We start from the raw sequence: 115,343 nt of genomic DNA on the forward strand, positions 1-115,343 counted from the left end.
TCCACTTCGTCGAAAATCAGGGTCGGGGTGGAGATCTTGCGAGCACTGATCACCACGATGGCGAGGCTGATACGTGACAGTTCACCGCCGGAGGCCACCTTGCCAAGCGGCTGGATCGGTTGGCCCGGGTTGGTGGTGACCATAAACTCCACCCGGTCGATACCCAGCGGAGAGAGGCTGCTCTGGGCGTCGGGGCGCACCTCGATGGCGAAACGGCCATCAGGCATCGCCAGTTCGTGCATGCTGCTGGTCACCTTGGCGCCCAGCTCCTCGGCATAACGCTGACGGCTCTGACTCAGGGCTTCGGCGGCCTGGACAAAAGCCTGACGGGCCTCGGCCAGCTCATCTTCCATCCCCTCTAACCGCTCTTCATCGGAGTTGAGGCGAGCAAGATCAGAGGCCAGCTCCTGATGGTACTGAGCCAGATCTGCCGGTTTGACGTGGTGCTTGCGGGCCAGATTGATTGCTCTGGAGAGGCGGGCCTCCAGCTCGTTAAAACGCTCGGGATCCAGTTCCAGCCGATCGAGGTAGCTGCGAAGTTCGCTGTGGCTCTCCTGCACCCCGATCAGCGCTTCATTCAGCATCTCCAGTACCGGGGTGAGGCGGCTGTCCATGCTGACCAGTCCCTCGGCCCGATCGACGGCCGATTGCAGCAGCCCTGCGATAGTGGTCTCTTCGTTGTCATAGAGCAGGTCCAGGCAAGCCCCACACTCTTGCATCAGTTCTGTGCCGTTGGCGAGACGCTGGTGCTCCTCTTCTATCTCTTCGAACTCCCCTGGTTGCAGGGCAAATTCGTCCAGCTCCTGCACCTGATACTCGATCAGTTGGCGACGGGCCTCCCGCTGCTGCTGCTCGGCCTTGAGCCGGTTGAGCTCGTTTTGCAGTTGGCGCCACTGCTGATAGTGCTGGCGCACCTCGTCGAGCAGCAGATGGTGGCCGGCGTAGCCGTCGAGCAGGGCGAGCTGGTAGTCGGGTTTGAGCAGCATCTGGTGGGCATGCTGACCGTGCACGTTGACCAGCAGCTGACCCAGATTCTTGAGCTGGGTGAGGGGGACGGGCACGCCGTTGATATAGCTGCGCGAGCGGCCCTCGGCGGAGATGACTCGCCGGACGATACACTCACCTTCGTTTTCCAGTTCGTTGGTGGCGAGCCAGGCGCGGGCGGCCGGGTTGTTGTCCAGCAGGAAGCGGGCGCTGACCTCGCTTTTGTCGCTATCGGGTCGCACCATGCTGGCTTCTGCACGCTCTCCGAGGCAGAGACCGAGAGCGTCGATGGCGATGGATTTACCGGCACCGGTCTCACCTGTGATGCAGGTCATCCCCGGTTGCAGATCGAGTTCTAGAAACTTGACGATGGCGAAGTTGTTGACGGTCAGCTGGGTCAGCATGGTCTCATCCTGTATAGGTCAACATTACTGTGTATGCATCCAGTATATACTGGTCTTATATACAGTAAAGAGGGCGCCGCCATTTTTAACACAGGAAGGGGGGAGCCAGTGTGGTATGGCTATGAAAATGCGGTACTGACTATTGGGACGCGGTACGGATATGAGAATGCAGGGGACGTTGCCACGACAAAAAAGAGAAGGGCGCCAATTCAGGCGCCCTTCTCTGGCAATGCCGTTGTCGGTCAAAGCTGATTAGAACAGCTTGCTGCCCCAGCCGAGCTTGTTGCGCAGCACGTGGAAGTAGCTGTAGTCGAGGGGATGCACCAGATGAAGCTGGTGGTGGCTCTTCTTGATGAGGATCTCGTCCCCCGGGTGGACCGCCAGGGTCACCTGGCCATCACAGCTGACCTGCATGGCATCGTCCTGATTGTCCGGTGATACCAGCAGCCGTACTTCGCTGTCGGCATCGAGCACGATGGGGCGACTGCTGAGGGTGTGCGGGAACATGGGCACCAGCGTTATAGCGTTGAGCTTGGGGGTGAGGATGGCGCCACCTGCCGACAGGGAGTAGGCGGTCGAGCCGGTCGGGGTGGCCACTATGATGCCGTCCGAGCGCTGGCTATACATAAAGCTGCCATCGATATAGACCTCGAACTCGATCATGTGGGCGATCTTGCCCGGGTGCAGCACTGCTTCATTCACCGCCAGATTGCTCGACTTGCGCTCGCCGTGGCGATAGACCGAGGCTTCCAGCAGGAAGCGGTGTTCGCTCTTGTAGTGACCGGAGAGCACCTGCTCCAGCGGCAGCAGGTAATCTTGTGGCGAGAGATCGGTCAGAAAGCCGAGGTTGCCCCGGTTGACCCCGATCACTGCTACATCGAAGCGCGACAGCACTCGCGCCGCCCCCAGCATGTTGCCGTCACCGCCGACCACGATGGCGAGATCGGCCTGCTGGCCAAGTTGCACCAGATCCATCACGTTTTCATCGAGGATGCTCAGGGTCTGGGCGACCCGGCTCTCCACCAGAACCCGAAAGCCGCGGGCGGTCAGGTATTGATGCAGGCCGGTCAGCGTCTGGTTGGCCCCCTCATGGTGGGGTTTGCCAATCAGGGCGATGGTTTTGAACGGAGAATCCATAGTCAGTCAGATCTGGGATGGGTATTGCGGGCCAGTATACAGTGCTTTGCTCCGCTTGTGACGCTCTCCCGTGTGACGGGGCTGGCTATCCCCTTGAGGCTAATGGTTAAACGGTGAGCGGTAACCCGGATAAACCGACGGTTGCGGCTATTCAGCAACCCTGATTGCCCTTTACCCCTTGAAAGCCGGGGATGCATCCCCATAATAGCGCCAACATAGTCGGTCTGTTGTCGTCCGGTCGCTCAACCAGACGTCAGGGCCCTCATAAGTAACCCCGGAATTGGAGATGTCATGAACCACGAAGAGCAAAAGGTTGAAGCGATGGAGCAAGTGGAAGCCCAGCCAGTCGAGCCGACCGATGTAGACAGTGAAGTGACAGCCGAGCAGGCCCGTATTGCCGAACTGGAAGCGCAGCTGGAAACCGCCATTCAAAAAGCAGCGGAAGAGCGTGAACGCGCCCTGCGTACCGCCGCCGAGATGGAGAACCTGCGCCGTCGTACCGAGCTGGATGTGGAGAAGGCGCACAAGTTTGCTCTGGAGAAGTTCGCCAACGAACTGCTGCCGGTGCTGGACAACCTTGAGCGAGCCATCGAACTGGCCGACAAGGAGAACGAAGCCCTCAAGCCGATGATCGAAGGTGTCGAGCTGACCCTGAAATCCATGCAGAGCGGCGTGGCCAAGTTTGGTCTGGTGGCGCTCGACCCGATCAACCAGCCGTTTGACCCCAATGCCCATCAGGCGATGAGCATGGTACCGAGTGCCGATGTGGCGCCGAACACCGTGATCGCAGTGATGCAGAAAGGCTATGACCTCAACGGTCGGGTGATCCGTCCGGCCATGGTGATGATCGCCAAAGCGGTCGACTGATTGGCTGTGGGTGCCCGAGCCCGCCCTGTGGCGGGCTTTTTATTTCGCAGTGCAGCACCTGTTCATCTTGCCCGGTTTTACGCCTCAACGTGACCGCGCAACCATGACAAAGGGTGTGGTTTTTTAGGGTTGGGGCTTGAAGCTGCGTCCGGCGACCCCATATAGGTAGCAAGGCCGCGGCGGCACAAAAAATTTGATGCCGGGAGCTTGAAAGCCAGATTGGCAGCCCCCACCTAGCCGTTAACGCATTAAGGCGAGTTCCTCGCCAGTTTATTCAAAGTATTTGGAGATTCGTCAAATGGGTAAAATCATCGGTATTGACCTGGGTACTACCAACTCCTGCGTCGCTATTCTGGATGGCGACACTGCTCGCGTGATCGAGAACGCAGAAGGCGATCGTACTACTCCGTCCATCATTGCCTATGCCGATGATGGCGAGATCCTGGTTGGTCAGCCGGCCAAGCGTCAGGCCATCACCAACCCGAAAAACACCCTGTTCGCCATCAAGCGTCTGATCGGTCGTCGTTTTGAAGATGAAGAAGTGCAGCGTGACCTGAAAATCATGCCGTACGCCATCGCCAAAGCTGACAACGGCGACGCTTGGGTTGAAGTGAAGGGCAAGAAAATGGCACCGCCGCAGATCTCTGCCGAAGTGCTGAAAAAGATGAAAAAGACCGCCGAAGACTATCTGGGTGAGCCGGTAACCGAAGCAGTCATCACTGTTCCGGCCTACTTCAACGACGCCCAGCGTCAGGCTACCAAGGATGCCGGTCGCATCGCCGGTCTGGATGTAAAGCGCATCATCAACGAACCGACTGCTGCTGCATTCGCTTACGGCGTGAACAAGGTCAAGGGCGAGCGCAAGGTTGCCGTATATGATCTGGGTGGCGGTACTTTCGATATCTCCATCATCGAGATCGACGAAGTGGAAGGCGAAACCACCTTCGAAGTACTGGCGACCAACGGTAACACCCACCTGGGTGGTGAAGACTTCGACAACCGCGTCATCAACTATCTGGTAGACGAGTTCAAGCGTGAGCAGGGCATCGACCTGCGCAACGACCAGCTGGCTCTGCAGCGTCTGAAAGATGCCGCGGAGAAGGCCAAGATCGAGCTCTCTTCTGCCCAGCAGACCGACGTCAACCTGCCGTACATCACTGCCGATGCCACCGGTCCGAAGCACATGAACATCAAGGTGACCCGCGCCAAGCTGGAATCCCTGGTGGAAGACATGGTGAAAGACTCTCTGGAGCCTGTTCGTGTCGCCCTGAAAGACTCCGGTCTGGCAGTTGGCGAGATCGACGACGTGATCCTGGTTGGTGGTCAGACCCGTATGCCGCTGGTTCAGAAGATCGTTGCCGAGTTCTTTGGCAAAGAGCCGCGTAAAGACGTCAACCCGGACGAAGCCGTGGCCATGGGTGCTGCCATCCAGGGTGCCGTACTGTCCGGTGACAAGACCGACGTACTGCTGTTGGACGTGACCCCGCTCTCCTTGGGTATCGAAACCATGGGTAGCGTGATGACTGCGCTGATCGAGAAGAACACCACCATCCCGACCAAGAAGTCCCAGGTGTTCTCCACTGCCGAAGACAACCAGTCTGCCGTGACCATTCACGTGCTGCAGGGTGAGCGCAAGCGCGCCAGCGACAACAAGTCTCTGGGCCAGTTCAACCTGGAAGGCATCCGTCCGGCACCGCGCGGTCTGCCGCAGATCGAAGTGACCTTCGATATCGATGCCAACGGTATCCTGCACGTCTCTGCGAAAGACAAAGAGACCAACAAAGAGCAGAAGATCACCATCCAGGCCTCCTCTGGTCTGTCTGATGACGAGATCGAGCGCATGGTACGCGAAGCCGAAGCCAACGCGGCCGAGGACAAGAAGTTTGAAGAGCTGGTACAGGCTCGCAACCAGGCTGATGGTCTGGTCCACTCCGTACGCAAGCAGATCACCGAAGCCGGTGAAGCTCTGCCTGCCGACGACAAGACCAAGATCGAAGCTGCTCTGAGCGAGCTGGAAGCGGCCATCAAGGGTGACGACAAGGCTGCTATCGAAGCCAAACAGCAGGCTCTGCTGGAAGCGTCCCAGAAGCTGATGGAAATTGCCCAGCAGCAGGCTCAGGCCCAGGGTGCAGCCGGTGCTGATGCCGGTCAGTCCTCCTCTTCTGCCAAGGCTGACGACGACGTAGTCGACGCCGAGTTCGAAGAAGTGAAAGACGACAAGAAGTAAGCCCTACCCAGATGGGCGGAGTCCGCTTCGCCCATCGGCTTGGTCAATGAATTCACGGGCGTTGGGTAACCAACGCCCGTCTGCGTAACCACAGGATGAGTATGTCGAAGCGCGATTTCTACGAAGTACTGGGTGTGGCGAAAGATGCCGACGATCGCGAGATCAAGAAGGCGTACAAGCGCCTGGCCATGAAGTATCACCCGGATCGTAATCAGGGTGATGCCGCATCCGAAGAGAAGTTCAAAGAGGTCAAGGAAGCCTACGAGGTCCTGACCGATGCCAACCTGCGTGCCCGTTACGACCAGTATGGCCATGCCGGTGTCGACCCGAGCCAGGGTGGCGGTGGCCACGGTGGCTTTGGCGGCGGTGCCGACTTCGCCGACATGTTTGGTGACGTATTCGGTGACATCTTCGGCGGTGGCCGTGGTGGTGCCCGTCGTGGCCCGGCCCGTGGCTCCGACCTGCGTTACACCATGGAGCTGACGCTGGAAGAGGCGGTACGCGGGGTCTCCAAGGAGATCAAGGTGCCGACTCTGGTTCACTGTGAAGTCTGTAACGGCTCCGGTGCCCACACCGGCAGCAGTGCCCAGACCTGCCCGACCTGCCACGGCTCCGGCCAGGTGCAGATGCGTCAGGGCTTCTTTGCGGTGCAGCAGGCGTGTCCGCACTGTCACGGTCGCGGCAAGATCATCAAGGATCCGTGCCGCAAGTGTCACGGTGAAGGTCGTTACCAGCGCACCAAGACCCTGTCGGTGAAAATTCCGGCGGGCGTTGATACCGGCGACCGCATCCGTCTCTCCGGTGAAGGGGAAGCGGGGGAAGCGGGAGCTCCGGCAGGGGATCTCTACGTACAGGTGCACGTCAAAGAGCACGAGATCTTCGTGCGTGACGGCAACAACCTCTACTGCGAAGTGCCCATCAGCTTCACCGCAGCCGCCCTGGGTGGCGAGATTGAAGTGCCGACCCTGGATGGCCGCGTCAAGCTCAAGGTCACTCCGGAGACCCAGACCGGCAAGATGTTCCGCATGCGTGGCAAGGGCGTGAAGTCAGTACGCTCCGGTCAGGTAGGGGATCTGATGTGCAAGGTGGTGATCGAGACTCCGGTCAACCTCACTGAGCAGCAGAAAGAGCTGCTGCGCCAGCTGGACGAATCCTTCAGCGGTGCCGCTGCCAAGACTCACAAGCCGAAATCGGAAGGCTTCTTCGAAGGGGTGAAACGCTTCTTCGACGATCTGACCAAGTGATGGCATAGACCCGTGTCGATATAAAGAGAGAGGGAGGCGTGATGCCTCCCTCTCTTTTATCTTGAACTATCGGAGATGGCGGTGGTTTGGCTGCCCCCATCTGCTGTGCGCTGTCAGGCAGCAGCCAGTGACCCACCGAGGAAGGCATAGGCGAAACCAAAATAGATCAGCACGCCCAACAGATCCATGATCGAGGTGAGCATGGGGGAGCTGAGGGTTGCCGGATCAGTCCCCATCTTCCGTGCGGCAAACGGCAGGACCAGACCAAGCAGGCTGCCAACCACAGTCACCGTCATGGCAGAGAGGCTGACAATCATGACGATGTCCCAGCCGATGCTCTTGCTCCAGAATGCCATCACCCCTTCCAGCAGGGCGACACCCAGCCCCAGAGCCATTGCGACGGGCAGATCGCGCCGCAGCACGAAAAAGAAGTCACGCATGCTCAGCTTGATCTGACCCATGCCCATTGCCCGGATCACCAAGGTGGCCGACTGGCTGCCCGAGTTGCCCCCCATGTCGATAATAGGGGCAATAAAGGCTGCGAGGATCAGTACTTCGCTGATGAGTTCTTCCTGAGCGGCGACCAGATTGCTGGTCAGTATGCCGAATACGGTCAAGACCGCCAGCCAGAAGAATCGGGCGCTGAACATGTTAAAGGTGCTGGATGCGCGAAGATCAAGTTCGGGACCTCCCAGCGCAGCCGTACCACCGAAGCGGGCAATCCGGTTGGCATCTTCCTCTTCGGCAACATCCATTGCATCATCCACGGTCACCATGCCGAGCAACTGCTGATCCTGATTCAATACGGGGAGGGCCAGCAGGTTGTAACGGGCGATCATCTCCGCGGCTTCGCCTTTGGGGGCATCGGCCTGAATACTCACCAGCTCGCGCTGCATAATGGCCGAGATGGGGGTTTTGCTGTCGGCGAGAAACAGTTCGCGCAGGGAGACAACCCCGATGAGGCGGCGCATTTCATCCACGACATACAGGGTATAGATGCTCTCCCTGTCGGCAGCAGTGCTGCGCAGCCGTTGCAGCCCCTCTCCCACAGTGATGTCAGCCGTCAGGCTGGCACAATCCGAGCTCATGATGGAGCCGACGAGGTTTTCCGGGTAAGAGGCCAACCGTTGCGTATCCTCACGTTCTTCATCTGTCATCGCATCGAGCAGGGTCTGGCGCAAGGCTGCGGGCAGACGATTGTAGAGATCGGCTCTGTCATCGGGGGATAGGCGGGTACACAACTCTTCCAATTGGGGCTTGGCCATGGAACGTACCAGGCTGGCCTGAATATCGCTGGGCAGATGGCGGAAGATGCGTGCGGCACGCAATGCAGGAACCAGATTGAGAAAGGTATGAATATGTTTATCTGTCAGGCGGTTTATCGCTTGTGCCAGATCGACCTCATGAATATTCAGGCTGAGGCTCTGGATCCCCATACGATCCTTGTTTTGCAGCAGTACATACAGTTGTTGGTGAATATCTTGGTATTGCATTTATATATCCTTTAATACATCAGCCTGGAAAATAGAAAATAGAATTCCGACTGACATCACATCAGCAAAAATAGATAAGGAAATAACGCCCGAAAATTAATCCGGACTAGTCGCCGATACCGGCTCCAGGGTCAGGGTCCATGACACACCTCCTGATTGATGTAAAGAATCGTCATATGCTTACCCGTCAATAGCCACGCATGGGGAATGAACAGGTGTTGCACTCGGCACAAGTAAATGAAGGTGGAGCGGATCGCGGGACGGTCGTCGCCCGGCTAGCGGCTGTTGCCATCTCCCATGCCACCTTGTCAAAAGCCTTGTGGCTACTGACCTGCAGCGATAGAGGTTCGCCATCATTGACGCACGCCAGAGGCGGAAAAACATGGCGTGATGAGGTAACAGTGGTAATGACATGGTGACCCTGATATCAGGAGAAGACCCATGCAGGCATTATTTACGCATCCAGTCTGTAGCATTGGATGGCGTCAGTAACAGACATCGAGTGAATACAGGGAAGGAATTGCACTCAGGTGCAAATAAACCGCTCTCCGCATAGTGCGAGATAGCGGCAGAACAATCTGCGGGGATCTCGCGACTCAGGTATTGGCTGACGAGCTCAACAACCTACTGTCATCTGATGAATTGCCCACTGATGGTCTCCGTTATTAATCAATGCTGCGATGCTACTGGAATGGTTCTTATTGGTAAATAATTAATCCACCGCCAGAAACATTTAGAAACATCTTTATTGATATTTTGGTAATTGAACGACAGGAATGTCGCGTATTCAGCCATATCGCATGCGTGATCGGTATTATTTACGCTGCTTTGTAGCCGAACCTGATGGTGTAATGCGTGTAACAATCTCCACCAACAGAATGACGCATAGGGTATGCCGATACCTGGCAGACCCATCGCCAGCACCCTGATCCGGTTGGTGGTGAGGTGCCCCCCTTCCTATTCACATTGTCAGGGTCGCTGCTCGCAGAATCGGGATCCGCCTTATTGAGTGGATCCTGATGAGGGATCCTCCTCACAACTCCCGCCAATTCCTGCTGTACAAATGTTATCCCGCTCACACTGTTGCTGAAACGGTTTAGTTGTCATATTGAGTTGGCTAAAGCGGTTTAGCTATGCTCTGGCTGTCGATAACAACAGCGCCCGTCCGGGCCACAGATGACAGGTGAGGAAGATGATGATGTTCAAGAGCAAGTTGGCGCTGGCGGTAGCGCTGGGATTGGGGATGAGCAGCCCGCTGTGGGCGGCGCAGGCGAGTGTTGCAGGTGAGAGTGTCGAGGCCAGACTGGCGGCGCTGGAGGCGCGGGTACAGGCGGCTGAAGCGAGAGCAGAGGCAGCAGAGAGCCGTGCCAGCCAGGCGGAAGTGAAGGCGAGCGCGGCGAGTGAGCAGGCGCAGGTGGCCAACAACCGCAGCCAGAAGGTGGATGAGAAGACCGCTGGTGCCCAGGGCTTCGAGTTTCACGGTTATGCCCGCTCGGGCCTGTTGGTAAACAGCAATGGCAACGGCGGGCGCGGCGGCCCCTACATCACCCCGGCAGGATCCGTGGGTGGAGCTGTCGGTCGCCTTGGCAACGAGGATGACACCTACATGGAGGCCAACCTGCTGAAAACCCAGACCTTCGAGGATGGCAGCTGGGCCCGCTACAAGCTGATGCTGGCAGACGGGGTGGAGACCAGCAACGACTGGACTGCCAGCGATTCGAGCCTCAATACTCGTCAGGTGTTTGCCGAGATCGGCAATCTGGCGAGCTTCGACGGCCCCTTCAAGAATGCGGTGATGTGGGCGGGCAAGCGCTTTGATCGGGACAACTTTGACATCCACTGGCTCGATTCCGACGTGGTGTTCCTGGCCGGTACCGGCGGCGGCGTCTACGACGTGCAGCTGGCCGATAGCTGGAAGGCCAACTTCTCTCTCTATGGCCGGGATTACGGCGACATCAGCGCCAGCGGTCTCTCCGATATCGAGAGCTACATCCTCACCATGAACAACCGCGTCGGTAACTGGCAGTGGATGGTGAACGGTCTCTCGGCCAAGGACAATGACGCCCGCATCAATGACAAGGGGGCGGGCAGCGAGGCGGCGGACAAGGGGGCGCACACCCTGCTGGCCTACCATGGCGAGAGCTTCTTTGGCATCAACCCCGGTTTTGCCAAGGCGGCGGTGTTGTATGGTCATGGGCTGGGGGCCGAGGTCAAGGGGCTGGGCTCTGACAGCGAGCTGTTGCCGGACGCCGATGCGGTGCGGGTCGCCGTGTTTGGCGCCACCGATCTCACCTCGCGCTGGCGTTTTGCCCCGGCCCTGCTGGCCGAGCAGAGTCAGGATCGCTACGTGAAAGGGGACGAGTACCGCTGGCTTACCTTCAATACCCGGGTGGCGCAGGTGCTGAGCCAGAACGTCGAGCTGGTCTACGAGGCGGCCTGGCAGTACATGGATCTCGATCCCAAGGGTTACAAGGGACGCCAGGCGGTGAACGGCAACTTCACCAAGCTCACCTTCGCCCCCACCTTCAAGGCGCAGACCGCCGGTTTCTTCGAGCGGCCCGAACTGCGGGTGTTCGCCAGCTGGATGGACTGGTCCTCCGAGCTCGACAACTACGCCAGCGACGATGCCATGGGCCAGAGCAACTTCACCGCCGGTGGCGAGTGGAACTTTGGCGTACAGATGGAAACCTGGTTCTAGTTCGTTATCCCGATCACAAAAATGGCAGCCGGTGCCGAGATCTGTTGGTTGGCTAAAACGGTTTAGCTGATAATGCCAGCCAACAGAACAGAGTTCGGGTTTGACCGTGGATCCGATGCAGCAGTGGAGTAGCAAGGTGACGAATCGTGTGTGGGTAATGGGGGATGCGGTGGTGGACTTGATCCCGGAAGGGGCATTGCACTACCTCAAGTGTTCGGGTGGTGCGCCCGCCAATGTGGCGGTTGGTGTGGCACGGCTGGGTGGCGATGCGGCCTTTATCGGCCGGGTTGGTGCTGACCCGTTCGGCCGCTTTATGGCCGACACCCTGAGCGGGGAGGGGGTGGATATCGGTGCGCTGCGGCTCGATCCAGACTATCGCACCTCTACCGTGCTGGTAGAACTGGATGACGAGGGGGAGCGCAGCTTCACCTTTATGGTGCGCCCCAGTGCCGACCAGTTCCTCACCCCGGATGAGTTGCCCCGATTCGATGCCGGTCAGTGGTTGCTGACCTGCTCCATCGCGCTCGCCAACGAGCCGGTACGCACCAGCTGCCTGCAGGCCATGGCGGACATCAAGGCGGCAGGCGGGCGGGTCTGCTTCGACCCCAACCTGCGCCCCGAGGTGTGGGGCAACCCCGCCGAGATGCTGCCGTTGGTGCGTCAGGCAATTGCACAGGCGGATGTGGTCAAGCTCTCCATCGAGGAGCTGCAACTGCTGAGCGGTGAGGATGATCTGGCTGCCGGGCTTGCGACTCTCTCTGGCCCGGCGCTGGTGCTGGTGACCAGAGGGGCGGCCGGTGTGGTGGCCCGTCTGGGTGGCGAGCTGCTGGAGTGGGTGGGGCAGAAGGTGACCCCGCTCGACACCACGGGGGCGGGGGATGCCTTCGTCGCCGGGCTGCTGGCGGCGCTGGCAGGGCGTTCGTCGCTGCCGACGCTGGCCGAGTTGCCCGCCATTCTGGCTCAGGCTCACGGCTGCGGGGCGCTCGCCACCACCGCCAAGGGGGCCATGACGGCGCTGCCGACCCGCTCCGAACTGGATGCCTTTTTGCGATCAGACACAAGCGGCTGTTGATCTGCGGCTAGAAGCCCGGCTCGACAGCCCCTACTCTCATGTGACAAGGGCCCGCCAGCGTGGCGGGTCATAAGAGGAAGAATATGAATATCAGTGCGATAGCCAAGGATCTGGTGCCCCTGCTCGGGGGCAAGGAGAACATCGTCAGCGCTGCCCACTGCGCCACCCGGCTGCGGCTGGTGCTGGCCGATGACAGCAAGGTAAACAAGGCCGCCATCGACAAGCTGGAGGGGGTCAAGGGGTGCTTTAGCAACGCGGGCCAAATTCAGGTGATCTTTGGCACCGGTCTGGTCAACAAGGTCTATGCGGAGTTTGTGACGCTGACCGGTACCGGCACCGCCAGCAAGGCGGAGCTGACCGACATGGCGGCGGCCAAGCTCAACGTGGCCCAGCGGTTGGCGCGAACCCTCTCCAACATCTTCGTGCCGATCATTCCGGCCATCGTCGCCTCGGGCCTGCTGATGGGGCTGCTCGGCATGGTGCGCACCTACGGCTGGGCCAATGCCGACAGCGCCCTGTTTGTGATGCTCGACATGTTCAGCTCGGCGGCCTTTATCATATTGCCGATCCTCATCGGTTTTACGGCAGCGCGTGAGTTTGGCGGCAATCCGTACCTCGGGGCGACCCTTGGCGGCATTCTCACCCACCCAGCGCTAACCAACGCCTGGGGCGTGGCCGGTGGCTTCAAGACCATGGATTTCTTCGGGCTCGATGTCGCCATGATCGGCTATCAGGGCACCGTCTTCCCGGTGCTCTTGGCGGTCTGGTTTATGTCCCATCTGGAGAAACAGCTGCGCAAGCGCATCCCGGATGCACTGGATCTGATCCTCACGCCGTTCCTCACCGTCATCATCACCGGTTTCGTGGCGCTGCTCTTTATCGGCCCGGCGGGTCGGGTATTGGGGGATGGCATCTCGTTTGGTCTGAGCGCCCTCTATGAGCAGGCGGGCTGGCTGGCGGGGCTGGTGTTTGGCGGCACTTACTCGCTTATCGTCATCACCGGCATCCACCACAGCTTCCACGCCATCGAGGCGGGATTGCTGGCCAATCCGCAAATTGGCGTCAACTTCCTGCTGCCCATCTGGGCCATGGCCAACGTGGCGCAGGGCGGGGCTTGCCTCGCGGTCTACTTCAAGACTCGCGACGTGAAGATCAAGGCCATTACCGTGCCGGCTGCCATGTCCTGCCTGCTGGGTATCACGGAAGCGGCGATCTTCGGGGTGAACCTGCGCTACATCAAACCCTTCCTCGCCGGTCTGTTTGGCGGGGCCTGCGGCGGCGCCTACGTGGTGGCGGCCAAGGTGGGGATGACGGCGGTGGGGCTGACCGGTATTCCCGGCATGGCCATCGTCCAGCCCATGAGCCTGATTCATTACATCATCGGGCTGGTGATCGCCTTTGGCGCCGCCTTCGCCGCTTCCTACCTGCTCAAATACAAGGTGGAGTGATGAAGGAAAGCGATCTTCTCAACCAGATTGTCCGGTCGCTGCTGGCCGGACAGCTCAAGGCGGCGGCCGATCCCCATCGGCCCCGCTGGCATCTGGCAGCCCCGGTGGGGCTGCTCAACGATCCCAACGGCTTTATCGAGCACGACGGGCGCTACCACCTCTTCTACCAGTGGAATCCGCTGGGCTGCGAGCACCGCAACAAGGGCTGGGGCCATGTCACCTCCACCGATCTGCTGCATTGGCAGCACGAGCCGGTGGCGCTGTTGCCCACCGAAGCCTATGAGAGCCACGGCTGCTATTCGGGCTCTGCGGTGAGCGACGAGCAGGGGCGTCTGACCCTTATCTACACCGGCAATGTCAAATACCCAGATGGCAGCCGCACCGCCTATCAGTGTCTGGCCCGCGCCGACGGTGAGGGTAGTTTTGCCAAGCTGGGGCCGGTGCTGGATCTACCCGCAGGCTACAGCGGCCATGTACGCGATCCCAAGGTGTGGCACGACGGCAAACAGTGGCTGATGGTGCTGGGGGCCCGAACCCTGGATGACAAGGGGGAAGTGCTGCTCTATCGTGGCGACACCCTGCAAAGCTGGCAGCGGGTGGGGCCCATCGCCGGCAGCGGGCGAGGGGGGCTGGGTGAGTTTGGCTATATGTGGGAGTGCCCGGATCTCTTCCCGCTGGAGGAGCGCCATGTGCTGATCAGCTGCCCGCAGGGGATTGCCCCGGCAGGCGAGGATTATCGCAACCTCTACCAGTGCGGTTGGCTGGTGGGCAACTTCGACGGCGAGCGCTTCGGGCACGGGGCTTTTCACGAGCTGGACCGGGGCTTCGAGTTCTATGCGCCGCAAACCACTCTGGATAGCCAGGGTCGGCGCTTGCTGTTTGGCTGGCTGGGTCTGCCGGAGGAGAACGAGATGAGCCAGCCTACGGTCGCTCACGGCTGGATCCACCAGATGAGCTGCCCGCGGGAGCTGTTCTGGCAGGATGAGTGGCTTTGCCAGCGGCCGGTGGCGGAGCTTGCGGCGCTCAAGGGAGAACTGACCCGCTTCGAGGGGACGCTTGGCGAATTTCCGGGGCTGGCCATCGACTCGGCCTGGCTCGATCTGGATCTCTGCGGTGAGGGGAGCCTCTGTTTCGGCGCCGTGGCCGAGCTGGTGTGGCAGCCGGACCGCATCACCTTGCGGCGCCAGAACTGGCAGAGCGGAGCGTGGGAGACTCGCAGCAGCCCATGGGCTGGCGGGCGGATCACCGTGCTGTGCGATCGCTCCAGTCTGGAGTGTTTCATTGATGAGGGTCGCCACAGCCTGTCGGCGCGCTACTTCCCCGGGGAGAAGCCGCAACTATCATCAGGTAGCGGCGATGATGGCTGCAAAATTTGCCTCAATCACTGGCCGCTGTCGGCATGCCTAGTACAATAGCCCGGTTCTAGTCAGCCGGGAGGCCAGGTGGAGAAGAAGAAACGGATCACGATTGCCCAGATCGCCGAACTGGCGGGGGTGTCCAAGGCGACCGCCAGTCTGGTGCTCAACGGGAAGAGTGCGGAGTACCGCATTGCCGATGATACCCGCAAGCGCATTCAGGCGGTGGCGGAGGAGTGTCACTACCTGCCGAGCTTTCATGCCCGCTCCCTGCGCGAGACCCGCAGCTACACCTGGGGGTTGGTGATCCCCGATCTCACCAACTTCGGTTTTGCCCGCATCGCCCGCGCCCTCGAGGCGCACTGCCGGGAGGCGGGTATCCAGCTGCTGATCGCCTGCTCCGAGGATGATCCCGCCCTCGAGCAGCGGGTGGTGGACAACCTCATCAGCCGCCAGGTGGATGGGCTGATTGTCGCCTCCAGCGGCCACAGCGATGACATCTATGCCCGCATCCACGACCGCCTGCCGGTGGTGCAGCTCGACCGCCATATTGGCGAGTCGCGCCTGCCCATGGTGATCTCCGATGCCTGCAAGGCCACCGCCGAGCTGGTGCGGGATATGGCCAGCGAGTGCGGCGAGCAGATCTACTACTTCGGCGGTTTGCTGGATCTCTCCCCCAGCCGTCACCGGCTGGCGGGCTATGAGCTGGGGCTCCATCGCGCCGGTTTTGAAGCCGATGCAGCAAGGGTGCGTCATCGCGACTACCAGCCGAGCTCCGGTTATCAGCTGATGGCCGAGCTGGTGGCCGAGCTGGGAGCCCCCCCCAGGGGGCTCTTTACCGCCTCCTTTACCCTGCTGGAAGGGGTACTGCGCTACCTCAACGAGGCGGGGTTGATGGAGACAGGGATGCGGCTGTGTACCTTCGATGATCACGACTTGCTCGACTGCATTCCCATGCGCATCGACTCGGTGGCGCAGGATTGTCCGGCGCTGGCCCTCGCCGCTTTCGAGCTGATGCAGCAACTGATAGCGGGCAGTCCTCCCGCACAGACCGCCCAGGTGATCACCCCCAGGGTGCGCTGGCGCAGCCGCCGCTAGCCACTCTTCGCTCATCCATATGAAAAAGCCCCGCCATTGCTGGCGGGGCTTTTTGCTGTGGGCGGGTGGCTCGTTCCTCTGACCGGCAGCTCAGTCTGTGGTACTGGCGCGCCAGAATATCTGCTTGATATGGGGATGAATGCCGAGTTTCACCATCAGGGCATCCAGTTCGTCGCCATCAATGGAGGTGGCCAGCAGCACCGCCGAGATCTCCAGATCCCTCTCGCCAAATGGCTCGATGTCGAGCTCGCTCATGGGATAGTTGGCCTGCTCCAGCATCTCCTCGAGCCAGTGCAGCACCTCCTTTTGATGCTCACGGGGGGTCAGGGCAGTCACCTTGTAGGTGACTTCAGTATCCAGATTGTCTACCGGGCGACGGTTGATCTGGTTGACCAGTGGTCGCAGCAGGGTGTTGGCGGCCAGCACGAATAACGCGCCCAGGATTGCTTCCATGGCGAGCCCTGCGCCACAGGCGGCGCCGACCGCTGCCACGCCCCAGAGGGTGGCGGCGGTGTTGATGCCGCGGATATTGCCCGACTCGCGCATGATGACGCCGGCGCCGAGAAAGCCGATGCCGGAGACAATATAGGCCACCACATGGACCACGTTGTAGTTGCCGCCGTGCAGGTCATAGATTCGCTGGGCCAGGCTGACGAACAGGGCGGCTCCCACGGCGACCAGCACGTTGGTGCGCAGGCCCGCGGTACGTTGGCGGTACTGGCGCTCCAGCCCGACCAGACTGCCGAGCACAAAGGCGAGCAGCAGGCTAGCCAGAGTGTCGAGCAGTGAGAGCATGTCTAGTTGTTGCCACATCTTCATGGCGTACTCCTTCTTATGAAAGCTGGCTTGGCACAATCCATGATGAAACGCCGGGTGGCGGATGGATCAGAGGGGGATTGAGCGGATGGCCAGCAGAAAAACGCAGCGTCCCGGGTTTAGCTTCCGGGGCGCGAGCATCATCAGATGCCCTGACGCTCGGAGAGGACGCAACAAGTGGGGCCAGCGTGGCTGGCCCCTTGAACGGTCGTTAGTGCAGCAGGATGCGCGTCAGTTGAGTTCGGGAGCCGTGTCGATGCGCGGACGCAGCTCCCAGCGCACCGGATGCGCTACTCCGACCTGATGAACAAACTGCACCAGATAGCGGCGCTGGGGTGGAGTGCAGTGCACATTGAGCACCAGCTCTCGCCCGCCGCTGCGACCCGGTTTCATCGATTGCATCGGTTGCAGTCCGGCCGGTTGCAGGGTGTGGCTCACCATATCCAGCACTTGCTCCATATCGGCGCGATCCTCGCAACGGATCTGCAGCCTATAGTGGTGCTGGCGCGGTTTGCCGCCCAGCCAGCGTGGCAGCATGCCACGGCCGAGCCGGCTCAACAGGGGGTGAGCCCGGGTAGCAACAGAACCTGTTGCGACCGCGCGATCCGCAGCCGGTTTGATTGAGATAAAACGCATAGCAGCCTCCTTGTGGGAAGCAGAAACTATGCAGGCAAGGTGTCATGGCAAAGCCAGATCACCTGACGTCAAGTGTGAAAAAAGAGAAGAGGGGAGTGGATTTCCGCTTCTCGCAGGGTTGCGAGCATGCGGCAGAGAAAGACCTGCGGCTAGCTCGCGACCTTGGTACCGACGATGAGGGTCGGTCTACAACTGTCACTTGATGAGTTGCCCACTGATGGTCTCCGCTGTGTTAAGAACGGCAAAATGGTACTCATCCAGAGCGGTGAGGTAAAGCCTTATCGACCTTCCAGCAACATTTAGATACAAGTTTGTCAATAATGGGGCCGACTGGCTACCTCCATAAGCATCAGGGAGCGACGATAGCCATCGCCGCGCGATGACGCCCCGCTAGCAGGACCGCCCCTGTCTTGCGCGACCTGTTACTTCAGCCCCAAGCGCTTCAGGATCAGGGCTGCCGGGCAGAACCCAGTGAACGCACTCTGGATCAGGTTGACCCCGACAAAGACGCTTAGCCAGACAAAGCCCGGATGCACCCAGGTGGTAAGGATCAGCGAGAGCAGCAACATACAACCCGCGACGATTCTGACTCCGTTATCTACTGTCATGGTCTTTCTCCCCATATATTTTAGATATTGCTAATTTAGTGTTGTTTTATACAATAGAACAAATATCAGCAATTGCTAATTTACTTCTATGAGCCAATTCGACGAGATGAACAGACATGCGACAGCCGCCGCCTCCCTGCTCAAGGCGTTGGCTCACCCTGAACGCCTGCTGGTGCTCTGCCAACTGGTGGAGGGGGAGAAGGGAGTCGGGGAATTGCTGGCCCACAGCCAGCTGGGCCAGTCGGCCTTCTCCCAGCAACTGTCGGTATTGAAGCGCTACGGCCTTATCCGTTCGCGCAAGGTCTCCCAGCAGATCTACTACTCGCTGGTGAGCGAGGCAGCTGCCGATGTGCTGGGGGCGCTGCAAACCCATTTTTGTCACTCGGAAAATAAGGAATCTTGATGATGGAAAGCCAATGGCTGCTCTCTTTGGGCGGCGGCATGCTGGCAGGGCTGTCGGCCCTGATCCTGATGTTGTTCAACGGCCGGGTGGCCGGGATCAGCGGCATTCTGGCCGGTGCGTTGCAACACCGGGCGCCGTGGCGGGTACTGTTTCTGCTGGGGCTCGGGGCGGGCGCCTGGCTGGCACTGAGCTTGGGCTGGGCCAGCATGCCCGCATTCACCACCTTGCCCGGTTGGCCTGTTGTGCTGCTGGCCGGTTTGCTGGTTGGCATCGGTACCCGTCTTGGCAATGGCTGCACCAGCGGCCACGGCATCTGCGGCATGGGGCGGCTCTCCCTGCGCTCCATTGTCGCCACCCTGACCTTTATGGCGGCTGGCTTTATCACCGTCTTCATCACTCATCATCTGCTGTAAGGGGCTGATTGCCATGAAATTGCTGACAAGTTTGTTCGCGGGCCTGCTGTTTGGACTGGGGATGGCCATCTCCGGCATGGTGGATCCCGCCCGGGTCACCGGTTTTCTCGATCTGGCTGGCGCCTGGGATCCCAGCCTCGCCTTCGTGATGGGGGGGGCCCTGCTGGTCTTTATGCCGGGTTACTTCCTGCTGGTGAAACCCCGTCGTCAGAGTGTGCTGGGCGAGCCCATCGCGGCAGTACCTGCCCCCACGCTGGATCACCGCCTGATCGGTGGTGCCGCGCTGTTCGGTATCGGCTGGGGATTGGTGGGTATCTGCCCGGGGCCTGCCTTGAGTCTCATTTCCAGCGGCCAGCCCATGATAATGTTGTTTATAGTGGCCATGGTGGCCGGGATTTTGCTTGTTGATCGGGTTTGGGTGAAGGTGCGGGAGAAGCGCTGCCACCCCCGCTCTGTCTGAACGGATTGCCCCTAGTGTCGGGGAAGGAGGATTATCATGGAACAGATCCGCGTGCTGGGGGCCACCATGCTGGCCATGGTCTCCGCTCTTGTCTCTCCGATAACATGGTCTGCCGAGGCGAATGGCGATGCAACCCTGACCCTTGCCCCTCGTCAGGTGACTGACTGGCTGACGCTGGATGGCACCGTCAGTGCCATCAATCAGGGGACGGTGGCGGCCCAGACCAGCGGCCGGGTCTCCCGCATGCTGGTGGATGTGAACGATCAGGTGCAGGCGGGGCAGCCGCTGCTGGAGATCAGCGGCAAAGAGCAGTTTGCCGCCGTCACGGGGGCCGAGGCGCGGCTGGCGCGGGCGCAGGCTCAGCAAGTGGAAGCCGAGCGCCAGCTTGCCCGTTTTCAGGCGCTGATTGCCAAGGGGGTGATCACCCGCGCCCAGCTCGACAATGCCCAGGCGACGGATCGCGCCGCCCGCGCCGAGGTGAATGCTGCCGATGCGGCTCTCACTCAGGCCCGCGAGGCCTACGGTTATACCCGCATTCTGGCTCCCTACGCCGGGGTGGTGACCAAACGGCTGGTAGAGCTGGGGGAGACTGTCGCCCCCGGTACCCCACTGCTCTCCGGCTTCTCTCTCGACACACTGCGGGTGGAGGTGGAGTTGCCCCAATCCGCCCTGACGCTCGTTCGTGAGCCTGCGGATGTGCAGGTGCTGCTGCCGGATGGCAAGCTTGTTACCCCGGTCAAATTGACCCGCTTTAACTATGCCGACAGCCAGAGCCACGCCTTCAGGTTGCGCCTCGACTTGCCGCCGCAAACCGCCGGGGTATTGCCCGGCATGTGGCTCAAGGTGCAGCTCAAGCAGGGTGAACGTCAGGTGTTGCAGGTGCCGGATCGCGCCCTGCTGCGGCAAGGGGAGTTCAATGGCGTCTATCTGCTGCAGCCCGCTGGTTGGGCCCTGACGCCGGTGCGGGTCGGCCATTGCGTCGAGGGACAGTGCGAGATCCTGGCCGGGCTGCAAGCCGGTGACAAGCTGGCTCCCGATGCCTGGGCGCAGCAGCAGGAGGTGGCCCATGAGTAGCGAGCTGAACGGCAACAAGGAGAGGCTGGGGCCTGCCGGTCGGCTGGCTGCGCTGTTTCAGGGCTCGGCCATCACGCCGCTGCTGGCGCTGTTGGGGCTGTTGCTCGGCCTGTTTGCGGTGCTGGTGACCCCCAAGGAGGAGGAGCCGCAGATCGATGTCACCTTCGCCGATGTCTACATTCCCTTCCCGGGAGCCAGCCCGACTGAAGTGGCCTCTCTCGTCACCACCCCTGCCGAGCAGGTGGTCTCCCAGATAAAGGGAATTGATACCCTCTACTCTTTCTCCCAACCCGATGGCGCCCTGCTGGTGGTGGTGTTCAAGGTGGGGGTGAGCCGCGAACAGGCCATCGTCGATCTCAACAACCAACTCGACTCCCACCGTGACTGGCTGCCACAGGGGATCGGAGTCGGTCAGCCGCTGGTGAAACCCCGGGGGATCGATGATGTCCCCATCGTCAGTCTGACCTTATGGAGCAAAGAGGGGAGCAAGCAACTGGGGGCCCCCGAACTGACCCGGGTCGCCCATGAGCTGGAGACCGAACTCAAGCGCATTCCCGGTACCCGCGATATTTACACGCTGGGCAGCCAGAGTGCCGTGTTGCGGGTGATGCCGGATCCGGCGGCCCTCAGCGCCCACGGCATCAGCTGGGGCGAGCTGAGTCAGCGCCTTTCGGCCGCCAATCAGGTGGGCCCGACACAGGCCACCTGGCAGGACAACAGTGAGATCAAGGTACAGGTGGGGCAGTTCCTGCAAAGCGAGCAGGAGGCTAGAGAGCTGGTGGTGGGGCTGCACGACGGCAAGCCGGTCTATCTGGGGGAGGTGGCCAAGGTCTCTCTGGGTCAGGAGACCCCGACCAAGCGCAGCTGGATGGGGCTGGGACAGGCCAGTTATCCGGCGGTGACCCTGGCCATCGGCAAGCAGCCGGGCCAGAATGCGGTCGATGTGGCCAAGCGGGTGGAGGCGCGGGTCGAAAGTTTGCAGAACCGACTGATCCCTGCCGGGGTCGAGGTGACGGTGACCCGGGACTACGGCGTCACCGCCGAGACCAAATCCAACACCTTGATCGGCAAGCTGATTTTTGCCACCACGGCGGTGGTGCTGCTGGTGCTGGTGAGCATGGGTTGGCGAGAGGCGCTGGTGGTGGGCGTTGCCATCGTTATCACCCTGGCACTGACCCTGTTTGCCAGCTGGGCCTGGGGCTTTACCCTCAACCGGGTGTCGCTGTTTGCGCTGATCTTCTCCATCGGCATTCTGGTGGATGACGCTATCGTGGTGGTGGAGAACATCCACCGCCATCGCGGTTTGGGCAAGGGGGCGCTCAAGGATCTGATACCGGGGGCGGTGGATGAGGTGGGAGGGCCGACCATACTGGCGACCCTGACCGTTATCGCGGCCCTGCTGCCGATGGCCTTTGTCAGTGGCCTGATGGGTCCCTACATGAGCCCCATCCCCATCAATGCCAGCATGGGGATGCTTATCTCCCTGCTGGTGGCCTTCATCTTCTCCCCCTGGCTGGCGAGCCATTTGCTCAAGGGTGAGGTGCACGGTGCCCACGGCGAGGCCAAGGCTGGTCTTTTTCACCGGCTGATGACTCCTTTCCTGATTGGTGATGGCGCCAAGCGCGCCAGACGCAAACTCTGGCTGGTGGTGTTGCTGCTGGTCGGGGCCGCCACCGCAATGCCGGTGGTGCAGTGGGTGGTGCTCAAGATGCTTCCCTTTGACAACAAGTCGGAATTTCAGCTGGTGCTCGATATGCCGGAGGGGGCGACCCTGGAGCAGACCGAGCGCACCCTGCTGGCGGTTGGGCGGGAGCTTGCCAAGGTGGAGGAGGTGAAGGATTACCAGATCTACGCCGGCACCGCCGCCCCCATCAATTTCAACGGGCTGGTGCGCCACTACTTTATCCGCAGCGGCGCCAACGTGGGGGATATTCAGGTCAATCTGGTGGACAAGCATGAGCGGGAGCGCAGCAGTCACCAGATTGCCCAGTCGGTTCGGGAGCCGCTGCAGGCCATCGCCAGTGCGGCAGGGGGCAACCTCAAGGTGGTAGAGGTGCCGCCCGGCCCGCCAGTCTGGTCCCCCATAGTCGCGGAAGTGTATGGCCCGACGCCTGCCGCCCGTGAAGCGGCGGCGCGCGCCGTACAGGCTCGTTTTGTGGCCACAGGGGATCTGGTGGACGTGGATATCTATCTGACCGACCCGCAGCCCAAGTGGCGGCTGGTGGTGGATCGCAGCAAGGCGGCCCTGCTCGGGGTCGATCTCGGGGATCTGGTGAACACCCTCAATGGCGGGGTGGGTTATCAGGATGCCAGCTGGCTGCAGGGGCATGGTGCCAAGTATCCGGTGCCGATCCGCATCGAACTGGCACCCGGTGACAAACGGGATCTGGCGGGCGTGCTGGCCCTCAAGGTGCGCAGCCAGAGCGGCCAGCTGGTGCGGGTCTCCGAGCTGGTGAGTCGCCGTGATGAGGTGGCCCCCAGCTATATCATGCACAAGAACATGCAGCCCATGGTGATGGTGGTGGCCGACATGGGTGGCCATACCGACAGCCCGCTCTACGGCATGTTTGCCGCCGGTGCCGATATCGACCTGCCCCAATATTACGTGCAGCAGCCCGACAAGCTGGGGGAGGTGGCGCTGTTGTGGGACGGGGAGTGGAAGATCACCTACGAGACCTTCCGCGACATGGGGCTAGCCTACGGGGTGGGGATGATCCTCATCTACCTGCTGGTGGTGGCCCAGTTCCGCTCCTATCTGGTGCCACTCATCATCATGGCGCCCATTCCGCTCACCATCATAGGGGTGATGCCGGGCCACGCCCTGCTGGGGGCCCAGTTTACCGCCACCTCGATGATCGGGATGATCGCCCTGGCCGGGATCATCGTACGCAACAGCATCCTGCTGGTGGACTTTATCGAGCAGCAGCGCCGCGCCGGGGTGGCGTTCGAGCAGGCGGTGATCGAAGCGGCGCAGGTGCGGGCCAAACCCATCATGCTGACGGCGCTGGCAGCGATGATCGGAGCCCTGTTTATCCTCGATGATCCCATCTTCAACGGACTGGCCATCAGCCTGATTTTCGGGATCCTGGTCTCCACTTTGCTCACCCTGGTGGTGATACCCTTGCTCTATTATGCCCTGCTCTCCCGACGCTCATGACGGGAGTCACTAGCGAAAGGATGCGCGATGAAGAGAGGTTGGTTGTGGTGGGGAAGTGGCGCTGTGGTAGCGGCTGCTGCTCTGGCATGGTGGTGGCGACCGCAGCCGACGCCGATCAGGCTGGCTGAGGTCGGGCGGGGGGATGTGCTGGTCACTGTAGTCAACACCCGGGCCGGCACCATCAAGTCGTGTCAGCGGGCCGGGCTCAGTCTGCCCGGTGGTGGCGTGGTGGAGCAGATCGCCGTCAAGGCCGGGGAGCGGGTGGCTCGGGGAGATCTGCTGCTGACCCTCTGGAGCGACGATATTCACGCCGATCTCGCCCGGGCCCGCGCCCAGCAGGCTCTTGGCAAGACCCAGCGCGAGGAGCGTTGCAGCGAGGCGGCCTACTACGAGCGGGAGGCCAACCGGCTGGCCACCTTGCTGGCCAAAAACCTCACCTCCCGCACCCTCGCTGAGCAGGCCCAGAATCTGGCCGATACCCGCCGCTATGTCTGTCAGGCATCCCGTCAGCAGGAGCGGGTCGACGAGGCGCAGGTTGCCCAGGTGGAGGCTCGCTTGAGCGAGCGTCGCCTGTTGGCGCCGTTTGCCGGAGTGGTGGCGGAGGTCAACAGCAAGCTGGGCGAATACATGACCCCCTCACCGCCCGGAGTGGCCATGCCCCCGGTTATCGATCTCATCGACGATCGCTGTCTGTATGTCTCTGCCCCCATCGATGAGGTGGATGCCGCCCGCCTCAAGGTGGGCCAGTCTGCCCGGGTACTGCTCGATGCCATGCCCGGGCGCGATTTTGCCGCCACCGTCACCCGTATCGCCCCCTATGTGAAGGAGCTGGAGAAGCAGGCCCGCACCGTGGAGGTGGAGGCGGCGCTCACTGCTCTGCCCACCGATGTGCCCCTGCTTATCGGCTACAGCGCTGACCTCGAAGTCGAAGTGACCCGCGCCACCGATGTGCTGCGGGTAGCGGCCAGCAGCCGGGCCGACGATGGCAGTGTGCTGCGGCTGGAAGGGGATAAGCTGGTGCGTGTGGTACCCCGCTGGGGTGTGGAGAACTGGAACTGGATTGAAGTCGCCGAGGGGCTCGCTGCCGGTGATCGGCTGGCGGCCCAGCCCGGACAGATTGTCGGGGAGGGCCCTTTCAGCGCCGCCACGGAGCAGACGGATGAGTGATCTCATTCGCCTTGATGCAGTCAGCCGTCGCTTCACTCTGGGGGGGAGCGAAGTAGCTGCCCTCGATCGTGTTTCCCTGCGGGTTGCCGAGGGGGAGTATCTGGCGGTGATGGGCCCCTCGGGCTCCGGCAAATCGACCCTGCTCAATGTGTTGGGGCTGCTGGATCGGCCCGATGAGGGGCGTTACTGGCTGGGAGGGGAGGACACCGCCACCCTGTCAGAACCGGCGCTGGCCCAGCTGCGCGGCCATCGCATCGGCTTCGTGTTCCAGTCGTTTCACCTTATCTCCCGCCTCACCGCCCGTGAAAACGTCGAGCTGCCGCTGATGCTGTGCGGGATCGCCCCCGCCGAGCGCCATCGCCGCAGCCAGCAGTTGCTGGGGGATCTGGGGCTGGAGAACCGGGCCGGACACCGCCCTGCCGAGCTCTCCGGCGGTCAGCGTCAGCGGGTAGCCATCGCCCGGGCCATGGCAATGGCGCCGCGGCTGATCCTGGCCGACGAGCCCACCGGCAATCTCGACTCCCGCTCCGGGGAGGAGGTGATTACCCTGCTGGAGGAGCTCAACCGGGAGCAGAGGATCACGCTGGTGGTGGTGACCCACGATCCGCACCTCGGGGAACGGGCGGGCAGGCGGATCCTGATGAACGATGGCCGCATCAACATTGATAGCGGCGGTGGCTGAATGCGGCGCCCCGATGTGATCCGCTTTGCCGCCGTGGCCCTGCTGCGCCAGCGCTCACGGGCGCTGGTCTTGATCCTGGCGGTGAGTTTGAGCGTCACCTCTGTGCTGCTGCTCACCGCGCTGGGGGATGGGGCGAGGCGCTATGTGGCCGACCAGTTCAGCTCCCTTGGCAAGGATCTGCTGGTGATGTTCCCGGGCCGCAAGGAGACCACCGGTGGGCTGCCGCCGGTCACCGGAAACAGTCTGCGGCAGATCACTCTCGATGACATGCACTACCTTGGCCAGCACCAGCCAAACGTGCGGCTGGTGCCGCTGGTGATGGGCTTTGCCGAGGCCAAACAGGGGGCGCGGCTGCGCCAGACCATGCTGCTTGGCAGCAGCAACGGGCTGCGCGATACCCACGGGCTGGAGCTGCTCTCCGGCCGCTGGCTGCCGGGGGATGCCGCAGAGGATCGACCGGCCGTCCTGCTCGGGGCCGTGGTGGCCCGTGAGCTGTTTGGTCAGGCCGATCCGGTCGGCCAGTGGCTGCGTTTTGACAATCGTCGCTTTCGGGTGGTGGGGGTCTTCACCAGCCAGAGCAGCAATCTGGGGATGGACATGGCCGAAGCCGCGCTGATCCCGGTCGGTAGCGCCATGCGGCTGTTCAACACCGAGGGGCTGTTTCGGCTGCTGATCCAGCCGCTGGCGGGGCAAGCGGTGCCGCCGCTGGTCAAGCGACTGGAGCAGCTGATGCAGGCGCGCCACGGGGTGCTCGATGTGACAGTGGTGCGCCGTGACGCCATGCTGGCCACCTTCTCCACCATTCTCTCGACTCTCACCCTGGCAGTTGCCGGCATCGGTGCCATCAGCCTACTGGTCTCCGGCATCATGATGATGAATCTGGCGCTGATCAGCACCCGCCAGCGCACCGGCGAGATCGGCCTGCTCAAGGCGCTGGGGGCCGACAGTCACCAGATCCGCCAGCTGTTTCTGTGGGAGGCGCTGTTGCTGAGCGGCAGTGGCGCGCTGTTTGGCACGGTCTTGGGCTATGCCCTTGTTGCCCTCGCCGGAGTGATTTGGCCCGGATTTCCGGCGGCGGTCCCTCTGATCGCTACTTTCTGCACCATACCGGCGGCCCTGCTGACCGGGCTGTTTTTTAGCTGGCTGCCCGCCTCCCGGGCGGCACGGCAAGATCCGGTCAGCAGCCTGCGCAGCGGGCAATGGAGTGGTGGCTGATGCGCTCCGCCGATCTGCTGTTCTGGCTCTGGCGCGCCTTGCTGGCGGGGCGCAGTCGCAGCCTGCTGTCTGCGCTCGGCATCGCCATCGGGATCGCCTCGGTGACCCTGCTCACTGGCATCGGCGAGGGGCTCAGGCTCTATCTGCTCGACAGCTTCTCCCAATTTGGCACCCGGTTGATCGCCGTGACCCCGGGCAAGACCGAAACCGCAGGCGGCCCGCCCGGCATCCTCTCCAGCAGCCGTCCCCTGCTGCTGGAGGATGCCGATGCCCTCGCCAGATTGGCAGGGGTAGAGGCGGCGCTCCCTGTAGTGCAGGGGCAGGGGGAGGTGCGCAGCCGAGGATTGACCCGCAGCACCGCCATTCTGGGCACAGGTCCGGCGGCACTCTCAGGCTGGCGACTCACCCTGGTGCAAGGGCGTTTTCTGCCCGCGGACGACAGTGCCATGCCCCGCGCCTATGCGGTGCTGGGGGCCAAGGTGGCGGCTGAGCTGTTTCCCGGCGGCGATGGGCCTGGCAGTCTGCTGCGCGCCGGTGATCGCCGTTTTCGGGTGGCCGGGGTATTGGCCCCCAAAGGGCAATTTCTCGGCTTTGATCTGGACGACATGATCTATCTGCCAGCCGCTCACGCCCAGGCGCTGTTCAACAAGGAGGGGCTGCAGGAGATCGACGTCATCTATCGCGCCGGGCAGACGGAGCCCGAGATCACCGCCCAGATCAGGCGGCTGCTGATCGCCCGCCACGGCGCCGAGGATTTCACCCTCACCTCCCAGCAGGACATGCTGACCAGCCTCGACAAGATCCTCTCCATCATCAAGCTGGCGGTTGGCGGGCTCGGCATTATCTCGCTGCTGATCGGGGCGGTCGGCATCTTCAGCATCATGAGTATCGCCCAGCAGGAGCGGATCCCCGAGGTGGGCTTGCTGATGGCGTTGGGTTGTCCACGGCGGCGCATTCTATTGCTGTTCCTGCTCGAAGCCGTGGTGCTGGCGCTGCTGGGCGGAGCCATGGGGTTGGCCCTGCTCGGGGGGATCAAGCTGCTGCTCACCCTGCTGGCGGCTGGCTTGCCGCTCACCCTCCATCCTCTCTATCTGCTGCTGGCGCTCGGTTGCAGCGCTCTGGTGGGTCTGTTGGCCGGGGTCGCTCCTGCACTGCGGGCAGTGCGTCTCGACCCCGTGGTAGCCCTGCGCGGTGACTAGGCCGCCCCTTCCGCAAGAGGCGCGTTACGCTCGGGTCTGAACAGGGGGGAACTAGGCGACCACCTCCGCAACCGACAGGCTGCGCTCGGGTCTGAACAGGGGGGAACTAGGCGACCACCTCCGCAACCGACAGGCTGCGCTCAGATCTGAACAGGGGGAAGTAGCGGCGATCCGCCTGACTCATGTGGCCGACCACCAGCTCCTGAATGATGAAGTTGAGCAACTCGTCGTTGCCCAGTGTTCCCGCTTTGGCGGCGTGCAGCAGCTGGCTCGCCTTGTTGAGCAGGCGTTGGTGATCCTGACGGTGGTTGACGAGTTCCTGATAGTCGATCTCCGCCAGCATCTGCTCTTCAAAGGCGAAGTGATGGCGGGCCATGTCGAACAGGCTCTCCAGACTCTCCAGAAACGGGGCCGGATCCTCATGCTGATCTTTCATCCGCTCCAGCAGCCGGTTGGTCAATACGAAGAGCTGGCGATGCTCGGCATCGATACGGGGGTGACCGCACTCGTGGCCGGGTTGCCACAGCAGGGCGCCCTGCTCGGGATCAAGACCTTCGGTATAGAGGCAGACCCGGCCGCGGCCGCGATTCTTCGCCTGATACATGGCCTGATCGGCGTGGTGCATCAGGGTCTTGGCATCCTCCCCGTGCTCGGGATAGAGCGCCAGCCCGATACTGCTGGAGATAAGCAGCTCCTGCCCCTCCAGCTGGAACGGATGGCGCAGCTGCTGGTGCAGCTTGTCGGCCACCGCCAGCACTTCGTCGCCACTCTCTGGCAGCAAGATAACGAACTCGTCGCCCCCCAGCCGTGCCACCAGATCCTGTTTGCGCACGCAGTGGCTCATCCGCTCGGCCACCATATTGAGCAGAATATCCCCGGTCTCATGGCCGAAGGTGTCGTTGATCGGCTTGAAGTGATCGAGATCGATAAACATCAATGCCAGCGGACGGGGCGTCTCCTGCTCCATCAGCTCCTTGAGCCGTTGCTGCAGCAAGCGGCGATTGGGCAGCCCGGTGAGGGGGTCGTAGAAGGCGAGGCGGAGCATCATCTCCTCCCGTGCTGCCCGCTCGGTGATATCCCGGGTGACCCCGAGGATCGCCTCCGGCTGGGCATTGTGGTTGCCATGGAGGGTGGTGATGGTTTCGGTCGCCACCAGATGGCCATCCTTGTGGCGCAGCTGGGTGCGAATGACCCGGCGAGTCTGGTCATGTTCCCCCCGCTGCCAGGCATCCAGGGTGGCGGAGATCTCCTCGCGCAGCAGTTGCCTTGAGGCATCCGGCAGCAGCTGTTTGAGGGGCAGGGCAAACAGCTCTGGAGCCTCGTAGCCGCTCAGAGGAGTGATGGCCGGGCTGACGTAGCGAAAGCGCAAGCTGGCGGCATCCATGGTCCAGATCACATCGGCGCTGTTCTCCGCCACGAAGCGATAGTGCTGCTCGCTCTGGGCCAGTTCACGGGTCAGCCGCTGGCGATCCCGCGCCTCCTCGCGCAGGCGTAGATAGAGGTGCAAAAAGATGCCGAGCAGGGTCATCAGGGTAAAGGTGATGAGCATGGCAACCGCCACGCTCTTGTCGAGCAGTTGCCGTTGCTGGCGCAGCCGCTCCTGCGCCGGATCGTAGATAAAGCGGTCGAGGTTGGGCAATACCGTGAGCATGCCCGCCTCCAGATAGGTTTTGGCGATCTGCAGCCAGCGCTCCTGCTGCATGTAGCCAGGTTCGATAAGATCCGGCTGCATCAGCTCTCTGGTTTCGCGAGCCTCGAACTCCAGCTGTTCACGGCCAGCCCCGGTCGGGTACTGCTCCATGATGAGGTTGATCATCTCTTCGGGGTGGTCCATCGCATAGCGCCACCCCTTGAGGCTGGCCTGCTGGAAGGCGTAGACCCGATCCTGTCGGGTGATCAGCTCCCGCTCGGAGGTAAACAGGTTGTCGCCGTAGAAGTCGAAGTCGATGGTGCGCGGACTGAAGACCCGATAGGGGATCCCTTTTTGTTGCAGATAGAAGGGCTCGGTAGTGCTGTAGGCGCTGATGGCATCCACCTTGCCCGCCAGCAGTGCCTCTATCCCCTGTTTATAGGGGAGGGTGACCCAGTCGCGGCTGCGGGTCTGGTTGGAAAGGTAGGTCAGCAGCTCGTTGGAGCCCGGCTCCAGCATCAGTCGCTTGTTGGCCAGATCGGCCGGGTTGCGAATATCTGGCCTATCCAGCGTGAGCAGAACCAGCGGCGAGTGCTGCAGCAGGGCGGCGAGCACCACCACCGGACGACCGGCAGCCCGATCCAGCAGCAGATCACTGCCGCTGATGCCAAACTGGGCCTTTCCCGAGATCACCTCGCTGACCACATCGGTGCGGGAGTCCGCTTCGCGCAGGGTGACATGCAGACCGGCCTCCCGATAAAACCCTTTGGCGATGGCCGCGTAGTAACCGGCAAACTGGAACTGGTGTTGCCACGGCAACTGGACGATGACCTGCTCGCCGGCTCGCACGGGGGGCGAGGTCAGGGTCGCGATGACCATACTGACCAGCATTGGCAGAAACCAGCTGAGGGGCTGGCGGGGGGCTGCGTTCTCCGTCATACAACGTTTCTCTCGGGAGCGGTGTCTAGGCTAGATTCAAGCAATTTTGTGTCACCTGCAAGGGGAGAAAAGGCGTTTGCAATGGGGTATAGGGGGGTTGGAAAGTCATTTTTGTGTCGTTCATCACACGGGATGGATACATGCCGTTTTTTTGCAAGTTATGTGACCAATAAGAGAGTCATATGGCCTATCGAAGTGGTCGCATTCTAGCCACTTTTTCCCGTTTTTATCGTTGTCATTGTGGCTTGACTGCATTTTTTCCGTGGTTGCACGTCAAGCTGTGTCGTTATATCAATAGATACTTTTATGGGGCGGTCAGGTGTGACGCAAATGTATCGCGGCTGCTGCGCACCGGTTAATGTGCGATGGCTCAGTGATGGTACCCCGTCAGTGTTATCATGCTGCCCCCAGTTCCGGATAAGGTCTTTTTATGTCCCGCTTGCGTCTGCTTCTCTCCGACTCTCACGATCCCCTGTTCAATCTGGCCGTTGAGGAGTGCATTTTCCGCCAGATGGACCCCGGCCAGCGGGTGCTGTTCCTCTGGCGCAATGCCAATACCGTGGTGATTGGCCGTGCCCAGAATCCGTGGAAGGAGTGCAATACCCGCCGCATGGAAGAGGACGGGGTAACCTTGGCGCGTCGCAGCAGCGGTGGCGGCGCCGTGTTCCACGACCTTGGCAACAGCTGCTTCACCTTCATGGCGGGCAAGCCGGAGTATGACAAGAGCGTCTCCACCGCCATCGTGCTGGACGGGCTCAAGCGATTGGGGATCGAGGCGTTTGCCTCCGGTCGCAACGATCTGCTGGTGGCGACCCCGGACGGGGAGCGCAAGGTATCGGGGTCGGCCTATCGGGAGACTCTGGATCGCGGGTTTCACCACGGCACCCTGCTGCTGGATGCCGATCTCGGCCGTCTTGCCAACTATCTCAACCCCGACCCCAAGAAGCTGGCGGCCAAGGGGATCACCTCGGTGCGCAGCCGGGTGGCCAATCTGTGTGAACTGCTGCCGGGGCTCGACCATCAACAGGTGAGTGAGGCGCTGGTCGAGGCCTTCTTCCACCATTACGGCGCGCGAGTTGAGCCCGAGCATATCTCCCCGGAGAAGATGCCGGATCTGCCCGGTTTTGCCGAGACCTTCGCCCGTCAGCGCAGTTGGGAGTGGAACTATGGTCATGCCCCGGCCTTCAGCCATCTGCTGGAGGAGCGGTTCAGCTGGGGCGGTGTGGAGCTGCACTTTGATGTGGAGAAAGGGGTTATCACCCGGGCGCAGCTCTTTAGCGATACTCTGGAGCCGGCCCCGTTTGATCTGCTGGCGGCCGAACTGGCGGGTTGTGGCTATCGACCGGACGCTGTTGCCGCTCGCCTGCAGCCCTGGCTGGCGGCCTTCCCGCAGCAGCAGGGCGAGCTGGCGGAGTTTGCCGAGTGGCTGTTGACCTCCCTGCGTTGAGAGGAGCGCTGTACTGGTGGCGGTCCGGTAGTGAGGGCGCTGTCAGCCAGGATGGGAGCAAGATCACGAAATATAAAGAGGCGCCTCAAAGGCGCCTTTTTGCCAGCCCTTGTGATGGCTGATACATGACAAAAAGTAGGGTAGGCCATTAGATATTGTCACTGTTGGCCCCGCTGGTACAGGGGTATAACGGCCGCACATTTGCTGTACTAATGGTATAAAAATGAGTGACTTAGTTTATCTGCAAGACGAAAGCGTCAATGCCGTCCACCCCGATTTCTCCGCCCGTTTCGCCACCGTCAAAGCCAACTTTTTCTCGCGCAATCCCGATCTCTGGCCCGTTTTTCGCGAACCCGGATTTGCCACCCTCAACGAATTTCGGGCCCGTGGTCTGGCCCCCGATACCCGTTTGAATGCCTGGCCTGATGGCCGCGCCCGGCTTGCCGACCTTTGTGAGACCATGCCGGTGCCCGCCACCATGCGCACTCCGGGCGAGCCGATGGCCGAGCTGTTGTTTGCCGCCGCGCTGTCGAAGGATTGGGAGAACCCCTCCAGCGTCGAGAACGTCATCACCATGTCGGCGGATCCCGCTATCTATGGCGCCCAGCTGGGTATTCTGGCCAACCCCAATCTGGTCTACTCCGAATACGCTGGAGTGGCCGAGGAGCTGGAGAAGAAGGTGGTACGCCAGATTGCGCTGCTGGCAGGCTATGACCCCGAGCGGGCCACCGGCATCTTCACCCAAGGGGGGACCTTCTGTAACCTCTACGGCTACCTGCTCGGCATTCGCAAAAGCTTGCCGGAAGCCAAGCACAAGGGGCTAGGCCACTATCAGGATTACCGCATCATCAACTCCCAGGGCGGTCACTACTCCAATATCACCAACCTCTCCCTGCTCGGGGTCGACATCGAGAACAAGACCATCCGCATTCAGGTCGGCGAGAACAACGACATCGATCTCGACCATCTCGAGCGCACCCTGACCGCCTGTTTTGCCCTGAAACACGTGGTGCCCACCATCATGCTCACCATGGGCACTACCGACACTTTCGGGGTGGATCAGGTGAAACCCGTGTTCGAGCTGCGCAATCGCCTCTGCGAGCAGTTTGAGGTGGCGGTCAAGCCGCACATCCACGTCGATGCAGCTATCGGCTGGTCGATGATCTTCTTCCTGGGTTACGACTTTGCCGCCAACCCGCTCGCCATCAACAGCGCCACTCTGGCGGGGATCGAGCGCAACGTGGCGCGCTTTGCCGAGCTCAAATATGCCGACTCCTTCACCGTCGACTTCCAGAAGTGGGGCTATGTGCCCTACACCTCCAGTCTGGTGATGATTAAAGAGCAGGATGACCTCAAAGCGATGGAGAATGACCCGGAGAACTTCTCCTACTTCGAGCGGGACATTCAGGGCCAGACCCACCTGCAATCCACCATTGAGTGCTCCCGCGGCGCGAGCGGCCTGTTCGGTGCCTATGCGGCGCTCAACTATATGGGGGTCGAGGGGTATCGCACCGTGCTGGCCCACTGCCTGCAAAATGCCAACTACTTCCGCTTCCGGTTAAGCCAGCTTGGCAACGTCAAGCTGGTGGCGCAGGAGAACCAGGGGCCGAGCGTCGGCTTCAAGATCTACAACCCCGAGTGGGTGAGCGATCCGGAGGCCGAGTTCGCCTTCGAGCTGGCCCGCTCCAGCGATCCTGCCTACAAGGCGCGGTTGCAGCGCAATACCGACTATCACCGCAGCCTGTTCAAGGGGCGCGGCAAGGTGGGTCTCTATACCAACTGGGTGGAGGCGGTGGCCCACTCCGACTATGACGCCCGCGGGAAATACTCCTACATCGCCGGAGAGAAAGCGGTCTTTATGAATCCGGCTTGCACTCGCGAGCAGATCGACGCCTTTATCGACCATATTCGCGGTTGATGGATGTTGCTCTGACAGTCGAGCGCGGCCTGTGATGGCAAGAGGCGGTCAGGGTACCTCGCCAACAGATAAACAAAGGGCAAGCCAATTGGCTTGCCCTGCTGTTTTTACGGCATAGAGCTTAAGTAGTGGGGAAGGCCTAGTTCAGAGAACCAGCAGTTGCTCGTTCTCGACAATCTCGCACCCAGCGGGCAGTTTCGAGAGGGCGATCATGGCGCGGGCCACCTGACGGGCCTCGATGGCGCGCCAGCGGGCGAGCTTGCCTACCAGCAGCGGCCGAAACAGCGGGTAGATGGTCTGAAAGATCTGCTCGGAGAGGCGCGGTGGCTGGCGATCCCCGAGCAGCATGGCGGGCCGCACGATGGCGAGCCGTGGCCAGGATTGGGCCAGCAGGGCCTGCTCCATCTCCCCCTTGGTACGCGGATAGGGAGCCGGGGACGATGCGCTGGCCCCCATGCTCGAGACCACGATGAGCCGTTGACAGCCGTGGCGGCGGGCCAGCTCGGCAAAGGCGATCACATAGTCGAGATCGACCCGGCGAAACGCCTCGGCAGAGCCCGCCTCCTTGCGGGTAGTACCGAGGGCACAGAAGGCGATATCCACCGGGCGGGAGAGGGTGACGCTGGCCAGATCATCAAAATTGACCGGTAGCCAGTGGTGCGCCTCCTTGCCCGGCTTGCGACAGAGCAGGGTCAGTTCATGTTCGGCAGGCAGTTGCTGCACCAGTTCGCGACCGATCAGGCCGCTGGCTCCGGCAATCAGGATCCGGCTCATGGGGATTCTCCCTGTGTCATTCGATGGTGTTGATGCCATGGCGGCTGTTCATCAGCATCAGGCAATTTGCGAGCAGCTGCAATGGGGGAGATGACACTGTATCACCTGACAGGATCACGGGCAGGATGAATTACGCGGGGCTGGATAAAACAAAACCGGCGCGAGGCCGGTTTTGCGGGATATCAGAGCGGGGTATTGAAAGCTGCTGGCAGCGGGAAGTCACCCGTCACTGTGGTCAGCCTGTCGTTGGCGAAGGTGACGGTGAGCTCTTTGCGCTCCTTGTCGCCGTGGCCCGGCTGGAATTCATAGAGGTAGTACCAGGTGTTGGGGTCAAAGCCGTCACGCAGCATGGGGGTCCCCAGTACATAGCTGACCTGCTCGCGGGTCATCCCCTGGCGCAGTTTGTCGACCTGTTTTTGTTCCACATAGTTGCCTTGGGGAATATCGATACGATAGACCAGGCTGCAACCGGAGAGGGTGAGGGCGGTCAAAGCCGCGGCAATCAGGTGTTTCATCCGCATATCGAGTTCAGATCATCCATACAGTCTTTTTGGCTCGGCAAATCATACCGACTCCCTCCACGGAAGTAAAAAGCCATTGATCCATCAGCCAATAAAAAGGGTCGCACTGCGACCCTTTCTGGCAATCCGGCTGCTGTTACATCGCCGCGCGGAAGATGGCGACGATCTCTTCGTGGCTCGCCTGTTTCGGGTTGGTGAAGCCGCAGGCATCTTTCAGGGCGTTGCTGGCCAGGGTATCGAAGTCATCGGCCTTGACGCCGAGCTGCTCCAGACCGGCCGGGATCTTCACATCCAGCGCCAGCTGCTTGATGGCGGCAATGGCCGCGGCAGCGCCCTGTTCGTCGCTCATGGTGCTCACATCTACACCCATATAGCGGGCTATATCCTTCAGACGAGCGGCGCTCACCTGGGCGTTGAACGCCTGAACGTGGGGCAGCAGCACGGCGTTACAGACACCGTGGGGCAGGTCATAGAAGCCGCCCAGCTGGTGGGCCATGGCGTGCACGTAGCCGAGGCTTGCGTTGTTGAAGGCCATGCCGGCCAGGAACTGGGCATAGGCCATCTGCTCGCGGGCATGCAGGTTATCGCCATGGTGAACAGCGGTGCGCAGGTGCTTGGCAATCAGCTCGATGGCCATCACGGCGCTGGCATCGGTCACCGGGGTGGCGATGGTGGAGACATAGGCCTCGATGGCGTGGGTCAGGGCATCCATGCCGGTGGCGGCGGTGAGACCGGCCGGCTTGGCCAGCATCAGCTCGGGATCGTTGACCGACATCAGCGGGGTAACGTGCTTGTCGATGATGGCCATTTTCACGTGGCGCGCTTCGTCGGTGATGATGCAGAAGCGGGTCATCTCGGAGGCGGTACCGGCGGTGGTGTTGATGGCGATAAGCGGCAACTGTGGCTTGGCGGAGCGATCCACCCCTTCGTAATCCTTGATGCTGCCACCGTTGGCGGCGACCAGCGCAATGCCCTTGGCGCAGTCGTGGGGCGAGCCGCCACCCAGCGAGATGACACAGTCGCAGCCGTTGGCCTTGATCATGGCCAGACCCGCTTCAACGTTGCTGGTGGTGGGGTTGGGTTTGGTCTCATCGAAAACTGCGCTTTCAATGCCATGTTCAGCCAACAGGGTGGTGAGCTTGGCGACCACGCCGATCTGGTTGAGGATTTTGTCGGTGACGATCAGCGCCTTGCGATAGCCGTAACCCTTGATATCGGCGGCAGCCTCTTGCAGACAGCCGGCACCCATCAGGTTGATTGCGGGAATATAGAATTTGAATGTAGCCATGATGGACTTCCTGTAGTTAGCCATTAAGTGGTAGTTGAGAGCTAGGCTACCATCTAGAAAGGGATACAAAAGCATCTTGTTTACAACTTTACGGGGTCGATCACGAGTCGTTAATTAAGCGCTGAACCAGGCTTGACTTTCCCGCATCTGACTCGATTGGCAGAAAAACGTTTGTCAATTATTTCATTGAGTTAGCAAACGTTTTGCACAATGTTTGTCACTGTCAATGCGTGGAAGTGTGAGGCGCTTCAAGGAATTGGAAAGCGCTTTCGACCATAGTTGGCGCCTCCCCGAAGAGGGGGGTAAAGGCTTGAAAGTATCATAAAGAATCATCTTAACTTGTGCCCTGACCATGCTGGCAGGGGGCAACCAGGAGTCCAATATGTCTGATGTATTTCACTTGGGTTTGAAGAAAGCGGATCTGCAAGGCGCCACCCTGGCGATCGTCCCCGGTGACCCCGAGCGCGTGAAGCGTATCGCAGAGCTGTTGGATAACCCGGTGCACCTGGCCAGCCATCGTGAATTCACTACCTGGCGCGGCGAGATGGACGGCAAGGCCGTGATCATCTGCTCTACCGGTATTGGTGGCCCGTCTACCTCCATCGCGGTAGAAGAGCTGGCCCAGCTTGGCATCCGCACCTTCCTGCGTATCGGCACCACCGGCGCCATCCAGCCGCACCTGAACGTGGGTGACGTGATCGTGACCACCGGTTCCGTGCGCCTCGACGGTGCCAGCCTGCACTTCGCACCGATGGAGTTCCCGGCTGTTGCCGACTTCGACTGCACCACCGCGCTGGTGAACACCGCCAAAGAGATGGGCTCCAAGCTGCACATCGGTGTGACTGCCTCTTCCGACACCTTCTACCCGGGTCAGGAGCGTTACGACACCGTATCCGGCCGCGTCGTGAGCCGTTTCCAGGGGTCCATGAAAGAGTGGCAAGCCATGGGCGTGCTGAACTATGAGATGGAGTCCGCAACCCTGCTTACCATGTGCTCCAGCCAGGGCCTGCGTGCCGGTATGGTGGCTGGCGTTATCGTCAACCGTACCCAGCAGGAAATTCCGAACGCCGAGACCATGGCGAAGACCGAATCTGATGCCATCAAGATCGTACTGGGCGCTGCCCGCAAGCTGATCTGATAGCACCACAAAGAGTGGGGGGTGGGGGCCGTTGCGAAAGCGCGGCCCCTATCTTTATCCGCCGTTTACCGCTTTTCCTCTCCCGTCACGCCTTTCACTGATCCCGCCGCACTTGCGCTGGTTGTCTCTGCTGGCAGCCTCTACCTATTGCCCCTAAAAAGGCGCTGCACAGCGGATCTGCATCGGCTCGCCGCTCACCGGATGAGCAAAATCCAGCTCGCTGGCATGCAGCATCAGCCGGGGGGCCTGTTCGCAGCCGGGTAGCAGCAGGCCACCATAGAGATCGCAGCCGAGGATGGGGTGGCCCAGCAGCTGGCTGTGGATCCGCAGCTGATGGGTGCGGCCGGTCTCAGGCACCAGCCGCACCCGGGTCAGGGGAACGGTTTGCCCCTGCATCTGCTGCGTCAGCCGTTCAGTCACCCGATAGCGGGAGCGGGTGGGTTTGCCGCTGGCGGCGCAGATCTTCATCAGTGGAAAGAGGGCCGGATCCTTGGCGATAGGGGCGTTGATAACCCCTTCGTCGTCAATCAAATGACCGCACAGCAGGGCGCTGTAGGCCTTGCTCACCGCCCGCTGACTGAACTGGTGGCAGAGCAGGGCATTGATGGCCTTGTTTCTGGCCACCACCATGATGCCTGAGGTACCAAAATCGAGGCGATGCACCAGGGTGCAGCCGGGGAAATCCTGCACCAAGCGATAGTGAACCGAGTCGAGGTTTTGCGGATTCTTGCCCGACAGACTCAGCAGGCCGCTCGGCTTGTTGATGAGCAGCAGGTGTTCATCCTCGAACAGGATCTCGATGGCGGCCTTGCAGGGCGGGGCAATAAAGGTGTCGACGATAACGGACATAGGTGGCACAGGCTGGAAATGGGGTGCGATCATACCCGAACCGGCGCGGCCGGGCGAATGGGCGGTGCGCTACCTCGGGAAATGAACGGGATTGCGCCATGCAACCTCTTGATAATGAGCCGTGTTGAGCGAGGCGGTGTACAGTGCAAACCGCCCAGGTCACCAACAAGGCCCCGTTTTGTGACCCCTTCCCGAGTTCATCCGAGGCTTGCTTGTTAAGGTATGGCTCCCTGTTATGTTGTAAGGACTCATCCCATGGCACTGCCCGTTATTCTCGATTGTGATCCCGGCCACGACGACGCCATCGCCCTGATTCTGGCGCTGGCCAGCCCTGAACTGAAGGTGTTGGCGGTTACCACCAGCGCGGGCAACCAGACGCCGGGCAAGACCCTCAACAATGCCCTGCGCATTCTCACCCTGCTGGGACGTGACGATATTCCGGTGGCGGCTGGGGCGCCGAAACCGCTGGCCCGCGAGCTGATCATTGCCGACAACGTTCACGGCGAATCGGGTCTCGATGGCCCCAAGTTGCCGGATCCCGCCTTTGCGCCGCAGGGGATGACGGGGATCGAGCTAATGGCCAGATGTCTGCGCGAGAGCCCGCAGCCCGTGACTCTGGTGCCGACTGGGCCGCTCACCAATATCGCCCTGCTGCTGGCGGCTCATCCCGAGCTCAAACCCAAGATTGCCCGCATCGTATTGATGGGGGGCGCCGCAGGGGCTGGCAACTGGACGCCTGCGGCGGAATTCAATATTTATGTGGACCCGGAAGCGGCCGATATGGTCTTTAAGTCGGGCATCCCAATTACCATGTGTGGCCTCGATGTGACTCATGAGGCGCAGGTGATGGACGAGGATATCGAGCGGGTGCGCGCCATCACCAATCCGGTGGCCCAGTGCGTGGCCAGGCTGCTCGACTTTTTCATGATTTACCACCGGGATCCCAAGTGGGGATTTGCTGGTGCACCGCTCCACGACCCCTGTACCATTGCCTGGTTGCTGGCTCCCGAGCTGTTCCATGGGGTCGAGTGCCGGGTCGATATCGAGACCAGCGGGGAGCATACCGTGGGGATGACGGTGGTGGATCGTTATGGTCTGACCGGCAAGCCAGCCAATACGCTGGTATTGTTGGGGCTGGATCGTCCGGGCTTTATCGATCTGCTGGTGACGCGGCTGCGGGCGTTTGACTGAGCGCCGGTTCATTTTTGCAAGAAGGGGCGGGGAATGTGGAAGAGAGGCTTGGTGCTGCTGGCCGGGTTGCAACTGACAGGGTGTGCAACGCCATTCGAGCGGATGTGGCAGGGGCTGGCGACCTGTGAATTTACCGATCTCTATGTGGATGAGACGGGCAGGCCCGCCAATCTACAACTGGCCAACTACACCCCCTACAAGGTGAGCGACGGCTTTGCCTGGTACAAGGTGCACGAGGAGCTGCACGGCCTGCCGGTGGTCGGCTTTATCGTGCCCGCTTCCAGCTTCGAAGTGCACGCCCTGTTTGTCGATACCCCCATCGCCAATGCCCGCCGCTTGACCCACAACGCCTACGGCAGCGAGTTTTGCGACGAGCAGAAGCATGACGAGGGCTCAGCCCCTCTGCTTTTGCGCGATCCCAACAACCCCAAGCGCTCCATCATCGATTGCACCCGCGGCGAGTCTGATGGGGAACTTGAGGATTCGGCCATGCCTGAGTAGGACTACCTGTCATGCTATCGGCCTGAAATAGAGGGGCCAGCCTTGCCGGCTGGCCCCTCTTTTTTATTGTTGCTTAGCGCCCTGATCAGGGATAGCTCAGCGTCTCCTTGATAAGAGGCAGCTGGGCCTTGATCCATGCCGGATTGCAATAGGTTCCCCAGTCGCAGGCCTGACTCGACATCATTTCAGGGATAGCTCAAAGTCTCTTTGATAAGCGGCAGTTGAGCCTTGATCCACGCTGGGTTGATGGGGCCCCAGTCGCTGATGCGGTAGTGTCCCTGCAGGTGGCGAGCCCCCTCGGTCTGCTCGAAGGCGCAGCTGATGTCGAGCTCGGCCAGCGCGCTCAGGGTATCCTGCGCTGTGCGGCGCGGCATGCCGGTCGCCTCCATAATGGCAGGCACCGTATCTGTGCCCTGACTGATCAGCCAGGCCACGTAGAGCCGCCGGTAGAAGCTGGTGCGGGTCTTGCTCGGCTCACTCATAGCTCGTCCTCAAGGCGATCGAAGTAGCGCCAGGTCGCGATGGCGGCTTTGCCCATCACCAGCGCCCAGAGGCCGAACCAGAACCAGCGGAAGAAGCTCCAGGTGGAGGCGTCAGGCTCGGTACTCTCAATCTTGGTGACGTTGGGGAACATGGAGAACATGTTCACGCGCCATCCGTAGGAGGTAATGATGGCCAGGCGTTTCTCGAACTCCATGGACTTGGCCTTGGCCTGGACGTCGGCGGCGTTGAACTTGAAGTAGAAGGGCCAGCCCCACTCGGTATCTTCATTGCGAAACACCCGGATCTTCTCGCCGGGGCGCTCGGTGTAGATGTAATAGACGTCGGTGGTGGGGCCGTCAGCCGGGTTCTTCTGGCTGATGGGGCCATCCTTGTCGGTGCGCTTCACCTCGACCCCTGTGATGGTGGCGATGGTGTGCTCCGGCAGGTAGTAGTCGAGCCAGGCGGCGGAAATGAGGGCGATGAGCCCCAGGGCGATAAAAGCGGGTTTCTTGAATCTCAGGCTCATGGTGTGCTCACGTGAGGGGGGAGTAACGTGCCTCTACCATACCGATATTTGACAGGGCAGCCCAGCCCCTTATGGCACCAACGGCCAAAAAATGGCGTTTAAAACAGAGACAAAGCCATTGCTCCATCAACAAGAAAGGCCCTTGCGGGCCTTTTTGTCTGGTTCACGTCGTGCGCTTACAGCTGGAATTGGGCCAGCTGTTTGCGTTGCTGCTCGGCGAGCTGGGAGAGTTCGTTGCTGGCACTGGCGCTCTGGCTGATGCCGGCGGAACTCTGGCTCACGATCTCGTGAATATTGGTGATGTTGCGATTGATGTCGGCAGTGACGCAGGACTGCTCCTCGGCTGCGGTGGCGACCTGGGCGTTGGCGTCGTTGATCTGGCGTACGGCACCGGTAATGCCACTCAGCAGATCCTGCACCTGAGCTGACAGGCGTTGGTTATGACCGAGGATCTCCAGGGTCTCCTGCACGCCGTTGTTGGCGGATTGGGACTGGCTCTGCAGCCGCTCGATGATGGCCTGGATCTCCTTGGTGGAGTCCTGGGTACGGGCTGCCAGCATTCTCACCTCGTCGGCCACCACCGCAAAACCACGACCCGTTTCGCCTGCACGGGCCGCTTCGATGGCGGCATTGAGCGCCAGCAGGTTGGTCTGCTCGGAGATCCCCTGGATCACTTCAATTACCTTGCCGATCTGCTCGGACTGGGATTTGAGCTGAGCCACGATGGCGGCAGCATCTTCCAGACTGCCTGCCATCCGGCTATTGGCGGCGATGCTTTCGGTAAAGAGGGCGAGCCCCTGTTCGACCCGGCCATTGGCATCCCGCGCCAGCTCGTCGGCGATGGCGGCGTTGTGGTTGACGTTGTCTGCTGTGCTGGAGAGTTCGGTCACTGCGGAGGCGACCTGTTTGATCTCGCTGTGCTGCTGCTGGGCGTTGGCTTCAGCCTGGGTCATCACGGCGGCCAGCTCGGTGGCGGCGGAGGCGACGCTGTTGCTGATCCCGGTCAGGTTCTCGATGGTGCTACCAAGTTGCCCCAGAGTGAGGTTGATATCTTTGGCCAGACGGGTCAGCTCGTTGTTGCCATCCGCTTTGGCGCGCACGTTGAAGCGCCCTTGCGCCACGGCGTGCATCACCTCTTGCAACTGACCGATGGGGCTGACGATGCGACCGGAGAGGACCCAGCCACAGATCAGCGCCGCCAGCAGGGTACCGGCTGTGAGCAGCAGGGTACGCAGCAGGGTTGCGTCGTAGTGAGCCTGCTCGTCGGCCAGCTCTTGCTGGATCAGCTGGTTGATGTGGGCCGACATGCTGTCGATCTGTTTGATCAGCTGTTCACCCAGCTCGCGGAAATGGAGGCGGGCCGCCTCGTAGGCGACCGGATCGTCGCCACCCTGATGTTTTTGCGCCAGCAGCGGCAGCATGTTGCTGCGGGTATGGCTGAGGTAGGCCTGCAGGGCGGCAGCGACCTGCCGGTTATCCTGCTCGGCACCGGGGAGCACCAGACGGCCGAGGATTGCGTTGATCTCCTGCTCGGCGCTGTTGAGGTTTGCGGGCAGTGCGGCAAACAGCTTGGCATCGTAGAGGCCATAGATGGCGCTGGTGCGCAGCCGGTAGGTGGCGTGGATCAGTTTGGCAATATCGTCCTTGTTTTGGACCACGCTCTGGGTCGTCTCATCTATGTCATTGATGGCTTCATCCAGCCCCTGTTTACTGATGGCAATCATCACCATCATCAGCAGGCTGGCCAGCAGCAGCGGTATCAGGACCTGGACACGTATTGATAGATTATTCAATGACATAAATGGCTCTAATCCGAAATGGGAGGAGCCGACATATTACACACCTACGTCAGGAGCTGTCACAGGCTTTTATTGCTGAAATTTGCTGAAGAAAAGGTTTTTCCTTGTGAAAAAGGCGCCACATATGCATGATTGAACGCTTGATCCCCTGAATATGTGGTACAACTGGCCGGATTGAGTCAATCCTGTCCCGTTTTCGTGATTCCCCGCTCTTGGCGTATGGAGGTGTGTAGTGTCCAGCTGGATCGATCCGGCCATTCTGGCTCTGTTTATCCCGACCTTTTTCTTTGTCTCGGTGACCCCCGGCATGTGCATGACCCTGTCGATGACGTTGGGGATGAGCCTGGGGGTGCGCCGTACCCTGCACATGATGTGGGGGGAGCTGATCGGAGTCGGGTTGGTCTCGGTGCTGTCGGTGATCGGGGTGGCTGCCATCATGCTCAACTATCCGGGGATCTTTGCCGCCTTCAAATATGTGGGGGGCGCCTATCTGGTTTGGCTCGGTATCCAGATGTGGCAGGCCAAGGGGAAGATGGCCATTCCGGCGGATCTTTCGTCCGGTCAGCAGACCAGCGCCATGGGACTGGCGGTGCAGGGTTTCGTCACCGCCATTGCCAACCCCAAGGGGTGGGCCTTCATGATCTCCCTGCTGCCACCGTTCATTTCGGCCAGCAAGCCGATGGTGCCGCAGATCACTGCGCTGGTGGCGCTTATTCTGGTCATCGAATTCTCCTGCCTGCTGCTCTACGCCAGCGGTGGCCGCACCCTGCGCCACTTCCTCGCCAAGAGCGGCAACGTCACCCTGATGAACCGCATCGCCGGTACTCTGATGCTGGGGGTGGGAGTCTGGCTGGCGCTTGGTTAAGCGCTGTTAGTGACCCGCACCAGACAAGAAAAATGCCACCGGTCGGTGGCATTTTTTATGAGTGCCAAGTGGTTCAGCGGGGTTTGAAACGTGCGACCCAGGGGTTGGCGGTGATGCCATGCAGCAGCACGCTCAATATGATGGTGCAGAGCACAGTGGCGATGATGGGGCGCTGGCCAATCAGGGCAGGCTGGTTTTGCAGCACCATCACTGCAAAGACGATACTGGCAAGGCCCCGCGGGCCGAACCAGCCGATAAAGAGCTTGAGCTCTGGCTTGAGGCCGGTGCCGAGCAGGCTCAGCCAGACCGGCACCATCCGCAGCAGGGTGAGGCTGGCAATGGCATAGAGCCAGTATTGCCAGTGCATCAGCTCCGACAACATGGGGAGCAGAGTTGCGCCAAACACCATCCAGATCACCACGGAGAGCAGGTCGCCGTAGCCTTCGCAACTGTCCATATAGGCGTGCTTGTGTTCACCGAGTCTGCGCCCGATAAAGAGACCGCCGACAAAGGCGGCGATAAAGCCGCTCCCCCCCAGACTCTGGGCCAGCGCAAAGCAGAGCAGGGCCAGTCCCGGCATGGTGAGCTGGCGCCAGAGCGGCAGTTGCCAGCCGTTGAGATAGGAGATTTTCAGCAGCCGTATGGTTAGGCTGGTCAGTACAAAAGCGACCAGGAGGCCAATGCCGATCTCCTCCAGCATCAGGGTGATGGCCAGCGTGGCTGTGCCTGCGTGCTGCTCTGTGGGGGCGATAAGGGCCAGCAGCAGAAGCAGCACAGGCACACAGATGCCGTCGTTGAGGCCGCTCTCCTGATTGAGCCCTTCGCGCAGTGGTGCCGGTACGGCCGGGTTGCTCACCACCGCCTTGCCGAGCGCCGCATCGGTGGGAGCGAGAATGGTGGAGAGGATGGCCATCTCCAGCAGCGGCAGGTCAGGGAAAAGCCAGTGACCAAACAGGGCGCCACAGAGCAGGGTGAGGGGGAGGCCGATCAGCAGCAGCCGGATGGGGAGCTGGCGGTTGGCCAGCAGCACCTGCCAGTTGGTGTTGGCGGCATCGTTGAACAGCACGATCACCAGCGTCAGCTCTGCCAGCAGCTTGATGCCGGCGCTGTCGATGGAGAGGGAGAGCAACTCCAGCCCTCCCGGCCCCAGCAGCCAGCCGGTCAGCAGAAAGAGCAGGGGGCCGTTGACCAGTTTTGACTCGAAGCGCCCCGCGATCAGGCTGTAGAGCAGTAAAAAGGCGGCGATCACCGCCAGATTCTGATAAAGCAGGTGTGCATCCATACAACCTCCTTCCAGCCCCGCGGGGCGGTTTAATCGGTCAGGCAGTCCGGGTCGAACACATACTCGCCGTCCAGCCAGCGCACGATTTCATCGACGCAAGCCTGATCGCGAAACGGTAGGTAGCGTGTCTTGAGGGCGGCAATCTGCTCGGGAGTGAGTCGGGCCAGCCCCAGATCCTGAAACAGCGGCAGGTCGGCCTCAATCATCGCCGAGATCTGCGGGCCGCAGGTGGCGTTGAGGGAGGCGTGCAGCGCCTTGTCGGGATCATACTGCTTGCCGAGCTTGTAGCTCATCGGCAGGGTGGCGAGCGGCAGGGCGGAGAGTGCCGCCTGCTTCATCGGGTTGACCGCGTGGCCAGAGAGCAGATCCGCCAGCTCGGCGGGGCGGTTCTCGAAGGCACGCAGATAGAGATAGCTGCTTGCCTTGCTGCCATCGTTGACCGGGTAGTTGTCCCACAGGAAGGGCTTGCGGCCGAGCAGCTCGGTCACCTGCTTGAGGTGTACCGCCGGATACTCGGTCGAGCAGACCTTGGGGCCGGTCCAGAAGATCTCGAAGCGGCGGTCGAGCTGCTCGCCAATCTCCTCCAGATAGCGCGGTGGCATGGCGCCGAACACCTTCTCCAGCACCGGATCGGTCGAGTAGTAGCTGGGGCAGAAGATGAGGCGGGTCGCCTTGCTGTGGGCCGCAATGTCGTGGGCGATGGTGAGCTGGTGCCGGGCCAGATCCGGGGTATCCCCCTTCATGTCGTCAAACAGCACCGCCAGAATATCGGGCTGCAGCATCTCGTCGATGAGGCGCACTTTTTCAAGCAATGCCGGGCGCTTGCGATCGTAGTCGTGATGCGCCCCCATGGGGCTCAAGCCCACCCCGAAGGCGAGCCCGTTGGCGCGGCACTGGCGCGCCAGTTCGGCGAGATCGGCCAACTGCTGCTCGGGCCAGGGGAGGGCCCAGTGCTTGCGCAGATAGCCATCCTCTTTCGGGGCGTAGATATAGAAACCGTAGCCGTGGCGTGGCAGCCACTGGGCGTAGCGGGCGCGGGCCTGCCAGCTCCATCCCTTGCCAAAAAAGCCTTCAATCACCCCCAGATTGGCAGCGGGGGGCAGGGGGCCGGACAGCAAACTTTGATATGGCATAACTCTCTCCCTTCTTGCTGGGGACTTGATACGGGACGGTCGGTCAGACCGGGTCCTCTTCCTGAAAGCGCACCCCGATCTTGCTTGGTACGCTCTCGTCCATTTCGGCCACGGTCCAGATCAGGCCCTGCCATTCGATGTTGTCACCGACCACCAGATTATCGCCCAACTGGCTGGCAATAAAATCACCCAGTGTCTGATCCGCCACCTCGCTCACATCCAGCCCGTAGAGAGGGGCGAGGTCTACCAGCCGCGCGGCTGCTTCCAGCAGGAAGTCACCGAAGAAGCGGGGGCCGAGATCCTGCTCCGGCGCCTGGCTAAAGAGCTGGCCGAGGGCGGGGAGGTCACGTTCGTGACCGATCACGCAGAGGATGTCATCGGCCTGCAGACAGGTACTACCTGAGGGGTGGAGCAGCTCGCGGCCGCGAAACAGGGCGCAGATCCGGGTGCCGGCGGGCATCTGCAGATCCCGCAGTGGCGAGCCGATGCACCACTTCTCCTCCCCAAGCTGGTAGACGAAGGTCTCCCACTGGCTGTCGAGATCGATCTCGAGCCCGGAGCGGTTGATGGGCGACGGCGGTGCCGGTACCTCCACCCGCGCCAGTTTTGAGGCCAGCGGTAGCGAGCTGCCCTGCAAAATCAGCGAAACCAGCACTACGAAGAAGGCGACGTTGAAGTAGAGCTGGGCGTTGGGCAGTCCCGCCATCATGGGGAACACCGCCAGAATGATGGGCACGGCGCCGCGCAGGCCGACCCAGGAGATAAACCAGCGCTCGCGCGGGGCGAAGTTCTTGAACGGCAATAGCCCAATCCAGACCGACACCGGGCGGGCAAACAGGATCATCCAGGCTGCCAGCGCCAGTGCGGGCAGGGCGATGGGTAGCAGCTTGTGGGGCGAGGCGAGCAGCCCCAGCACCAGAAACATGCCGATTTGGCTCAGCCAGGTGAGTCCATCCAGTACCGACAGGGTTGTGCTACGGCTGCGCAGGGAGAGGTTGCCGAGCAACAGACCTGTGAGGTAGATGGCAAGAATGCCGCTGCCGCCTACGGCAGTAGTGAGGGCAAAAATGAGCAGGCCGCCGCTGACGGTGAGCAGCGGATAGAGCCCCGGCGCCAGGCGGGCGGTGTTGATAAGGCGCCACAGCAGCCAGCCGCCACCAAGGCCAATCCCGGCGCCAAGACCAAACTGCTTGACCAGTTGCAGCAGCAGGAAGCCCCCATCCAGCCCTTGCTGGGCGGTGGCGAGCACCTCGATCAGGGTGACGGTGAGAAACACCGCCATGGGGTCGTTGCTGCCTGACTCTATCTCCAGCGTCGCGCTCACCCGCTCGTTGAGGCTGCGCCCGCCAAGCAGGGAGAAAACCGCCGCCGCATCGGTGGAGCCGACGATGGCGCCGATCAGCATCCCCTGCATCAGGTTGAGGTCAAACAGCCAGGCGGCGGCGAGACCCGTCAGGCCGGTGGTGATGGCCACCCCGACCGTCGCCAGCGACAAGGCTGGCCAAAGTGCCACCCGGAATGAGGAGACCCGGGTGCGCATGCCACCGTCGAGCAGGATGATGGCGAGCGCCAGGTTGCCCACCAGATAGGCGACGGAGTAGTCGGCGAAGTGGATGCCACCGGGTCCATCTTCACCCGCCAGCATGCCGACGGCGAGGAAGATAACCAGAATGGGAATACCGAGGCGGGAAGAGAGGGCGCTCAACAGTACGCTGGCTCCCACCAACAGGGCAGCGACAAAAAAGAAACTGTTGATGGTAGCGGCATCCAAGGGCGAACTCCTTCCTGGTAATGTGCAAAGTAGGCACATTATATGCAGTTAGGTCCCCCTTGTGTGGCTTATTTGTGCATCAATTTGCACTTTCTTACATTTTTCATCCCTTTTTTCAGCATGGCCGCGCCATATTCTGACTGTGACGGGGTTAACGAAAGCGGAGTCAAAGGAGCGTCGATTTCAGGATGTACAGGGAGGATAAGGCGGGGAAAAGCGAAACGGCACAGCAGAGGGAGAGGGGAGCACAAGGGCGCTCCCCAAGGGATGGGGCGGGATTCAGTCGTCTTCGTCATCCTTCACTTCGCGGATCTTGTCCTTGTAGTTGGGCAACTGCTTCTCCAGCCGTTTCATGTCTTTGATGGCATTGAGAAACAGCCCGAGCAGGAACAGCAGCGGCAACCCTATCCACAGCCAGAGATTCATGGGATTTTCCTTTCGTCAGGACAGGTGGTGACATAACGGGCCAAAATTTCATCAAGGTTGGCCAGTATGGTCGACTTGCCTTCAATATCCGCCTGTTGCAGACAAAGCGCCAGTGCCGCGGGATCGAGTCGCTGCTCATCGGACTCCAGCGAGAAGCTGATATGCCAGGGCTCGTAGGCGACACCGCTCTGTGCCCCGACCGGCTTGGCATAAGGGAGGAAGAAGCCAAAGTCGCTCATATGATCGCTGAGCCACTCGCTGAGATCTGCAAACCAGCCCCCGGCTTCATACTCCCAGGGCTCCAGTGCCAGTTTGGTATCGGCAGGCAAACAGTCCGGGTCGTAGATATCGAGATCGGTCCCCCAGTGGTGCCGGCTGGTGCCGGGCAGAGCGCTCCAGCGCAAAATGGCGTGCAGCCGCTCCACCTCGCTTAGTTGCAGGGCATCGATGGGCTGACTGTTGGCATCGAGCAGCGGCCGTTCGCCGCGCCACTTGCCATTCCAGATGGCGAGCTGGCGCTCGAAGCTGCGCCAGCTGGAGGCCGCCTGCAGGTTGAACCCCTCATAGGCGGCTGCCACCTGCATGTCGTTGAAGGCCGCCGCGGTGGCGGCGGTCAGCCGATGGGGGCCTCGCCCTACCAGAATAAGGTGGCTCTCGTCGAGCCCCAGCAGTTGTTCCTGCGTCATGCCAGCAATCTCTCGAGCACCCCTTGGTACATGTCGGCCAGCAGATCCAGATCGTCCGCCTTCACGCACTCGTTCACCTTGTGAATGGTGGCGTTGACGGGGCCAAGCTCAATCACCTCGGCGCCGGTGGGGGCGATAAAGCGCCCGTCCGAGGTGCCGCCGGTGGTGAGCAGGGCTGGCTGCTGGCCATTGACCGCCTCGATGGCGGAGACCGCCGCTGCCAACAGTTTGCCGGTGTCGGTGAGGAACGGCTGGCCGGAGAGGGTCCAGCTCAGCTGATAATCGAGGCCATGTTTATCCAGCAGCGCTTCGACCCGCTCACGGATATCTATGTCGGTCAGTTCGGTACTGAAGCGGAAGTTGAACTGCACCTGCAGCTCGCCCGGAATGACGTTGGAGGCGCCGGTGCCGGCCGAGATGTTGGCGATCTGGAAGCTGGTGGGCGGGAAGTAGGCGTTGCCCTCATCCCACACGGTTGCGGCAAGCTCGGCCAGCGCTGGCGCCGCCTTGTGGATCGGGTTGTCAGCCAGATGTGGATAGGCCACATGCCCCTGCACCCCGCGCACAAGCAGATCGCCGGTGATGGAGCCGCGGCGGCCGTTCTTCACCACATCCCCGACCACGGCGGTGGAGGAGGGTTCACCAACGATGCACCAGCGGATCTTCTCGTTGCGGGCCTCCAGGGTGTCGATCACCCGGGTGGTGCCATTGATAAAGGGCCCCTCCTCATCGGAGGTGATGAGAAAGGCGATGGACCCTGTGTGATCCGGATGCTCGGCCACGAAGCGCTCGACCGCCACCACCATAGAAGCCAGCGAGCCCTTCATGTCGGCGGCGCCGCGCCCGTAGAGCACACCATCCTTGATGGTCGGCTCGAACGGTGGGGTGTGCCATTTGTCCAGCGGCCCGGCGGGCACCACGTCGGTGTGACCGGCGAAGCAGAACAGTGGCCCCTCGCTGCCACGGCGGGCCCAGAGATTGGTGGTGTCCTCAAACACCATGGGCTCGATGACGAACCCGATCCTGGCGAGGCGCTCCGCAATCAGGGTCTGGCACCCTTCATCGAGGGGGGTAACGGAGGGGCGGCGGATCAGATCCTTGGCCAGTGCGATGACATCCGACATCAGTTGTCCTTAGTTGTCCTTAACGGGAGAAGAGGGATTGGTAGTGATCAGCCTTGAAGCCCAGAGTCAGTTCGCCGTCACGGTCGAGCAGCGGGCGCTTGATCATGGCCGGGTGCTCCAGCAGCAGGGCGCGCGCCTTGGCGGTGTCGAGCCCCTGTTTGGCCTCATCCGGCAGGGCGCGGAAGGTGGTGCCGCGACTATTGAGCAGGGCTTCCCAGCCGAGTTTTGCCAGCCAGCTGTCCAGATCGTCCGGGTTCAGGCCGTCGGCGCGGTGGTCGTGAAAGCGGTAGTCGATACCGGCCTCATCCAGCCACTTGCGGGCTTTCTTGATGGTGTCGCAGTTCTTGATGCCATAGAGGGTGATGGCCATGGGGAGTCCTTCTCTTGTGGGCGCTGGCTGTGGCCGCGCCCGAAAATCCGAATCAACAGAGTGCAAGTGCCCGATTCTGGCATTGTGGCAATCCCATGGCAACGCCGATGGTCCGGCTCGCGGGTTTTGCCGGAACTGGTCACACCTGAACGGCGATTTTGAGCACAAAGTCAGAAGCTGTGGGGCTGGTGTGCCCGATGGGGTTGGGTATTGCGGGAGAAGATCGACTATTGCAGGAGAAAAAGAGAAGGGGGCAAACACCAGATAGCCAAAACGCGCCAGCGGGCGCGTTTTGGTCGGCATCATCAAGCACCTCAATCAGTGCAGGGTGGTCCACTCATGGTCAAAGACCCGGGCCCGTTCCCAAGGTGCATCAGGCAGGCTGGAAGAGAGGCCAGTGTATTTGCCCACGTCGTCCACCACGATGGCGGAGAGGATCGGCAGGTTGTTTTCGGTGCAGTACATGCGGATGCGTTGCAGCAGGGTGCGCAGTTCATCCTGGCACTGCTCCAGCCCGGCCTGCTTGGCCAGTTTGGAGTAACGAATGGTAGTGCGTTCCTTTGCAGACTCGACGAGGATGTCCCACAGCTTGTAGTCGCAGGTCGAAGCACCTGCGGTGGCTTGGCTTGTCATAACTCTCTCCGGCGCGAAATGGTCGCTATATGTCGAAGCGCATCTTCGCCAGTTCGGCGCCGTCATATGTTGATCCAACGCAAAAAAGAGGGGAGTCGCGTCACACAATTCCCGGATATGGGGTGATAAAGGTTTTCCGGTAGTTGAAATAACGAAAAATTGTTACATGGCCGACATATTATGCTAATGAATCACGGTGACGGCACCTTTATTGATAGGGATCAAAGGCAAACAGTGGTCAGATCACTAGATTTCGCTCTTCGATAAATTTATCAGGAGTGAATATTGGAACTTTTATTCGTCTTGCTCGTTCTGGTCGCCGTGGTCTACGGCATCATCAAGGATTACAACCCGCAGGCGGTGCTGGCGCTGGCGGGCATGGCCATTTTTGCGGTGGCCTACTGGCTGGGGCTGCACCCCATTCTCCCCGCTGACAAGAGCACCGGTTTCGCCCTGTTCGACCTGTTCGAAGTGTTCAAGGGGATCTTCTCCTACCGCGCGGCGGGCCTCGGCCTCACCATCATGGCGGTGGCGGGTTTTGCCACCTACATGTCCCATATCGGTGCCTCCCAGGCGCTGGTGCGGGTGGCGGTCAAACCGGTGGCAGGCATCCAGTCCAGCTACCTGATGCTCTCCATCTGCTATCTGGTGGCGGTATTCGTCTCCCTGTTCGTCACCTCCGCTACCGGCCTTGGCCTGCTGTTGATGGTCACCATGTATCCGGTGATGCGCAACCTCGGCATCAGCCCGGCCTCCGCCTGTGGCGTCATCGCCACCTCACAGGCGTTTGAAATTGGCCCGACCCAGACCAACGCCATCTTCTCCGCCGGTCAATCCGGCATGGATCCGACCAGCTATTTTGTCGACTACCAGATCTGGCTGGTGGCCCCCATGCTGCTGGTGACCATGGTGCTGCACTTCTTCTGGCAGCGTCACTGCGATCGCAAGGATGGCTGGGATCCGGCGCTCCATCGCGGCGATCACGCCGAGCTGGACGAACAGGGCACCGAGAGCGTGCAGGCGCCCACCTGGTATGCCCTGCTGCCGATCATCCCCTTCGTGCTGATGATGACCTTCTCCAAGCTGCTGGTGAGCGACATCAAGATGAGCGTGGAGGTGGCCATGCTGCTGTCGGTCTTTATCGGCATGCTGTGCGAGCTGCTGCGTAGCCGCTCGGTGCGTACCGCATTCGCGGGGCTGTCGAGCTTCCTCGATGGTATGGGCAAGGTGTTTGGCCCCGTGGTGGCGCTGATCGTCTGTGCCGAGCTGTTTGCCGAATCTCTCAAGGCCATCGGCGCCATCGATACCCTGCTGCACTCTGCCAGCAATGCCGGTATCGGCAGCGGTCTGATGACCCTGGTGATGGTGGCGCTGATCATGGTGGCGGCGGTCATCATGGGCTCCGGCAATGCGGCGTTCCTCAGCTTCTCTACCCTGGCACCGGCGGTGGCAGCCAAGTTTGGCGTACCGGCGGTGACCATGCTGCTGCCGATGCAGCTCGCTTCCAGTATCGGCCGTACCGTCTCTCCCATCGCAGCGGTACTGATCGCCTGTGCGGGGATTGCCAAGGTATCGCCCTTTACCGTGGTCAAGCGCACCAGCGTGCCGATGGCGGGGGCGCTGGTGACGGCGCTGACCCTCAACTATCTGCTGTTTATGTAGTGATGTGGGTTATGTAGTGGTGTTTGGAATTTACCGGTCGGGCGGGTGGCATGGCTGCCCGCCTTTTTCTCACTGTGTCGCATTGTTGCAATAGACGATCGGCCATCAACGCTGATTGTTGCATGGAGGAGATAATGACAGTTGTAAAGAGCCCGTTTTCCCTCGATAACTATCTGGCCGATTTGGCCCCGCTCATCAACCTCGATTGCGGTACTCGCACCCCGGCCGGAGTAGCGAAGGTGGCCGACATCATGACCGAGAAATATGAGGCCATCGGCTGGCAGGTGACTCGCCACCAGTTTGCTGCCGAGTGCGGCCCCTGCCTCGAGATCACCAATGCGCCGGGTGCCGATCACTACGACGTGATGCTGTGCGGCCACATGGATACCGTCTTCCCCGAGGGGACGGCGGCCAAGCGCCCGCTCAAGATTGAAGGCAATCAAGCCTTTGGCCCCGGTGTGTCGGACATGAAGAGCGGCCTGCTCTCTATCTGGTATGCCCTCAAAGAGATGGATCCGGCATTGCTTGCCAAGCTCAAGGTGCTGGTCTGCTACAACTGCGACGAAGAGATTGGCTCCCCTTGGTCGAAAGATTGGCTGGTGGAGAAGGCCAAACAGAGCGGCTGCGTGCTGGTGGCCGAGGCAGCCCGTCCCAACGGGGATCTCATCAGCGCCCGCAAGGGCAATGCCAAGTACCGCATCACCTTCCACGGCAAGGCGTCCCACGCCGGTTCGGCCCTCACCGAAGGGATCTCCGCCATCACCGAGCTGGCGCATTGGGTACTGGCCATCAACGAGCAGGTCAACATGACCACGGGCACCACCATGAACGTCGGCGTGGTACAGGGTGGCACTGGCGTTAACGTGGTGCCGGACTTTGCCGAGGCGATCGTGGATTTGCGCTTCTGGAGCAACGAAGAGGCCGCTGCGGTGCACGACCGGCTCACCTTTATGGCCAACAACCCCTTCCTCGCGGGTTGTCGGGTCGAGGTGGATCGCCAGACCTTCAAGCCGGCGATGCGACCGAGCGGTGACACCGAGGCGCTGATGGCGCTGGTGGAGGCGGCAGCCAAGGAGGAGGGGATCCCCTTCAACTGGCTGGAGGCCGGTGGCGGCTCGGATGCCAACTTTACCGCCGCCGCGGGTGTGCCGTCGCTGGATGGCTTCGGCCCCATGGGCGGCGGCTTCCACTCGGAGGCGGAGTTCCTGCTGCTGGAGAGCATCGAACCGCGCATCCGCCTGCTGCAGCGGGTGCTGAGCAAGCTGGCGAAATAAGCCGGTTTATCCCTTGTTCGGGTCGTCATGGCCCGCTCAAAACTGGTCCGCTCAAATCCAAACGGGAGGCTGTTGCCTCCCGTTTTTTTATCTCGATTTTTCGCGCGCTGAGTGAGTTGGCCAGATGGCCTGAGGCTGTTACCCCTGTGGTTCGGCCAGATAGGCCAGATGATCCTGCCGCGCCACCAGCCAGCCATCGAGGCGCAGCGGGGCCGCAAAGCCCGGGCCGTCAGTCACCATGGTGTGGTACTCCCCCTGCTCGCCGCAGGCATCGAAGCCTTCGCGCTCGGCCAGTTGTTGTAACTCGGCGAGGGTGGCGGCATCGAGGGTGCGTCCAGTCCACTCGGGAGCCAGCACCCGGGTATCGACGCAGGAGAGGTGGGCGACGATGCCGCGCGCCCGCATATCCGCCAGCAAGGCTTGACGAGATTGCTGCCAGAGCGGGGTGTGGACGGTGAGACCAAGCGGGCGGCAGCGCTCGCGGATCCAGTTTGGTGCGCCGCCCACGCTGTCGATATCGCCGGTGACTACGCCATCGAGTTGCCACTCCTCCTTGAGCCGTGCCAGTTCCCGCTCATAACCGAGATCGAACGGTGCTTCTATGGTGACCAGCAGATGGGGCAGCCCGAGGGCTTCCGCCTGACGGCGCACCAGCGGCAAGGGGTGAGCGAGAAATCGGGGCTCTGGCGGCGCAAAGGTGGCCAGTGCCACCACCTGATGGCCCGCTTGACGGGCATGACAGAGGGCCAGCATGGCATCTTTGCCACCGCTCCAGAGCAGGATGACGCGAGACATGGATGAGATTCCGGTGGTGAACGAGGGGGCATGCTACCCAGCGGCGGGAGCAGAGGTAAAGGCATAGTGTCCGGAAATGGCGGCGGGGAAATGGTTGAGGTAACGGAGCGGGAAAAAAGCAGGCCCCCGAAGTGGGGGCCTGTATTGCAATAGCGTGGTAAACGCCGCTGCGATTAGAGCAGGATGCTGGTGAGGATAAAGCCCAGCGAGCAGGAGGTCACCACCCCGATCAGCCCCGGAATGATGAAGCTGTGGTTGATGATGAACTTGCCGATGCGGGTGGTGCCGGAGCGGTCGAAACCGATACAGGCCAGATCGCTCGGGTAGGTCGGCAGCACAAAGTAGCCGTAGCTCGCCGGCAGGAAGGCGATCAGCAGCTTCGGCTCCACACCCAGCGCCAGACCCATGGGGGCGATGGCGGTGAGAGCGGCGGCCTGGCTGTTTACCAGCTTGGAGATGAGGAACAGCACCAGGGCGTAGGTCCAGGGCTGGGCCTGTACCACATGGGCCAGGGTCTCTTTGAGCAGCGGCATGTGGGCCTGGAAGAAGGTCTCACTCATCCATGCCACCCCGAATACGGAGAAGATGGCGACCATGCCCGCCTTGAAGACGGCACCGTTGGCGATCTCGCCCGGCTTGACCTTGCAGCGCATCAGGATGATGGCACCGGCGATCAGCATCATCATCTGGATCACCAGGTTCATGGAGAGCGGGCCGGTTTTGTCCTTGATGGTGAATACCGGGCGCAGACCTTCGTTGGCGCCGAGCAATACCACGGCAGCGATGGCGGCGAAGAAGATCCAGGTAGACCAGTAGGCCTCTTTCGGGAACTTGGTGTTAAGCAGGGTCTCGCCACCACCGTAGATGAAGGCGCGCTGCTCCGGGTCTTTGATCTTGGCCTGGAACTCTTCATCCTTGTCCAGATCCTTGCCGCGACGCAGGCTCCACAGGGCCGCCACGATGACACCGGTCAGGGAGGAGGGGATGGCGATCATCAGGATGTCGAGCAGGCCGTAAGCCTGACCGATACCATGACCGGCCGCCAGAATGGAGACCATGGAGACCACGGCAACGGAGACCGGGGAGGCGCAGATGGCCATCTGGGAGGCAACGGAGGCCACGGCCATCGGACGCTCGGGACGGATGTTCTTCTGCAGCGCGATGTCAGCGATGATGGGGAACATGGTGTAGACCACGTGGCCGGTACCGCACAGGAAGGTGAGGGTCCAGGTGGTGAGCGGCGCCAGGATAGTGATGTATTGCGGGTGACGGCGCAGCAGGCGCTCGGCCACTTGCATCATCAGGTTGAGGCCACCGGCAGTCTGCAGGGTGGCGGCACAGCCGATCACCGCCAGAATGGTCAGCATTACCTGAACAGGCGGTTCGCCCGGCACCAGGCCGAAGACGAAGGTCAGCAGGAAGAGACCGATACCACTGATGAGACCGAGTCCCATGCCCCCAAAGCGGGTACCCAGCAGCAAGCAGCCGAGTACCACTAAAAATTCCATCAAGATCATTCCGTTACCTCGTGTGATTCAACCCATATTGCCGCGGGTAGCCTGAACCATGAATTGTCATTGTCTGTTTTATTTAGCCCGAAAGGGTTAGTTGCTATTCTGCTCCCCTGAAAAAGTGAAAAAATTGAGTTACTTCAATAACTCGATGAATTTTTGATTAAACCACTTAAAAACCACGTACTAACAAAAACATCATTTTTGTCACCAAGTGGTATCACTCGGGGCCAGCCCATCAGAGTGCAACCAGAGGCGTTGTGATGGGGAATGCGTTGGTAAGGAAGTTGTGGAAAAAGGCCCGGGTCAGGGGAGAAGAGGCTGTAAAAACACGGGTTAAAGATATCTTTTTTGACAAATGGGGTGTTCTGCGACTCTGCTCATCGGGGGGCGGGTGCTGATAGCAGATAGCGACGCTGATACTGTTCGCTCAGCTGCTTGATATCGAGTCTGGCTAGCGCATTGTTCACTCGCTGTTGCAGTTGCTGTTGATCGGGACGGAACATGATGTGCAGGCTCTTGTACCCGAGGATCTTCGGGTTGAACTGCAGCTGTTCGGGGTGGAGTTTGTCATCGTGATAGGTGAGCCAGTAGAAAACATCCCGGTCGATCACGGCCAGATCGAGCCGGTCGCGCTGCAATTTTCGCAGGTTGAGGTGATCGTCGTCCACGGCAAAGGTGTTGAGGCGCTTGCTGGCCATCAGGGCATCAAATTCACGGGTATTGATATAACCTGCGACGACCCCAATCCGGTAGGAAGCGAGATCTTCGAGTCGCTGCCAGTGGATAGGGGGGCCGGCTTGCTGCGCCATGCCCAGCACACTACTGCCCACGCTGGTGGAAATATGCCACCGTTTATCCAGATCATCGGCGAAGTATTTGGGGAAGTAGCCGCTGTAGTGCTGGGCGGGATCGGATGCCAGCAACATGGCTCGATGCCAGGGGTAGAAGTCAAACTGAACCTCCAGCCCCGCTTCGGCAAATGCACGCTTGACGATATGGCCGGTAAGGCCACCATCAGGGAGATGCTGGCTGGTATAGGGGGGCCACTCCAGGGTGGTCAGGTGCACGGGTTCTGCCCGCAATTGCAGGGGGAGCCAGAGCAGCAAGAGTGTCAGAAGCCGACGATATCCCATGAACGACCCATTCCTTGTGTCGATTGGTTCTGAGTATTACCCATAACGGGGGTAATAAAAAAGCCGACCCTGAGGACGGCTTTTGCAATGTAGTGGCAATATGCCGCTGATCAGAACTCGGCGGTACGCGGAGTTCGCGGGAACGGGATCACGTCGCGGACGTTGCCCATGCCGGTCACGTAGACCACCAGACGCTCGAAGCCCAGACCGAAGCCGGAGTGCGGCACGGTACCGAAGCGACGCAGGTCGCGATACCACCAGTAATCTTCCTTGTTCAGGCCCATCTCGGCCAGGCGGGCATCCAGCACGTCCAGACGCTCTTCACGCTGGGAACCACCGATGATCTCGCCGATGCCCGGTGCCAGTACGTCCATCGCGGCAACGGTCTTGCCGTCGTCGTTGAGGCGCATGTAGAAGGCCTTGATATCTTTCGGATAGTTCTTCACCACCACCGGAGACTTGAAGTGCTCCTCGGCCAGATAGCGTTCGTGCTCGGAGGAGAGATCGATGCCCCAGGAGACCGGGAACTCGAACTTCTTGCCGCAGTTTTTCAGCACTTCGATGGCATCTGTGTAATCAATCTGGGCGAAGTCGGAGGCGACGAAACGCTCCAGACGGCCGATGGCATCCTTGTCTACGTGCTGGGCAAAGAACTCCAGATCGTCGCGACGTTCGGTCAGGACGGCGTTGAAGACATACTTCAGCATGGCTTCGGCCAGGGCGGCGTTATCTTCCAGATTGTTGAAGGCCACTTCCGGCTCAACCATCCAGAACTCGGCCAGGTGACGGCTGGTGTTGGAGTTTTCAGCGCGGAAGGTCGGCCCGAAGGTATAGACCTTGGAGAGGGCGCAGGCATAGGTTTCGGCGTTCAGCTGGCCGGATACGGTCAGGAAGGCCTCTTTGCCGAAGAAATCTTCGTTGTAGTCCACCTTGCCGGCGTCGGTACGCGGCAGGTTTTCCAGATCCAGGGTAGAGACACGGAACATCTCGCCGGCCCCTTCGGTATCAGAGGCGGTGATGAGCGGGGTCGCAACCCAGACAAAGCCCTCTTCGTGGAAGAAGCGGTGGATAGCTTGCGCCAGGCAGTGGCGAACCCGGGTCACGGCACCCACGATGTTGGTGCGCGGGCGCAGGTGAGCCTGTTCACGCAGGTACTCGATGCTGTGGCGCTTGGCGGCCATCGGGTAGGTATCGGGATCTTCGACCCAGCCGACGACCTTCACATCGGTGGCCTGCAGTTCGAAAGCCTGGCCGCTGCCCTGGGATTCGGCGATGATGCCAGTCACTTCCACGGAGCAGGCGGTGGTCAGACGCAGCACTTCATTCTCGTAATTGGCCAGGGTATTGGGGACGACGGCCTGTACCGGATGGAAACAGGAGCCATCGGAAATGGCCAAAAATGAGATCCCCGCCTTGGAATCACGGCGAGTCCGGATCCACCCTCGTACAGTCAGGGTGGTGCCAACCGCATATTTACCGGTCAGCACATCAACTACGGATGCGTGCGTCATCGAAATATTGTCTCCAGCTTGTTCTTGCAGCGCTATTTGCAACACTAGGGAGTCTGGCCCGGGCACAGATGGCCCACCATGGCAGACTAAGCCGTCAATCTTACCCGCGCGGGTTTGATAAACAAGCAAAAATGTCGGACTCTGGTGGGGTTTTCAGCATGGTTCACCCAAGCAGGGTTCCCTCGGGACAGGAGATGCGAGTGAAAGAGCGGCGACAAGGGCCGGATTGGCTGACACGACTGTTGCGAGCAATGGTGCTGATCTGCTGGTGCGGTTTTATCGTGCTGCTTGCGCTCTATCACTATGCTAGGCCGGAGATTGCATATGGTTTTCTGGTTTACGGCGGCATCAAGGTACGCGATTACTGGGATCCCGCACTCACTCCCTGGTTGGTGCATGGCCTGTGGGGTTGCAGCTTGCTGACCCTGGCTGTACTGCTGCTGGAGCGGCGGCGCAGTCGGCGCAGGGATGATGCCTATCACGTCAATCTGGCGATCCTGCTGCTGATCCTTATTGCTTGTCTGCTGTTCTATTACACCGGTTAGCCGATGCCGGGCGGTGTGGTCCGCTATTCGCCAGGGCGAGCTCCCGGCTTGCCGCCGAGCGGTCGCTTGCCGAGCTGGCGCTCCACACTGTCGAGCATCTGGTTGTAGGCCACCGCCACCCGGCCAATCTCGTCGCCGTCATCCCCCTCCAGCCGGTGGCCGAAGTCGTGCAAGTCGGTGGCCTCTTCCATGGAGCGGGTCAACTGGTTGAGGGGGCGCACGATCCAGGTGCGGATGACCCAGAGGGTCAGCAGCAGTCCCATCCCGAAGATGCCGGTGAGGATCAGCGCCGAGGTGAGGATATTCTGCTCGACCCGGGTAAACAGCGAATCGAGGGAGTAGTCAAAGCGCACCGCACCGAGCACAGTGTTCTCCGGCACCAGATGACAGCTGGTGCAGTCGGTGCCGCGAAAATCCTTCTTGGCTAGTAGCGGTCGGGTCACTACCAGACGGCTGTGCATGCCGTTGTGCACCACCTCCAGACTCCCTTTGCCCGCCAGAGCCAGCTCATCAAACTCATCTTTTACCTGCTCTGTCTCCCGTCCAGGCCCGAACTGTTTGCTCACCGCGTCGCCACGGACGATGCGGGCATCCTCCACATGGGCGTGGTCGAGAAACTTGCCGCGCAGGGTATCGCGGGCATCCATCTTGCCGGTCAGCATCAGCATGTTGAGGCCGTCGAAATAGGCTTCGGTCTGCTCGCGGCTCTGCTCCTTGATGAGGGTCAGGATGAGATCGCGCTCGCGCACCGCCTGATAGGCTGCGGAGAAGACCAGTACCATGGAGAAGATGAAGAGCAGGAAAAAGTTGATTTTGGCAGCAATGGAGAGGCGCATGAGCAGTCTTTCTTGATGGTAAAACCGCAGCAGTTTACCCCTCTTGGGGCCTCAGGTCTGGTGTTTTGCTCACATTACGGCAAGTGAAACTGCACTGAAGTGGATAAAGTTGCCCTCTTTATATATCAAATGCTGGTAGTCAAACGGGCGGCTGCGATGGCCGCCCGCTGCATGCCTTAAAACTCGCCTTCGGTGATGGCCTGACGGATGGCGCCGGTCAATACCCGCAGCTCTTCAGGGGTGATGACGAACGGGGGCATCAGGTAGACCAGCTTGCCAAAGGGGCGGATCCAGGCGCCCAGTTCGACAAACTTGCGCTGGATGCGCGCTACATCCACCCGCTCTTTCATCTCCACCACCCCGATGGCGCCGAGCACTCGCACATCCGCGACCGCCGGGTGCAGGGTCAGCTCTACCAGCTCGGTACGCAACTGATGCTCGATGGCGCGCACCCGCTCCTGCCAAGGTGAGGTCAGCAGCAACTCGATGGAGGCGTTGGCCACCGCGCAGGCAAGCGGGTTGCCCATAAAGGTGGGGCCGTGCATAAAGACGCCGGCCTTGCCGTCACAGATGATGCGGGCGACATGCTCGGTGGTCAGGGTCGCCGAGAGGGTGAGGTAGCCGCCGGTAAGCGCCTTGCCCAGACACATGATGTCGGGGCTGATCCCCGCCCAGTCGCAGGCAAACAGCTGGCCGGTGCGGCCAAAGCCGGTGGCAATCTCGTCGGCAATCAGCAGCACACCGAACTCGTCGCACAGGGCGCGCACCCACTGCAGGTAGCGGGGGTGATAGAAGCGCATGCCGCCAGCGCCTTGCACTATGGGCTCAAGCACGATGGCGGCGATCTCCTCGTGATGATCGGCCATGAGTGTCGCCAGCCCCACCACGCACTGCTCGTCCCACTCGGCGTGGAAGCGACAGCTGGGCGCATCGACAAAATAGTGTTCCGGCAGAAACCCCTTGTAGAGCTCATGCATGCCGCCATCGGGATCGCAGACGCTCATGGCGCCAAAGGTGTCGCCGTGATAGCCGCTGCGCAGGGCGACAAATTTGGCTCTGGGCGTCCCCTTGGCGTGCCAGTACTGCTGGGCCATCTTGAGCGCCACTTCCACTGCCACCGAGCCGGAATCGGCCAGAAATACCCGATCAAGCCCCTTCGGAGTGATCTCCACCAGCTTGCGGCAGAGCTCGACCGCCGGGGCGTGGGTGAGGCCGCCAAACATCACGTGAGACATCTTGCCGAGCTGGGCAGTGGCGGCGGCGTCCAACTCCGGCACCTGATAGCCGTGCACGCAAGCCCACCAGGAGCTCATGCCATCCACCAGTTCGCGGCCATCGCTGAGAGTGATCTTCACCCCTTTGGCGCTGGCCACTTCATAGCAGGGCAGGGGGTGAGTGAGGGAGGTATAGGGGTGCCAGATGTGGTGCAGGTCGAATTCTTGGTTGGTCATTTGTTGTTCTATTGTCAATTGGTTTGATCTGGTCGGTGTTGACAGTCTACGCGTGCTCTCTACACTAGCCAACAATTTCAGCCACTTGGCACTGCGCATCACCCTGAGCGCGCAGGCCCGGCGGCGGGTTTTGTGGCCGTCCATCCCAAGATGGCGGGCGCAGGATCCCACTAATAACAACCGGAAGCCATGTATGAATGCTCTCACAGCGGGCGGTCACGCCCTTCGTCATGACTGGACTCTCGTCGAGGTTCAGGCCCTGTTTGCCCTGCCGTTCAACGATCTGCTGTTTCAGGCCCAGACCGTCCACCGCGCCCACTTTGACCCGAATGAAGTGCAGGTGAGTACTTTGCTCTCCATCAAGACCGGCGCTTGCCCGGAAGATTGCAAATACTGCCCCCAGAGCGCCCGTTACCACACCGGGCTCGAAGCCGAGCGGCTGATGGAGGTGGAGAAGGTGCTGGAGCGGGCCCGTGAAGCGAAGGCCAACGGCTCGTCACGCTTTTGCATGGGGGCCGCCTGGCGCAACCCCAAAGAGAAGGACATGCCCTACATCATCCGGATGATCGAGGAGGTGCGGGGGCTGGGGATGGAGACCTGCATGACCCTGGGGATGCTCACCGCCGATCAGGCGGCGCGTCTGGGGGCCGCGGGGCTCGATTACTACAACCACAACCTCGACACCTCGCCGGAGTTCTACGGCGAGATCATCTCCACCCGCACCTATCAGGACCGGCTCGATACCCTGGAGCATGTGCGCGGCGCGGGCATGAAGGTCTGCTCCGGCGGTATCGTCGGCATGGGCGAGCAGGCGAAAGATCGGGCGGGCCTCTTGATGGCGCTGGCCAACCTGCCCCGTCACCCCGAAAGTGTGCCCATCAACATGCTGGTCAAGGTAAAGGGGACGCCGCTGGAGAACGAGGAGAACCTCGATCCGTTCGAATTTATCCGCACCATCGCCGTGGCGCGGATCATGATGCCCGCCTCCCATGTGCGTCTCTCCGCCGGGCGAGAAAAGATGAACGAGCAGATGCAGGCCATGTGCTTTATGGCGGGGGCCAACTCCATTTTCTACGGCTGCAAACTGCTGACCACCCCCAACCCGGACGAAAACAGCGACATGCAGCTGTTCAAGCGGCTCGGCATTCGTCCCGCCCAGCGGGCCCAGAAGCCGGATCAGGTTCAAGAAGAGGAGCTGCTGGCCGAGGTGAGCCGCCAGAGTGAACCTGCCGAAATGTTTTATGACGCCACCCGCCCCCGAGCAGGGGTCGTGCGGTCATGACTGGCCCAGCAGTAACGGGCCCCTTTGTGTTGGGCACGGCGCTGGCCGAGCGCGAGCAGGTGGGTCTGCTGCGCAACCGCATCGCGACCGACGGGGCGAGTGGCGGGCGGCTCAGGGTTGCAGGGCGCGAATACTTCAACTTTTCCGCCAACGACTATCTGGGACTGGCGGATCACGGCGCCATCAAGGCCGCCTTCAACGCGGGGATTGAGCGTTATGGCACGGGCTCCGGCGCCTCGCCGCTGGTGACCGGTTACAGCCGTGCCCACCAACAGCTTGAGGAGACCCTGGCCGAGTGGCTCGGGGTGGAGGCGGTGCTGCTGTTCAACTGCGGTTTTTCGGCCAATCAGGCGGTGCTCAAAGCGCTGCTCGGCAAGGAGCATCTGCTGTGGCAGGACAAACTCAACCACGCCTCCCTGCAGGAGATGGGCAGCCAGCTTCCCTGCAAGATGAAGCGCTTTGCCCACAACGACATGGAGGCCCTTGAGCGGCAGCTTGAGCCCAATCGCGGACTGATTGTCTCGGAAGGGGTGTTCAGCATGGACGGGGATCAGGCCCCCTGGGGTGAGCTCGCAACCCTCGCCGCCCGGAGCGGCAACTGGCTGATGATCGACGATGCCCATGGTCTCGGCGTGATGGGGCCCGAGGGGAGCGGCACTCTGGCGGCGCAGGAGGTAGATCCGGCCAGCGTACACATCCAGATGGGCACTTTTGGCAAGGCGCTTGGTGTGGCTGGCGCTTTTGTCGGCGGCAGCCGCGAGCTGGTGGAGTATCTGGTCAACTTCGCCCGCCACTATGTCTACAGCACCCATATGCCGGCGGCGCAGGCTTGCGCAGTCAGCAAGAGCATCGAGCTGGTGCGTGCCGCCGATGAGGCCCGCTCCCATCTTGGTAAGCTCATCGCCCGCTTCCGGCAAGGGGCAGAGGCGTTGGGTTGGCAACTCGGTGCGAGCGATACCCCGATCCAGCCGCTGCAGGTGGGAGAGAGCAGTGTTGCCCTGCAACTGGCAGAACGGCTGCGCGAATGCGGCGTCTGGGTGAGCGCCATCCGCCCGCCCACGGTGCCAGTCGGTACGGCCCGGCTGCGCATTACCCTGAGCGCGGCTCACCGCGAGCAGGATGTGGATCGCCTGCTCGATGCCTTGGGGGTCTGCCCTGCAGTTACAACGCTTGGGGAGACTCACTATGGCTGAGCGTTTTCAAACGGTCGACAAGGCGCAACTTGCTCGCCGTTTTGGCGCCGCCGCTCGTCATTACGATGCCCATGCCCGCTTTCAGCAGGAGGTGGGGCAGGCGTTGCTGGAATGGATGCCGAGCAGGCCGGTTGGCACTGATCTGACGGTGAGCGGGCTGGATCTGGGCTGCGGCACCGGCTTTTTCTTGCCCCAACTGGCGAACCGTTGTCATCAGCTGGTGGGACTGGATCTTGCCCCCGGCATGCTGGCGCAGGCCGCCTTGCGTGACAGCGGTGCTCGCCTGCTCTGCGGCGATGCGGAGCAGCTTCCTTTCGCCGATAACGCGTTCGACTGGGTTTTCTCCAGTCTGGCGTTGCAGTGGTGCGAGCGTCCGGCCCAGGCTTTTGGCGAGTTGCTGCGAGTGGTCAAACCGGGCGGCCAGATCTTTTTCTCGACCCTGCTCGATGAGTCGCTCTGGCAGTTGCGAGCCGCCTGGCAGCAGCTTGATGGTCGCGCCCATGTCAATCGCTTCCTCAGCCTGCCACAATTGGAGCAGGCGCTGGCGAGCGCCGGGGTATCTGCTCCCGAGCTGCGTTGTATCACCTGGGATCTCGCCTATCTTGAATTGCCGCAGTTGTTGCGCGATCTCAAGGGGATTGGGGCCAATCAGATCAATGACAATCAGGGGAGTGCCGCCCCGGCCGGTCTGAGCGGTCGCGCCAGATTGCAGCAGCTGGCGCAGGCGTATGAGGCGTTTCGCCAGCCCGATGGCAGGCTGGTCGCCAGTTATCGGGTGTGCCTCGGCCGTCTTAGCAAGCCTCGTTGAGCGCCGGGAATCGTATTGTGTGCAGGGTAGTCAATGGGCCCTGCCAAGGAGAGAACCGTATGAAATCATTCTTTATCACCGGCACCGATACCGATGTGGGCAAGACACTGGTGGCGCGTACCCTGCTGCGCGAATTCAGCGCACAGGGAATCAAGTGCGCGGGCTACAAGCCGGTCTCTGCCGGATGTGCCCGCACCCCGGACGGGCTGCGCAACCTGGATGCCGTTCTGTTGCAGGAGGCGGCGAGCCTGCCGCTGCCCTATGAGGTGGTCAATCCGTTCGCTTATGAGCCACCGATTGCGCCCCACATTGCCGCCAGCGAGGCGCGCCAGCCCATCACCATGCAGGGGTTGAGCGAGGGGCTGCGCAAGATTGAACAGGCCGGGGCCGAACTGGCGGTAGTGGAAGGGGCAGGGGGCTGGTATTTGCCGCTCGATCGCAAGCATCTGCTGTCGGATTGGGTCAAGCAGGAGAACATGCCGGTGATTTTGGTGGTGGGGGCCAAACTGGGCTGTCTCAACCATGCACTGCTCACCTTTGCTGCCATTCGCAACGATCGGTTGCCAGTGGCGGGATGGGTTATTAATCGCCTTCACAGTGCCATGAGCCACTATCAGGAAAATCTGGACACCCTGAGGGGGATGTTACCGGCCCCGTTTCTGGGGGAAATTCCCTTTATAAACAATCCATTTGAAGCTGATTTGCAGGGGCGGCTTGATATCTCTCCGCTCTTGTGACGTCACATTCAGCGAACATTCATCGAGTCTCCCTAAAATTCATCCATAACATGGAGATAGGGAGGTCGAGTGATCTCTCTCCGTGTCTTTAATTCTCACAAGGAGTCTATATGAAGCGAATTATGCTATTCCTGGTGACCAACCTGGCCGTCATGCTGGTGCTGGGGGTGGTACTCAATATCCTGTTCTCGGTTCTGGGGATCAACAAGTCCAGCATTTCCGGGCTGTTGATGTTCTGTGCCGTGTTCGGTTTTGGGGGTTCCTTTATCTCCTTGCTGATGTCCAAGTGGATGGCCAAGCGCAGCTATGGCGTCCAGGTCATCGAGCAACCCCGTAACGAGACCGAGCACTGGCTGGTGAGCACTGTTGCCCGTCAGGCCCGCGAAGCGGGTATCAAGATGCCGGAAGTGGGGATCTACGACTCTCCCGAGATGAACGCCTTTGCGACCGGCGCCCGCCGCGATGATTCGCTGGTGGCGGTCTCCTCCGGCCTGCTCTACAGCATGAGCCGTGACGAGGCGGAAGCGGTACTGGCCCACGAGGTGAGCCACGTTGCCAACGGCGACATGGTGACCCTGACCCTGATCCAGGGGGTGGTGAACACCTTCGTGATGTTCTTCGCCCGCATCGTGGCTGGCGTCATCAGCAACTTCTTCAGTTCCAACAACGAGGAAGAGAGCAGCAGCACCGGTGGTTTTGCCTACATGATCACCGTGTTTGTGCTGGAGATGTTGTTCGGCATTCTGGCCTCCATCATCGTCATGTGGTTCAGCCGTCAGCGCGAGTTCCGTGCCGATGCCGGTGCCGCCAAGCTGGCCGGTCGCGACAAGATGATTGCCGCCCTTGAGCGCCTTTCCCGCGGTGCCGAGCCGCAGCTGGAAGGCTCAATGATGGCCTTTGGCATCAACGGCAAGCGCTCCATGAGCGAACTGTTCATGAGCCACCCGCCCATCGAGCAGCGTATCGCCGCCCTGCGTGGTTGATAGATACTGAATGACAGGGGATAACCCCGAATAAAAAATGGCTGCCTTGGGGCAGCCGTTTTGTTTTGCAGCCTTCTTTAAAGCTTGAAGTGCCCCATCTCCTGGCGCAGCACCCGTGACAGCTGCTTGAGCTTGGCTGCCTCTTGGGACACGTGGCGGGCTGCGTCCCCCGATTGTTCCGAGAGGGAGGTGATGTTGCCGACGGTAGAGACCACCTCGTTGGCGGCGGTGGACTGCTCGCGCAGGGTGTGGCTGATCTCTCCCATCAGACCGGTGAGATTGGAGGCGTGGCTCTGGATGCTGGCGATTGCCTGCCCGGTCTGGTTGGCCAGTGTGACCCCGCGGGAGACGTTGTTGACCGTGTTCTCCATGCTGCGGATAGAGGCATCCGCCCCGCTCTGGATCTTGCTGATCATCCCGGTGATCTGCTGGGTCGAGGCCGCCGAGCGGCTGGCCAGATTGCGTACTTCGTCGGCCACCACCGCAAAGCCACGTCCCTGCTCACCGGCCCGCGCCGCCTCGATAGCCGCGTTGAGGGCCAGCAGGTTGGTCTGATCGGCGATGCCGCGGATAACGCCGATGATCTCCGAGATCTGCTGGGTATGGCTGTTGAGTTCTGCGATGGTGCTGGCTGCTTCACCGACCGTGGTGGAGATATTCTCGATGCTGCCAAGCGTCTCCTTGATGACCCCGGAGCCCTCCTCCAGCGTGTCGGCTGAGACCTTGCTGAGCTCGTCTGCATGGCTGGCATTGTCGGAGAGGTGGCTGATGCTCACCACCAGCTCTTCGATGGCGGCGGCCATGGTCTGGGTACTGGTTTGCTGATCGGTGGCGAACTGGGCGGTCTGCTCCGCTATCTGGGCGATGCTGTCGGCCGAATTGGACAACTCCTCGGTGGAGTGGGATACCTTGCCGATGATCCCCTTGAGGGTGCTCTGTGTGGTGCCAAGCAGGCCGATAAGACTCTCTTTCGAGCCTTGGGGCACCTTGATGGGGCGGGAGAAATCCCCTTCTGCCAGCAGATGGAGGTCGGTCTTGAGCTGTTCGACCGAGGTGCCCACCAGATCGAGCAGGGAGCGATATGTGCGCCAGAGGAAGAACATCAATACCAGGCCCAGAGCGATAAAAAGGTAGCGCAGCATGTCGGTATTGGCGGTGGCACTCTCGACCGCCTCCTGGTTGCGCCCCTCCATCATCACGTAGAAATCGTCGATGGGTGACATGATGCGACCCTTGTTCTGGTGATAGGCCTTGTCATGCATCATGGCGATGGCCTTCTGCTGGTTGGCGGCCAGATCACCGTCCGTCTGCTGCACCAGTTTGAAGGCAGCCACCTCGGTGTTGACCAGTGCATCCGAGTTGTTCTTGGCCTCGTTGAGCTTGGCGAGTTCAGCATCGGTGAAACCGGCATCCTTCATCAGATCGATCAGGCCGCGGCGAACATTGCTGTCGGGGCGAGGATTCTGGCCGTTGGCCGCGACAAAATCCCAATAGATACGGTTGTAGCCATCCGGTCTCGGCTGTTCGCCGTTGCGAATGGCCAGTATCCGCATGTACTGCTGCTCGTAGGCTGGATCCTTGGTGATGACGTAGGTGCGACCGAGTCGGGTCAGGTCATCGGAGGATTGGCGCAGCTCGTCGGCCAGCAGGTAGGAGAGATATTGTTGTCGATAACTCTCTTCCAGTTGTTTACCCGCCCAGCTGTAGGCGAAAAACACCAGTGACAGCAGGATCAGGGTGATGACGGAGAGCAAGAGGTTGAGTTGAAAGGCGGGTTTGTTCTGTTCCATGGTTTGAGCGTCCTTATTCTCACCGGGTAACCCCCTTGGTCAGACGGCAAAGGCCGCTACGTCGGAGGGGTTTTGTTGTTATTGCTGTGAGTATAGAAGTCATCGTCGGCATGGTTGCGCAGGCGGGGCGAGAAAGAGACGAGAATGGAGGAACCGCGGGTCGACAGGGGGGAAAAGGTCGGCCAGGATCGGGGCCCAGCCAGCCTTTTCGTGGCTCGATCACCTTATTTGATGACGATGTTTGTGAGCGGCACGGCGCAGCAGGCAAGGATCTTGCCCTCGGCCCGCTCGGCGGCGGTGATGGCGGGGGCGTCGGGGTGATCCACCTCGCCCGAGATCAGCGTCTGTTTGCAACTGCCGCAGATGCCGGCGCGGCAGCTCCAGGGCAGCTCAACTCCCTGCTTGTTGGCCTGATCCAGCACTGTGCCCTGATTGTTGCCGGTAAAGGCTTGGGCGCCGATACGCAGTTGCACCGCCTGATGGGGGCGGGCCACCGAGAGAATGGCGCCGCCAAAACTCTCCTGTTTGATCCGTGTGGCCGGAACGCCGAGGGCCGCAACTTTGGCGGCAGCATCGGCCATAAAGCCGTGGGGGCCGCAGATAAAGACCTCTTTTTCGGCCAACCCTTTGACCAGTTGCAGATGCTCATCATTGAGTCGCCCTTGCAGCCCCAGCCAGTGTTTGTCAGGCTGACTCAGGATCAGGGTGAGGGTCATCCCCTGCTGCGCCATGGCGTGCAGTTCGCTGGCGGCGGGAATGTCCGCTTCGCTGCGGCACAGGTGCATAAAGTGAACCTCTTCCAGCTCCCCGCGTAGCGCCAGGGTGCGGGCTATCGCCAGCATGGGGGTGACGCCGGAGCCTGCGGAGAGCAACAGGAGGTTGCGCTCGGACCCTAAGTGAAACTCGCCAGCGGGGTTGGCGGCCAGCAGCCGGTCGCCCACCTGCAGTTGCTTGTGCAGCCAGTGGGAGATGCGGCCACCCTCCACCTTCTTGACGCTGATGCTGTAACGCTCCGGGTGATCCGGCGTGGAGCTCAGGGTATAGCGCCGCTGGATCCGCTCGTTTTTGATATCGAGGCTGATGGGCAGATGCTGGCCCGGCAGGTAGTCGGGCAGGGGCTCGCCATCGGCGGCGTCGAACCAGAAGGTCTCCAGATCCCGCGCCAGCGGTTCGCGGGCCACGCAGACCAGCTCCCGCTTCTTCGGTGCGGCGGCGGGATAGACCACCGGACGGGTACGCTCCAGCACCTCGATCTCGCTGCCTGCCTCAATCCAGCCTTCGTTCAGCGCCACCAGATTCTGGCCGAAGTAGACCTCGCCATCCTCGCCACGGCGGTAGCGGGTGAGGGTAGCCAGCGGCTCTTTCAGGGCGTTGAAGCGATCGGTGCCCGCTTCCACCGTGGTCATGATGCAGCGGCTGCAGGGTTTGACCACTTTAAATTCCACTTCGCCGATGCGGATGCGCACCCAGCTGTCCTCCTCGAAGGGCTGGGTATTGCTTGCCACCAGATTGGTACGGAACTGGCTCATCTGGTGCAGCGCATCGGAGCGCAGATTGAGATCCTCAAGGGAGGCCTGGCTTATCAGCAGCAGCGGATAACCGTCGGCAAAGCTGACCCGGGTGCCGGTCTTCTCGCGAAAGCGATCAGAGGTTTCACCCAGCCAGAGCAGTTGCACTGTCTCCCCTGCCACCCGGCTTAGCCACCCATCGGCTTTGGGGTCGGTGTGCAGGGCGGTGAAACGGTCGCTCCAGACTCCGGTAGCTTGCGGGGCGCGGCTGAAGTCGGCCTCTTGCAGGGTGAGCGGTTCAAAGCCCGGATAGCGCAGTTGCAAGCCACCTTCGATGGGGGTAGCCACGACCTGTTGCAGTTGGGGATGGGTTCGGGCGGTGATAAAGGTGCCGTCCGGTTTGACCACCATGTAGCGGCGATCCCCCGCGAGCCCCTCCTGGGTCACCCGGGCGCGAGCCAGCGGCATACCTGCAGTCGATTTGATGGGGTAGAGGTGAATGCTGTCTAGCCTGGGCATCTTCATATCCTTGTGACGCGGCGCGATCGCCTGGAAAAAGGGGAACATAACGGTTCCCCGGCGATCCGGCAATCCTTTCAAGGGGGCGGTCTATAGTTGGGAAAAGAGAACAAGAGGGCATCGGGATGAAAATAAGCTGGTTGCTGGCGGGGAGCCTTTTTTGTCACGGGCTCTGGGCGCAGGAGCTGACCCTGACCACGGGAGAGTATCCCCCTTACTGCTCCGAGACGCTGAAATATCAGGGGCTTATCCCCCATGTGGTGAGTGAGGCATTCAAGAGTGAAGGGGTGAGCGTCAAGTTTCAGTTTCTGCCCTGGAAGCGGGCCTTTCGCTTGTCGGAGGAGGGAGTGGTGGATGGCACAGTCCACTGGTATGAGTCGAGCGAGCGGCGCAAAACCCATCTCTACAGCGATCCCATCCTGAGCGAAACCTACGTCTGGTTCTATCTCAAGTCCGATCCGCTGGAATGGCGCAGCTATCAGGATCTGGCGGATCGCAAGCTGGCTGCGGTCAGTGGCTATACCTACAATGCAGATTTTTTTGCAGCCATCGCACAGGTTCCGCTGCAGGTGCAGTTCGTCACCCGGCTGCGCCAGAGCTTTGATCTGCTGCTCTCCGGCCGCGCCGACCTGACCCTGGAGAACATAGATGTCGGCTACTACTCCCTGCGTCAGTTCTACCCGGCCAGCACGGTCGATCTCTTTGCAACCCATTCAAAACCCGTGATGAAAGTTGAAGGTCACCTGTTGATCAGCCGCAAGCGTGCCAACGCTGACGAGCTGGTCAAAACCTTCAATCGGGGGCTCGCCAAACTGAAAGCCAGCGGTCAGCTGGAGAAGATGTTACTTGAGTCACGTTCTGGTCTCTATGAACCATAAAGTGCAACATTTTTTGATCCTGATTCGCTAATCAGTACAAAAAAGCGGCCATTATCGACTCAGTTCCCAGTTTCTAACGCTTTCGCTTCTTCCCCATCCGGCCACCGTCCGCTTCGGCTACACGGTATCAAGCGCCATCGGGTGGGGCCTGTCACACAAAAAGAAGAAAGCAATGTATGAGCAAACAACTGGACATGACCCCATTGCCGGATCTCTCCCTGAAAACGGGAACAGGCCCGGTGCGTACCCGGCTACCCGTCTGGCGGCCGGCCTTGCCACCCTGCAATCACGCCTGCCCGGCCGGAGAAAATATCCAGGCCTGGCTCTCTTTGGCGCAGGCCGGTCGTTTTGAGGCGGCCTGGCAGACCCTGATCGAAGAGAACCCCTTGCCCGCCATTCATGGCCGGGTCTGCTATCACCCCTGCGAGAGCGCCTGCAACCGCGGTCAGGTGGATGAATCTGTCTCTATCCACGCCATCGAGCGTTTTCTCGGCGACGAGGCGCTGGCCCGTGGTTGGCAGCCTGCGCCACCTGCCCCTGCCAGCGGCAAGAGGGTGCTGGTGATCGGCGCCGGCCCCTCCGGTCTCTCCTGTGCCTGGCACCTCAACCGGCTTGGCCATCAGGTGGAGATCCGCGAAGCGGGGCCACTGGCGGGCGGCATGCTGCGCTTCGGTATTCCCGCTTACCGTCTGCCTCGCGACGTGCTGGATCGGGAGGTGGCCCGCATCGTGGCGGCCGGGGTGACCCTGACCCTCAACCACAAGGTGGAGGATGTGCTGCGCGAGCGCGATGAGGGGGGCTTTGATGCCGTCTTTATGGCCATCGGCGCCCATCTGGCCAAGCGGGTCGATATTCCGGCTCGGGAAGCGGGCAAGATCCTCGATGCGGTGAGTTTCCTCGAACAGGCCAGTCTGGCCGAAGAGCAGGGCTTGCCGCCACCCAAACTGGGACGGCGGGTAGCGATTTATGGGGGGGGCAACACCGCCATGGATGCGGCCCGTACCGCCCGTCGCCTCGGTGTGGAAGAGGCGATGATCATCTACCGCCGCGATCGGGACCATATGCCTGCCCACGCCTTTGAAGCCGACGAGGCCGAGGAGGAGGGGATCAAGATCAACTGGCTGCGTAGCATCCGCCAGCTCGACAACACCAATATCGAGGTGGAGGTGATGGCGCTGGATGCCGAGGGCAAACCGGTACCCACCGGCAAGTTTGAAACCCTTGAAGCGGACTCCCTTATTCTGGCGCTCGGTCAGGAGGTCGATCTCTCGGTGCTGGAGAGCATTCCTGGCGTGCGGGTCAACAAGGAGGGGGTAGTTCAGGTGGCTGGCAACCTGATGACGGATGTGCCGGGTCTGTTTGCGGGCGGCGACATGGTGCCCTCCGAGCGCACCGTCACCATCGCCACCGGCCATGGCAAGAAGGCAGCGCGCCATATGGATGCCTGGCTGCGCGGTCGCCACTACCACAAGCCGCTCTCCTACCCGCTGGTGGGGCCGGAGCAGTTGCAGCTCTGGTTCCAGACCCACGCCCCGGCCAGCAGCCAGCCGGTCAAACCGGCGTGGGCGCGGGATGACTTCGGCGAGATCATCGGCGGGCTGGATGAGGTGGCCGCCCGTTACGAGGCGGCGCGTTGCTACTCCTGCGGCAACTGCTTCGAGTGCGACGGCTGCTACGGCAGTTGCCCCGAGCAGGCCATCGCCAAGCTGGGGCCGGGCAAGGGCTATCAGGTGGATGCCGAGCGCTGCACCGGCTGCGGTGCCTGTCACGACCAGTGCCCTTGTCACGCCATCGAGCTGCGCCAACCGGAGGAGTCCCAATGAAACATGAACTGATCATGGTCGACGGCAACGAAGCCGCGGCCCGGGTGGCGTACCAGCTGAGTGAAGTGTGTGCCATCTACCCCATTACCCCGAGCTCGACCATGGCCGAACTGGCCGATGCCTGGGCGGCGGAGGGGCAGACCAACCTGTGGGGCAACATCCCCACCGTAGTGGAGATGCAGAGCGAAGGGGGGGCGGCCGGCACGGTACACGGCGCCCTGCAGGCGGGGGCGCTCGCCACCACCTTCACCGCCAGTCAGGGGCTGATGCTGATGCTGCCCAACATGTACAAGATTGCCGGTGAGCTGACCTCGGCGGTGTTCCATGTGGCGGCCCGCTCGCTGGCGGCGCAGGGACTGTCGATTTTTGGCGACCATCAGGACGTGATGGCGGCGCGCAGCACCGGCTTTGCCATGCTTGCCTCCGGCTCGGTGCAGGAGGCGCAGGACTTGGCCTTGGTTGCCCACAGCGTCACCCTGCAGTGCCGGGTGCCCTTCATCCACTTCTTCGACGGCTTTCGAACCTCCCACGAGGTGAACAAGATCACCGCCCTGCATCGGGATGAAATTCGCGCCCTTATCGACAACGACTGGGTACGCGCCCACCGTGCCCGGGCGCTCAACCCGGATCATCCGGTGATGCGCGGTACCGCCCAGAACCCGGATACCTACTTCCAGTCCCGCGAGAGCGTCAACCCCTTCTACGAAGCGGTACCGGCGCGGGTGCAACAGTGCATGGACAACCTCGGCGAGCTGACCGGCCGCCACTACCGGCTGGTGGAGTATCACGGTGCGCCCGATGCCACCGATGTGATCGTACTGATGGGCTCGGGGGCGGCTACCGTCCGCACTACCGTGGATTGGCTCAACCAACAGGATCGCAAGACAGGGGTCTTGGTCATTCGCCTCTATCGCCCCTTCCCGGTACAGGCGCTGCTCGATGCGTTGCCCGAGAGCGTGCGGCGCATGGCTGTGCTGGATCGTACCAAGGAGCCGGGGGCGGGCGGTGAGCCGCTGCTGCTGGATGTACAGAGCGCGCTGATCGACGGCTTGCAGCGCGGCCTTATCAAGCGGTTGCCGTGGCTCAGTGGCGGTCGCTACGGCCTCTCTTCCAAAGAGTTCACCCCCGCCATGTGCGCGGCTGTGTTCGAGGAGCTGGCATCCGATGTGCCGCGCCCGCGCTTTACCGTGGGGATCGTCGATGATGTGTCGGGCCTCAGTCTGGCCTGGCACCCCATCGGTGATCTTGAGCCCGCCAGTCGGGTGCGGGCGCTCTTTTTCGGCCTCGGTGCCGACGGCACCGTGGGCGCCAACAAGAACAGCATCAAGATCATCGGCGAGCTGGAGGGGTTCCACGCCCAGGGTTACTTCGTCTACGACTCCAAGAAGTCGGGCTCGCGTACCGTCTCCCACCTGCGCTTTGGCCCCGAGCCCATCGATGCCCCCTGGCTTATCGAGCAGGCGAGCTTTATCGGCTGCCACCAGTGGTGCTTTGTCGAATCGGTCGATCTGCTGGAGCACGCCGCCGAGGGGGCGACCCTGCTGCTTAACGCCCCCTATGAGGCTGACAAGGTGTGGGGCCAGCTGCCCGAGCGGCTGCGTGCCCGTATTCGCGCCCTCAATATCCAGCTCTACTGCATCGATGGGGATCGGGTGGCCGAGCAAAACGGTATGGGCAATCGCATCAACACCATTATGCAGACCTGTTTCTTCGCGCTAGCCGGAGTGTTGCCACGGGACGAAGCCATTGCGCTGATCAAGGAGAGCATCGAGAAGAGCTATGCCCGCAAGGGGCCCGAGGTGGTCGAGCGCAACTTCGCGGCGGTGGATGACACCCTGGCTCATCTGCACCGGGTGGCCATCCCGGCCGGTGAGGAGCAGATCAGCGACTATCCGTTGCCATTGGCTCCCGGCGGCAGCGAGTTTGTCCAGCGGGTCACTGGCGAGATGCTGGCGGGGCGCGGCGATCTGATCCCCGTCTCCATGCTGCCGGTGGATGGCACTTACCCCACCGCCACCAGCCGCTTCGAGAAGCGGGATATCGCCCGCGAGATCCCGATTTGGCATTCGGATATCTGTATCCAGTGCGGCAACTGCGTCTTTGTCTGCCCCCACGCGGCGCTGCGGGCCAAGTTCTACCATCAGGACTGGCTGGCAACCGCCCCCGAGGCAGCGCAGTCGGTGCCCGTCACCGCCAAGGGTTTCCCCGATAGCCGCTACACCTTGCAGCTCTATCCGGAAGATTGCACCGGCTGCGGCCAGTGCGTGCAGGCCTGTCCGGTACGGGCCGGAGCCGATGAGGAGCACGAGGGCGAACGTGCCATCACCATGATGGATAAGGCGCCCCATCTGGCTGGCCAGAAACAGGCGCTGCGCTGGTTCGAGAGCCTGCCCTGGCCTGCCCGCGAGCGGGTGGACTTCTCCACGGTGCGCGGTGCCCAGTTCCTCGAACCCCTGTTCGAGTTCTCCGGTGCCTGCGCTGGTTGTGGCGAGACCCCCTATCTCAAGCTGCTGACCCAGTTGTTTGGCGACCGCATGCTGGTGGCCAACGCCACCGGCTGCTCCTCCATCTACGGCGGCAACCTGCCGACTACCCCGTGGGCCAAGAATGGCGAAGGGAAGGGGCCCGCTTGGTCCAACTCCCTGTTTGAGGACAACGCCGAGTTTGGCTTTGGCTTCCGCCTCACCGCCGATCAGCATCACGGTCAGGCGGTGGCGGCCCTTGAAGCGATGAAGGGGGAGCTGGGCCCAGAGCTGGTCGATACCCTGATTAGCGCACCGCAACGGCTGGAGTCGGAGATCCGCGCCCAGCGCACCCGGGTGGCGCAAGTGCGCGAGCGGCTGGAAGAGGTGAAATCCGGCAAGGCCCGCGAGCTGCTGTCACTCATCGATCAGCTGGTGCGCCGTTCGGTCTGGATTATCGGCGGCGATGGCTGGGCCTATGACATCGGTTCATCAGGGCTCGACCATGTGCTCGCCTCCGGCCGCGATGTGAACGTGCTTGTGATGGATACCGAGGTCTACTCCAACACCGGCGGCCAGATGTCGAAATCGACCCCGCTCGGTGCCGTCGCCAAGTTCGCGGCGGGGGGCAAGACGCTGGCGAAGAAGGATGTGGCGCTGCAAGCCATCTCCTACGGCAACGTTTATGTTGCCCGCATCGCTTTTGGTGCCAACCCGCAGCAGGCGCTGCAAGCGTTGCGCGAGGCAGAGGCCTATCCGGGCCCGTCCCTTATCATCGCCTACAGCCACTGTATCGCTCACGGTATCGATATGGAGTTTGGCCTGACCCAGCAAAAACGGGCCGTCGCCTCCGGCCACTGGCCGCTGATGCGCTACAACCCGGTACTGCGCAGTGCGGGGCAGAACCCCTTCAGCCTCGACAGCCTGCGCCCTTCCATTCCCCTTGCGGAATACCGGCAGGAGGAGACCCGTTATCGGGTACTGGCCCAGAGCCATCCGGAGGAGGCCGAACGGCTGATGCAGGTGGCGCAACAAGTGGCGTGGCAGAAGTGGGCCACCTACGAGGAGATGGCCACCCGCGAAACCAGCCATTTCCATCCGCCGGTGTGAGGATTGTGTGAGTGAAATATAACCAAGCGGGCCAATGGCCCGCTTTTTTAGTCATTTGGGTAGGGACGGGCTCGTTATAGAGTAAAAGCATCCATATTTCCGACTCTAATCGAGGTCGTATTTTAAGGTGAATGGCACTAAGGCATTGAAAGTTTTCATAAATACGTCTGTGTTAGAGTGGTTCACTTCACAGAATAAATTTGTTAGGTGCTTATGACTAATCGCCTTTTAAGTCTCTTGGGGTCATATCCAGAGTGTGACGAATTTCAAATCGGGAGATTGCTTGTTTGGGTCGAATACCCTTCAGGCAGAGACCGTTTAGCTTGTTTGCGTAATGCAGAGGCGATTCTTCCTGAGCTAGAATCTGATATTTCCAGAGTGGAAGAACTTGCTGCGATGAGCATTGGAAGTGCAGTCCCAGCAACTGTAACGGGCATAAGAATTGAAGCAGAACGATCCGCCTCGTATGAATGCACCTTTTTTGACGGGGAACATGAAGATGAATTCATAACCATCAGCAGAGATTCTGGTGGCTACCTTTTTGCTGATGCTCAGAGCAAGCGTGCAAGGTGAAAGAGCTATAGAAAAGGCTTTATAAGAAGCTGACGAAGCTGACACAGAACCAGATAGACAAATGCCGCCATCTTGGCGGCATTTGTCTATCTGTAGGCTGTAGGAGAGTTGGCCAAGGCTTCCTTTTCCTACCAAGGCAGGTAAGCTGCGGGGCAAATAGCGTCAAGCAGGAGAAGGAACGATGACAGAGCAACATATCGCCGGGACGATCGGTATTCTGGGGGCGGGGTGGCTCGGGCTGCCGCTGGCGCGGGCCCTGCTGGCGGCAGGCAAGCCAGTGGCGGTGACGGTCAGCAGCGCCGAGAAGGCGGCCCGTTTGCAGGGGGAGGGGATCGCTGCCTATCCGCTGACCATCTCTGCCAACATGGGTTCTGCCGAGATGCCCGTCGCTGATAAAAAAGAACTGTGGCCCATCCCCTGCGAATCGCTGGTTATTTGCGTACCGCCCAGCAAGACCGATGACTATCCGCAGGCAGTGGCAAGGGCCTGCCAGCTTGCCAAAGCAAGTGGCACTCGGCGAGTGCTGTTTGTCAGTGCCACCTCAGTGTGGGGTGCAGGGCAGCAGGAGGGGGAAGAACCGCAACCCCGCCATGCCCGTGGCGAGCGGATGCTTGCGGCGGAGCAAGCGGTGCTGGCGGCCGGTTTCGAGGCGGTGATGATAGTGCGCCCCTCCGGCCTTTATGGTCCGGATCGCCATCCCGGCCGTTTTCTGGCGGGCAAGACCCTGGATGGCGGCGCCCAGTCGGTCAATCTGGTCCATCTGGACGATGTGGTGGCGGCTTGTATGTTGCTGCTGGAGCGGGGCAAGGATGGGGATGTCTTCAACCTGAGCGCGCCGGTGCACCCGCGCCGCGAGCAGTTCTACCCCTTTGCGGCGCGCCAGCAGGGGCTGCCCGTGCCGGTCTTTATCGAGCCTGCCGGTGAATTTCAGCCCATCGACGGTCAGCTGATTTGCCAGCAGATGGGATTCAACTATCGCTGGCCCGATCCGGCCCACTGGTTTGCCGAGCTCGCCGCCTCGGGCAATTGAGGTTTGCCAAGGGGGTGATCGCCCCCTATCATGCCGCCATCCATGAGAGAGAGGCGGTAATGATGGTAGATACAAAACGTCACCCCGATGGGGAGTTGTTGCTGAGAACCCTGGCAATGCCAGCCGATACCAACCCCAATGGCGACATCTTTGGTGGCTGGATCATGTCCCAGATGGATATAGGTGGGGGCATTATGGCCAAGGAGCTGGCAAAAGGACGTATTTGTACCGTATCCGTCGAAGGCATGACCTTTCACAGTCCGGTCAAGGTGGGCGATGTGGTCTGCTGCTACGGCCGCTGCATGAAGATCGGCCGCAGCTCCATGAAGCTCAAGCTGGAGGTGTGGGTCAAGCCGGTACTGCGGGAAAACGATGCCCAGCGCTACTGCGTGACCGAGGGGATCTTCACCTATGTCGCCATCGACGAACAGGGCAAATCCCGCCCGGTTCCGGTGAGTGCCTGATTAAATCAGCCGGGCATTGATGATGGATATTTCCTGCTCAAGCCCGGTTTTTTGCCGTATCATGCGTTCCAGCATCTCTTCCGAGCCCACATATTGCAGGGTGTCGAACAGGCAGAGATCGCATTGAGGGTCCCGTCTTATCTGATAGACGGTGGACAGCTCCACTTGATGACAATTTCCTTGTTGATCATAAAACGTCACGTTGTACCGAAGTTCTTTCGCCATGAGACAAGGTCCTTCTGGTTGGGTGGAACAGGGACTATCAGCTTAGTCGGCGTGGATGACGTTTGTGATGGTCGCAACAAAAAGCAAAGGCGGGCGGTTGTTAGCCAATGAAAAATAGTTATCGCATTCTTGGCACCTCCCTGCTGACCCTGGGGTTGGTAGGCTGTTTTGAGGTGCCGGATCAGAACCATCTGGTCACAGCTCAAGGGATTGTGCCGGGACTCGACTGCCAGCGTCCGCCGCTGGTAGCGTTGGCGACCACGGCGCTGCCCCGTGAATTCGGGGTGACGGTGTGGAATCTCTACAAGGGCCAGCGCAAGAACTGGCGTGAAGGGATGGACAGTTACGCCAAGGGGCAGGATCTGGTGCTGCTGCAAGAGTCGGCCACCCGTCCCGATATGCTCGACTGGCTGCGCGCCGGTGATTTCCAGTGGCAACAGCTGCAAGCCTTCACCCAGGGCGGCGTGTCGTTCGGGGTGATGACGGTGGCCAAGACCCCGCAGGCGTTCGTCTGTGGCGTGCGCTCCCCCGAGCCCTTGCTGCGCATCCCCAAATCCGGGCTGGTGAGCCTCTATCCGCTGCAGGGCGATCCCGACGGCGTCATGGTCATCAATATCCATGCGGTCAATTTCGAGCTGGGGATGGCCACCTTCCGCGAGCAGCTCAACGATTTGACTGCCTTGGTGCGCCGCCATCAGGGGCCGGTTATTCTGGCCGGTGATTTCAATACCTGGAGCGACAAACGCCAGTTCTGGTTAAGCAAATTGGTTGACGAGCTGGGCTTGCAAGAGGCCGTGCCGGTGCCTGATCAGCGCCGCACCGCCTTCGGCCGCCCGCTGGATCACCTCTACTACCGCAATCTGGATTTGGTCGAGGTGAGTTCACCGGCGACCGACAGTTCGGATCACAACCCCATCATCGCGCGCTTTGCCGCCCAGTCTGTGACTCCCTGACCCCAGTCTGTGACTTCCTGACAAGAGATGGTGCGAGCTCCGCTCATAAAAAAATCCGGCGCCTGATGGCGCCGGATTTTTTATACGCTCTAGCGGTCAACCCGCTCGGGATGACCCGCAGGCATTACTGGTAGAGACCCAGATTCGCTTTGGCGTAGGCTTCGAAATCGGTGCAGCCACCGATGTGCTGCTCGTCCAGGAAGATCTGCGGCACGGTATTGACCGGCTTGCCGGCGCTCTTGGCCAGATCTTCTTTGGTGATCCCTTCGGCATGGATATCCACGTAGCGGAATTTGAAGTCATCGCGCTGTTCGGTCAGCTGCTCGGCGATCTGTACGGCACGGACACAGTAGGGGCAACCCGGGCGACCAAAAATCACTGCAAACATATTTTCTCTCCGTTTTTTAAGCCGTTTTTGTATGGCCGTTGATATGAGGCAGGCAACAGCATAGCCCTGCCTCGTGGCGACTTGAAGCCGAAATTATCGATACCGTGATTCGAGTGGGCCTATTGGCTCAGCTCTCATCGGCGATCTGGATCGGCTGCTGCTGATAGATGCTCTCCAGCACCCCCTTCTCGAACACAGTCCAGGGCCACGGCGCCTTGCTGGCGCGGTAGCGCTCATGGGTGGCCGGATCTTGGGACAGGCCGCGCTGGAACATCACGAACGCCTTGCGCTGGCCGCCTGCCGTGTCGATAAAGCCCACCAGATTGGAGGTGCCGGTGATGGTGCCGGTCTTGGCGTGGACCTTGTTCTTCATCATGGGAGCGGTGACGCTGCGGCGCCACGCCAGGGTGCCATCCACCTGGGAGCTTGGCAGCAGCTTGATCAGGCCAAGTTCGGCATCATTTTTCTGGATGAAGTTCAGCACCGACATCATCTGACGGGCGCTAATGAGATTGTGAGCGGAGAGACCGGAGCCATCGGCCAGGGTGGCATTGCCCAGATCGATGCCGTTCTTGGTCAGGATGGCGCGCACCGCCATGGTGCCGCTGCGATAGCTGCCCGGCTTGTTGTAGTAGTGACGGCCCACGGTTTTGAGGAAGGTATCGGCATAGAGGTTGTCCGATTTCTTCAGCATCTTGGCGAGCATCACTGGCAGGGAGACCGAGTAGTGGGTGCCGAGGGTCTCAGCCCCTTCAGGGGCCTTGTGGGTGACCCGCAGCAGGCCATCATGCTTGATACCGGCACGGTTCATCGCCCAGCGGATGTTGTCCCAGCCCCAGGCTTCCACGTCGTGAATGGCGAAACGCAGCCCCTGCGGCTCCTTGTTCGGGGTGATGCAGCCCTTGAGCTCGTAGAAGTTGCCCTTGGCCATGTCCACTTCCAGTGCGCAGAACTGGCGCGCCATGTCGCCATAGCTCATCACCTCCACGTTGTCGGCACCGATGCCGATGGGCACGCCGGTGGCCACGTTGCCCACCGCCGGTTTGCCAATCTGGGTGGCAGTGATGGTGCCGTAGGCGCAGTTCTTGTCGATGATGACAGAGGAGACGGGAGCGGCGAAGCAGAGGGTCTGATCCCCCCACGACCAGCCGTTGCCGCGCTCGTAGCCGTTGTAGGCGCCGGTGTTGACGTAGACATTGCCCTTGATGCTGGTGACGCCGAGCTGTTTGAACAGGGCCAGCAGATCCATCCGGGAGAGGGTGGGGTCGCCGACGAAGTTGATCCAGATATCGCCGTTGATGGTGTCACCCTGTTTGGCACCGGGCTGTGCCTGAATGTCGGTGGCAAAGCGGAAGTCGGCACCTAGCTCGAGGCGGGCCGCCAGCGCGGTGAGCACCTTCATGGTGGAGGCGGGGGCGATCATCTGATCCGCATGGCGGGCGAACTCGACGCCGTTATTGCCCTGCACCATGATGGCGTACTGGCCACCCTGAGGGGGCGTCAGCGGGGCGGCATGAGCCGCCAGAGAAGAAAAGAGAGCACAAAAACCAATCAACAGCCGCTGCATAACATCCTCTAACGTGACGAAGGGCCCGGCAGTGGTGCCGACCCTGATAATTCAACCCGCCGATGCGGGATCGACGGGATAACGCAATTCATGCCATGTATGCCGGTCGCCATCATGTCATCGAGTTGGCGGTACGATAGCGACCCTCATAATCAAAAATTTTCTCTTTTATCTGCCAGAAGCGACCCGATTTGCGGGCGATGACAAAATCCGGATGACGGAACTGGCTTTGCGCGGCCAGCACGCTCGCCAGGGTGGCAAATTCGGGCTCCAGCCCCGGTGCGGGCCAATGATGACGCACAAAGTGCTGTTGAAACAAGCGCCGTGCGCCCGGGGAGTGAAATCCGAAGTATTCACTGAGGGTCAATCCATCCTCATCGTGGTAGGTCACCTCCAGCCGCTCCCCCTGTTTGCCGCGCCCGGCTGTGAGGGTTAGCCCGGCGCAGCGGATCACCATGCAATCCTTGAGATTGAGCGCCTCTTTGAGCTTGTCGTCAGGGTCGACCAGCAGCTGATCGCAGCTCTGGCAGCGGCGGGCGGCGATGTCGTTCTCCGCGCCACAGCTGGGGCAGATCTTGGCGCGAAAGCGGTAGTCACACTCTTCGCGGTTGCCCTCGTCATCTTCAAACAGTCCCTGACAGCGGCGGCCGTAGTGCTCGATCACCTTGCCATCCTCGTCGGTCTTGCCCCAGAAGGTGTTGGCAAAACCGCAGGCGGGGCAGGGCACCTGCACCGGCTCGGTACCGGCGTGGGGGCGGGGCTCCCCCACTTCGGGGGCAAACAGGTTGAAGTTGTTGCCCGCATAGTCGAGCACCAGACAATCGCTCTTGCCCGGCGAGAGACGCAGGCCACGCCCGACGATCTGCTGGTAGAGGGAGACCGACTCAGTGGGCCTGAGCATCACGATAAGATCGACATGGGGGGCATCAAAGCCGGTGGTGAGCACCGCCACGTTGACCAGAAACTTGAGCTCGCGCGCCTTGAAGGCGCTGATAAGGGCATCGCGCTCCGGTCCCGGCGTTTCGCCGGTGATAAGGGCTGCCTGCTGGCCTCTGGCGCCAAGCAGGCCGTGAATTTCACGGGCGTGTTCGACGGTGGCGGCGAAGATCATCACCCCCTGCCGGTCGGCGGCATACTCCAGCACCTGGCTCAGGATATGGGGGGTGACCCGCTGCTGGCGCTTGAGCTCTCCGTTGAGATCTGCCTCGCTAAAGAGGCCGTTCTCCCGTGCCACCAGCTTGCTGAAGTCGTAGTGAACGATGGGGGCATCCACCATGCGCGGTGGGGTCAGGTAGCCGTTTTTGACCATAAAACGCAAGGGCAGCTCGAACACGCAGTCGCCAAACAGCCGTTCGCCGTGGCTCTTGACCATGCCGTGATAGTGGCGCCGGTAGATCCAGCCCAGCCCGAGCCGATAGGGAGTGGCGGTGAGACCGAGGATCTTGAGGGCCGGATTGGCGGCCTTGAGGTGGCCTAACACCTGATGGTACTGGCTGTCATCATCGAGCGAGACCCGATGGCACTCATCGATGATGAGCAGCGAAAACGCCCCGTCGAAGGCAGCCAGATTGCGCGCTACCGACTGCACCGAGCCGAACACCACCTGGGCGCTCGCCTCCTTGCGATCCAGACCGGCAGCGAAGATATCGGCCTTGAGCCCCCACGCCTCGTACTTGGCATGGTTCTGCTCCACCAGCTCCTTGACGTGGGCCAGCACCAGCACCCGGCCGCGCGCTTTGCGGGCCAGTTCGGCGATCACCAGACTCTTGCCGGCCCCGGTGGGCAGCACCACCACGGCGGGATCCGGATGTTTGCGAAAGTGGTTGATCACGGCGTTGACGGCGTCGGTCTGATAGGGTCTTAGAACGAACATGCAGGTTTGGCGCGGGGCTTGGCAGGATGGCGCCATTATAGGGATCTTGCCGCCAAAAAACAGCGGGCCGACATGATGCCGGCCCGTTGAATACATTGCGTGCTTAGTGGAAGGGGAAGAGGTAATTCATCCAGCTTGCCATGCGCAGCAGTACCTTGCGCATCACAGAGACGTGGTGGAAGTACTCGGTATAGACAGCGGCCTGTCCGCTGGCACCGGCAATCACCTGATACTTGGCCCACTCGGGGTCGGTGATGGAGATGAGCACCGGCATGCGGCCCGGGCGGATAGCGCTGGTCTGATCCAGCAAACCGGCGTTGGCCTGCACGTTACCGGCGGCAATGGCCGGGATCACGGCGGTCACCTTGCCCTTGAAGATCTTGCCGGGGATACCGTCAATCACCACTTCGGCCTCATCACCCACCGCCAGACGCTGCATGCTGTTCTGCCAGAACCAGCCAACATAGGCAGTCTCATCTTTGTGGATGAAGGTCATCACCGGACGGTACATAAAGGGGGTGGCGATCATGCCTGGACGCAGGGCAAGCTGCACCACATGGCCATCGCTCGGGGCATAGACCACGGTCTGGGCCAGCTGGTATTTGGCTTCATCGAGCTGGGCCTGCAAATCTTCCAGCGTGGCGCGTTGCTGATCCATCTGGGCGGCGATCTCGTCTACGCTCGCCTGAGTCACGTCGAGGTCACGCTGCTTGCCGACGCCGCGGCGCATCAGGTCACTGGCGCGATCTCTGTCCAGTTTGGCGGAGCGTAGTCTGGCGTCAATGGACTTGAGTTGATCCTTGTTGGCATCAAGTCGGGCGCTCAGGCTCTCCACTTTCAGTCTGAAAGGCTCGTCATCGAGGCGAAACAGCACATCGCCCTTCTTGACCGGCTGGTTGGCTTGCACCGGCACCTCGACCACCCGGCCCTTGACCAGCGGCACAATGGGGGTGGAAAGGTAGTAGTTGCGCGCCATCTCGGAGTAGGGGTGGTTGTAGTTCATCAGCATGATGAGGGTGCCGATAAGCAGCACGCCGCCCAGTGCTGCGGTGGGGACGGTCCACTTGTTGAGCGGGATGCGGAAGATTTTGAAAATGGCTACACAGAGTGCCGTATAGGTCAGGATCAGTAGCAGGTCCATGATTTATCCCTGTTGCTCTTGCTGTTCGATATGGTTGAGACGGCCCTTCAGCTCAGCCAGCTCTTCTCTGAGGGCCGCGATATCATCTTCATCTTTTTGCAGGCGCTGGTTAAAGCCCCAGCCGCGATCGGGGCGATAGAGGGTTGCCCAGATCCAGAGGAAAGGCCATAACACATGCAGGGTGAAGAGACTGACCCAGCCGGCAACATGGATGGCATCCTGATGGGGATGATTCCGATGTTTGGCGATTTCGTAAGGAATATCGTGGATCACGATGATTCCGTAGAAGATGACCAGCGCGACAAAGACGAGCAGGCCAAGGGCAAAGTAATCAAGGAACATGTATAACCTCCACTGGCTTTAAGCACAGCTTTATCATTGATTCATATATTCGGGAAAGCAATTTAAAATCACATATTTATCGTCAGGTCGCACGGAATCTTAAGGGCTTGTGCTGTATAGGAGCTTAAGGGAATAACGAGTTGTTTTATTGGTTTTTTTGTCAATTAAAAAGGGGCCTTTTGGCCCCTTTTTTACCACCTCAAGTCAGGCATCACCCTTCACTGGGATTGCTAACCAATGGTTGGCGGAACTTCATCAGGAAGGCCACGGTAATGGCCGCAGTTGCAGTCAGGCCGATGATGGTGGAGGTCCCCATCTCCAGCCCGAACCCGATGGGGGCGTTGGCCAGATAGGTGATCACCACAGCAGTCATGAACATGGCGGGAATGGTGCAGATCCAGTGCAGCTTGCCCTCTTTGATGAGGTAGGCAGCCGCAGCCCACAGCATGATGACGGCGGTGGTCTGGTTGGCCCAGCCGAAGTAGCGCCAGATCACCCCGAATTCAGCCTTGGAGATGATGAAGCCAATGATAAACATGGGGATGGCGATCAGCAGACGCTTGGCCAGCGGCTTCTGGGTCATCTTCAGGAAGTCCGCCACGATCAGGCGAGCACTGCGAAACGCGGTGTCACCGGAGGTGATGGGCAGGATCACCACGCCGAGGATGGCCAGAATACCGCCCACGGTGCCGAGCAGGCTGGTGGATACTTCGTGTACCACGGCTGCCGGGCCGCCGTTGGCCATGGTGGCGTTGAGTGCTTCGGTGCTGTCGTAGAAGGAGAGACCCAGAGTGCACCAGATAAGGGCGATGATCCCTTCACCGATCATTGCACCGTAGAAGATGAAGCGGCCGGATTTTTCGTTCTGCATGCAGCGCGCCATCAGCGGTGACTGGGTGGCGTGGAAGCCGGATACCGCGCCACAGGCGATGGTGATGAACAGCAGCGGCCAGAGCGGCAGTTCGGTCGGGTGCAGGTTGGAGAAGTCCATCCCGGTGTTGTAGAAGCCTTTGCCGGAGGCGATCAGGCCAACGATGAGGCCGACCGACATGAAGACCAGCAGGGCGCCGAAGATGGGGTAGAAGCGGCCGATGATCTTGTCGATGGGGACTATGGTCGCGAGGATGTAGTAGGCAAAGATTGCCACAATCCAGTAGACCAGATCGGTGGAGGTGAGGTTGGCGAGCAGCCCTGCCGGGCTCAGCACGAATACCACGCCCACCAGCATCAGCAGCACCACGGCAAACAGGTTCATGAAGTGCTTGGCGGCGGTGCCCAGATGCTCACCGACCACGGTTGGCACCGAGGCCCCCTTGGCGCGCACCGACAGCATGCCGGAGAAGTAGTCATGTACCGCACCGGCGAAGATGCAGCCAAAGACGATCCACAGCATGGCGACCGGGCCGTAGAGGGCACCCAGGATGGGGCCGAAGATGGGGCCGACACCTGCGATGTTGAGCAGTTGAACCAGATAGACTTTCTTGTCCGACATGGGGACATAGTCCACCCCGTCAGCCATGGTGATGGCGGGGGTCTTCAGCTCGGGTTTCGGGCTGAATATCCGTTCGATGAATTTGCCGTATATGAAGTAGCCGGCCACAAGTAAGCCGACACAGAGGAAGAACCAGATCATTGCTACGCTCCTGCATTGTTATTTTTTAGTGTGCAGAGCGAGTCTAAAACGGTTGCGCCTGTCTGGCAGGTGAAACTCCCCGAGCGGCGCTTTGGCGCGCCGAGCGGTCGGCGGCTGTGATCAGGCGCACACTCCGCGGTTCAGTCCAGCCCCAGCTGATCTTTGAGCTCCTTGAGATAGCGACGACTGACCGGCACCCGGGCGCCGCTCGGAGTGACAATCTCTGCCAGCTGGTTATCCAGCAGCCGGATCTCGAAGATGGCGTAGGGAGAGACCAGATATTGGCGGTGGCAGCGCAGCAGCGGGCTCTTCTCCTCAAGTGATTTGAGGGTGAGCTGGGTGTGGAACAGCTCGCCCTGACAGGCCACATGGACCCCGCCCAGATCGGAGAAGGCATACTCCACCTGCTCGACGGGCAGCAGCCTGACCCGGTTGTGCAGATAGCCCGGAATATGTGCGATGGTGGGGGCCAGCCGCTCGATGGGCTGCGGGGAGATATCCTGCTTGAGGCGAGTCAGCGTCTTGGCGAGCCGGGCGGGCTCCACCGGCTTGAGCAGGTAGTCGAAGGCGTTCTCTTCAAAGGCCTGAATGGCATATTCGTCAAAGGCGGTGACAAAGACGATGCGGGGCAGGGGGTCGAGCATGGCGACCAGCTCCATGCCGCTCAGCTTGGGCATCTGGATATCGAGGAACACCACATCAGGCTTGAGGCGCTGAATAAGCGGCAGCGCCTCGATGGCGTTGGCCGCTTCCCCCACGATCTCGATGGCAGGATCGCAGGCCAGCTGCTGCCTCAGCTCTTCGCGGGCGTAGTGTTCGTCATCGACTATCAGAGTGCGGATCATGGTTGCTCCTTGGGGATGGTGAACGACACCCGGGTCCACTGTTCCGGCTCGCACGCAATAGTCACGCCATAGCGCTCGCCAAAGGCGCTTTTCAGTCGCCGGTCTACGATGGTCATGCCCAGACCGTCGCCAGCGGGATGTGCTTGCCAGGTGCCTGCATTATCTTCCACATGGATGGTGACGCTGGTGGGATGCTCATCGGTCCAGAGGCGAATGCGCCCCTGCTCCAGCAGAGTCGAGATGCCGTGCTTGATGGCATTCTCGATCAACGGTTGCAGGGTGAAGCTGGGCAGTCGCAGTGTGGCCAGATGGGGCGGGATCTCGTTTATCACCGTCAGCCGATCGCCAAAACGGGCCAGCTCGATCTCCAGATAGGATTGGCAGTGCTCCTGCTCCTCCTGCAGAGTCGCAAGGCCGCTTTGGCGTTTGAGGTTCTTGCGAAAGAACAGCGACAGATGCAGCAGCAGATCCCGCGCCTTGTCCGGATCGCGCCGGGTGATGGCACTGATGGTGTTGAGGGTGTTGAACAGAAAGTGGGGGTTGATCTGGGCTTGGATCAGCTTGAGTTCGGACTGCACCAGCAGCCGCTGATGCTGCTCCAGCCGACCGGCCAGCAACTGCTGTGACAGCAGGTTGGCAATCCCTTCCCCCAGGGTGTGGTTGATCTTGAGAAACAGCCGCTTCTTCGGCTCGTAGAGCTTGATGGTGCCGATCACCCCCTTGTCCCCCTGCAGCGGGATCACCAGCACCGAGCCCAGCTGGCAGGCGGAGGAGAGGCTGCAGCGATAGGGCTGGCTGTTGCCATCGGCAAACAGCACCTTGTTCTGGGCGATGGCCTGCATGGTGATGGCTGACGCGATGGGGGTGCCCGGCAGATGGTGATCTTCGCCGGTGCCGATAAAGGCGAGGATCTGCTCGGTGTCCGTGATGGCGACCGCCCCAACGCCGGTCTCCTCCTGAATGATGCGGGCAATCTTGTTGCTCGCCTGTGGGGTAAAGCCCTGACTCATGATCCCCACTGTACGGTTGGCGATATTGAGCGCCTTGGCGGAGAAGACCCGGGAGAACTTCTCATACATCCGCTGCTGGTCGCGGATCATGCTGATAAAGAGCGCCGCGCCGCAGGAGTTGGCGAGAATCATCGGGGTGGCGATGGTGCGCACCAGCAGCAGGGATTTGTCGAACGGGGTCGCCACCAGCAGGATGATGACCATCTGCATGATCTCGGCGTAGAGGGTGGTAAAGAAGGCGATACGCGGTTCAAACAGGGCATCCGTTCGCCCCGAGCGCATCAGTCGCCAGTGCACTATGCCCCCAAGCAACCCCTCGCAGGTGGTGGAGATAGCGCAGGCGAGATCGGTAAATCCCCCCAGCGTATAGCGGTGCAGACCACCGGTCAGCCCCACCAGAAAGCCCACCAGCGGCCCCCCCAATAATCCCCCCAAGACGGCGCCGACCGCCCGGGTGTTGGCGATGGCATCGTCGATATCGAGGCCTACATAGGTTCCGAGGATGCAAAAACATGAAAATATTATGTATATCAGTATCTTGTGAGGAAGCCTCACTGAATAGTTGGCAAGCGGGCGAAGCAGCGGGCTTTTCGAGAAGAGATAGGCGATCACCAGGCTGACGCTCATCTGCTGTAACAAAGAGAGAACCAACTGCATAAAAAACGCGCCTCATCAGCCAGCCTAAAAAACAACCAGCCCGTGAATAAGTGTGATCAGGATCTTGTTCTGTTGGCCCAACTGGGCGCAACGGGCCGTCAGTTTGCCAGAAAAACTGGATAAAACTACATTAAATCAGCATGTTAAATTGATATTTGTGTAAGAGGTGATGGATTGCTATTGATGAATGGAGCATGAATGTATCCGCCGGATACGCCACACGGAGGTGGCATGCTCCGCCCGGCCCCTTGGCTGGGCGTTTTTTATACATGGTCAGTTGGCAACCTTCTGATGGGGGTTTGAGCAATTATTCCGGTTTGTCCAATGAGTTATCCCCAGCTTCTGGGGATAACTCAGAATGCAAAGTAGTAACAGAAGCGGCGGGTCAGATTGAAGAACTGCCGCTGTCCCTCATCCAGCTCCTCCTGTTTGATAAAGGCACTGATGGTGCGTTCATCTTCCCGCAGATCGATCATGGCGACCGCTTCCGGCCGCTGGGCCTTGATATAGGGCAGGATCTTCGGCTTGAGGGGCATGGTGGGTTCGGTAGAGAGTACCAGCGCAATGCTCTCGTCGGAGAGTTTCACCAGGGAGCCCGGTGGGTAGACCCCCAGCACCTTGACCAGCAACTTGACCAGATTCTGGTCGAACTTCTTCTGGGATAACTTGTAGAGCTGGCTGATGGCCTGACTCGGTGCCGCCGGCGTGCCACTGTTGCGGGGATGAAGCAGCTCGTCGTAGAAGTCGACCAGTCCGATCAGCCGCGCCAGCGGCGGGATCTCCCCCCCCTTGATCCCCAGCGGATAACCGCTGCCGTCGAGCCGTTCGTGGTGCAGATGGGCTACCTGACGAATTTTGGGCTCAAAGGCATTGAGTTGGTTCAGCATGTCAAATCCGTACTGGGGATGCATCTTGAGGAAGTTCTGCTCGGCCTTGTTTAGCTCACCACGCTTTTGGGTGATCTGGCTGGGAATTTTCAGTTCACCTATGTCGTGGATAAGTCCCGCAAGGCCGGTCTCTTCCAGCTCGATGGGATTCATCCCCAGTTCGCGCGCCATCAACATGGCAATGAAAGCCACGTTGAGACTGTGCTGCAGCAGGACATCGGTGTGGGGACTGCGGATCAGGTGGAGCCCGAGGGGGCCCTCGTGCTGACTGAGGGTGAAGGCGGCATTGCGGACGATCTGGGCGGTGTTGGCCAGCCCTTCATCCGGTTTGAGGTTGAGTGCCCCGAGCGCATCGCGCAGCTCGCTCATGGACTGGCCAAAGGCCTTGTCGGCGGCGCGCATGGAGCGGCGAAAGGCTTTTTCGTCAAAAGGGGGCGGGCCGGCATCAATCAGGGACTCCAGCTCTTCGAGATCGGGCCCGGCATCGGGGATATCGCCACGCAACAGTGGCTCGATAGGCAGATCGCTCTTGTCCGGATCCACCATCATCAGGCTCAGATCAAGGTGGCGGATGATATCCAGCTGCTGCTGATCTTTGATTTTGAAGGCATTGAACATAAACGGGTGGTTGGTCCATCCGGTGGGGAGATGGATATAGTGGCCTACCCGCAACTGTTCTATGGAGGCTTGGATCAGTGCCATCGGTTAACCTGCATTTCTGGAATGCCTACTCAACAAGCTAGCAAAATCCGATGGATAGACAACTAAAAATCCATTTCGGGGCTACGGAGCACCCCGTGCTGTTATGGGGCGCACGAGCGCCGTGCTTCTCCTCTTAATTCGCGCTTAAGTTTTACTTCCTACGCTGGCCCCGTCGTTTTTGTTGGCTTGGCCGGCCCGCTGCGCTGCAGGCCGGTATGTAGGAGTTGTTTATGCGTGTAACTCTCGGTGTACTGCAGACCAATCTGTTGCTGGTGCTCTTTTTCGCCCTGGTACTGAACTGGCCAATCTTTTTGCATTTCTATACGGTGCTCAGCGCCCTGACCCATGTCAAAGCCGGATTTGCCATCTCGATCCCGCTGGTGCTGATCGCTGCGCTCAATGCCGTGTTTATTCCCTTCACGTTCCGGTTTGTGCTCAAGCCCTTTTTTACCGTGCTCATTCTGACTGGCTCCATCGTCAGCTACGCCATGCTCAAATACGGTGTCATCTTTGATGCCGGCATGATCCAGAACATAGTGGAGACCAACAGTGGTGAGGCGGGTGCCTATTTGAATGGCTCGGTTGCGCTCTGGTTTCTGCTGACCGGGCTGCTGCCTGTTCTGGTGCTCTGGTCACTGCGGATCCGCTATCCGGCTCGCTGGTATCAGGGGTTGGCGTGGCGGGCTGGTGCACTGGCTATCTCTCTGCTGTTTATCGGGGGCGTCGCGTCACTTTACTATCAGGATTACGCCTCGGTCGGGCGCAACAACAAGTCGCTGGCCAAAGAGATTGTGCCCGCCAACTATGTGCACGGCCTCTACAAATATGGGCGGGATGTGCTGTTTGCCACGCCGATCCCCTACCAGCATCTGGGGACAGATGCCAGGGTGGTGGCGCGGGGAAGCAAGCCGACTTTGATGTTCCTGGTGGTGGGGGAGACGGCGCGCAGCCAGAACTACTCCCTTAACGGGTATGGCAAGGCGACCAACAGCTTTACAGCAAAAGAGCAGGGGGTGGTGTCGTTCAGGAATGTGCGCTCCTGCGGTACAGCCACCGCCGTCTCGGTGCCCTGCATGTTCTCCAACCTCACTCGCCGCGGTTACGATGACCAGCTTGCCAGCTCCCGTGACGGCCTGCTCGATGTGCTGCAACATGCCGGGGTCTCGGTGTTGTGGAAAGAGAACGATGGCGGCTGTAAAGGGGTGTGCCGCAATGTGCCGACCATCGAGATCCTCCCCAAATCCTATCCTGCGCTCTGTCAGGGGGAGTCTTGCTATGACGAGGTGCTGCTGGAGGGGCTGGATCAGCAGATTGCCGGCATGAAGGGCAACAAGCTGGTGGCTTTTCACCTGATGGGCAGCCATGGCCCGACCTATTTTCGTCGTTACCCTGCCAGCGAGCGCGTCTTTATGCCGGACTGCCCGCGTAGCGACATTGAAAACTGCAGCAACGAAGAGCTGGTCAACACCTATGACAACACCATCCGCTACACCGACAAGGTGGTGGGACTGCTGATAGACAAGCTCAAGTCGCTGGAGAGCCAGTATGATGTGGGACTGGTCTATCTCTCCGATCACGGCGAATCCCTTGGGGCTATGGGGCTCTATCTGCACGGCACGCCCTACAAGTTTGCGCCGGATGATCAGACCCGGGTGCCGCTGCTGACCTGGTTCTCGCCCCAGTTACAGGCCGATCGCCAGCTTGATATGGGTTGCCTGGCGGCGGAGGCGAGCAGCCAGCGCTTCTCCCATGACAACCTCTTTCACTCCATGCTGGGGATCATGGATGTGCAGACGAGTGTTTACGACAACAAGCTGGACCTGTTCAAGCCATGTCGGGCGGGTTAAACCGCCAGCAAGCACACAATAGAAAACGGCAGCCAGTGGCTGCCGTTTTGTTATCTCGCAAGGTCAGTGCCTTACTTCTGCTCCATGATGATCTGCAGCAGATCTCCCTCCAGCAGGGCGCGCTTGACCAGCGCAAAGCCGCCATAGGTCGGCTGGTTCTGGAAGCGGGCTTTCACGATGGGCAGGCCACGGTGGAAGCTCGGCAGGGATTGATGCTCGACGCAGCGACGGATGGCCGGGAAGAGGATCTCTTCGGCGGCGGTGATTTCACCGGCGATCAGCACCTTCTGCGGGTTGAACAGGTTGACCGTGATGGCCACTGCCCGTCCCAGATGCTCACCCACGTTCTCGATGACGCTGCGGGCCAGTTCATCACCTGCCAGCGCCGCCTTGCACACCTCCTGAATGGTGATGTGCTTCTCTTGCAGCACGCTCTGGTGGCCGCGGCTGATGAGCTCCTTCACCTTGTCGATGATCGCTTCGTTGGAGGCGATGGTTTCGAGGCAGCCGAAGTTGCCACAGTGGCAGCGCTTGCCGAGCGGCTCGACCTGAATATGGCCGATCTCGCCGACGTTGCGGTTCTGACCGAGGAACACCTGACCCTTGGTGATGATCCCGGAGCCCGTCCCCTGATGGACACTCACCAGAATGGAGTCCATGCAGTCGCGGGACTCGCCGAAGAAGTGTTCGGCCAGTGCCAGAGAGCGGGTGTCGTTGCCCACGTAGCAGGGGAGGTTGAAGTGGTTCTCAAGCAGCTTCGCCAGCCCCAGATTGCGGATCTGGTACTTGGGGGTGTAGATGACCATGCCGGATTCCGGGTTGACCAGACCCGGCATGGTCAGCGCGATGCTGATGAGGTTGCGACAACGTTCGCGGTTGGCATCGATAAAGGCGCCAATCTCCCGCAGTAGCATGTCGACCACGGGTTGCTGGTCGATCTCGGTCACCTGAATGACGTGCTGGTCGAGCTCCTTGCCATCGAGGTCATAGAGACTCAGTTGCAGATAGCCGCGGCCCAGCTTGGCAGAGACAAACTGAAAGCGATGTTTGATGGTGGTCAGGGAGATGGCACGCCGCCCGCCGGTTGAGGCTTGCGGAGAGGTCTCCTTGATCAGGCCATGCTCGATCAGTTGCCGGGTTATTTTGGTCACGCTGGCCGGGGCCAGCTGACTCAACTCGGCAATCTTGACCCGGGAGATGGGGCCTTGCAGGTCGATGAGCCGATACACGGCTGCACTGTTGACCTGCTTGATAAGATCTACGTTTGCTATTTGTCCGCCAGTCATGATGTCACTGTTGTGTGTAGTGTCCGTTAACCACGGTCCCACGGACCGTGAAGTCCTGATCGAAGACAGTGAGGTTGGCTACTTTACCGACCTGGATACTACCGAGACGTGAGTCCCATCCAATGGCGCGAGCGGGGTAGAGGCTGGCCATTCTCAGTGCTTCATCGAGCGGTAATCCGACCTGCTTGACCAGATTTTCCACCCCCTCAATCATGGTGAGGGAGGAACCGCCGAGTGTACCATTCTCGTCGACACACTGACCATCGCGTAAAAAGACGGTGGTGCCACAAAAATCAAATTTCTCAAAGCCTTCCGGCGCTCCGGCTGCTGCGGTGGCATCGGTGACCAGCACCAGTCGCTCCCCCAGCGCCTTGTGAGCCAGACGCACGTTGGCCCAGTGTACATGGTGGCCATCGACGATGATGCCCGCGTAGACATCTTTGCGATCGTAGATGGCGCCCACGACGCCCGGCTCGCGACCATTGAGGGTCGGAGTCATGGCGTTGTAGAGGTGGGTCGCAAAGCTAATACCGTTATCGAACCCGGCCATGGCCTGATCGTAACTGGCGGCAGTGTGACCGGCCGAGACCAGAATGCCCGCTTCCACCAGACGGCGGATATGGGCCGGCTCGTTGCGCTCCGGTGCCAGGGTGATCTTGGTGATGGCATCCGCGTTGGCGCAGAAGAAGTCGATCATCTCGTCCGCTGGCTGGCGAATTTGCGCGGCAGGGTGGATCCCCTTGCGCTTGAGGTTGGTATAAGGCCCTTCCAGATGGACGCCCAGCACCTCGTTGGGGTGTGCCGCCATGTAGTCGCGGGTAACCGCAACGGCCTGCTTCATATCCGCATCCGGACTGGTGATCAGGGTCGGCAGGAAGCTGGTGGTACCGGATTTGAGGTTGGCCGCCTGCATGGTTGCCAGGGTCTCGACCGTGATGTCGGTGTTGAACATCACCCCGCCACAGCCGTTGAGCTGCACGTCGATAAAACCGGCGGTCAGGTTGGCGCCCTTGAGGTCAATCTGCTCGATGCCCGCAGGCAGTTCAGCCAGGTGAGAGATGGCGACAATTTTGTCGCCCTCGATAAGCACCCCGTAGCCGGTCAGCACGCAGCTGCCGGTGTAGAGGGTGCAGTTGGTCAATGCGTACATGACGACTCCTTACAGACGGCCGATGTTGGCGGCTTCCAGCTGCTGGAAGTAGCGAACGGTCTTGACCTTGAGCTCCATGGTAGAGGGCTCGTCGCACACCATCATTCCCTTCGGATGCAGTTGCAGGGTGGAGATGGTCCACATGTGGTTGACGCTGCCTTCCACTGCGGCCTGCAGAGCCAGTGCCTTGCCGTGACCGGTGACCAGGATCATGATCTCTTCCGCATCCATCAGGGTGCCGACACCCACGGTCAGGGCCAGCTTGGGCACCTGCTCCATGTCGCCACCGAAGAAGCGGGAGTTGGCGATGCGGGTGTCTTCGGTCAGGGTCTTGACCCGGGTGCGGGAGGAGAGGGAAGAAGCCGGCTCGTTGAATGCGATGTGGCCGTCATTACCCACGCCACCCATGAACAGGTGGATCTTGCCGTAGGACTTGATCTTGTCTTCATAGCGCTTGCACTCGGCCACCAGATCCTCGGCATTGCCATTGAGGATGTTGATGTTCTCGGGACGAATGTCGATGTGGTTGAAGAAGTTGTTGTGCATGAAGCTGTGGTAGCTCTCCGGGTGATCTTCCGGCAGGCCGACGTACTCGTCCATGTTGAAGGTGACCACGTTCTGGAAGCTCACTTCACCGGCTTTGTGCAACTCGATCAGGCGCTTGTAGGTGTTGAGCGGGGTGCCACCGGTGGGCAGGCCCAGTACGAAAGGGCGATCGCTGGTCGGCTTGAACGCGTTGATGCGGTCAACGATGTAACGAGCAGACCACAGGCCTACTTGGCTGGCAGATTTCAACGGGATCAGGCGCATATGGGATACCTCTGTGTCGGGTTGCGACCGGTTTGGCGGTGGCAATGGGCTAAGACGGATTCAAGTTGTTTTATAGCGTAAATAAAGATTGCGAACTAAGCCACATCTATCCACCACCTTTATCTTGTTTGGGTGATAACGATCACGATTATCGGTTTATTAATTTGCGCAGCGAAATAAAAGCCCTAGACTGCCAATCAAGCCTTGATGGCTTATGCGTCAAACGTGATAAGCACTTAATTTCTAGAAAAACATTAACTAAGGAGAGGAACCGTGAACATTCTCGGTTATTTGCAAAAGATCGGCCGTGCCCTGATGGTGCCGGTAGCGGTATTGCCTGCCGCAGCGATCCTGATGGGGGTTGGCTACTGGATTGACCCGAATGGTTGGGGTGGTGACAGTGCGCTGGCGGCCTTCCTGATTAAAGCGGGCGCAGCCATTATCGATAACATGTCCGTACTGTTCGCAGTCGGTGTCGCTTACGGTATGTCCAAGGATAAAGACGGTTCTGCTGCCCTGGCAGGTCTGGTCGGCTTCCTGGTCGTTACCACCCTGCTGAGCCCGGGCGCTGTGGCCCAGATCAAGAGCATCCCGGTGGAGCAGGTTCCTGCCGCGTTTGCCAAGATCAGCAACCAGTTCGTGGGTATCCTGTGTGGTGTTATCGCCGCTGAGCTGTACAACCGCTTCAGCAGCGTCGAGCTGCACAAGGCACTCTCCTTCTTCTCCGGTCGTCGTCTGGTACCGATCGTAACCTCCGTGGTGATGATCGTCGTATCTTTCATCCTGATGGCCGTATGGCCGGCAATCTACGGTGGTCTGGTCTCCTTCGGTGAGTCCATCGTGAGCCTGGGCTCTACCGGTGCCGGTATCTACGCCTTCTTCAACCGTCTGCTGATCCCGATCGGTCTGCACCACGCCCTGAACTCCGTGTTCTGGTTCAACGTGGCCGGTATCAACGACATCCCGAACTTCCTGGGTGGTCAGGCTACCATCGATGCTGCTCTGGCCGCTGGCAAGAGCCTGGATCAGGTGAAAGGCGTGGTCGGTATGTACCAGGCTGGCTTCTTCCCCATCATGATGTTCGGTCTGCCGGGTGCCGCTCTGGCCATCTACCACTCCGCCAAGAAAGAGAACAAAGAGAAAGTTGCTTCCATCATGATCGCAGCTGCCTTTGCCTCCTTCTTCACCGGTGTAACCGAGCCGCTCGAGTTCTCCTTCATGTTCGTGGCGCCGGTACTGTATGTCATCCACGCCGTACTGACCGGTATCTCCGTGTTCATCGCTGCCTCCATGCACTGGATGGCCGGTTTCGGTTTCAGTGCCGGTCTGGTGGATATGGTGCTCTCCAGCCGTAACCCGCTGGCGACCAACTGGTACATGCTGATCCCTCAGGGTCTGGTCTTCTTCGGCCTCTACTACACAGTGTTCCGCGTAGTGATTGCCAAGCTGAACCTGAAAACCCCGGGTCGTGAAGATGACGAAGAGAGTGCTCCGGCTGCCGCTCAATCTACCAACCGTACCGAGCTGGCCAAGCAATACCTGGAAGTGCTGGGTGGTCAAGAGAACCTGGTCTCCATCGATGCCTGCATCACCCGTCTGCGTCTGACTCTGAAAGACCGCAGCATCGTCGATGAGCGCAAGCTGAAAGCCCTGGGTGCGGCCGGTGTGGTCAAACTCGGTGAGCAGAACCTGCAGGTGATTCTGGGCCCATTGGCCGAAATCATCGCCGGTGAGATGAAAGCCCTGCGTTAATCGAGCGACTCGCTCACCTCAAGTCTAAGTCCATTGTTGACATAACTAAGGGCCCCGCTCTGGGGCCCCATATAAAAAGCCAAGAAAATCCAACCTTTACTTCAAATGAGAGCAGCAGTTATGAACTTGAAACATTCTCTGTTAGCCATTGCCATGTCTACCGTTTTTGTCAGCCAGGTCCAGGCAGCCGATGCCGCCAAGCAGGCAGTGGTCGACTCCCTCGCCAACAACCTGGTGGTCAAGTATGAAGTGGTCACCAACGACGGTGCCGGTGCTGGCCTCGATTGCCAGGCGCTGGGTTCCGAGTGGGCGAGCTGTGGCGTTGCCAAGCTGCACCTGACCAATACCGGTGCGGACGTGACCTCCAAAGACTGGAGCATCTACGTCTCCTCCATCCGTCGTATCCAGCGTGTGGATAACGACCAGTTCACCATCACTCACCTGACCGGCGATCTCTATCGTTTGACGCCAACCGAGAAGTTCCAGGGCTTTGCCAAGGATGCCACGGTCGAAGTGCCGCTGGTGGTGGAATACTGGGTGCTGTTCGAATCTGACATCATGCCGAACTGGTATGTCGCCAGCGAAGGTGCCGAGCCGAAAGTGCTGGCCAGCATGAGCAACATCAATGATGCCAGCACCTACGAGAAGCCGATGCCGGCCGATGGCTGGAAGCGTACCAAGGATGACAAGAACATCCTGATGAACAGCGAAACCCGTTTCGCGGCCAACCAGACCAGCACCCTGCTGCCGGCTGGCAAGATTGACAACCAGATCCTGCCGACCCCGATGAAGCAGGTGGTCAAGGCTGGTCCGCAAATCGACTTCTCTACCATCAAGCTCAATGCCCTGGATTTGCCGAGCGATCGCGCCGAGGCCCTGAAGGCTCAACTGACCAAGCTGGGTGTTACCCTCTCCGACACCGGCTACCCGGTGACCATCAAGCTCGGCAGCAAGCTCAAGCAGGCTGAAGGCTATGACATGACCATCGGTCAGAAGGGCACCGTGATCCAGGGTCGCGATATCGACGGGGCATTCTGGGGTGCACAATCCCTGATCTCCCTGCTGGGTGTTGATGACAAGCTGGTGAGCCCGATGACCGTCGAGGATGCGCCGCGCTTTGAATACCGTGGCATGCAGACCGACGTGGCCCGCCACTTCCGCAGTCTGGATACCATGAAGAAGCTGGTTGACCAGATGTCTGCCATGAAGCTCAACGTGCTGCACCTTGGCCTGACCAACGATGAAGGCTGGCGTCTGGAAATCCCGGGTCTGCCGGAGCTGACCCAGGTCGGTAGCCAGCGTTGCCACGACGAGTCCGAAACCAAGTGCCTGATGCCGCAACTGGGTTCCGGCCCGACCAGCGACAACCAGGGTTCCGGTTTCTACAGCAAGTCTGACTACGTGGATCTGGTGCGTTATGCCAAGGCCCGCGGAGTGACCGTGATCCCCGAGATCAACATGCCGGCCCACGCTCGTGCTGCCGTGGTCTCCATGGAGGCGCGCTACAAGCGTCTGATGGCGGAAGGCAAAGAAGCGGAAGCCAACCAGTTCCGTCTGACTGATCCGGCTGACACCTCCAACGTCACCTCAGTCCAGTTCTACGACAAGATGTCCTTCATCAACCCTTGCCAGCCAGGTGCTGCCACCTTCGTGGCCAAGGTAATGGATGAAGTTGCCCAGATGCACCAGGCCGCCGGTCAGCCGCTGACCGCATGGCACTACGGTGGTGATGAGGCGAAGAACATCATGCAGGGCGGTGGCTATCAGGATCCGGCCGTCACCAAGAAAGAAGAGCTGGTCGCCTGGAAAGGTAACGTCGACTCCAGCAAGCAGGACAAGCCGTTTGGCAAGTCCCCGATGTGCCAGAAGATGATCGACGAAGGCAAGATCAAGGAAGTGGGCGAGCTGCCGGTTTACTTCGCCAAGGAAGTGGGCCAGATGGTCAAAGACCGCGGCTTCTCTACCCTGCAGGCGTGGGAAGATGGTCTGAAGTACGCCAGCGGTGCCAAGGACTTCGCCACCGACAACACCCGTGTCAACTTCTGGGAAACCCTCTACTGGGGTGGCTTCAACGAAGCGATGAAGTGGGCCCACAAGGGTTACCAAGTGGTGCTGTCCAACCCGGATTACCTCTACTTCGACTTCCCGAACGAAGTACACCCGGCCGAGCGTGGCTACTACTGGGCAACCCGTTTCAACGACACCCGCAAGGTATTCGCCTTCGCCCCGGAAAACCTGCCACAGAACGCCGAGACCTCGGTTGACCGTGACGGCAACGCCTTCGTGGCCAAGGGTGACCAGGATCCGGTCAAGTTCAAGGGGATCTCCGGTCAGCAGTGGAGTGAAACCGTGCGTACCGATGCTCAGTACGAGTACATGGTCTACCCGCGTATCTTCTCCGTGGCCGAGCGTGCCTGGCACAAAGGTGGCTTCGAGCTGAACTATGTGAAGGGTCGCGAGTTCTCCGGCGAGACCAAGTTCGTCAACAAGGCCACCCTCAACAAAGAGTGGAACCAGTTTGCCAACGTACTGGGTCAGCGCGTGCTGCCGAAACTGGATCAGGCCGGTGTTGAATACCGCCTCTCCGTACCGGGTGCCAAGGTAGTGAACGGTGTGCTGGAAGCGAACGTGGATCTGCCGGGTCTGCCCATCCAGTACAGCCTGGACGGTACCAACTGGAGTGCCTATGACGCCGCGGCCAAGCCGAGCGTGAATGGCAAGGTCTACCTGCGTACCACCAGCTTCGATGGCAAGCGCACCAGCCGCGTCACCGAACTGAACTGATAGCAGTCAACCGTTAACATGAGGTGGGTCGCAAGACCCGCCTTTCCCAAGGGCGATGGCGCATCGGGTTTGGGAAAGGTTGACTGTGCGTGTGAGCCTTTGTTGTGTGTAATTGTCTGTTTTGTGTTTTTCATCACTTTCAGCCCCGCCTAGTGCGGGGCTTTTTTATGCATTTGGTGTGCAATGTGCCAAGCCACGCCGTTTTTAGCGGTGCAATGGCCGGGAAATGGCCCGGAAGTGCCAAATTCAGGTTGAGACAGCGCCCGTAATAAGGGATCATACCCGGCTTGACGGCGGGGGGATGAGGGTGCCAGCCGGCACAACTTCCGCCAGTGACGCTTTTTTGAGGTGAGCCATGAGTCAGGCGAACAGCCCAACTAACTTTATTCGTCAGATCATTGATGAAGATCTGGCCAGCGGTAAGCACAGCAGCGTGCATACCCGTTTTCCGCCCGAGCCGAACGGTTATCTCCATATCGGCCACGCCAAATCCATCTGCCTGAACTTCGGCATCGCCCGCGACTATCAGGGCCAGTGCAACCTGCGTTTCGATGACACCAACCCGGTGAAGGAAGATATCGAGTACGTAGAGTCCATCAAGCAGGATGTACAGTGGCTCGGCTTCCAGTGGAACGGCGAGATCTGCTACTCCTCCGACTATTTCGACAAGCTGCACGGCTACGCCATCGAGCTGATTGAAAAGGGTCTGGCCTATGTGGACGAGCTGACGCCCGAGCAGATGCGCGAGTACCGTGGCACCCTGACTGAAGCTGGCAAGAACAGCCCGTTCCGCGATCGCAGCGTGGAAGAGAACCTGGCGCTATTTGCCAAGATGAAGAACGGCGAGTTCGCCGAAGGCACCGCCTGCCTGCGCGCCAAGATCGATATGGCATCCCCCTTCATGGTGATGCGTGATCCGGTTATCTACCGCATCAAGTTTGCCCACCACCACCAGACCGGTGACAAGTGGTGCATCTACCCGATGTACGACTTCACCCACTGCATCTCGGACGCGCTGGAAGGGATCACCCACTCCATCTGTACTCTGGAGTTCCAGGACAACCGTCGTCTGTACGACTGGGTGCTGGACAACATCACCATCGACTGCCATCCGCGTCAGTACGAGTTCTCTCGTCTGAACCTCGAATACACCGTCATGTCCAAGCGTAAGCTGAACCTGCTGGTGACCGAGAAGCACGTCGATGGTTGGGATGACCCACGCATGCTGACCGTCTCCGGTCTGCGTCGTCGTGGTTACACCCCGGCCTCCATCCGCGAGTTCTGCAAGCGCATCGGCGTCACCAAGCAGGACAACATCGTCGAGATGAGCATGCTGGAAGCCTGTATCCGTGAAGACCTCAACGAGCATGCACCGCGCGCCATGGCCGTGCTGCATCCGGTGAAAGTGGTCATCGAGAACCTGGCTGCCGACGAAGTGCTGACTGCCCCGGCCCACCCGAGCAATGCCGAGATGGGTACCCGCGAGTTGAACTTCACCCGCGAGATCTTCATCGATGAAGCGGACTTCAAAGAAGAGGCGAACAAGCAGTTCAAGCGTCTGGTGCTGGGCAAGGAAGTGCGTCTGCGCAATGCCTATGTGATCAAGGCCGAGCGCATCGAGAAAGATGCCGATGGCAAGGTCACCTGCATCTACTGCTCCTACGACCCCGAGACTCTGGGCAAGGATCCGGCCGATGGCCGCAAGGTGAAAGGGGTGATCCACTGGGTCAGCGCCACTCACTCCCTGCCAGCCGAAGTGCGTCTTTACGACCGTCTGTTCAAGGTACCGAACCCGGGCGCCGAGGATGACTTCGAAGCCGCGTTGAACCCGGAATCCCTGGTGATCATCGAGGGTGCCCGTGTCGAGGCTTCCCTGAAGAACGCCAAGCCGGAGCAGGCTTACCAGTTCGAGCGTGAAGGTTACTTCTGCGCCGACAACAAGCTCTCCAGCCCGGAGCATCTGGTGTTCAACCGCACCGTTGCCCTGCGCGACTCCTGGGGCAAAGTCGAAGGCTAAGCCGATGGGGCAGGGGAAACCCTGCCCTGTGCGATGCCAAAGGCCTGCGCCGGACAATAAAAAAGCCAGCTGATGCTGGCTTTTTTATTGTCCGTTATCTGCAAGTCGCGGCTGACTTATTCGTCGTGCTTGCACTCACCGGTAGCACAGTGACCGTAGAGGTAGAGGCTGTGATTGGTGAGACGGATATTGAATTTCTTGGCGATCTCGCGCTGACGCTGTTCGATCACCTCGTCGGAGAACTCGATCACCTTGCCGCAGTCGAGGCAAACCAGGTGGTCGTGGTGCTCCTGAGTGGCCAGCTCGAATACCGACTTGCCACCTTCGAAGTGGTGACGGGTAACGATACCGGCATCATCAAACTGGTTGAGAACGCGATAGACGGTAGCGAGACCAATCTCTTCACCCAGGTCGATCAGTCGTTTATAGAGATCTTCGGCGCTGGTGTGCTGGCAGTCCGGCTGTTGCAGGATTTCCAGGATTTTGACCCGGGGCAAGGTGATCTTGAGCCCGGCCTTTTTTAACGCTTGGTTGTTGTCTGCCATATTCTACTTATTCGCATTCTCGAAGGTGGGGTTATTCTGATGGACTGCCGCAGGAATGGCAACCTTGAACTCGCTTGGCCTGTCATTATAGGTCGTAGCCTCCCTAAAAATAAACCCAGCAATTCAAGGGGTTTAGCCATAAATGGCCGGTTGGATTGAAATAATCAATCGTGTCGTCCGACTTGCTGGCATGGCAGATGTTGATAAGATGTAACTTTCATATTCTGGTCGGATGAGATCCATGGATTGGCTTTTTGACAAGGCGGCCTGGGTGCGCCGCGCACTCAACGCTTGGCCCCCTTTCTGGGGTGCCGGTATCACGATAGAGACCCTGAGCGATGACTTTCGCTACTGCCGGGTGACCCTGAAATCCCGCTGGTGGAACAAGAACGCCAACCGCACCCAGTTTGGCGGCAGCATGTTTGCCATGACGGACCCCATCTATCCACTGATGCTGATGGGCTACTTCAAGAATCGCTACTACGTCTGGGACAAGGCGGGCAGCATCAACTATATCAAGCCCGGCAAGGGCAAGCTGGTGGCCGAGTTCAACCTGACCGAGGGCAAGCTGGCCGAAATCGTGGCGGCGACTGAAGGTGGCAACAAGCACTTCCCCGAATTCGAGGTCACGGTACAGGACAAGAGCGGCGAGCTGGTGGCGCAGGTCAAGCGCACCCTCTATGTGCGAGCCAAACCGGAGCACAGGGGTGAATAACAGGGAAGAATAAAGGCAGGCATCGCAACAAGCAGATACAACAAGGGCCCCGTCGGGGCCCTTGTTGTCAGAGGTATGAGGGGAGGCGGATTACTCCAGCTCGCCCAGGCACATCTCTTCGTGCAGCTGTTTGCACCAGCCCTTGACGCGCTCGGCGGTCAGCTCCGGCTGGCGATCTTCATCGATACCCAGACCGACAAAGTGCTTGTCATCGACCAGTGCCTTGGAGGCTTCGAACTCGTAGCCGGCAGTCGGCCAGTGACCGATGATGATGGCGCCTTTGGCTTCGACGATGTCACGCAGGGTGCCCATGGCGTCGAGGAAGTACTCGGAATAGTCTTCCTGATCACCGCAACCGAAGATGGCGACCAGCTTGTTGGTGAAGTCGATTTCGCCCAGATCGGGGAAGAAGTCGTCCCAGTCGGCCTGGGCTTCGCCGTAGTACCAAGTCGGGATGCCGAACATCAGCAGATCAAAGCTCTCGATGTCGGCCTTGCTGCTCTTGGCGATGTCACGGACTTCAATCAGGTTTTTGCCCAGCTCTTTCTGGATCATCTTGGCGACAGCTTCGGTGTTACCGGTATCGCTGCCAAAAAACAGACCTACACTTGCCATAGTGTTTAGTTACCCGTATTTGGTGTTAATGCTCAACGCTCAGACTGCAATGTCCACCGCAAAGGCGGACTCAATCTGTTGTTTCAGGATAGATTGGATCAGCTCGGCTCGGCTGATGTTCTGTTGTAACGCAAGTTGGTTCAGGCGCTCCAGCAACTCGGCCTCCACCTTTAACTCTACCCGCTTCAGCCCATTTTCCCGATCGCGCTTAAGCTGGTTACGCTTGTTGATCTTGAGCTGGGTCTCGCGGGGGAGTGGATTGGTCTTTGGCCTGCCGGGGCGCTTCTCATTTGCGAACAGATCCAGTGTTGTTCGATCAGTTTGCTGTTTGGCCATACATCACAGATGAAAATAAGTTAGCCGAGTCCTGAGCCTTCCCAGCCCAGTTCGATCAGCCCCTTGGCGACAAAACCCGCACAACCCAGAAACAGTACCAACCAGACGATAAAACGACCGAAACGGGGCACGTTGCCGCGCTTGAGCACGTCCTGAATGGCCAGGCCAATCAATATGAAAATGGCCACAAAGAATAACTTGAGGCCCAAACTTTCGATCAGGTCGATATGTTCACTTAGCATGGATTGCGCACACTCCTTATGACGGGCGCACTATATCACAAAGGATTTGAAACTGTTAACCGCCTGTCGACAGGAAATCCACAACCAATTTGTTGAACAGAGCCGGTTTTTCCGCATGCAGCCAGTGGCCGGTACCCGCGATGACACGCACCTTTGCCGCCGGGAATTGGGCCAGTGCCGTCTCGCTGTATTGGGGCTGCATATAGTCAGAATCCCCCCCTTTGATAAAGAGCACCTGCCCCTCGAAGCGGCGTTCATCCTCTGGCCAGCCCATGATGTTGGCGTAGTTTTGCTCAAGGGCGGGCACATTGAAGCGCCATCCCCAGCCATGCTCGCCTCTGGCGAACGATTTGAGCAGGAACTGGCGTACCCCGGCGATCTCGATATGCTGCGCCAGCATGGCTTCTGCTTCACTGCGGCTTTGCGGCGGCGTGCGTCGTGTGGCGTTGAGTCCGGCAAAGACATTCTGGTGGCGGGAGTGGGGATAGGCGACCGGCGCCATGTCGGCCACCACCAGTTTGGTCACCCGCTCTGGCGCCAGCTTGGCGACCTGCATCGCCACCTTGCCACCCATCGAGTGGCCAATCAGGGTGGCTTCGGCAATCTCCAGCCGATCCATCAGGGTCAGGATGTCGGCCGCTTGCGCCGGATAGCTCATCTCGCTGCTATGAAAGGAGGCTCCGTGGTTGCGCAGATCGACGCTGACCACCCGATAGTGTTCGCCGAGGGCACGGGCCAGCAGGCCGAGGTTGTCGAGGCTGCCAAACAGGCCGTGGATCAGAATGACCGCCGGTCCCTGACCCTGCTCCTTGAAGTTCAATATGCTGTTTTGTTGCAAAATGACACCTTGTCGGTCGTGGGTGCGTATCGCTGTTTTATTTAACGCACTGGAAAGAAAAGGATTTCGTCCAATGGATTGGGATTTTATGTGGTTTTTTTTCTAAAAAATCCCGTCCGGATCGGCTATCAGTGCGGCTGATCACACACTTGGGCCGCTATTATGCCGTATTCTCGATGAGATTCATGTACATCTGCCAGCCCCTTGCTTGGGCTGTCGGGTTTGCCTATGTATAATCGCCGCATCCGAATTTTGACGAGTCCAGCGCATCCCTATGAAAACCATCGAGCTTGATGACGATCTCTACTTCTATATCGCCAGCCAGACCCGGCACATTGGTGAGAGTGCCTCCGATATCCTGCGCCGTCTGCTGGAACAGCCTGCTAACCAAGGTGTGCCGGTTGCCGAGCCCGTTGCCGTCGCGCAGCCCAGTGCGGTAGCCACCCGGCAAGGGCTGCAAGCCCTGCTTGATTCTGGCGAGCTGCAGCAGGAAGAGAAGTCCATCAACCGTTTCATGCAGGTGCTGAGTACCCTCTACCGGGATGATCCGGTCGGGTTTACCCAGGCCACCGAAATCAAGGGGCGCAAGCGCGTCTATTTCTCGCGGGATCCCGAGGCTCTGCGCGCCAGTGGCAGCACCACCAAGCCCAAGCCGGTACCGGAAACCCCGTTCTGGGTAATCACCAACACCAACACCAGTCGCAAGCAGAACATGGTGGCCCAGCTGATGAGCAGCATGGGTTACGGCGACGAGGTGATCGCGCAGGTGTGCGGCGCAATCTAACGGTTTTTCAAGACTCAGGCCTTGCCCGGCAAGGCCGCCATTACGCAAGGAAAACGCCATGGCTCAGCATTCCCACGCCGGTCAGCCGGCCCGTTTAAGCGACCTGACCAACATTCCCCGTCTGGTCAGCGCCTACTACCTCAACAAGCCGGACATGAGCCGCCCCGAGCAGCGAGTTGCCTTCGGTACCTCCGGCCACCGCGGCAGCGCCCTGCACAGCGCCTTTACCGAATCCCATATTCTGGCGGTGACCCAGGCGCTGGTGGAGTATCGCCAGCAGGCCGGCATCACTGGCCCGCTGTTTGTCGGCATGGATACTCACGCTCTGTCCGAATCCGCCTTTGCCAGCGCCGTCGAAGTGCTGGCCGCCAACGGCGTTGAAACCCGCATTCAGGCCGGCCTCGGTTTTACCCCGACCCCGGTCATCTCTCACGCCATCCTGCGCCACAATGCAGGCAAACCGGCTGCCCGTGCTGACGGCGTGGTGATCACTCCGTCCCACAACCCGCCGGAAGATGGTGGCTTCAAGTACAACCCGCCTCACGGTGGCCCCGCCGAAGGGGAGATCACCAAGTGGGTCGAGGATCGTGCCAACGCCATTCTGGAAGCGGGTCTGGCCGGCGTGAAGCGCATGCCGTTCGCCGAGGCGCTCAAGAGCCCGTTCGTGGTCGAGCACGACTATGTCACCCCCTATGTGGATGATCTGAAGAACGTGCTGGACATGGATGCCATCAAGAACGCGGGAATCAAGATCGGTGTCGATCCGCTGGGCGGCTCCGGCGTCGCCTACTGGGACGTCATCGCCAAGACCTATGGCCTGAACATCGAGGTGGTGAACTACAAGGTCGACCCGACTTTCTCCTTCATGACCCTGGATAAAGACGGCAAGATCCGGATGGACTGCTCCAGCCCGTTCGCCATGGCCAGCCTGATCGCGCTCAAGGACAAGTTCGACATCGCCCTTGGCAACGACCCTGACTACGACCGTCACGGCATCGTCACCAAGTCCGGCCTGATGAACCCGAACCACTATCTGGCGGTAGCGATCCAGTATCTGTTTACCCACCGCACCGGCTGGTCTGCCGATGCGGCCGTCGGCAAGACGCTGGTCTCTTCCTCCATGATCGACCGGGTGGCCGGCGAGATTGGCCGCACCCTGAAAGAGGTGCCGGTCGGCTTCAAGTGGTTCGTGGATGGCCTCTACAGCGGCGAGTTCGGCTTTGGTGGCGAGGAGAGCGCAGGCGCCTCCTTCCTGCGCAAAGATGGCACCGTCTGGACCACCGACAAGGATGGCTTCATTCTGGCGCTGCTGGCGGCAGAAATTCTGGCGGTCACCGGCAAGGATCCGCAGGCTCATTACGACGCACTGGAAGCCAAATTTGGCCGCTCCAGCTACCGCCGCATCGACGCCCCGGCCAACAGCGCCCAGAAAGCCGTGCTCTCCAAGCTGGATCCGGCACTGGTAGAAGCCTCCACTCTGGCGGGTGAGCCCATCATCGCCAAGCTGACCAAGGCGCCGGGCAACGATGCCGCCATCGGCGGCCTCAAGGTGGTGACCGAGAACGGCTGGTTCGCGGCGCGCCCCTCTGGCACTGAGTCCATCTACAAGATCTACATGGAGAGCTTCAAGGGCGACACGCACCTCGACCTCATCCAGCAAGAGGCCCAGCAGATCGTCTCCGCTGCGCTGGCCAAGGCAGGCGTCTAAATCAGGTAGTCATCCTTGAGCCCCTGATGGGGTTGAACGTTGGATATAAAAAAGGAGCCATGATGGCTCCTTTTTCATTGTCTGTTTTATGCCAGCGAGTTGTCAGCGCGCCGCCTTCACCGCCAGCCCCAACTGCCATACCGCCATGGCGTAGTGGGTGCTGTGGTTGTAGCGGGTGATGGTGTAGAAGTTGGGCAGGCCGTACCAGTATTGGTAGCCGGTGCCGACATCGAGGCGCAGCAGGCTCGACTCGCTGTGGTTGCCGAGGGTGCTGGTGGGCGTCAGCCCTGCGCGGCGCAGGGTGGCGACCGGGTAGCGGGTCTGGAAGCCGTGCTCATAGCCGGGCAGTTGGCCCTGACCGCGCACCGCCACCGGTTGGCCTTTCTCCCAGCCGTGGGCCTTGAAGTAGTTGGCGACGCTGCCGATGGCATCCACCGGATCCCACAGGTTGGTGTGGCCGTTGCCGTCAAAGTCCACCGCATAGCGCTGGAAGCTGGAGGGCATAAACTGGCCGTAGCCCATGGCGCCCGCATAGGAGCCCTTCGGTTCGGTGGGGTCCATCCCCTCATCGCGGGTCATCACCAGGAAGGCTTCCAGCTCGCTCGTGAAGAACTCGGCGCGACGCGGATAATCAAACGCCAGGGTGGCCAGCGCATCCAGAATGCGGGTCTTGCCCATCACCCGGCCCCAGCGGGTCTCGACCCCGATAATGCCGACGATGATCTCAGGCGGCACCCCGTAGATCTGCTCCGCCCGGTTCAGCTCGCTTGCGTATTCACGCCAGAAGTTGACGCCGTTCTGTACGTTGTCGGGGGTGATGAACTTGGCGCGATAACGGTTCCAGGCACCGGTCGGGCCAGTGGGCTTGGCGGTGGTCGGCGCCTGGGCATCCATCAGGCGGATGATCCAGTCGTAACGCTCTGCCTGTGCCAGCACCTGATGCAGCTGGGCGTTGTCAAAACCGTGCTTCTCGACCATCTTCTGGACGAACCGGTCCACGTTGGGGCGATTGGCGAAGTCCCCCTTGCTAACCCCTTGTGTATAAACGGGTTTGCTCGATGGCGCCTGATTGATAAAGGCGCTCTTGGGTTGGGGGACGACCACGGGCTTTGGCGCGGGGGCGCTGCTGCAGCCACCGAGCAGGGGGAATAATGACAGAGTGAGAAGAGAGGCAAGGCGACGCATAGGGTTCTCAAAGAGACTGATAAAGTGTCGCAATGGTAAAACATTGTCATCCCCGTGCAAGTGTTCCGTGCGCCTTGTTTGCCGCCAATTCATCGTGCGATGGATTAGCCCTCCGGTGAGGGCTGTGCTATTTATGGCTGGGGGGGACGTAGAGTGTGGTAGCCGCTCCAGAGTCGGGTCAGGGTGGTGATGGCGCAGAGCAGGGCAAAGCCGTAGGCGAGCGGGGCGAAGGCGGCGGGCCACAGGCACATCAGCACGAACAGGGCGATGGTCTCGCTCCCCTCGGTGAGACCGCCCAGATAGTAGAGAGACTTGTGGTGGTAGACCGGATTGTCGATGCCCCGCTTGCCCGCCATGATGGCAAACGCCAGGAAGCTCGAGCCGGTACCCATAAAGGCAAATAGCAGGGTGGCGGCGGGCAGCGCATTGGCGGGGGCGGTGAGGGCAAAGCCCAGCACCACGGCGGCGTAGAAAATAAAGTCGAGGGTGATGTCGAGAAAGCCGCCGCAGTCGGTGATGCCGGTTTCCCGCGCCACGGCGCCATCGAGCCCGTCCAGCAGCCGGTTGAGCAGGATGGCCACAAGCGCCCATGAATAACAGCCAAAGGCCAGCAGCGGCAGCGCCAGCATGCCGATGGCAAAGCCGGTGAGGCTCACCTGATTGGCACTGATCCCGGCACGGCAGAGCGGTTTGGCAAGCTGGGTGAGAGGGCTGCGGATCACGGGGATCAGATGGCGATCAAACAAGGTGAACACTCCTCGGTTAACAGTGGCATTCGGTGAGGTTGAGTATGGTGCCCGGCGCGTCTTCCGCATCGTGGGTCACCAGGATGGCGGGGATGGCCTGCGCCTTGATCTGCGCGAACACCAGTTCGCGAAAGTCGGCCCGCAGCGGCTTGTCGAGGCGGGAGAAGGGCTCGTCCAGCAGCAGGGCGTCGGGTTCGGCCAACAGTGCCCGCAGCAGGCTGACCCGCGCCCGCTGGCCCCCTGACAGCAGCTGCGGCAGCTTGTCAGCCTGATCCGCCAGTGCGACCTGCGTTAACGCTGTCAGTGCCTTTTCCCGCCGCGCACGTTTTCCCTTGATGGTCGCAGGCATACCGAACATCAGGTTCTCCGCCACCGTCAGATGGTCAAACAGCAGGTCATCCTGAAACAGCATGCCGATGCGCCGCGCTTGCGCGGGCAAGGCGTTGAGTGGCCGCTCGCCGAGCCTTACCTCCCCCTCCAGCCGGATCGGGCCGCTATCTGTCTGCGCGCCGGGCAGTACTCCGGCGAGCCCCGCCAGCAGGGAACTTTTACCGCAACCGCTCGGCCCCATCAGGGTCAATACCTCGCCGGTGGCCACCTGCAGGGCAGGGAGCGAGAGCAGCAGTTTTTCATCAAGGTAAAGCCGAAGAGGCGTGGTGCTCAGCACATGGCTATTTCCATCATGAGAGTTCATCGTGAGCAGCCACCCTTGAGCGCCGGATTGATCCGCGCCGGCAGCCAGAGTGCCAGCAGGTAGATAACGAGTGGCAACAGCAGTTGCAGCAGGCCGTAGAGCCCCGCCAGCCGCCGGTTGAGGCCGCTGCCGATGGCCACCGCTTCGGTGGTGATGGTGACCACTCTGCCCGCGCCAAAGAGCAGGGTCGGCAGATACTGGGCCAAACTCACGGCTGCCCCGACGCCGAAGGCAAACAGCAGCGGGCGCGCCAGCAGCGGCGCTTTCACCTGCCACCAGGCTTGCCACGGCGTAGCCCCCAGCAGCAGGGCGCTCTGAGTGATCCGCGGATCGAACTGGCGATAGGGGCCGTGCAGACACAAATAGACATAGGGAAAGACAAACAGCAGCTGGCTCCAGAGCACCCAGCCCCAGCCAATGCCGCTGCTTATCGAGTCATGTGCAAGCCAGTCCAGCCCGAGCCGGATACCAAACAGCAGGCTCGCTTGCGGCAGCAATAGCGGCAGGCAGATAAGCCAGAGTGGCCAGGGGCGGCGGCCGGCTTGCGCCTCCAGACTCAGCACCGCCATCACCAGTGCCAGCAAGCCGCTCACCAGCGCCAGCAGTGCGCTGGCTGCCAGCAGTGGCAGCAGGGTTGGCAGCAGATCCAGCCAGTAATGACTGCTCCACTGGCTGGGCCAGAGGGCGGGAAAGGGCCAGCGGCGCGCCAGTGACCAGAGCAGCAGCGCCGCCAGCACCGCCAGATTAAGGGTGATCAGAGTGAGTGCAGAGCCTGCTGCGAGCCGGTTGGCAAAGGAGTGGGACGCAGCTCGTTTGCCATCGAGCCAGCAGCCTTTGCCCACCTCTTGATGAAGCCACTCCAGTAATCTGAGCATGGCGATCAGCAGCGCCGTGATAGCGAGCAGCAGCAGGGCGCCGCTGGCGGTGGCGCCGCGCCAGAGCAGGTCCGGGTCCTGATACCAGAGCCACAACCGCACCGCCAGCGGGGCGGGGGTGTCAGGCCCGAGCAGTTGGGCGAGATCCACCACCGCCACTCCGTAGGCCGCCACTGCATAGATGGGTAGGCGCAGGGCGGGCCAGAGCGCCGGCAGCAGCAGGCGCCACCAGATCTGGGGGGCGCTGAAGCCGAGGCTCGCCCCCAGCCACTGCTGGCGTGCCAGCTGGATGGGTTGCTGTGCGGCCATGGCCATCAGTAGCAGAAAGGGGGTCTCCTTGAAAACGAGCAGTGCAATCAGCCCGAGCCCCCAAGGGTCACGAATGGTCTGCCAGTCGGGGGGGAAATCAAAACCCGTCAGAGCTGGCGAGACGAGCCGCAGCAGCCAGCCGGAGGGGGCGAGCAGAAAGGCAAAGCCGATGGCAAAGGCGACGTGGGGCATGGCCAGCATGGGCGAGAGCAGGCGACGGAGCAGGCCGAAAGCGCGGCTGTTGCTGTGGGCCAGCAGCAGGGCGGTCAACAGCAGGCTGCCAAGGGTTGAGGCGGCGCCAATCCACAGACTCAGCGCAGCGGAGTGCCATAGGCCAGGCTGGGCCAGCAGCAAGGCGAGATGAGAGGCGGTCATCCCCTCCGCCAGCAGTTGCCACAGCCCCGCCAGCAGAGGGATGACGAAGATCGCCAGATAAATGACCGCCATCCCAATACTCATAATGGGGTGGCGTGTCAACCGGCGCCACGGTCGGGAGCGGGAAAGCGGGTGACCAGCGGCACTCATCAGTGACCGTAACGCTCTGCCCAGGCTGCTTCCAGCTTGAGCTGCCAGCTGGGGTGAGGCTCGGCTACTGCTTTGAAGCGTAGTGCCGGTTGCCCCTTGGCTGAATCAGGCAGGGTATCGGCCCGCAGCACGCTGGGATCACCCCAGAAGGCCGGATTGGCCTTGCGCGCCTGCGCCGCCGGGCTCAGCAGGAAGTTGGCCACCACCTTGGCACCCGCACGGGTGTTAGCGTTAAAGGGGATGGCGAGAAAATGGCTGTTGGTGAGAGCCCCTTTCTCCATGGCGACCGCTTCCACACTGGGGGGCAGGGCGCCAATCTGGGCGGCGCTTTGCGCCTCCTGCGGATTGAAGCTGATGGCCATGGCCAGTTCGCCATCATCGAGCAGTTGGCGGGTTTCGGCGGCGCTGCTGGGGAACAGTTTGCCCTTGCGCCAGAGTGCCGGATGCAGCTCATCGAGCCAGGCCCAGAGCGGGGCGGTGAGTTGGGTAAACTCGGTATCGGTCGCCTCCCGATAGAGGGGGGCGGGGTTTGGCGTCAATTCCAGCAGGATCTGCTTGAGAAAGCTGGAGCCATGGAACTGGGGCGGCTTGGGATAGGTGAAGCGACCGGGGTGGGCCTTGGCCCACGCCAGCAGGGCTGCAGCCGAGGTGGGCGCTCTGGCGACCTCTTCGGTGTCGACCATCAGATTGAGCTGGCCGATGCCCCAGGGGGCTTCCAGCCCTTCCACCGGCAGAGTGAAGTCCTCACTCACCGGCAGGCTGTTGTCTACCAGCGCCATGTTGGGCAGCTCTTGAGTAAAGGGGGCACCGAGCAGCCCCTGCTCCTTGAGCGCCTTGAAATTCTCGCCGTTGACCCAGAGCAGGTCGATGGGGCCGCCAGTTTGCTTGCCCGCCTGCTTGTTGGCCAGCAGCTGGCTGACGCTCTGGGCGATGTCATCCACCTTCACCTGTACCAGCTTGACCTGATAGTCTCGCGCCAGCTCCTGCCCGGCCCACACCAGATAGGCGTTGATCTCCGGGCTGCCGCCCCAGGCGTTGAAGTAGACGGTCTGCCCCTTCGCCTCCTCAAGGGTCTGTTGCCAGTTGTCATCAGGGCTGGCTAACAGCGGGCCGCTGGCCAGCAGTGGCAGGGCGCACAGCAGGGCGTTTAGCCGCTGTTTGAGCCGAGATCTGCAGTGTGAGTTGAGGTGTGAGCAGAGCTGTGAGAATGGCTTGAGCATAAATGTTTCCCTGATTGTCAGGCGCCACGGCGCCAGCGGTGATAACGGGCCAGCAACGCCAGCCCCCGGGTGGGCTGGTGGGCCCGTTTCCATTCACCTGCCACGTATTTGTTCCCCTCCATCAGGGTGGGATAGGCGTGAATGGTGCCGAGGATCTTGCCAAGGCCGAGACGGTGACGCATGGCGAGCACGAACTCGGCAATCCGCTCACCGGCGTGAGTGCCCACTATGGTGGCGCCAAGGATATTATCCTTGCCCGGCACGGTCAGCACTTCGATAAAACCGTGGCGCTCCCCATCGGCAATGGCTCTGTCCAGCTCGGCCAGCTCAAAGCGGGTCGCCTCGAAAGGAATCCCCTGCGCTTCGGCCTCCTTGCGATTGAGGCCGACCCGGGCAATCTCCGGCGTGGTGTAGGTGGCCGCCGGAATGACCCGATAGTCGGCCCGAAAGCGCTTGAACTGACCAAACAGGGCATTTACTGCCGCATACCAGGCCTGATGGGCGGCAAAGTGGGTGAACTGGTAAGGGCCCGCTACGTCTCCCACTGCCAGTATGCTGGGGAAGTTGGTGGCAAGAAAGCCATCGACCGCTATGGTGCCGCGGGGGGCAAGCTCGACCCCCAACGCTTCGAGCCCGAAGCCGCTCACATTGGCGACCCGACCCAGTGCCAGCAGCAGTTGATCCCCTTCCACCACCTGTGTCTCATTGCCCCGGCGCAGTTGCAGCCGGATGGGTAGATCCCCCTTGGCTGCGGGCAGATAGTCGGCTCGTTCGGCGCGCCAGCCGGTGAGTAGCCGCACGCCATCTCGGCTCATCTGCCCGGCCAGGGCGTCGGCTACCTCTCTATCTTCGCGGGGCAGCAGTTGCTCCGAGAGTTCCACCAAGGTCACGGGAATGCCGAGCAGGGCGAAGCTCTGGGCCAGCTCGCAGCCGATAGGGCCACCGCCCAGCACCAGTAGGCGGCGCGGCGGGGTGCGCAGTTGCCAGAGGCTATCCGAGGTGAGGTAAGGCACCTGATCCAGCCCCGGCAGCTTGGGCACCAGCGGCCGGGCGCCGGTGGCGATAACGATATGGCGGCTGGCAAGGCGCTGGCCGTTAACCTCCA

Annotated in this window: 99 protein-coding genes (2 of these 99 only partly in view); 45 read left to right on the forward strand and 54 right to left on the reverse strand. The window is 60.6% G+C overall.

Going from position 1 to position 115,343, the window contains the following annotated elements; genetic code table 11:
- Both recN and nadK read right to left on the reverse strand, forming a co-directional pair.
- Positions 1 to 1,388 carry the 5' portion of a DNA repair protein RecN gene (recN, locus tag G5306_RS05220; protein WP_421235746.1) on the reverse strand. Its footprint begins 277 nt before the window's first position, so 1,388 of the gene's 1,665 nt are visible here — the first part of the coding sequence; it begins with the start codon at positions 1,386 to 1,388; its stop codon lies off the left edge, out of view.
- Between the two features lie 252 nt (positions 1,389 to 1,640).
- Positions 1,641 to 2,525, reverse strand: a complete 885-nt coding sequence (nadK, locus tag G5306_RS05225) for an NAD(+) kinase (protein ID WP_005338038.1) — start codon at positions 2,523 to 2,525, stop codon at positions 1,641 to 1,643.
- Between the two features lie 291 nt (positions 2,526 to 2,816).
- On the opposite strand from nadK, the gene grpE reads away from it, so the two are divergent.
- The 3 genes from grpE to dnaJ all read left to right on the forward strand — a co-directional run bounded on the left by grpE (position 2,817) and on the right by dnaJ (position 6,863).
- Complete coding sequence (grpE, locus tag G5306_RS05230) at positions 2,817 to 3,392, forward strand: nucleotide exchange factor GrpE (RefSeq protein ID WP_005338036.1); 576 nt, start codon at positions 2,817 to 2,819, stop codon at positions 3,390 to 3,392.
- A 298-nt stretch (positions 3,393 to 3,690) separates the two neighbouring features.
- On the forward strand, positions 3,691 to 5,619 hold the full coding sequence (gene dnaK, locus G5306_RS05235) for a molecular chaperone DnaK (protein ID WP_421312501.1): 1,929 nt from the start codon (positions 3,691 to 3,693) through the stop codon (positions 5,617 to 5,619).
- Between the two features lie 101 nt (positions 5,620 to 5,720).
- Complete coding sequence (gene dnaJ / locus G5306_RS05240; protein WP_216954258.1) at positions 5,721 to 6,863, forward strand: molecular chaperone DnaJ; 1,143 nt, start codon at positions 5,721 to 5,723, stop codon at positions 6,861 to 6,863.
- A 113-nt stretch (positions 6,864 to 6,976) separates the two neighbouring features.
- On the opposite strand, the gene mgtE is transcribed toward dnaJ, so the two are convergent.
- A complete protein-coding gene (gene mgtE, locus G5306_RS05245) occupies positions 6,977 to 8,356 on the reverse strand; it encodes a magnesium transporter (RefSeq protein ID WP_216954257.1) in 1,380 nt (459 codons plus the stop codon).
- A gap of 1,192 nt (positions 8,357 to 9,548) precedes the next feature.
- Between mgtE and G5306_RS05250 the strand changes: the two genes are divergently transcribed.
- From G5306_RS05250 to G5306_RS05270, 5 genes are all read left to right on the forward strand, one after another.
- The gene (locus G5306_RS05250) at positions 9,549 to 11,054 is read left to right on the forward strand and encodes a carbohydrate porin (RefSeq protein ID WP_421312502.1); all 1,506 of its coding nucleotides are present in this window, start codon (positions 9,549 to 9,551) and stop codon (positions 11,052 to 11,054) included.
- 115 nt (positions 11,055 to 11,169) lie between these two features.
- The gene (locus G5306_RS05255; RefSeq protein WP_421312503.1) at positions 11,170 to 12,126 is read left to right on the forward strand and encodes an aminoimidazole riboside kinase; all 957 of its coding nucleotides are present in this window, start codon (positions 11,170 to 11,172) and stop codon (positions 12,124 to 12,126) included.
- A gap of 83 nt (positions 12,127 to 12,209) precedes the next feature.
- Positions 12,210 to 13,574 carry a sucrose-specific PTS transporter subunit IIBC gene (locus G5306_RS05260; RefSeq protein ID WP_040065997.1) on the forward strand — a complete coding sequence of 455 codons (1,365 nt, stop codon included), beginning with the start codon at positions 12,210 to 12,212 and terminating at the stop codon, positions 13,572 to 13,574.
- Entirely contained in the window at positions 13,574 to 14,989 is a 1,416-nt protein-coding gene (locus tag G5306_RS05265) for a sucrose-6-phosphate hydrolase (RefSeq protein WP_319920198.1), read from the forward strand. Before G5306_RS05260 ends, G5306_RS05265 begins: the two co-directional genes overlap by 1 nt.
- 27 nt (positions 14,990 to 15,016) lie before the next feature.
- Positions 15,017 to 16,027 carry a substrate-binding domain-containing protein gene (locus tag G5306_RS05270; RefSeq protein WP_100654144.1) on the forward strand — a complete coding sequence of 337 codons (1,011 nt, stop codon included), beginning with the start codon at positions 15,017 to 15,019 and terminating at the stop codon, positions 16,025 to 16,027.
- A gap of 90 nt (positions 16,028 to 16,117) precedes the next feature.
- Here G5306_RS05270 and G5306_RS05275 read toward each other — a convergent pair whose 3' ends face one another.
- From G5306_RS05275 to G5306_RS05285, 3 genes are all read right to left on the reverse strand, one after another.
- The gene (locus tag G5306_RS05275) at positions 16,118 to 16,846 is read right to left on the reverse strand and encodes an MgtC/SapB family protein (protein ID WP_201990472.1); all 729 of its coding nucleotides are present in this window, start codon (positions 16,844 to 16,846) and stop codon (positions 16,118 to 16,120) included.
- A gap of 228 nt (positions 16,847 to 17,074) precedes the next feature.
- Positions 17,075 to 17,479, reverse strand: a complete 405-nt coding sequence (locus G5306_RS05280; protein WP_266134452.1) for a hypothetical protein — start codon at positions 17,477 to 17,479, stop codon at positions 17,075 to 17,077.
- A 422-nt stretch (positions 17,480 to 17,901) separates the two neighbouring features.
- Positions 17,902 to 18,087 (reverse strand): DUF2892 domain-containing protein, encoded by a 186-nt coding sequence (locus G5306_RS05285; protein WP_337073604.1) that lies wholly within the window; start codon positions 18,085 to 18,087, stop codon positions 17,902 to 17,904.
- A gap of 88 nt (positions 18,088 to 18,175) precedes the next feature.
- Here G5306_RS05285 and G5306_RS05290 point away from each other — a divergent pair, with 88 nt between their 5' ends.
- Genes G5306_RS05290 through G5306_RS05330 form a run of 9 tightly spaced genes read left to right on the forward strand, consistent with a single transcriptional unit; the run spans position 18,176 to position 27,857 of the window.
- Entirely contained in the window at positions 18,176 to 18,490 is a 315-nt protein-coding gene (locus G5306_RS05290; RefSeq protein ID WP_124243227.1) for an ArsR/SmtB family transcription factor, read from the forward strand.
- A complete protein-coding gene (locus G5306_RS05295; RefSeq protein ID WP_201951797.1) occupies positions 18,490 to 18,903 on the forward strand; it encodes a YeeE/YedE family protein in 414 nt (137 codons plus the stop codon). The genes G5306_RS05290 and G5306_RS05295 overlap by 1 nt, the downstream gene beginning before the upstream one ends.
- Positions 18,904 to 18,916: 13 nt before the next feature.
- Positions 18,917 to 19,363 carry a YeeE/YedE family protein gene (locus G5306_RS05300; RefSeq protein ID WP_160881858.1) on the forward strand — a complete coding sequence of 149 codons (447 nt, stop codon included), beginning with the start codon at positions 18,917 to 18,919 and terminating at the stop codon, positions 19,361 to 19,363.
- 36 nt (positions 19,364 to 19,399) lie between these two features.
- Complete coding sequence (locus tag G5306_RS05305; RefSeq protein WP_421171993.1) at positions 19,400 to 20,437, forward strand: efflux RND transporter periplasmic adaptor subunit; 1,038 nt, start codon at positions 19,400 to 19,402, stop codon at positions 20,435 to 20,437.
- Positions 20,430 to 23,594, forward strand: coding sequence for an efflux RND transporter permease subunit (locus G5306_RS05310; RefSeq protein ID WP_421312504.1), 3,165 nt, complete (start codon positions 20,430 to 20,432; stop codon positions 23,592 to 23,594). Before G5306_RS05305 ends, G5306_RS05310 begins: the two co-directional genes overlap by 8 nt.
- Before the next feature lie 27 nt (positions 23,595 to 23,621).
- Entirely contained in the window at positions 23,622 to 24,761 is a 1,140-nt protein-coding gene (locus G5306_RS05315; protein WP_371177577.1) for an efflux RND transporter periplasmic adaptor subunit, read from the forward strand.
- Positions 24,754 to 25,443, forward strand: coding sequence for an ABC transporter ATP-binding protein (locus G5306_RS05320; RefSeq protein WP_421312505.1), 690 nt, complete (start codon positions 24,754 to 24,756; stop codon positions 25,441 to 25,443). The genes G5306_RS05315 and G5306_RS05320 overlap by 8 nt, the downstream gene beginning before the upstream one ends.
- Positions 25,444 to 26,658 (forward strand): ABC transporter permease, encoded by a 1,215-nt coding sequence (locus G5306_RS05325; protein ID WP_421171991.1) that lies wholly within the window; start codon positions 25,444 to 25,446, stop codon positions 26,656 to 26,658.
- Complete coding sequence (locus tag G5306_RS05330) at positions 26,658 to 27,857, forward strand: ABC transporter permease (RefSeq protein ID WP_421312506.1); 1,200 nt, start codon at positions 26,658 to 26,660, stop codon at positions 27,855 to 27,857. Before G5306_RS05325 ends, G5306_RS05330 begins: the two co-directional genes overlap by 1 nt.
- A 106-nt stretch (positions 27,858 to 27,963) precedes the next feature.
- Here the strand turns inward: G5306_RS05330 and G5306_RS05335 are convergent, their stop codons facing one another.
- Entirely contained in the window at positions 27,964 to 30,426 is a 2,463-nt protein-coding gene (locus tag G5306_RS05335) for a diguanylate cyclase domain-containing protein (RefSeq protein WP_421312507.1), read from the reverse strand.
- A gap of 430 nt (positions 30,427 to 30,856) precedes the next feature.
- Between G5306_RS05335 and G5306_RS05340 the strand changes: the two genes are divergently transcribed.
- A complete protein-coding gene (locus G5306_RS05340) occupies positions 30,857 to 31,873 on the forward strand; it encodes a lipoate--protein ligase A (protein WP_421312508.1) in 1,017 nt (338 codons plus the stop codon).
- A 223-nt stretch (positions 31,874 to 32,096) separates the two neighbouring features.
- The gene (locus tag G5306_RS05345) at positions 32,097 to 33,791 is read left to right on the forward strand and encodes a pyridoxal phosphate-dependent decarboxylase family protein (protein ID WP_421312509.1); all 1,695 of its coding nucleotides are present in this window, start codon (positions 32,097 to 32,099) and stop codon (positions 33,789 to 33,791) included.
- 144 nt (positions 33,792 to 33,935) lie between these two features.
- Here G5306_RS05345 and G5306_RS05350 read toward each other — a convergent pair whose 3' ends face one another.
- The 3 genes from G5306_RS05350 to yiaY form a co-directional block, all read right to left on the reverse strand.
- On the reverse strand, positions 33,936 to 34,565 hold the full coding sequence (locus G5306_RS05350) for an NAD(P)H-binding protein (RefSeq protein WP_421312510.1): 630 nt from the start codon (positions 34,563 to 34,565) through the stop codon (positions 33,936 to 33,938).
- Positions 34,566 to 34,747: 182 nt separating this feature from the next.
- Positions 34,748 to 35,086, reverse strand: a complete 339-nt coding sequence (gene bamE / locus G5306_RS05355) for an outer membrane protein assembly factor BamE (RefSeq protein ID WP_005337980.1) — start codon at positions 35,084 to 35,086, stop codon at positions 34,748 to 34,750.
- 136 nt (positions 35,087 to 35,222) lie between these two features.
- The gene (gene yiaY, locus G5306_RS05360) at positions 35,223 to 36,374 is read right to left on the reverse strand and encodes an L-threonine dehydrogenase (RefSeq protein ID WP_421312511.1); all 1,152 of its coding nucleotides are present in this window, start codon (positions 36,372 to 36,374) and stop codon (positions 35,223 to 35,225) included.
- A gap of 382 nt (positions 36,375 to 36,756) precedes the next feature.
- Here yiaY and udp point away from each other — a divergent pair, with 382 nt between their 5' ends.
- Positions 36,757 to 37,512 carry a uridine phosphorylase gene (gene udp, locus G5306_RS05365; protein ID WP_005337975.1) on the forward strand — a complete coding sequence of 252 codons (756 nt, stop codon included), beginning with the start codon at positions 36,757 to 36,759 and terminating at the stop codon, positions 37,510 to 37,512.
- A 153-nt stretch (positions 37,513 to 37,665) separates the two neighbouring features.
- Here the strand turns inward: udp and G5306_RS05370 are convergent, their stop codons facing one another.
- On the reverse strand, positions 37,666 to 38,394 hold the full coding sequence (locus G5306_RS05370; RefSeq protein ID WP_421312512.1) for an RluA family pseudouridine synthase: 729 nt from the start codon (positions 38,392 to 38,394) through the stop codon (positions 37,666 to 37,668).
- Between the two features lie 222 nt (positions 38,395 to 38,616).
- Here G5306_RS05370 and rihA point away from each other — a divergent pair, with 222 nt between their 5' ends.
- Positions 38,617 to 39,552, forward strand: coding sequence for a pyrimidine-specific ribonucleoside hydrolase RihA (rihA, locus tag G5306_RS05375; RefSeq protein WP_421312513.1), 936 nt, complete (start codon positions 38,617 to 38,619; stop codon positions 39,550 to 39,552).
- 33 nt (positions 39,553 to 39,585) lie between these two features.
- The gene (locus G5306_RS05380) at positions 39,586 to 40,053 is read left to right on the forward strand and encodes a hypothetical protein (protein ID WP_075115472.1); all 468 of its coding nucleotides are present in this window, start codon (positions 39,586 to 39,588) and stop codon (positions 40,051 to 40,053) included.
- 185 nt (positions 40,054 to 40,238) lie between these two features.
- Here G5306_RS05380 and G5306_RS05385 read toward each other — a convergent pair whose 3' ends face one another.
- From G5306_RS05385 to G5306_RS05395, 3 genes are all read right to left on the reverse strand, one after another.
- Positions 40,239 to 40,535 carry a winged helix-turn-helix domain-containing protein gene (locus tag G5306_RS05385; RefSeq protein ID WP_005344341.1) on the reverse strand — a complete coding sequence of 99 codons (297 nt, stop codon included), beginning with the start codon at positions 40,533 to 40,535 and terminating at the stop codon, positions 40,239 to 40,241.
- Entirely contained in the window at positions 40,532 to 41,062 is a 531-nt protein-coding gene (locus tag G5306_RS05390; protein ID WP_005350438.1) for a DUF1523 family protein, read from the reverse strand. Before G5306_RS05390 ends, G5306_RS05385 begins: the two co-directional genes overlap by 4 nt.
- Positions 41,063 to 41,238: 176 nt before the next feature.
- Entirely contained in the window at positions 41,239 to 42,861 is a 1,623-nt protein-coding gene (locus G5306_RS05395; RefSeq protein ID WP_421312514.1) for a methyl-accepting chemotaxis protein, read from the reverse strand.
- A 232-nt stretch (positions 42,862 to 43,093) separates the two neighbouring features.
- On the opposite strand from G5306_RS05395, the gene G5306_RS05400 reads away from it, so the two are divergent.
- The gene (locus G5306_RS05400) at positions 43,094 to 43,726 is read left to right on the forward strand and encodes a LysE family translocator (protein ID WP_216954223.1); all 633 of its coding nucleotides are present in this window, start codon (positions 43,094 to 43,096) and stop codon (positions 43,724 to 43,726) included.
- 73 nt (positions 43,727 to 43,799) lie between these two features.
- Here the strand turns inward: G5306_RS05400 and G5306_RS05405 are convergent, their stop codons facing one another.
- The 8 genes from G5306_RS05405 to G5306_RS05440 form a co-directional block, all read right to left on the reverse strand.
- Positions 43,800 to 45,008 (reverse strand): cation:proton antiporter, encoded by a 1,209-nt coding sequence (locus G5306_RS05405; protein WP_227340898.1) that lies wholly within the window; start codon positions 45,006 to 45,008, stop codon positions 43,800 to 43,802.
- A gap of 29 nt (positions 45,009 to 45,037) precedes the next feature.
- A complete protein-coding gene (locus G5306_RS05410; protein WP_421312515.1) occupies positions 45,038 to 46,141 on the reverse strand; it encodes a beta-N-acetylglucosaminidase domain-containing protein in 1,104 nt (367 codons plus the stop codon).
- 43 nt (positions 46,142 to 46,184) lie between these two features.
- Entirely contained in the window at positions 46,185 to 47,912 is a 1,728-nt protein-coding gene (locus G5306_RS05415) for a potassium/proton antiporter (RefSeq protein ID WP_421312516.1), read from the reverse strand.
- 279 nt (positions 47,913 to 48,191) lie between these two features.
- Positions 48,192 to 48,338: a hypothetical protein gene (locus G5306_RS05420; protein ID WP_005337933.1), complete on the reverse strand. Its 147-nt coding sequence runs from the start codon at positions 48,336 to 48,338 to the stop codon at positions 48,192 to 48,194.
- Positions 48,335 to 49,024, reverse strand: coding sequence for a M15 family metallopeptidase (locus G5306_RS05425; protein WP_005359341.1), 690 nt, complete (start codon positions 49,022 to 49,024; stop codon positions 48,335 to 48,337). The genes G5306_RS05420 and G5306_RS05425 overlap by 4 nt, the downstream gene beginning before the upstream one ends.
- Entirely contained in the window at positions 49,021 to 50,148 is a 1,128-nt protein-coding gene (dapE, locus tag G5306_RS05430) for a succinyl-diaminopimelate desuccinylase (protein ID WP_421312517.1), read from the reverse strand. The genes G5306_RS05425 and dapE overlap by 4 nt, the downstream gene beginning before the upstream one ends.
- 19 nt (positions 50,149 to 50,167) lie before the next feature.
- A complete protein-coding gene (locus tag G5306_RS05435; protein WP_005337930.1) occupies positions 50,168 to 50,518 on the reverse strand; it encodes an ArsC family reductase in 351 nt (116 codons plus the stop codon).
- Between the two features lie 318 nt (positions 50,519 to 50,836).
- Entirely contained in the window at positions 50,837 to 51,151 is a 315-nt protein-coding gene (locus G5306_RS05440) for a hypothetical protein (protein ID WP_005337929.1), read from the reverse strand.
- A 285-nt stretch (positions 51,152 to 51,436) separates the two neighbouring features.
- Here G5306_RS05440 and dcuC point away from each other — a divergent pair, with 285 nt between their 5' ends.
- A complete protein-coding gene (gene dcuC / locus G5306_RS05445) occupies positions 51,437 to 52,813 on the forward strand; it encodes a C4-dicarboxylate transporter DcuC (RefSeq protein WP_005350454.1) in 1,377 nt (458 codons plus the stop codon).
- Positions 52,814 to 52,947: 134 nt separating this feature from the next.
- Positions 52,948 to 54,087 carry a M20 family metallopeptidase gene (locus G5306_RS05450; protein WP_421312518.1) on the forward strand — a complete coding sequence of 380 codons (1,140 nt, stop codon included), beginning with the start codon at positions 52,948 to 52,950 and terminating at the stop codon, positions 54,085 to 54,087.
- A 138-nt stretch (positions 54,088 to 54,225) separates the two neighbouring features.
- On the opposite strand, the gene G5306_RS05455 is transcribed toward G5306_RS05450, so the two are convergent.
- From G5306_RS05455 to asnS, 4 genes are all read right to left on the reverse strand, one after another.
- The gene (locus G5306_RS05455) at positions 54,226 to 54,882 is read right to left on the reverse strand and encodes a hypothetical protein (protein ID WP_421312519.1); all 657 of its coding nucleotides are present in this window, start codon (positions 54,880 to 54,882) and stop codon (positions 54,226 to 54,228) included.
- 173 nt (positions 54,883 to 55,055) lie between these two features.
- Positions 55,056 to 56,399 (reverse strand): anaerobic C4-dicarboxylate transporter, encoded by a 1,344-nt coding sequence (locus G5306_RS05460; protein ID WP_005337916.1) that lies wholly within the window; start codon positions 56,397 to 56,399, stop codon positions 55,056 to 55,058.
- A 374-nt stretch (positions 56,400 to 56,773) separates the two neighbouring features.
- Positions 56,774 to 57,529, reverse strand: a complete 756-nt coding sequence (locus tag G5306_RS05465) for a substrate-binding periplasmic protein (RefSeq protein WP_216979130.1) — start codon at positions 57,527 to 57,529, stop codon at positions 56,774 to 56,776.
- A 110-nt stretch (positions 57,530 to 57,639) separates the two neighbouring features.
- Positions 57,640 to 59,040, reverse strand: coding sequence for an asparagine--tRNA ligase (asnS, locus tag G5306_RS05470; RefSeq protein ID WP_421312520.1), 1,401 nt, complete (start codon positions 59,038 to 59,040; stop codon positions 57,640 to 57,642).
- A gap of 194 nt (positions 59,041 to 59,234) precedes the next feature.
- Between asnS and G5306_RS05475 the strand changes: the two genes are divergently transcribed.
- Positions 59,235 to 59,585, forward strand: a complete 351-nt coding sequence (locus G5306_RS05475; RefSeq protein WP_216979128.1) for a hypothetical protein — start codon at positions 59,235 to 59,237, stop codon at positions 59,583 to 59,585.
- 23 nt (positions 59,586 to 59,608) lie between these two features.
- Here G5306_RS05475 and G5306_RS05480 read toward each other — a convergent pair whose 3' ends face one another.
- Positions 59,609 to 60,421, reverse strand: a complete 813-nt coding sequence (locus G5306_RS05480; protein WP_216979127.1) for a HAMP domain-containing protein — start codon at positions 60,419 to 60,421, stop codon at positions 59,609 to 59,611.
- Between the two features lie 176 nt (positions 60,422 to 60,597).
- Entirely contained in the window at positions 60,598 to 61,872 is a 1,275-nt protein-coding gene (gene bioA / locus G5306_RS05485) for an adenosylmethionine--8-amino-7-oxononanoate transaminase (protein ID WP_042055582.1), read from the reverse strand.
- A gap of 193 nt (positions 61,873 to 62,065) precedes the next feature.
- Between bioA and bioB the strand changes: the two genes are divergently transcribed.
- The 5 genes from bioB to htpX all read left to right on the forward strand — a co-directional run bounded on the left by bioB (position 62,066) and on the right by htpX (position 66,875).
- Positions 62,066 to 63,154: a biotin synthase BioB gene (gene bioB / locus G5306_RS05490; RefSeq protein WP_421312521.1), complete on the forward strand. Its 1,089-nt coding sequence runs from the start codon at positions 62,066 to 62,068 to the stop codon at positions 63,152 to 63,154.
- Positions 63,151 to 64,347 (forward strand): 8-amino-7-oxononanoate synthase, encoded by a 1,197-nt coding sequence (bioF, locus tag G5306_RS05495; protein ID WP_421312522.1) that lies wholly within the window; start codon positions 63,151 to 63,153, stop codon positions 64,345 to 64,347. Before bioB ends, bioF begins: the two co-directional genes overlap by 4 nt.
- Positions 64,340 to 65,155 (forward strand): malonyl-ACP O-methyltransferase BioC, encoded by an 816-nt coding sequence (gene bioC, locus G5306_RS05500; RefSeq protein WP_421312523.1) that lies wholly within the window; start codon positions 64,340 to 64,342, stop codon positions 65,153 to 65,155. The genes bioF and bioC overlap by 8 nt, the downstream gene beginning before the upstream one ends.
- Before the next feature lie 59 nt (positions 65,156 to 65,214).
- Positions 65,215 to 65,892, forward strand: a complete 678-nt coding sequence (gene bioD, locus G5306_RS05505) for a dethiobiotin synthase (protein WP_216954191.1) — start codon at positions 65,215 to 65,217, stop codon at positions 65,890 to 65,892.
- Positions 65,893 to 66,002: 110 nt separating this feature from the next.
- A complete protein-coding gene (gene htpX / locus G5306_RS05510) occupies positions 66,003 to 66,875 on the forward strand; it encodes a protease HtpX (RefSeq protein WP_069527876.1) in 873 nt (290 codons plus the stop codon).
- 77 nt (positions 66,876 to 66,952) lie between these two features.
- Here the strand turns inward: htpX and G5306_RS05515 are convergent, their stop codons facing one another.
- Complete coding sequence (locus tag G5306_RS05515; RefSeq protein ID WP_266134426.1) at positions 66,953 to 68,665, reverse strand: methyl-accepting chemotaxis protein; 1,713 nt, start codon at positions 68,663 to 68,665, stop codon at positions 66,953 to 66,955.
- Between the two features lie 224 nt (positions 68,666 to 68,889).
- The gene (locus G5306_RS05520; protein ID WP_421312524.1) at positions 68,890 to 70,740 is read right to left on the reverse strand and encodes an MOSC N-terminal beta barrel domain-containing protein; all 1,851 of its coding nucleotides are present in this window, start codon (positions 70,738 to 70,740) and stop codon (positions 68,890 to 68,892) included.
- A 77-nt stretch (positions 70,741 to 70,817) separates the two neighbouring features.
- On the opposite strand from G5306_RS05520, the gene G5306_RS05525 reads away from it, so the two are divergent.
- The 6 genes from G5306_RS05525 (at position 70,818) to yciA (ending at position 79,032) form a co-directional block, all read left to right on the forward strand.
- Positions 70,818 to 71,570, forward strand: a complete 753-nt coding sequence (locus G5306_RS05525) for a substrate-binding periplasmic protein (RefSeq protein WP_279460761.1) — start codon at positions 70,818 to 70,820, stop codon at positions 71,568 to 71,570.
- Between the two features lie 176 nt (positions 71,571 to 71,746).
- Entirely contained in the window at positions 71,747 to 73,393 is a 1,647-nt protein-coding gene (locus G5306_RS05530) for an NAD(P)-binding protein (protein ID WP_421312525.1), read from the forward strand.
- Positions 73,390 to 76,965, forward strand: coding sequence for a pyruvate:ferredoxin (flavodoxin) oxidoreductase (gene nifJ / locus G5306_RS05535; protein ID WP_421312526.1), 3,576 nt, complete (start codon positions 73,390 to 73,392; stop codon positions 76,963 to 76,965). The genes G5306_RS05530 and nifJ overlap by 4 nt, the downstream gene beginning before the upstream one ends.
- A gap of 213 nt (positions 76,966 to 77,178) precedes the next feature.
- Complete coding sequence (locus G5306_RS05540; RefSeq protein WP_156128786.1) at positions 77,179 to 77,538, forward strand: hypothetical protein; 360 nt, start codon at positions 77,179 to 77,181, stop codon at positions 77,536 to 77,538.
- 181 nt (positions 77,539 to 77,719) lie between these two features.
- The gene (locus G5306_RS05545; RefSeq protein ID WP_421312527.1) at positions 77,720 to 78,568 is read left to right on the forward strand and encodes an NAD-dependent epimerase/dehydratase family protein; all 849 of its coding nucleotides are present in this window, start codon (positions 77,720 to 77,722) and stop codon (positions 78,566 to 78,568) included.
- 59 nt (positions 78,569 to 78,627) lie between these two features.
- Complete coding sequence (gene yciA / locus G5306_RS05550) at positions 78,628 to 79,032, forward strand: acyl-CoA thioester hydrolase YciA (RefSeq protein ID WP_005337875.1); 405 nt, start codon at positions 78,628 to 78,630, stop codon at positions 79,030 to 79,032.
- On the opposite strand, the gene G5306_RS05555 is transcribed toward yciA, so the two are convergent.
- Entirely contained in the window at positions 79,033 to 79,257 is a 225-nt protein-coding gene (locus G5306_RS05555) for a hypothetical protein (RefSeq protein ID WP_005344394.1), read from the reverse strand. It abuts the gene before it with no gap.
- Positions 79,258 to 79,364: 107 nt separating this feature from the next.
- On the opposite strand from G5306_RS05555, the gene G5306_RS05560 reads away from it, so the two are divergent.
- Positions 79,365 to 80,210 (forward strand): endonuclease/exonuclease/phosphatase family protein, encoded by an 846-nt coding sequence (locus G5306_RS05560; protein WP_421312528.1) that lies wholly within the window; start codon positions 79,365 to 79,367, stop codon positions 80,208 to 80,210.
- A 124-nt stretch (positions 80,211 to 80,334) separates the two neighbouring features.
- Here G5306_RS05560 and G5306_RS05565 read toward each other — a convergent pair whose 3' ends face one another.
- The 9 genes from G5306_RS05565 to G5306_RS05605 form a co-directional block, all read right to left on the reverse strand.
- On the reverse strand, positions 80,335 to 80,631 hold the full coding sequence (locus G5306_RS05565; protein ID WP_224970215.1) for a GrxA family glutaredoxin: 297 nt from the start codon (positions 80,629 to 80,631) through the stop codon (positions 80,335 to 80,337).
- A gap of 94 nt (positions 80,632 to 80,725) precedes the next feature.
- Positions 80,726 to 82,165, reverse strand: a complete 1,440-nt coding sequence (gene dacB / locus G5306_RS05570) for a D-alanyl-D-alanine carboxypeptidase/D-alanyl-D-alanine endopeptidase (RefSeq protein ID WP_005350510.1) — start codon at positions 82,163 to 82,165, stop codon at positions 80,726 to 80,728.
- Positions 82,166 to 82,277: 112 nt separating this feature from the next.
- Positions 82,278 to 84,038 (reverse strand): DEAD/DEAH box helicase, encoded by a 1,761-nt coding sequence (locus G5306_RS05575; RefSeq protein ID WP_421312543.1) that lies wholly within the window; start codon positions 84,036 to 84,038, stop codon positions 82,278 to 82,280.
- Positions 84,039 to 84,141: 103 nt separating this feature from the next.
- Positions 84,142 to 85,179 (reverse strand): HlyD family secretion protein, encoded by a 1,038-nt coding sequence (locus tag G5306_RS05580; RefSeq protein WP_421312529.1) that lies wholly within the window; start codon positions 85,177 to 85,179, stop codon positions 84,142 to 84,144.
- Between the two features lie 3 nt (positions 85,180 to 85,182).
- Complete coding sequence (locus tag G5306_RS05585) at positions 85,183 to 85,521, reverse strand: DUF3302 domain-containing protein (RefSeq protein WP_042032410.1); 339 nt, start codon at positions 85,519 to 85,521, stop codon at positions 85,183 to 85,185.
- A gap of 211 nt (positions 85,522 to 85,732) precedes the next feature.
- Entirely contained in the window at positions 85,733 to 87,154 is a 1,422-nt protein-coding gene (locus G5306_RS05590; protein WP_421312530.1) for a carbon starvation protein A, read from the reverse strand.
- Positions 87,155 to 87,294: 140 nt separating this feature from the next.
- Positions 87,295 to 87,999 (reverse strand): two-component system response regulator BtsR, encoded by a 705-nt coding sequence (gene btsR / locus G5306_RS05595; RefSeq protein WP_421255317.1) that lies wholly within the window; start codon positions 87,997 to 87,999, stop codon positions 87,295 to 87,297.
- Positions 87,996 to 89,666, reverse strand: a complete 1,671-nt coding sequence (locus G5306_RS05600) for a LytS/YhcK type 5TM receptor domain-containing protein (RefSeq protein WP_421221455.1) — start codon at positions 89,664 to 89,666, stop codon at positions 87,996 to 87,998. Before G5306_RS05600 ends, btsR begins: the two co-directional genes overlap by 4 nt.
- 353 nt (positions 89,667 to 90,019) lie before the next feature.
- On the reverse strand, positions 90,020 to 91,255 hold the full coding sequence (locus G5306_RS05605; protein WP_216954168.1) for an HD-GYP domain-containing protein: 1,236 nt from the start codon (positions 91,253 to 91,255) through the stop codon (positions 90,020 to 90,022).
- Positions 91,256 to 91,485: 230 nt separating this feature from the next.
- Here G5306_RS05605 and G5306_RS05610 point away from each other — a divergent pair, with 230 nt between their 5' ends.
- Positions 91,486 to 93,102, forward strand: coding sequence for a phosphoethanolamine transferase (locus tag G5306_RS05610; RefSeq protein ID WP_421230653.1), 1,617 nt, complete (start codon positions 91,486 to 91,488; stop codon positions 93,100 to 93,102).
- A 71-nt stretch (positions 93,103 to 93,173) separates the two neighbouring features.
- On the opposite strand, the gene nagC is transcribed toward G5306_RS05610, so the two are convergent.
- The 3 genes from nagC to nagB are packed head-to-tail and all read right to left on the reverse strand — an operon-like array spanning position 93,174 to position 96,348.
- On the reverse strand, positions 93,174 to 94,388 hold the full coding sequence (nagC, locus tag G5306_RS05615; protein ID WP_421312531.1) for a DNA-binding transcriptional regulator NagC: 1,215 nt from the start codon (positions 94,386 to 94,388) through the stop codon (positions 93,174 to 93,176).
- Between the two features lie 4 nt (positions 94,389 to 94,392).
- Positions 94,393 to 95,538, reverse strand: a complete 1,146-nt coding sequence (gene nagA, locus G5306_RS05620) for an N-acetylglucosamine-6-phosphate deacetylase (protein WP_421312532.1) — start codon at positions 95,536 to 95,538, stop codon at positions 94,393 to 94,395.
- 9 nt (positions 95,539 to 95,547) lie between these two features.
- Positions 95,548 to 96,348: a glucosamine-6-phosphate deaminase gene (gene nagB, locus G5306_RS05625; RefSeq protein ID WP_257697219.1), complete on the reverse strand. Its 801-nt coding sequence runs from the start codon at positions 96,346 to 96,348 to the stop codon at positions 95,548 to 95,550.
- Positions 96,349 to 96,621: 273 nt separating this feature from the next.
- Between nagB and nagE the strand changes: the two genes are divergently transcribed.
- The 3 genes from nagE to glnS all read left to right on the forward strand — a co-directional run bounded on the left by nagE (position 96,622) and on the right by glnS (position 102,901).
- Positions 96,622 to 98,100 (forward strand): N-acetylglucosamine-specific PTS transporter subunit IIBC, encoded by a 1,479-nt coding sequence (gene nagE, locus G5306_RS05630; RefSeq protein WP_421312533.1) that lies wholly within the window; start codon positions 96,622 to 96,624, stop codon positions 98,098 to 98,100.
- A 120-nt stretch (positions 98,101 to 98,220) separates the two neighbouring features.
- Entirely contained in the window at positions 98,221 to 100,884 is a 2,664-nt protein-coding gene (locus G5306_RS05635; protein WP_164537181.1) for a beta-N-acetylhexosaminidase, read from the forward strand.
- 355 nt (positions 100,885 to 101,239) lie between these two features.
- Positions 101,240 to 102,901, forward strand: coding sequence for a glutamine--tRNA ligase (gene glnS, locus G5306_RS05640; protein WP_005334302.1), 1,662 nt, complete (start codon positions 101,240 to 101,242; stop codon positions 102,899 to 102,901).
- 116 nt (positions 102,902 to 103,017) lie between these two features.
- Here the strand turns inward: glnS and fur are convergent, their stop codons facing one another.
- On the reverse strand, positions 103,018 to 103,446 hold the full coding sequence (gene fur / locus G5306_RS05645; RefSeq protein ID WP_005334301.1) for a ferric iron uptake transcriptional regulator: 429 nt from the start codon (positions 103,444 to 103,446) through the stop codon (positions 103,018 to 103,020).
- 241 nt (positions 103,447 to 103,687) lie between these two features.
- On the opposite strand from fur, the gene G5306_RS05650 reads away from it, so the two are divergent.
- Positions 103,688 to 104,161, forward strand: a complete 474-nt coding sequence (locus tag G5306_RS05650; protein ID WP_040066107.1) for a DUF4442 domain-containing protein — start codon at positions 103,688 to 103,690, stop codon at positions 104,159 to 104,161.
- A 90-nt stretch (positions 104,162 to 104,251) separates the two neighbouring features.
- Here the strand turns inward: G5306_RS05650 and fldA are convergent, their stop codons facing one another.
- The 4 genes from fldA to G5306_RS05670 are packed head-to-tail and all read right to left on the reverse strand — an operon-like array spanning position 104,252 to position 106,192.
- The gene (gene fldA / locus G5306_RS05655; protein WP_005334298.1) at positions 104,252 to 104,776 is read right to left on the reverse strand and encodes a flavodoxin FldA; all 525 of its coding nucleotides are present in this window, start codon (positions 104,774 to 104,776) and stop codon (positions 104,252 to 104,254) included.
- Positions 104,777 to 104,815: 39 nt separating this feature from the next.
- On the reverse strand, positions 104,816 to 105,112 hold the full coding sequence (gene ybfE, locus G5306_RS05660; protein WP_005334297.1) for a LexA regulated protein: 297 nt from the start codon (positions 105,110 to 105,112) through the stop codon (positions 104,816 to 104,818).
- Between the two features lie 20 nt (positions 105,113 to 105,132).
- On the reverse strand, positions 105,133 to 105,354 hold the full coding sequence (locus tag G5306_RS05665) for a DUF2788 domain-containing protein (RefSeq protein WP_005334296.1): 222 nt from the start codon (positions 105,352 to 105,354) through the stop codon (positions 105,133 to 105,135).
- 55 nt (positions 105,355 to 105,409) lie between these two features.
- Positions 105,410 to 106,192: an alpha/beta fold hydrolase gene (locus G5306_RS05670; RefSeq protein ID WP_162632486.1), complete on the reverse strand. Its 783-nt coding sequence runs from the start codon at positions 106,190 to 106,192 to the stop codon at positions 105,410 to 105,412.
- Positions 106,193 to 106,466: 274 nt separating this feature from the next.
- On the opposite strand from G5306_RS05670, the gene seqA reads away from it, so the two are divergent.
- Positions 106,467 to 106,976 (forward strand): replication initiation negative regulator SeqA, encoded by a 510-nt coding sequence (gene seqA / locus G5306_RS05675; RefSeq protein WP_227273364.1) that lies wholly within the window; start codon positions 106,467 to 106,469, stop codon positions 106,974 to 106,976.
- 58 nt (positions 106,977 to 107,034) lie between these two features.
- Complete coding sequence (pgm, locus tag G5306_RS05680) at positions 107,035 to 108,684, forward strand: phosphoglucomutase (alpha-D-glucose-1,6-bisphosphate-dependent) (RefSeq protein WP_216954158.1); 1,650 nt, start codon at positions 107,035 to 107,037, stop codon at positions 108,682 to 108,684.
- Between the two features lie 102 nt (positions 108,685 to 108,786).
- Here the strand turns inward: pgm and mltB are convergent, their stop codons facing one another.
- The 6 genes from mltB to G5306_RS05710 all read right to left on the reverse strand — a co-directional run.
- On the reverse strand, positions 108,787 to 109,869 hold the full coding sequence (gene mltB, locus G5306_RS05685; protein WP_058056184.1) for a lytic murein transglycosylase B: 1,083 nt from the start codon (positions 109,867 to 109,869) through the stop codon (positions 108,787 to 108,789).
- Between the two features lie 131 nt (positions 109,870 to 110,000).
- Positions 110,001 to 110,615, reverse strand: coding sequence for a CDP-alcohol phosphatidyltransferase family protein (locus tag G5306_RS05690; RefSeq protein ID WP_421312534.1), 615 nt, complete (start codon positions 110,613 to 110,615; stop codon positions 110,001 to 110,003).
- Positions 110,616 to 110,631: 16 nt separating this feature from the next.
- On the reverse strand, positions 110,632 to 111,282 hold the full coding sequence (locus G5306_RS05695) for an ATP-binding cassette domain-containing protein (protein WP_421312544.1): 651 nt from the start codon (positions 111,280 to 111,282) through the stop codon (positions 110,632 to 110,634).
- A gap of 23 nt (positions 111,283 to 111,305) precedes the next feature.
- Positions 111,306 to 112,940 carry an ABC transporter permease gene (locus G5306_RS05700; RefSeq protein WP_421312535.1) on the reverse strand — a complete coding sequence of 545 codons (1,635 nt, stop codon included), beginning with the start codon at positions 112,938 to 112,940 and terminating at the stop codon, positions 111,306 to 111,308.
- Between the two features lie 77 nt (positions 112,941 to 113,017).
- Positions 113,018 to 114,238: an ABC transporter substrate-binding protein gene (locus G5306_RS05705; protein WP_234887691.1), complete on the reverse strand. Its 1,221-nt coding sequence runs from the start codon at positions 114,236 to 114,238 to the stop codon at positions 113,018 to 113,020.
- Between the two features lie 17 nt (positions 114,239 to 114,255).
- Positions 114,256 to 115,343 carry the 3' portion of an FAD-dependent oxidoreductase gene (locus G5306_RS05710; protein WP_421312536.1) on the reverse strand. The gene runs 1,066 nt beyond the window's last position, so only the last 1,088 of its 2,154 coding nucleotides appear in the window; the start codon falls outside the window, past its right edge — the gene reads right to left on this strand; it ends in the stop codon at positions 114,256 to 114,258.

This window comes from Aeromonas sp. 603404, assembly GCF_049171775.1.
Classification (GTDB): Bacteria; Pseudomonadota; Gammaproteobacteria; order Enterobacterales; family Aeromonadaceae; genus Aeromonas; species Aeromonas veronii_A.

Coding starts and splice junctions, on each gene's coding strand:
- G5306_RS05340 (WP_421312508.1), top strand. CDS start 30,857: ATGTCCCGCTTGCGTCTGCTTCTCTCCGACTCTCACGATCCCCTGTTC.
- udp (WP_005337975.1), top strand. CDS start 36,757: ATGTCTGATGTATTTCACTTGGGTTTGAAGAAAGCGGATCTGCAAGGC.
- G5306_RS05280 (WP_266134452.1), bottom strand. CDS start 17,479: ATGCGTTTTATCTCAATCAAACCGGCTGCGGATCGCGCGGTCGCAACA.
- dacB (WP_005350510.1), bottom strand. CDS start 82,165: ATGCAGCGGCTGTTGATTGGTTTTTGTGCTCTCTTTTCTTCTCTGGCG.
- seqA (WP_227273364.1), top strand. CDS start 106,467: ATGAAAACCATCGAGCTTGATGACGATCTCTACTTCTATATCGCCAGC.
- bamE (WP_005337980.1), bottom strand. CDS start 35,086: ATGCGGATGAAACACCTGATTGCCGCGGCTTTGACCGCCCTCACCCTC.
- G5306_RS05265 (WP_319920198.1), top strand. CDS start 13,574: ATGAAGGAAAGCGATCTTCTCAACCAGATTGTCCGGTCGCTGCTGGCC.
- G5306_RS05705 (WP_234887691.1), bottom strand. CDS start 114,238: ATGCTCAAGCCATTCTCACAGCTCTGCTCACACCTCAACTCACACTGC.
- G5306_RS05525 (WP_279460761.1), top strand. CDS start 70,818: ATGAAAATAAGCTGGTTGCTGGCGGGGAGCCTTTTTTGTCACGGGCTC.
- G5306_RS05370 (WP_421312512.1), bottom strand. CDS start 38,394: ATGATCGCACCCCATTTCCAGCCTGTGCCACCTATGTCCGTTATCGTC.
- mgtE (WP_216954257.1), bottom strand. CDS start 8,356: ATGCAATACCAAGATATTCACCAACAACTGTATGTACTGCTGCAAAAC.
- btsR (WP_421255317.1), bottom strand. CDS start 87,999: ATGATCCGCACTCTGATAGTCGATGACGAACACTACGCCCGCGAAGAG.
- G5306_RS05380 (WP_075115472.1), top strand. CDS start 39,586: ATGTGGAAGAGAGGCTTGGTGCTGCTGGCCGGGTTGCAACTGACAGGG.
- G5306_RS05345 (WP_421312509.1), top strand. CDS start 32,097: ATGAGTGACTTAGTTTATCTGCAAGACGAAAGCGTCAATGCCGTCCAC.
- G5306_RS05405 (WP_227340898.1), bottom strand. CDS start 45,008: ATGGATGCACACCTGCTTTATCAGAATCTGGCGGTGATCGCCGCCTTT.
- dnaK (WP_421312501.1), top strand. CDS start 3,691: ATGGGTAAAATCATCGGTATTGACCTGGGTACTACCAACTCCTGCGTC.
- G5306_RS05475 (WP_216979128.1), top strand. CDS start 59,235: ATGCGAGTGAAAGAGCGGCGACAAGGGCCGGATTGGCTGACACGACTG.
- G5306_RS05530 (WP_421312525.1), top strand. CDS start 71,747: ATGAGCAAACAACTGGACATGACCCCATTGCCGGATCTCTCCCTGAAA.
- G5306_RS05545 (WP_421312527.1), top strand. CDS start 77,720: ATGACAGAGCAACATATCGCCGGGACGATCGGTATTCTGGGGGCGGGG.
- G5306_RS05300 (WP_160881858.1), top strand. CDS start 18,917: ATGAAATTGCTGACAAGTTTGTTCGCGGGCCTGCTGTTTGGACTGGGG.
- G5306_RS05555 (WP_005344394.1), bottom strand. CDS start 79,257: ATGGCGAAAGAACTTCGGTACAACGTGACGTTTTATGATCAACAAGGA.
- bioC (WP_421312523.1), top strand. CDS start 64,340: ATGGCTGAGCGTTTTCAAACGGTCGACAAGGCGCAACTTGCTCGCCGT.
- G5306_RS05420 (WP_005337933.1), bottom strand. CDS start 48,338: ATGAATCTCTGGCTGTGGATAGGGTTGCCGCTGCTGTTCCTGCTCGGG.
- G5306_RS05385 (WP_005344341.1), bottom strand. CDS start 40,535: ATGAGTGAGCCGAGCAAGACCCGCACCAGCTTCTACCGGCGGCTCTAC.
- yiaY (WP_421312511.1), bottom strand. CDS start 36,374: ATGGCTACATTCAAATTCTATATTCCCGCAATCAACCTGATGGGTGCC.
- G5306_RS05260 (WP_040065997.1), top strand. CDS start 12,210: ATGAATATCAGTGCGATAGCCAAGGATCTGGTGCCCCTGCTCGGGGGC.
- G5306_RS05330 (WP_421312506.1), top strand. CDS start 26,658: ATGCGCTCCGCCGATCTGCTGTTCTGGCTCTGGCGCGCCTTGCTGGCG.
- G5306_RS05310 (WP_421312504.1), top strand. CDS start 20,430: ATGAGTAGCGAGCTGAACGGCAACAAGGAGAGGCTGGGGCCTGCCGGT.
- G5306_RS05575 (WP_421312543.1), bottom strand. CDS start 84,038: ATGTTCGTTCTAAGACCCTATCAGACCGACGCCGTCAACGCCGTGATC.
- G5306_RS05700 (WP_421312535.1), bottom strand. CDS start 112,940: ATGGCGGTCATTTATCTGGCGATCTTCGTCATCCCTCTGCTGGCGGGG.
- mltB (WP_058056184.1), bottom strand. CDS start 109,869: ATGCGTCGCCTTGCCTCTCTTCTCACTCTGTCATTATTCCCCCTGCTC.
- G5306_RS05560 (WP_421312528.1), top strand. CDS start 79,365: ATGAAAAATAGTTATCGCATTCTTGGCACCTCCCTGCTGACCCTGGGG.
- G5306_RS05295 (WP_201951797.1), top strand. CDS start 18,490: ATGATGGAAAGCCAATGGCTGCTCTCTTTGGGCGGCGGCATGCTGGCA.
- asnS (WP_421312520.1), bottom strand. CDS start 59,040: ATGACGCACGCATCCGTAGTTGATGTGCTGACCGGTAAATATGCGGTT.
- glnS (WP_005334302.1), top strand. CDS start 101,240: ATGAGTCAGGCGAACAGCCCAACTAACTTTATTCGTCAGATCATTGAT.
- G5306_RS05410 (WP_421312515.1), bottom strand. CDS start 46,141: ATGCCATATCAAAGTTTGCTGTCCGGCCCCCTGCCCCCCGCTGCCAAT.
- G5306_RS05335 (WP_421312507.1), bottom strand. CDS start 30,426: ATGACGGAGAACGCAGCCCCCCGCCAGCCCCTCAGCTGGTTTCTGCCA.
- G5306_RS05650 (WP_040066107.1), top strand. CDS start 103,688: ATGGATTGGCTTTTTGACAAGGCGGCCTGGGTGCGCCGCGCACTCAAC.
- bioF (WP_421312522.1), top strand. CDS start 63,151: ATGACTGGCCCAGCAGTAACGGGCCCCTTTGTGTTGGGCACGGCGCTG.
- fldA (WP_005334298.1), bottom strand. CDS start 104,776: ATGGCAAGTGTAGGTCTGTTTTTTGGCAGCGATACCGGTAACACCGAA.
- fur (WP_005334301.1), bottom strand. CDS start 103,446: ATGGCAGACAACAACCAAGCGTTAAAAAAGGCCGGGCTCAAGATCACC.
- G5306_RS05425 (WP_005359341.1), bottom strand. CDS start 49,024: ATGACGCAGGAACAACTGCTGGGGCTCGACGAGAGCCACCTTATTCTG.
- nagB (WP_257697219.1), bottom strand. CDS start 96,348: ATGCGCCTGATCCCGTTGAAATCTGCCAGCCAAGTAGGCCTGTGGTCT.
- rihA (WP_421312513.1), top strand. CDS start 38,617: ATGGCACTGCCCGTTATTCTCGATTGTGATCCCGGCCACGACGACGCC.
- G5306_RS05540 (WP_156128786.1), top strand. CDS start 77,179: ATGACTAATCGCCTTTTAAGTCTCTTGGGGTCATATCCAGAGTGTGAC.
- G5306_RS05455 (WP_421312519.1), bottom strand. CDS start 54,882: ATGTCTCGCGTCATCCTGCTCTGGAGCGGTGGCAAAGATGCCATGCTG.
- G5306_RS05665 (WP_005334296.1), bottom strand. CDS start 105,354: ATGCTAAGTGAACATATCGACCTGATCGAAAGTTTGGGCCTCAAGTTA.
- nagA (WP_421312532.1), bottom strand. CDS start 95,538: ATGTACGCATTGACCAACTGCACCCTCTACACCGGCAGCTGCGTGCTG.
- G5306_RS05390 (WP_005350438.1), bottom strand. CDS start 41,062: ATGAGCCTGAGATTCAAGAAACCCGCTTTTATCGCCCTGGGGCTCATC.
- G5306_RS05435 (WP_005337930.1), bottom strand. CDS start 50,518: ATGGCCATCACCCTCTATGGCATCAAGAACTGCGACACCATCAAGAAA.
- nadK (WP_005338038.1), bottom strand. CDS start 2,525: ATGGATTCTCCGTTCAAAACCATCGCCCTGATTGGCAAACCCCACCAT.
- G5306_RS05580 (WP_421312529.1), bottom strand. CDS start 85,179: ATGGACCTGCTACTGATCCTGACCTATACGGCACTCTGTGTAGCCATT.
- G5306_RS05285 (WP_337073604.1), bottom strand. CDS start 18,087: ATGACAGTAGATAACGGAGTCAGAATCGTCGCGGGTTGTATGTTGCTG.
- G5306_RS05395 (WP_421312514.1), bottom strand. CDS start 42,861: ATGTCATTGAATAATCTATCAATACGTGTCCAGGTCCTGATACCGCTG.
- G5306_RS05600 (WP_421221455.1), bottom strand. CDS start 89,666: ATGCAGTTGGTTCTCTCTTTGTTACAGCAGATGAGCGTCAGCCTGGTG.
- G5306_RS05465 (WP_216979130.1), bottom strand. CDS start 57,529: ATGGGATATCGTCGGCTTCTGACACTCTTGCTGCTCTGGCTCCCCCTG.
- G5306_RS05515 (WP_266134426.1), bottom strand. CDS start 68,665: ATGGAACAGAACAAACCCGCCTTTCAACTCAACCTCTTGCTCTCCGTC.
- G5306_RS05305 (WP_421171993.1), top strand. CDS start 19,400: ATGGAACAGATCCGCGTGCTGGGGGCCACCATGCTGGCCATGGTCTCC.
- grpE (WP_005338036.1), top strand. CDS start 2,817: ATGAACCACGAAGAGCAAAAGGTTGAAGCGATGGAGCAAGTGGAAGCC.
- G5306_RS05325 (WP_421171991.1), top strand. CDS start 25,444: ATGCGGCGCCCCGATGTGATCCGCTTTGCCGCCGTGGCCCTGCTGCGC.
- G5306_RS05610 (WP_421230653.1), top strand. CDS start 91,486: ATGCGTGTAACTCTCGGTGTACTGCAGACCAATCTGTTGCTGGTGCTC.
- G5306_RS05315 (WP_371177577.1), top strand. CDS start 23,622: ATGAAGAGAGGTTGGTTGTGGTGGGGAAGTGGCGCTGTGGTAGCGGCT.
- G5306_RS05605 (WP_216954168.1), bottom strand. CDS start 91,255: ATGGCACTGATCCAAGCCTCCATAGAACAGTTGCGGGTAGGCCACTAT.
- htpX (WP_069527876.1), top strand. CDS start 66,003: ATGAAGCGAATTATGCTATTCCTGGTGACCAACCTGGCCGTCATGCTG.
- dapE (WP_421312517.1), bottom strand. CDS start 50,148: ATGTCGGATGTCATCGCACTGGCCAAGGATCTGATCCGCCGCCCCTCC.
- G5306_RS05290 (WP_124243227.1), top strand. CDS start 18,176: ATGAGCCAATTCGACGAGATGAACAGACATGCGACAGCCGCCGCCTCC.
- G5306_RS05635 (WP_164537181.1), top strand. CDS start 98,221: ATGAACTTGAAACATTCTCTGTTAGCCATTGCCATGTCTACCGTTTTT.
- G5306_RS05590 (WP_421312530.1), bottom strand. CDS start 87,154: ATGATCTGGTTCTTCCTCTGTGTCGGCTTACTTGTGGCCGGCTACTTC.
- bioB (WP_421312521.1), top strand. CDS start 62,066: ATGAATGCTCTCACAGCGGGCGGTCACGCCCTTCGTCATGACTGGACT.
- G5306_RS05255 (WP_421312503.1), top strand. CDS start 11,170: ATGCAGCAGTGGAGTAGCAAGGTGACGAATCGTGTGTGGGTAATGGGG.
- bioD (WP_216954191.1), top strand. CDS start 65,215: ATGAAATCATTCTTTATCACCGGCACCGATACCGATGTGGGCAAGACA.
- dnaJ (WP_216954258.1), top strand. CDS start 5,721: ATGTCGAAGCGCGATTTCTACGAAGTACTGGGTGTGGCGAAAGATGCC.
- pgm (WP_216954158.1), top strand. CDS start 107,035: ATGGCTCAGCATTCCCACGCCGGTCAGCCGGCCCGTTTAAGCGACCTG.
- ybfE (WP_005334297.1), bottom strand. CDS start 105,112: ATGGCCAAACAGCAAACTGATCGAACAACACTGGATCTGTTCGCAAAT.
- G5306_RS05585 (WP_042032410.1), bottom strand. CDS start 85,521: ATGTTCCTTGATTACTTTGCCCTTGGCCTGCTCGTCTTTGTCGCGCTG.
- G5306_RS05440 (WP_005337929.1), bottom strand. CDS start 51,151: ATGACAAGCCAAGCCACCGCAGGTGCTTCGACCTGCGACTACAAGCTG.
- G5306_RS05350 (WP_421312510.1), bottom strand. CDS start 34,565: ATGAGCCGGATCCTGATTGCCGGAGCCAGCGGCCTGATCGGTCGCGAA.
- nagC (WP_421312531.1), bottom strand. CDS start 94,388: ATGACTGGCGGACAAATAGCAAACGTAGATCTTATCAAGCAGGTCAAC.
- G5306_RS05320 (WP_421312505.1), top strand. CDS start 24,754: ATGAGTGATCTCATTCGCCTTGATGCAGTCAGCCGTCGCTTCACTCTG.
- nifJ (WP_421312526.1), top strand. CDS start 73,390: ATGAAACATGAACTGATCATGGTCGACGGCAACGAAGCCGCGGCCCGG.
- G5306_RS05275 (WP_201990472.1), bottom strand. CDS start 16,846: ATGAAGATGTGGCAACAACTAGACATGCTCTCACTGCTCGACACTCTG.
- G5306_RS05250 (WP_421312502.1), top strand. CDS start 9,549: ATGATGATGTTCAAGAGCAAGTTGGCGCTGGCGGTAGCGCTGGGATTG.
- G5306_RS05520 (WP_421312524.1), bottom strand. CDS start 70,740: ATGTTCCCCTTTTTCCAGGCGATCGCGCCGCGTCACAAGGATATGAAG.
- G5306_RS05460 (WP_005337916.1), bottom strand. CDS start 56,399: ATGATCTTGATGGAATTTTTAGTGGTACTCGGCTGCTTGCTGCTGGGT.
- G5306_RS05480 (WP_216979127.1), bottom strand. CDS start 60,421: ATGCGCCTCTCCATTGCTGCCAAAATCAACTTTTTCCTGCTCTTCATC.
- yciA (WP_005337875.1), top strand. CDS start 78,628: ATGATGGTAGATACAAAACGTCACCCCGATGGGGAGTTGTTGCTGAGA.
- bioA (WP_042055582.1), bottom strand. CDS start 61,872: ATGACCAACCAAGAATTCGACCTGCACCACATCTGGCACCCCTATACC.
- G5306_RS05450 (WP_421312518.1), top strand. CDS start 52,948: ATGACAGTTGTAAAGAGCCCGTTTTCCCTCGATAACTATCTGGCCGAT.